Raw genomic sequence first — 115,343 nt, forward strand, 5'->3', positions numbered from 1 at the left:
AAACAAACTGTTCCATCTAAATCAAAAACAAATTTCAAAAGTCTCACTCACTTTCATATTAAGTCTGTAAATAAAAATTTAATTATACCGCAAAAAAAGTAAATATGTTCTTATTAAACTAAGCTGCTAGTTAGTTTAAGTGAAACTATTCACAATATATATTTATAATTATTCTGTAAATTTATTTTATACTAAGCTCTCTAGTTAAGTAAATCCATTCAGAGACATTCCTAAAATAACTTGACTTTACAAACTGAAATGAAAGAATCCATCTTTTTTACCACTCCTGTTCAATTTGAGTATGCTCAAATTGAACAGTGGCGGTATACTTTGTTACAAGGCTTTTAGTGTTCAATCTATGTTCAAATTAAAAGGGGGTTAGTTAATAAAAGTTGGATATATTCGGGTCAGCTCAAAAGGACAAAATATAGCAATGCAAGTCCAATCCCTAAATGACTGCTATTCATAACAGCGATACAACGGAGACACAGGCATAAAAAAAGAGCATAATATATGGCCTTTCTTAAGAAACGAATTTATGGAATTATGGCATTCTTAATTTATTATTACTGGTCCAGTTACGAAACTTTACTACAAGGAATCCCTTGATTAAATCGTATGATTTTATCAGTTTCTTTCACTCCGTTATTTTCCACTTCCCTATAAATCCTTTTTCTTTCATTAACAGGTACAAATTCCATCAATCCATTGGTTTCCCGTTTTCCATAGAGTTTAATAAGAAAGAACGGTCTTTTTTAACCATTCCGGTTACCATCACGTCAATATATTTATAATTGATTACCTTTAACCATGATCGGAGCGCTTTTTATCTGATACTTAGATACCTTCCGTTTCAGTACAATTCCTTCGAGGTCTTGCCCCTCTACCAAATGGAAATAAGGTACTCCATTCCCTTCGATCCACTGAACCAGTACAACCCGTTGAGGATTGAATTTCAACTGATTCAGTATATCTTTTTTCATGCAACTCCCAATTCCGCACATTATATATGGCAGTGGTATCTAACAAATGATAAGAATGAAGTGGGAAATCCAATAGAAGAAGAACGATTTGAAAGTTATGCAACAACAACTGACAAGGGTTCCTCTGATTACTGGGATTACTAGCACATTAACCAAAATGCCAAATACAATAGAAATGTTACTTTTCTAAGCTATCGGGTTGACGGAGCTGGTAAAATCGAAAAAGGTTTTTTATGGTCACCTTTAATACAGCATAAAGCGGAACGGCAATGAGTATACCAATAAAACCATATATCGACCCTGCTACAACTAAAAGTAGAATGATTGTTAAAGGGTGTATATCTAACCGGTTTCCTAATACCAATGGAGAAACAAGGTTCCCCTCTAATTGTTGGACTACAACTAAAACAATTAATATATAAAGAACCATCTCAGGGCTTTGAATCGATCCAAATACAATGGCTGGCAAAACGCCAAGTATCGGTCCAAAAAAAGGAACAACTGCTGTTATGACAACAAATAATGCAAGAAAAGCGGCATAGTCAAGACCAATCAAAAGGTAACCCAAATACATTAAAACACCGTCAACCAAAGCAACAGTCAATTGGCCAATAATATAAGCTGCAATCGTCCCATCAATGTCTTCCAATATTTTCTTACCTTCAGCATTATGTTTTTCGGGTATAAACTTCAATAAAAACGGACTTAGACGGTCGCCTTCCTTTAACAAGTAGAACAAAATAAAGGGCACAATAACTAGAACGGTTGCTACACTAGTAATCGCCTTTACAATATCTGTTATATTTTGACCAATAGATTGTGTAAGATTGCTTAGATAAGTCATTACTTTTCGTTTGAACTGGTCGACAGAGAACATATTTATATTTTTCTCATCCATAAACTCCTCTGCATCCCCTGTCATTTGTTCAATATTTTCCGGAATAACTTTTACCATTTGATCAGCTTGTTTGCTGATTGACTCTCCGCCAAAATGAAAAATTAAAAAAACGATGCCTGCTATTACGGCATAGATCACTAAAATCGCTATTGAACGAGCTATGTATTTTGGCTTGGAAAATAGGGAAACAACGGGTCTCAAAATATAATAGAGCAACCCGGCTATTATAATTGGGAAAAATAATGTCCCAATTAGTTTTTGAAAAGGATATAAAAAATAGTCGATTTTTCCTAGAAAATAAATAAGGATTATAATTAACAGTGCGCCTGTCACATATTTAAAAAATGAATGGTTAATCCACATGCTCTGATTTCCCTCTTCCTTTGTTATATCTGTTTAATTTATTGTTGCAACTGTTCAACCATCGCTTCACTTTACCATGTCACGGCATTCAGCAACAGATTTATAGTAATAGTAAATTTACTAATGCCTTAAGCAATTTTATTCTGACGTTAATAAAATCATAGATTCGAAACAAAAAATTAATTGAAAAATATCAAGCTATTGGTAATGAAATTAGATTTGTCGGTCTTTATTATAAGTTATCAAACTTTTCAGAGCCACATAATCAGCTTTTTTTCACTTACTTACAGTGCAAAATAGCGCTTAAAATAAGCGACCTAAAAATTGAGTTGGGGTTTCTTTATATTAATCATGTATCAACTGTTTTTTCTTTTTAGCCCTAATCAACGTACTTTTGGATATTCCTGTCAATGCTTCTACTCGCTTATAGGAATTGGTTTCCAGTAGTTTTAGGGCATGTTCCACTTGGTCTTTACCGTACTTCTTCGGGCGGCCCTCTCTAAAATCCGACCTCTGTTTCGCTATTGCTTGACCTTCCTGGGTACGTTCTACGATCATATCTCTTTCGAATTCCGCAAAGGCTAACATAACGTTTAATATTAGTCGTCCGGTTGGAGTATCTTCAACTAATCTGCTCCGTTAGTTGAAGTATTTAATTTCACAAAGTTACCTTACCATATATTAGTAATATTAAAAAAGTAGCGATTTCCTAGTCATTATAATAATAAAAGCCGTCTCTATAGACGACTTTTATTTGCCATTTGTTCCGTCAATTTTAATCTCATTTGAGTTGTATTTTTTTGAAAATGCACCCAAAAACAGAACCATTAAAAATTATTGACGGCTCGTTTTTTTACTTCAAGTAATAAAGGAAGAGCCATATTGGAAAAGATTGATTTAGGTCGATGTTAGTCCCCTACTCCTCTAAAGAGAAAACTTTACTAAGTGGCAGGAACCATTGAATTAAAAGGTGGTAGTACTTTAATAAGCTTCGATATAAATCCATTCTTTTTTAGTAACAAGAGGCAAAACAAAACCGATTTATACTTTTATCATATTTTCGCAAAAAGCTTCTTTTTCATTTTTAGGTAATTTTCAATCTCATAGATTAAATAAAATAAATTCGCTCTTATTTCAAATTCATCTCTCGTTGTTGGCAGTTCCGTTACTCGAATTTCAGCCATACACGCTTCTAACTTTTCTAAAGAAATATCCGTTGTATCTTTGGAATGAACATTTTGACTTAAATACTCTAAGAAATCTGCAAACATTTCCTTTTGTTGAACATGAAGTTCAAATGAAGACACATTAGCGACCACTTGAGTCATTTGCTGTAGTCGTTCTAGTTGGTTCTCTCGCATTTCCAGGTAATAATAATCTTTATTTTGTTTTCTTAGTAGATGATTTTCTACATCTTGTATTGCAACGCTCTTAGACTCATTAATAATCTCTTCGGCCTCAAGTAGCTCTTTCCCGTCCCACTTTCGTTCTCTATCTCTTAAAAATGCAGAGAATTCATAGAGAATAGTTGCAAACTTTTGTTCAATATCCTTTTTATAAGTTTCAATATCTTTCTTAAAATTAGGCATGAAACTGTTGACAATTAAAGCAATACCCATTCCTATGATTATAATATAAAACTCATTTAAAAAGATTTCCACGCTGACTTCTTTTAGCGTATAAACATGTAAAACGACTACCATACTTGTGATAAAACCAGCCTGTATCCGTGCTTTTACAAGGATTGGTACAAACAGCACAATAAAAATGGAAAATACGAATGGATTATAACCAAATAATTCAAAAATCAAACCACCTAGAAACATGGATACAATAGAGGCGAAGAACTTTTTTTGTATCGTATGTAATGTCTTTTTCTTCGTTTTCTCAATACACATGATGACGATAATGGCCGCAAATGTAGCAAATTCCAAATTCATTAAACTCGCAATCCAAATTGCGAGCCCTGCTCCTATAGCAGTTTTCAGTGTCCGCTGACCCATACCAACCATACCAGCACCATCCATCCATTGTTTTTACTAATTAATCGTGGCATATTACTTTGTAAACTGCAATAGTTAACAAGCGTCAAATAAAAAATCTTTATTCGTTCGTGAAGCGACAGGGTCTTCACACCTTTTCCACTCTTTTTAACATTTCGAATGATGGTCTTGTTATACTGTGAAATATATGTAATGCAATATAAAGCAGAAAGGAATAACGTTTTTCTAAATTGCAGATGAAATCGGAGAAGATGATTAATCGTCTATCTATCCAAAAGGAGAGGTATTGGAAAATACGATGTAAAAGAATGAGGTCGGTCCTTACATATAGAAGTATTGGTGAATGATCCATTGAAAACGTTATTAGCCTTCCTAAACTTTAAGAAGGCTTGTTTTTCTATGATAGGTGTCCAGGGTCGGGGTCTATATAAGACCATGTTCCCGTTTATTAATTTCATTATAATGAGAGTAAATTAATGAACTCGTAATTTACTCTCAGCACATAGAAGCATTTATTTAGAAACAGTTACTTTACTAGGAACTACCTTATTTATTTGTTCACCAAGATCGATGGTTCCATCTGCACTTTTAATGCTGCAGCGGACAACATCTCCATCTTTTAGATAATTACTAAGCTTTGATTGGCTTTCAAGCATAACGTTGACTTTCTCTTCATAAGGAATAGTTAGATTTGAAACCGTACTCATTTCTTCTTTAGCTAGATTCATTGCTACCCCACCTGTTGTACCTGTAACAATTAAATCACCTTTTGAGAGGTCCATAATCCCAGATAGTTCAACAATGGTTTCAGCTGGTTTAAATAATAACTGATTTGTGTTAGCGGATTGGCGTAGCTCATCATTAACCCATAAATTAATTTCTAGGTCATGAATGGCTGGCATTTCCTCTTGATCAAGCAGGTAAAAATATGGTCCAGTTGGTCCAAATGTACGGTAGCTTTTTCCTTTTAACCATTGTCCTTCAAGCAGTTGTACATCCCTTGCTGATACATCATTGAAAACAACTAATCCCGCAACATATTGGTGAAGGTTTTCTTCCGTTACCTCTACTGATCCTGTAATCTCTGAACCAATAATTAAACCTAATTCAATTTCATAGTCTAATAATTGTACATGGGCTGGACGGATAATTTCTGTATATGCTCCACAAAGAGAACTATCTGCTTTACTGAATATCAAGTTAAATGGAGGCTTATTTGCTTCTAATCCAGATTCCGCTCTATGGGAGCTATAATTGGCACCTTGACAAACAATTCTTGCGGGAGCTGTTACTGGACTTAAGAAGGTTACCTCGTTTAGTGAAACTCTTTCACCATTTTCCTGTTCATGTAGCTCTCTTGCTTCTTCTTTTCCTTCATCTAAAAATTGAGCCAGGGAACGATATGTATGTTGTAAAACTAAGATATTGTCCCCTTTCACAACACCCCATTGTTCCACATTTTCTTTTTCAAATCTTACAATTTGTAATCCCATTTTTATTTTCCTCCCTATGTTGAAGATACTTTTAACTATATGATTCTTACGAGTAATTGTTATATATTTTTTGTAATATAGTCCTTACACGTAATATTAATTCCGTCATTTTTTGTTTAGACAGTTCTTCATCGCCGGCCATAACTGCTTCATAAATCACACGATGTTTTTCTAAAGCTGCAAGTGTTGGTGAATCGTAAGGAGATTCTTGATTATCATTTGTTAAAGGTAATGTCTTTTCCCTACTTACAGTAAGAGCTTTATGCATAATACGAATCGTTCCAATTAATAAATCATTATAGGAAGCCTTTATAATACTTTCATGAAAATCATAATCCGCTTTAACCCAAGCATTGTCATCCCCTACAGATTGTTCTAGTTTCTGAAAAGCTTCCTTTATCCTGATTCTATCCTGTTCTGTTGCTCTACTAGCTGCTAATGCCGCTGCGGTTGGTTCTAGCCCCAATCTTACTTCTGTTAAATGTAGTAGGAAATCTTTATTGTTTGGATCTTCCAGCAACAAAGTCATTACTTTAAGATTCCACCACTGCCACTCTGTTCGCGGTAAAATTGCCGTACCCGAACGCTGATTGGATCGCACCAGACCAAGCATTGATAACCCTTTATATGCTTCACGGACAACAGTTCTGCTACTATTATATTCTCTACTAAGATCTTCTATTTTAGGTAAATTTTCTCCAGGAATTAATTTCCCAAAGATGATTTTTTTTGCTAACTCTAAAGTTAATTGTTCCGTTCTATTCATCAAATTCTCTCCTATCCACTTACTACTAAATCGTATACCAAAGTTTAAATAAGGGATTGGATAGGTTAATAGAATGTTCCGGTTAGATAACGTTTACATTTAACCTAAAATACCACTCTTCCCCCTTTCATGCGTCTGCTTTTTTAAACTTATAATAAATATTACTTATTTGATTATTATCATAAATCTTATTTATTTTAGTGTCAACATTTTTCTGAAATATTATAATAAATAATCTACTGATGCACTCTTTGTCTTAATTATGGGGAAAAGCCATAGGTTAGTAGAGCACAATGGGGACAGATTCATCGTCCCGTGGTTAACCTAAAAACTGATTGTGACAAGGAACCTCTCATCACGGTCCTAAAAATTGGTGCCAGTCCCCCACTGCTTTACAGTATTAAAGCGACGGGGAACTGGCACTTAAATTCTAAATAGTTAGCTCAAGACTTCACCAAATTTAGACAAGTTGCGAAAATATATTTCATTTCCTGGGAAATATCGATAAAAGATTCAAGTGCAGTCTTCTACAGTTTTAAAGTGTTAAATCGGGGGGGAATGACAATGTATTCTTTGGATTCCTTATTTTAAAGTTAATAGATAGAGGAAAAACCATCATTGGATCGTGAGGCAGGTTCCTTGTTCCAATTAGTTTGTAGTTTAGCTACGGGAAAGTGAACCTGTCCCTATGCAGGTAACACAAAAAGGTAGCGATTACGCTAGCGATACTTGGATAGTTCTTACCAGTTTCCCATTTTGAAACTGATTGACGACTAACATGAATTTCTTCAGCAAGATCAGTTTGTGACCAACCTCTTTTTTCTCGTTCCTTTTTTAATCGTTTACTAAAAATCATGTTAGTCATCACCTTTCCTTATTCCATTATTGAGGGAGTGTATAGCTAAAGTAAAGATAGTTATAGGTGCATCAAGGTGCAACCTCATGTTGCCAATAAATATACCTTGTTTTATCTATATAATTGTATCATTAATTTTGTAATTAGCTGTCATCGCTGACTGTATGAAAAACTGTATCCAAGTTTCCATGTGAATTCCCTCCTTACCAAAACATGACCAGAGGCAAAGCCACTAGTCTTGAAACTGGAAAGCATGCCACCGGTACAAGTTCATGACCCGTAGTCAGCCTACAACTAATGGAACAAGGTGTCTGTCTCAGCGGTGGATGAAAATGTAATCATATTAAAAAGGAACGGTATTATGTACCGTCCCCTGAAACTTACTTCGGAAGCCACTCACCATATCGCTTCAAACTAACATTTTCTGTATACTTATCCAATTCCCTTAATTGCTTCACAACAGTAGCCACATCTATCCCTTCGACAATTTCATTAATCGCTGCGACACCAGATTTGGCATACGCTTTACGTTCATCTGCCGTTTTCAGTAGTGGTGTATATAAGTGGTCGGAAGCATGGTCAAAATAATAGCCAACAGCACCTGATTGCAGTGCATACTTTCCAAGGGACGATGCTGGATTGTCTGCATTTGCTTTCATTACTTTTTCCACATCATAGCTAACAGAATTGGACTCAGGTACGTTAAGTGGAACATCTTCCAATCTACCCAAAATCTCATACGCACCAATAGCCATATCATTGAATTTTTCAAAGAAGTCAAACGATAAATCTTTCACCGTTCCAATCGTCACCATTAAGTCCATATAAAGAACAGGTGCTTTAGTACGATCAAAAAAATCGCGGATCATTGGACTAATTGTTAGATATGCAGGTCCATGTAAAGTAACATAAACTTGTCTTCTGAACCCTTGATTAAGTAGTGACTGTGCAATGCGATCTAAGTATGCTGTACCGTCTTTTGTTGTCATTTGTACGGTCCCACGTCCAGTAGGAGTTGCACCTGCAAAGAAATATGGGAGATTATGAAGAACTAGTCCATCAGCAGACTCCGCCATTTTCAATGCAAACGCTTCAGCCAAAACAGTTTCTGAGTCTAGTGGCAATGCACCATGTGTTTCTGTTACGCCGACTGGAACAAAGATTAGATCATTTCTATCTAAGTACCCTTCTACTTCCCCGTTTGTTAGTTTCGATAAAAATCTTGTTCGCATATTTATCTCTCCTATCTATTTGATGCTAGAGGGATCCTAGTAGTAGATTCCTCTGAGCTAAATGATTTATGATGATTTCCTTCTTAATTCTAGCTCCTCATACATCGCATTCGTCTTCTTCCCGTCTAAGTTAAAGATGAACAACAGACCAATCAACATTAATGCAAACGCGATAATTGGCAAGCCATTGTACATACGAAGGACACCTTCTGCAACTTCTTGTGATTGTGAAGTGGATCCAGTAGCATATCCTACCCAACCGAGGGAATAACTACCTAATGCAGATCCAACCCCCATACCGACTTTACGGGAAAAGGAATAAATCGAATAAAGCGTTCCGTCATATCTTTTTCCAGTTTGCATCTCTGTATAATCTAATGCATCTGCTACAAGTGCCCATACAATCATAACAAAGACACTGTTCGCTATCATACCGATATTATAAACCGCTATAAAAAGATAAACGTTTTCAATTGTTACCAAGGTTAGGAATGCCATTGCAATAATACTAAAAGCAGATGTTACAATCACTAGATTACGCTTTCCAAATAATTTCACTAATTTTGGTAGGAAAAGGAACAAGATTAACATAATCCCTATTTGTACAAAGGAGTTAATCGTAAAGGCACTTGGACTACCGAAGTACTCTGCAAATACAATCGGGGCTAATTGGTTTACCCCATTGATAACAATTAACGAACCAACAGAAGCAACCATCATCCCGACTAATTGTCTATTTTTCAGTGCTGCTGTTAAAGCATCTTTAAATTTATAGTCTATTTTCTTACCAACGGGATTGTCATCTCTTACACGTTCCGTTGAAAGCTTCACCAGACCTGTGTAAGCAAGCAAAGAACAAACCGCAAAGACAATCGAGATAATAAAGAATGCATCTGGAATAATTGCACCATTACTATCATAGATAAACATTGGTACGAAAGAAAGTGCACCAATTCCAACAATCAATCCACCAACCGCACGTGCACGCGATAATTTTGTACGTTCAATTGGATCTTGTGTAATAACCGCTGCAAGTGATCCATAAGGAATCGAATCCGCAGTATAAGCGATGCCGTAAAATAAGTACACAAAGACTACCCAAACATGAGTCGCCGCTGTACCCCAACTTGATACATCAGCAAACGCTAACAATACGGATGCCGCTAAGAACCATTTGGATATACTAATATATGGTAAGAACTTGTCCCCACTTTTCCCGATTTTAAAGCGGTCTGGAATGCTTCCCATAATAACATCGGTGAACGCGTCAAAGATTCTGGAAACTAAAAATAAGGTCCCCATGAAGTATGGGCTTACTCCTAATACAGAGGTTACAAATAATAGAAAGAAACCTCCGATATATAAATTAACAAAGCTACCTCCAATATCTCCTAAAGCATAGCCAAACTGGTCTCGCACACCAAACTTTCTCTGTTTCATCTTGACCCCTCCTGTTAATAGTCTTTTTTCTATCTACGCATATTTATTACTTTGTTTTGTATATAAAGTAATAAACAATTGATATGAAAGCGCTTAAAGCATATAAGACTATTATATTGTAAATGCTTACATTAGTTTTAATCTAAAATTACCAATTTTTATACTAAGATTGCATTTCATATATGAAAAGGAAATCAAGACGCAAAACAAACTATTCCTCCATCCTGTTTAAATGTGCTTTCCTGAAGGATTTTGGCGTAACTCCTTCTTCTTTCCTAAATATCTTAGAAAAATACTGAGAGTTATTAAACCCAACCATGATGGCAATCTCTGTCATCGAAAGATTCGAATGAATAAGAAGTTCTTTTGCTTCCTTCACTCGCTTTTGATTACGTGCATGGCTAATCGTAGCTCCCTTCTCTTTCTTAAACGAACGCATAAGGTGGGATGGATGAACGTGTAAATCATGCGCCATCTCTTCAATCAAAAACTCTTCGGCAAAGTTTGTTTCAATATAATGAATAGCTTTATCCGCAATACTAGGATTAGTTAGTTTGTCGTAACGAATGGAGGGGTCTCCATATTCATCAATCATGTTCAGATGAATCGTATCAAGTTTAGAAATTTGGTCGGTATGCTCAATCATTATTGCATATTTTTCCGAAATAAAGTGGGACTTCGCAGCGCCGAGCCCCCCTTTCTCAGCACTATAACTATAAAGGGTATTATGTGATAGCAGGAAATTTTTATAAGAACGAAGCATGTTCCCAGGTACGCGTTTAAAAATATTCATGGTATCATCTTTCAAGACCTTCAATATTTCCTGCTTATAGTAGTCAATCTCATTTGTATCGCAAGTTATGATTGCTTGAAGAAAAGTTTCCCTAATTTGATGACCTTGTTCAATTCTTTGATTAGTGGAGCTGTTATTCACTTCCATAGATGATTCTCCTCGATTGCTAAAATAGGATAAGACTATTTTCAATTTATCTATAATTTATATTACAGTAAAATTCCTAACTTAGTGCACAGAAACCGAATAACAGGAATAGTAAAAGACAAATTATCACATATATTGGAAAATAAGGTAATATGTATAGAATTAATTACGCCTTTTGGCTTTTACAGGATATAGTGCCCATGCCAATTGATAACCCTCTCTTCACCATCCTCATTTTTCTAAAAGCTTCCAATTACACAACTAAAATGCGCAAATCTCATTAAAGATTTGCGCCCAATTGTTAGTTTCTTAGGTTAATAATAGCCTAAATCTAGTTTATTCATTTTATACCCCACCAAACCTTCTCTTTCGTTGCTTATATTCTTCCAAAGCCTTTATAAATTCCCGCTCTGAAAAATCCGGCCACAGTACATCGGTAAACCAGAACTCCGAGTAAGCCAGCTGCCAGAGTAAGAAATTGTTCAGTCGCTTTTCCCCGCCAGTACGAATAAGCAGGTCAGGATCTGTCATACCGGATGTATACAGGTATCTTGAAAACTGCTGTTTATCCAGTTGATCCAGTGATAATTTCGCATCGTTTATATCGGCGATTGCTTCTTTCATGGCGTTTAGAATTTCTTGTTTGCCTCCATAGTTGAGTGCAAAATTCAGCTGAAGACCTTCATTGTTCTCGGTGCGGTCAATGGCATACTGCACCGTTTCTCGTGTACTGGATGGAAGATGATCCATATCACCGATTACCTTAATGCGTACATTATTGGATATAAGGTCTGCTAGATACATATTTAGAAATTTCTTAGGAAGTCCCATTATATATTCGATTTCGGAATTTGGGCGTTTCCAGTTCTCTGTAGAAAACGCGTAAAGTGTCAAAACCTTCACATTAAATTTAACTGCTGCCTTGACAATATTAATAACAGTAGTTACCCCTTCTTTATGGCCGTAAACTCTGGACATGCCCCGCTTCTCTGCCCAACGTCCGGTTCCGTCCATAATGATGGCTATATGTTCTGGTGTATTCTCTTCTGGATAATGCATTGATTCAACCGATTGTTTATTATTGAAAAATGGTATTTTCATTGACATTTTCTGTCACCTCAAAATGTTGTTGATTTCCTCTATTTATTCCTCGTATACAGTTCAGGACTACAGACGGGGATTGGAGGCCATATATTAATAGAATGGGATTCAGTCATCTTTACCATTCCAGAATCTCTTCATCTTTTCCGTTACTTAACTCTTAGCTCTAGCTACTATGATTTTTTGTCGCTTTCTAAAGGCTAACCTGTAGTTAAACTTTACTAGCATCTAGCCTCGTGAAATTCTTCCTTCCTTTACCTGCTTTAAAGTTGCTACGATAAGAAAGCTAACAATTACTAATAAAACCCATGAACTCACCTTTCCTAGACTAACTAAACTCCATGCATCCGTCTGGTTTGGATATTCCCAAGCACCAAAGAATGTAGCGATATTTTCGGCTATCCATATGAAAAATCCAATGAGTATAAAAGAAAGTACGAGTGGCATACGATAACGTGTTCCATCAACCTCATAGGTGACCCATGATTTCCAAAAGACGATAATGACAAGTCCAGCTAAGCAAAAGCGAACGTCAATCCAAAAATGATGGGTGAAAAAGTTCAAATAAATCGCAGCTGCCAAAGGTACCACCACGAAGAAAGGTGGCCACTTAACCAGATTAACCTTTAATCTCCTCCATGCTTGGCAAAGAAAACTCGCTACGCTTGCGTACATAAAACCGCTATACAAAGGGACGTCAAAGAATTTGAAATACCCTTCCTCTGGATAGGACCAGGATCCCATATGCACTTTAAAAACCTCAAGAGCCAATCCAATTAGATGGAACAATGTGATAACCTTTAGTTCATCCCGCGTTTCAAGTCCTGAACGCACCATCCACCACTGCATTAAAATAAATAGAATGAGTAACCAGTCATACCGTGGGAGGAATGGAAGTGGCATTAGTTGCGTAATTGCCAAAGAGGCAAATATAACAACTGGAAAAAAACATGATAAGGCCTGCTCCCAACCAAAATGAACAAGTTGTTTTATTGCTCTCATCATTTTTTTCTTAAACGTTTTTTTCTGAGAAATATTTTGTATCTTTAAATCATTCATACGTAACTCCCCTTTTATGAAATTGATTCACTTGAAAAGCGTAAAGGGAATTTTTATCTAATAATGGGTAATCGTATAGTCTTCCTTCATAGACGGATTCAAAACGCGGATGCATTAAGAATTCATTCGGTGTAACAAGAGCAGGTGGAAGATCCCATAATTTCAAGCCGCTTTTTTCAAAAACTTCGGAAACAAATTGGGAGCAAAAGTATTTATTCCTTTGATTGATTGGATGGTGAATCGCGACACCAATGAGTCCTAGCAAATTATACGAATATATATCTTTATTTTTATTAAAACTTTGGATAACTTTTTTGATTCGAATATATTCCTCTCGGGAAATATCAATCCTCAATAATTGACATCTTGTGTTATAAAAATATCGGTAGGTACCGATATAAACATCCTCCCTGATATATCCAGCAATGAGCGGATTTCTCGGATATTTTCTACCAAAGCTATAGATTTCGTTAAGTTCTTCATCAAAAACGATGGAAACATGATTGTAAGGCGCATTTGTATACCATTTGATTATTTTCGTAAGTAATGTACCTGTGTCCGTCAATAAAACATACACCGTTTTTATTTTTCTATCCTTCATTGTTTCTCCTGTCCTTATACCAGTGACTATTCTACATCTTCTTGATCAACCTTAAGTTTCCTCGTCACTTTTGTATTCTAAAATATCCCCCGGCTGGCAATCTAGCGCCTTACAAATTGCATCTAACGTTGAAAGCCTAATCGCCTTTGCCTTTCCATTTTTCAATATAGAAAGATTGGACATCGTGATTCCAACCTTCCCTGATAATTCTGTAACACTCATTTTCCTTTTCGCCAACATCACATCAATATTTATTATAATCGCCATTGTTTTCACCTCAGACCGTTAAATCATTTTCTGATTTTATATTGATAGCTACTTGTAAAAGTCTTTGGAGAACAGCTGCAAAGACTGCAATAATCATTGAAGCACCCATAATAACCATCCCAATTAAAAGAAGACCCGGTGCGTCATCCCACTCCGCTACAACATAGACCAATGGTAGGACGACAACATACAAGCCACTGATTGTAATAGCACAGTTCTTGATTATCTTTAGGGATTTTACAGATAAATCCGAGAAGGCCTGGTTCTTATCAATATAGCTTAAAAGTTTTAACGTTTGATACAACGCAAAGTAAAACGGGATCGTCGCTATATACATAACAATTAAAATACCAAGCACAATATAACCTAACTGAGCGCCATTTGCTGCTTGGCCAATCGCTTCATTCGCTATTTGCGGCAATAAAAATATGCACAAAGCAAGAACCGGAATACCAATAAAGATAACAGCTATTTTTAAAAATAATGTTGAAACTTGTTTCATAGAAAATCCACCTCATTTATTTAGTATGAATTGATTTTACCAAAACTTTTATCGAATTACAATAACAAATTATTGATTATGGTTATATTATTGTTGTTCTATTCTTTTTACAAAAATAAAAAAGCATTCCTAAACGAAGGAAATGCTATTTAACTCACTTTTAGCTATTCTATTTGTAATTTGATCAACAAACGCTCGTGCTGTACAGTGCCAGTACATTGCCGCTTTAATCTCTAAAGTGATGGGGACTAACAATTAACAATATATATTTTTAAAAATTGTATGGAAATAAGTGAGCAATTTTATCTTACTGAGATGCAAAATTTATTTAAGAGTAGTCGGATTCGCACTAAAATTCATTACCCACTGTCCCACTTACAGGATGACTTTTTGTTTTAGGCCTTTGTCGATATTTCCAAGGATTTGAAACATAACACCGCTACTTGGCTAAATTTGGTAATGCCTTGAACTTATTAATTGTATAAAAGCTTCGGATTCCAAACCTTAGCTCTTTTTTCAATCATCTCATTTTTCCCGGAAACGCATGAATCGATTCAATCAATTGATTCAGCTTTCCCTCGACACGGTGGAGCAAGTAAAATGTAACCGCGATTGGAAAGCCTACTTCAGTCATGAATGGTATCGACATTTGGTGTTAGTTTGATAATAAAAGAAAAGGAAAAAGCCGTACTTATTTCTAATATACGGCTCTTTCTTAAATTTATCCCTTTAAGACTATTTTGCTATTTTTACAATTGGTTTAATTGTTATACCAGTTTTTGAATCTTCAAATGCCTGATTGATGTCTTCAAAATCATAGAACTTTATTAATTTATCGAATGGAAATTTTCCTTCTTTATAGTATTGGACTAATTTAGGAATGTGTAATTGTGGCACTGAGTCACCTTGAACTGTTCCAATAATGCTTTTACCTTCCATTAAGATGTCATTAGTAAAGTTTAATGTAACATCTCCACCCATACCAACAATTGCAACTTTACCTGAAACACGTAATGCTGCAATAGATTGTTTAATTACTGGCGTTGCTCCTGTAGTTTCCACACCATAGTGAGAACCGCCATTTGTAATTTCTTTAATTTCTTTAACTACATCTACTTCTTTACCGTTTAATGCATGGGTAGCACCAAGTTCTTTTGCAAGGTCTAAACGACTTTGGTGTAGATCAACAACAATAATATGTTTTAAGCCCATGATTTTTGCAGCCATTACTGCACTTAAACCAACTGCACCACCACCATAAATAACAATAGATGTACCTGGTTCTGGTCGTAAACTATTCATTACAGTACCACTACCAGTTTGGATACCACAACCTAATGGTCCTAACAATGCTAAATCAACATCCTTATCGACTTTTACAATATTGTTTTTATTTGCAACTGAATATGTTGCAAATGAGGATTGACCAAAGAATGTTGAAAGTGAATGATTATGTTGATGAATACGATTTTCACCATCTTTTGACTTTCCACCGAAGTTAAGTTCTACTGTTCTTTTACATAAATTTTGGTGACCAGTTAAACATTGTGAACATTCCCCACAGTAAGAGTAAGAAAGAACAACATGATCCCCGGGTTGTACATTCGTAACGCCAGAACCTACTTTTTCTATAATTCCAGCACCCTCATGGCCAAGTACAGCCGGGAATGGAGCACCTCTACCGTTTATTGACTCTGCATCAGTATGGCAAACGCCTGTAGCTACAATTTTAATTAAAACTTCATCTGCATCTGGTTCCATTAATTCTACTTCTTCAATTTTTAATTCTTCTCCAACATCACGTGAAACAGCTGCTTTAATATCCATCGTGTATTCCCCCCTATATTATTATTAATTAATAAATATTTAATTCAATACGATTATAGTTCTCAGGTTACTATTTTATGTACCTGATAGAATGCGTCTCAACGTAAGATTTTAATGTATCATCGATTGCTAATTCTCTACCTATACCGCTTTGCTTAACTCCTCCAAAAGGCATTCCTAAAGCAAGAGAGTCAAAACTATGTGAATTGATAAAAGTACTGCCAGCTTCTATTCTCCTTGCAACTTTGTATGCATAATCTATATCGTTTGACCAAACAGAGGAACAGAGGCCCTGTTCAGAGTCATTTGCTAAACGAATTGCATCTTCGACTGTATCGTATGGCATGATAGGAATGATTGGCCCAAATTGCTCTTGTGTTACAACATCTAACGAGTAATCATCTGTTTTAACTACATGTGGTAAGATATAATATCCATTATCCCAATTTTCAGGGTCAATTTTCTCACCTAACTCTCTTACCTCAGCATTTGAGTTTTTCGTACTCTCAATAATCTTTGTAACGATATCGTATTGCTTTTTATTATTCATTGGTCCAAAACTTGCTTCTTCTTTTAAACCGTGACCTACCTTATATTGGTCAACAACTTTACATACTTCTTCATAGAATGAATCATGCATATGTCTAGGAACATATACTCTTTTAACGGCGAAGCAAATTTGACCGCTTCTTGTAAATACACCTTTTAGAAGTTTAGGTATTATATCTGAAGGGTTTACATCATCTAAAATAATAGCAGGATCATTTCCACCCAATTCTAAGGTTACATCTCTTATGGATGATCCCGCATTGGCCATAACAATTGAACCAGTATTTGTTCCACCTGTAAATGCGACTTTTCTTACTAATGGATGTTTTGACATAGCTTCTCCCACATCTATATCCCCGTGAAGAACATTAATAACCCCTTTTGGCAATAAACTCGCAATATCTTTTAATAATTTTGTCAATGCAATAGAAGCTGTTGGAGAAGGCTTGATAACAATCGTATTACCCGAGACCAAAGCAGGACCCACTTTCATCATCGTTAATACGATTGGCATATTCCAAGGTACGATAGCTGATACAACCCCTTTCGGTTGCTTTTCAATTTTAATCCAACCATCCTCTACCTCCTTATGAACCGAATCAAAATAGGTAGAATCCATATTAGAATAAAGTTGTAAGGTTCCTGCACCTAACATAAAATCCGTTTCAGCTTCCCATAGGGCACCACCATGTTCTCTCACCAATAACTCTTTGTATTTTGAAGAAGATTCTTGTACTACTTTCATAGCTTCATTTATTAAGGCTTTTCTTTCTTCTACATTTTTTTCACGCCAAGTCAAAAATGCTGCATGTGCTCCTCTTACAGCTTGATCTACATGATCCTTATTTCCTTGTGCAACTTTTCCTACAACGGTAGACAAATCTCCCGGGTCTCTAACCTCCATATAATTATCGGTAAATACTTCTTCATTATTTATTAACAACCCTACTTTTTCCATTTTAAATCCCCCTCAATCTAGTTATATTGTACGAAGTAAATTATTCTTAAATAGAAATATATAATGATAGTATCTATAGCACTAACGTTACCGCTTACATTTATTAAATGTCAATTAATCTAGGTTATGGATTCTAGCAGTAAACCCGTCACCAACCAACGTGTACTGCTATCCTCAAGCATTTCGATACTGTGCAAACATAATTTCATTATAATACTTATCGATTAAAGGCAAACCCATTTCTTTAGCGGTGTTAATTTCTGCTTTTTGATCATAAGGAACCCTCACGAATTGAATTGTATTTGTTGAGTAGGTACCATCCAGAACCGCATATGAAGCTGTTGTTAAGTCTAACGAACTGCCAACACTTCCAACGTTGCACAGTACTCCATTTTTATATGTTTTTAGAAATGCTGTATGCAAATCACCGTAAAATACAATGTCTGGACGTTGGTCTTGGTCACTGGCTTTTATTTTTTCACTATTATCAAACATAGACAGGCATTTATCAAGAGAATCATAATCCGGTATTATTCGTTCAAATTCACTTCTTGGTGAAGCGTGTAAAAATCTGATAAGCTGTCCATTCAACTTCAAATCAATATAAAATGGTAGTGAGGCCACATACTGATAATCATCTGCAGATATACGGTTTTTAAACCATTGAATGAACTCGCTGTCTGTCTCCGATTGTATAATAACATCCCAATTTCCTCGGATTACTTTTTCACAATTCATTTGTACAAGTTTAATACACTCTGAACTTCGTGGTCCCTTTCCAATTAAATCCCCTAAACAATAGATTCTTTCGATGTTCCGCATCTTTATATCCCTTAGTACAGCTTTTAATGCAGTTGTATTACCGTGTATATCTGAAATAATTGCAATTTTTGTCATAACCCTAACCTCCTGCTATAATCCGTAGGTTAATAAGCAAAGGATTAAATAAAAACACGAATAACTATAATTAAATTCCTGGTTGCATCCCACCATCTATCACGATATCTGATCCCGTAATAGAAGGAATAAGATCTGATACCAGAATAAGAGCCATTGTGGCTATTTCTTCGGGTTGTACTATCCTGCCGAGGGGATTAGAAACTTTATCAATTGAGATTTGTTCTTCTAAAGTTATACCTTTAACTGCAGCATTCTGCTTTGCTAAAGAATCTGCACGTTCCGTAGCGGTCACACCAGGAGAAATAGAATTAATTCTAACTTCACTTTCTGCTAGTTCTTTAGAAATACCCTTAGTAAAATTTAAAAGAGCAGCGTTCGCTGTACCACCAGGAAGAAAGGTTGAACTTGGAGTTTTCGCACCAGTTCCTATAATATTTAATATTCTGCCATGTCGCTGATTTACCATATGTGTTGCCACTTCTCGTATCATCCGAATATAGCCTAATAACTTTAAATTCCAGGAATCAATAAAGTGCTGGTCATTTAGTTCCCAGAACGACCCTGCTTGAGCCGATCCGGCGTTATTAATCAAAATATCAATTTTCCCTAAATGAGAAACGGCCTCCTTTACAATCCTATGAGGGGTTTCTGAATTCATTAAATCTTGACTAATTGTAAAAATTGAATTGCCCTGCGCATTTTTTTGTAAAGAGGTTAATGCATTTTCCAATCTCTCTTCATTTCTACCTACTATGATTACATTAGCTCCTTCTGATACTAGTAATTTAGCACATGCAAATCCTATTCCTGCACTCCCCCCTGTAATAATAGCGTTTTTACCTTCAAGGCCAAGATCCATATATATACCTCCTATATATAAATTAAATACTTCCTTTAGCTGTTTATATTACTAAGACACCTATTGTTTTATCGCTGTGTATCCTAAATCGGTTGATAATAAATAGGCATTTTTTTTCATTTCCTTCGCTATATTGGAATCATCCGACATGTCAAGTGTATCGGTGAAACCGACTACATTAAGGGCTGCCATGATTATTCCATTTCTTCCAAAAATAGGCACACTGAGTGCTGAAATAGCCGGCAATAATGTATCTTGTGTCGTTGCAAACTTAGTTTCCCTTAATACTTTCACTTCCTCATAAAACGCTTCAATTGCCATGTCATCTCCATTTAGTTCATTTGAAACTAACTTTTTCGTCTTTTCTCGCGGTAAGAATGCTGTGAATATTTTTCCGGTTGCACTTTTGGTTACGTTGATTTGCGATCCTTCACGAACCCCTAAGCTGATATTCGCATGGTTAAAGCTTGGTTCCCATTTAACAAAAAACGGACCATTTTCTCCCCAAAGTCCTAAAGCTACCGTTTCATTAATATTGTCTCTCAAATTATGAATATAGGGTGTAGCTATCTTTCCAATATTTACATTATCTAAAGCACGGACCCCAAGTAAAATCAGTTCATTTCCAATAGTATATTTTAGGTTTTCATCTTTTTCTAAATAGCCAGTTTTTACAAATGATATAAGATAACGATAGAGCTTACTTTTTGACATATCGCATATATTAGAAATCTCTGTAATAGAAAGTGGACGGTCATATTCGGATACTTTTTTAAGTATTTCAATTCCCAGTTCAATTGACTTAATTCCTTGTTTTGATTCTTGCATATCTTATCATCCTCTACTTAAATCATGTGATCTGATATTATCTTAACAAAGATATAAGTAAAAGAATAATTTGTTCCATATTGCAGTAAGACTCTACTTTAAGTCCTTAGATATAAAGGTATATTAGCAGGAGTCACTCTCCCGCACGTGTACGTATTTTATGAAATGACTATCAATAAGGGATTTACCCTCATTGATAGTCATTTCATAACCCTCGTTATGTGGCGATACTTGCATGAATATCATTCAACCTAGTGATTTCTGTTTTACTACTTTACTAGGTTTAGGCGTTTCTTTTCCTACCTTTCCGAATACTGAATATTGCTCTTGCACGAAGAACATGGCAATAGCCCCCATAATACCAGGGATCGCAAATGCTAAAAAGTTTTGATATATTGGAAGTGCCAAAGTCAGAAGCATTCCACCCATTAAGGGTCCAACGATTGCTCCAATGCGACCAACTCCTAAAGCCCATCCCACCGCACTAGATCGTATTTCACTTGGATAGTACTGAGTGGCATACGCATTGGCTATAATTTGCGTTCCTATTGTCGTAGCACCAGCAATTGCCACTAATGTATATAAAAGATAGATATTAACCGTAAATCCAAGCAACGACAGGGAAACCGCGGCTAAAATAAAAAAGAGAATCAACACTTTTTTTGGATTCCACTGATCGGCTATCCATCCGCCACCGATTGCTCCGAAAATAGCTCCTATATTTAAAACCAACAAAAACAATATACTAGAATCAAGCGGATAGCCGGCCGCTTTCATAATCCCTGGCAACCATGTATTCAGACCATAAATCATTAGTAAACACATAAAAAATGCAATCCATAACATACTTGTACTGAATGCACGTCCTTTTGTAAATAATTTGGCTACCGAATTTCCTTTTTCGTGCTCCGGAAAATCTACTGTAAATCGGTCCCCTTTGATGGGGCCATATGCTGGATTGACTTTTGTTAGTATGGTTTCGACTTTTGTGTTCTCTTGTTTCGCCATCAGTATATATGGTGAGTCAGGTAATGTTTTATACATAAAGGGTAGTGTTAAAAGTGGAATTCCCCCAATAAAGAACAGCGATTCCCACCCTAATTTCGGAATCAGAAAAATCGCAAGTCCTGCAGCAGCAATACCCCCGACAGAGTATCCACTGAACATAATAGATACTAATGTACTTTTTAATTTTTTCGGCGCATATTCTGACATTAATGCGATAGCGTTCGGCATTACACCTCCCAATCCTAATCCAGCAATAAAGCGATAAATTCCAAATTGGTAAATATCTGTGGCAAAACCGATAAAAAATGTAAAAATACTAAACAAAGCAATACAAAAAATAATAATATTCTTTCTTCCTACCTTATCTGCCAAAGGTCCAAAGAAAAAGGCTCCTAACATCATTCCAACTAAAGCAGCGCTCCCTAACATACCTGCCTGGTTTGATGTAATACCCCATTCCTCAATTAACACAGGAACAACTGATCCGAAAATTATAAGATCATAACCATCAAATATAATAGCAAAAGCACACCAAAATAACACCATTCCATGAAAGCGGTTAAATTTTGCTTCATCAAGCATTTCCCTTACATTAATATCTCTCATTCTTTCTCCCCTTTCATACGTATATAATCTTTCTGCGCATCTATCTGTTGTAATATTGTGTACTCTTTCAATACATAATCCTACTTTAATAACACGGAAATTCAAAAAATAATTCTTGATTTGTCCTCATCAACAATTAATTGTAAAAGCATTTAAGCAACTTCATTTTTTTCCATATATTCCTTTAAATACAGATTTAGTTTTTTATGTCCGAATTTCAGCTTTCCATTCTCCATACAATCAACATTGAAATCGAGGAAATTTGTAATTTGCTTACGTCTTTCGGTAATATTTATTATTCCTTGGTCATAGAACCAAGAATCAATAACATTATAAATCCCTCTATTTAATCCGTATTTTTCTTTGCATAAACTCATAAATTGCAGGTCAGGTAAATGAAGCTTTTCCTCTAATAAACTCATCATAATACCCTCCTTTGATAATTTATAGGGATTGTACAAAAAGGAGCACAATTTGTAAATTATTGCTCCTTGTCTGTACAACAACCAGTTACCTTTGTTTAACCAATTGTTACTTTTGACTTTTCAAAATGCGGCATGACATGTTTCGAAAATCTTTCCATAGATTTTAGAGTTTCTTCATGACTAATTACACCGAAGTCAAAATAGATAATAACTTCTTCAATGCCAGATGCTTCTACTTTTTTCAATGCTTCCACAACATAATCGACTTCTCCGACAATAATGCTTTCTTCGCCTAAATCATTTGTTTCAAGCGTTTTTAATCTGTCTACAATTTCCGCAAAGTATCGGATGTTCTCCGGGGCTTTACTAATATCTTCTGGGAAGGCTGGAACCAATCCTTCGAAATATTGTAGCATACGTTTTTTTGTTGCCTCTGTTTCTTCCGCAGTTTCTGTTACATTTAGAAAATATGAGCAGATTGCCTTTTTGTTTTTAAACCCGTTTTTCTCTGACAATTCTTTAAATTCTTTTACCGCCTCATTTATACCACCGTAAACTGATGTTGCTGCAAATGGAGCAAACATAACATTTTCTCCCATTTCTGCAGCTTTCACTAATGATCCGCGGCTGAAAGAAGCAACATATATTGGCACATGTGGATCTTGAACCGGTCTTGGTGTTACCTGAATCTCAGGGAATTTATAGAACTCACCATCATAAGAGAATTTCTCCTCGGTCCATGCCTTCTTCATAATATCCAATTGTTCAAAGAAAATTTCGCGACTCTTTGTAAAATCAATTTCGAATACATCATATTCACGTTTATCATAACCTCTTCCAGCAGAGAAGATTGCACGGCCATCGCTAAGTAAATCAAGTAATGCATATTCTTCTGCCATTCGTACTGGATGGTTAGCCGGTAATAAAACAGTTGCAGGGGCTAATTTGATTTTCTTCGTTTTTGCAGCAATGTATGATAATGCAACAGATGGTGATGGAAGAACTCCGAGCGCATTGAAATGATGTTCTGGAAGCCATACAGAATTAAAACCTAACTCTTCTGCATAAATTCCCTGTTCCACCACATCTTTAATGTATTGATTAGGATCTCTTCTGTCAGCACCAAATTCAATAGGGTTGTCCGTAAGTGTAAAATATCCAAATTTCATAATAAATAACTCTCCTTTTCGATTTATCAAATTTTATTCACGATAGTTTAACTAAGTTCAACTATGTTATACATAATATTAAACGCTTACATTCATATTTGTCAATATATTTTAAAAATTAATTTAAAAAAGTATTTACAATATTTATTTTACTTGTTAGTATAATGGTACACAGATAGTAAACAATGTTAAACATTTGTGAACAAATAATATTAATAGGAGGAATTTTTAATGGACGTAAAAGAATTTCGTAATGCGATGGGACATTTTGCATCAGGGGTAACAGTGATTACAACAAAGGATGAAGATAATTTTGTAGGATTAACAGTGAATGCATTTTCTTCACTATCATTAGACCCAGCTCAAATCCTCTTTTGTATTGACAAAGGTTCAAGCAGTTTACACGCAATTAAGAAAGACAGTCCTTTTGTAGTTAATATTTTGCAGGATGAACAGGAATCGGTATGCCGAGGATTTGCAAAAAAGGGTGGAGATAAATTTTTTGGTATAGATTATTCTCTGTCCAATGAGGGAATTCCGTTCTTGAAAGATAATCTAGCAACAATTCATTGTAAGGTTCATGAAATATTCGAAGGCGGAGATCACCTTATTGTTGTAGGTAATGTAAGCGATTTCTCATGCAATGATAACAAGGATCCACTTCTTTTCTATCGCGGAAAACTCGGCTCTTTTCCTCAAGGTTCTCTAGTTTAAATTAATAAAAGCAACAGCTCAAAAGTTTTTTTACCTGGTAATGAGTCACCCTAAGAGCTTACTTCAAATTTACTAACTATCGATTAGGAATACGGATAAATCTCTAAAGCCTCTTAATGAAATTAAGGGGCTTCTTAATAATTAAAATTCAGGAAGAGTTAAAGGCGGGACATGGGGACAGTGAACTGTCCCGTTGTTAACCTAAATCTGATTGGAAAAGGGATCCTACCCTCAATGTTCAATGGTGGTTCTCCCTCTATTCTATAACTTTTAAAATTGTCATTCCCCCACCAATTTAATACTTTAAAGCGGTAGGGAATGGCTCTTAAAGCCTTTGTCAATATTTCCAAGGATTTAAAACATAACTCCGCTACTTGTCTAAATTTGGTGAACCCATGAACCTACTATTTGAAAAGAGCTTCGGATTCCAAACCTCAACTCATTTTTCAATCATCTCATTTTTCAATCATCTCATTTTTCCCGGCAACGCATGAATCGATTCAATCAATTGATTCAGCTTTCCCTCAACACGGGGAAGTAAGTAAAATGTAACCACGATTGGAAAGCCTACTTCAGTCATGAATGGTATCCAGGTTTCCATATAAATTCCCTCCAAACCAAAACATGACCAGAGGCAACGCCACTAGTCATGTGTTTTTTATAATGAAGCGCTCTAATTTATTTAACCTAACTCAATATCTTCCACAATACGTTCAACCAAACGAGCACTCTTCTTCTCAATAAGATCGCCACCATTAGAAGTAAATGCATTTTGTGCAATAATCTCATCCATTGCTGCATGTACGGTAGCGACATTGACAGGTTCAATAGGCTTGTCCAATGAATACGTAACAATTTTGCCATCTTGATTCGTAAATTTCATTTCAAGTTTTTTCATGGTTACAACTCCTTTCTATTTAATAGATTTCAAATTACTACGCCTCCCGAATATCCGCCGTATCCTTACGATTAATGTTATAAAGCGGACGTTCCTGGAGTTCTACCAAAGCTGTTGCAACTGCATATAGCTGATCTGCTGTTGCATCTGTTTTTACGTTATTGAAGCTTTTAGACTTAAAGATTGGTGAACCTGATTCGGAATCAATCCCATCTTGAAGCACCAACTGCAATGTGGATTTAGTGATATCTGCTACTGCCATGTTTCTCACCCCCTATCACAATTACAATCGAAAGGAGGTTGGATGAGGGGGTATGATGTGAAAAACATTTTAATATTGATGCCTGCCATCACTTTAATACTATAAATTGCTTGGGAGCGAGAATTGAATCCAGAAAATTACAAGTATATTTACTATTTGTGATATTATTAATTGCTAGTTCAATAAATTCAACGTACTATAGGTGGTAATAATAATGTCAAGGGGTGAAGTAAATGGTTGAAGTGAGAAAAGGAACTCGAGGCAAAGAAATAATAATCGAGGAAAACCCGCTTTCTAGATGGTTATTCTCTAACACGAACTCGGCATGGATTTGGCTTATTTTACGATTGTATATAGGCTATACTTGGTTGACAGCAGGGTTTGGTAAAGTGACGAGTGATGCTTGGACAGGGGAAAATGCTGGGACAGCACTCGGAGGATATATGTCTGGAGTAATGGAAACGGCAGCAGATGGTGTTGTTGCTGGCTGGTACGCCACATTTTTGGAAAGTGTAGTTATTCCTAATGCTGTTGTATTCTCTTATATGGTTGCTTGGGGAGAATTATTGATTGGATTTGGTTTAATTGTTGGATTATTAACTGGTATTGCTGCATTTTTTGGTGCACTTATGAATATGTCTTTTTTACTCGCAGGTACAGTTAGTTCGAACCCTGTCATGTTAGTCATTGCCATGTTATTAGTTTTAGGTTGGAAAGTTGCTGGTTGGTATGGTATGGATCGTTGGGCACTTCCAAAACTTGGAACGCCTTGGCAGGTAAAGAGGAAAGGGTAATTGGTGATAAAATGAAATAGAAGAAAGCCCCTTCCATTTTATAATCAATAGGTAAGGGGTTTTCTTATTGATATCAAGGGGACCACGGGGTCAGGTTCATCGTCCCGTAGTTAACCTAAAAATTAATTGGGACAAGGAACCTGTCCCAATGGTCCTATCCACTCTAGTTTAAAATAAATAGGCATATAACTGGTGAATCATTTTATCTCTAACTTTCTTTATTACCGTTCTATTTACTAAAAAATATTCTATCTTTCCAATCCAGCAATCCCAAATCCACCTGGACCAGCGTGGGTAGAGATCATCGCACCGGCTTGCATCCATTTAATATTTTCAAATCCATGTTCTTTTGCGATATTGGTCATTCTCGCCTTAATAGTTTCATCAAGGCCGATGGAATATAATAAATAAATATGTTCTTTATTTATATCGTATTGATTTAAATACTCATGCATTAGTTTTTCTGAAACCATGCTCATTTTCCCTCGATATTTTTTGGTGGAAACAAGTTTTCCATCTATTAATTCAATACGAGGCTTGATTTTTAAAAGAGCACCTCCTAGATAAGCAAGATTACTGACCCTTCCACCCGCTTTTAAGAATTCTAAACTACCAGGAACAAAAGCTAGCCTCGACTTCGGAACGATGAATTCAATTTTTTCTACTAAGTTTTCAGGTTCAATCGTAGGTTCTCTCTCCAATAAGTCTACCGCAAACATCACAATTGCAGCTAATCCTCCTGTTACGTTTAACGCATCAATGAGGTAAATATCATTCAACTCTTCCGCTGCAATCATTGCATTTTGAAAAGAAGAAGATGCCTTAGAAGTATATCCAATATGTATAATGACACAACCCGGATCATTCGCTTTTATCTTCTTGAAGAACTGCTCATATTCATGGACATTTGTTGCAGTTGTAGAAGGAATTTTTTTCGTTCGCTCATGGTATTCATATATTTCTTTTACCGGCAACGAACCGTCTAAATAATCTTTTTCATCCATAATAACGTGCATCGGCACCACTTGAACTGCATGTTTCTCAGTCACTTCAAGTGGTAAATCTGCTCCGCTCTCTGTTGTTAAAATAATTCTACTCATTTATCTAACCCCTTTCGTTTCCGCATTATGCGGTATAAATCATTCAAATACCTTAATCTAACTATATATTAAAACAGTCCACGGGGACAGGTTCACCATTGTCCCGTAGTATACCTAATACTGTAAAGCGAGGGGGGACTGGCACTTAAATCCATTATTATTCATTAACTTTAAACTAACGCTTTTGCTTCAATTTCTTTTACGAGTCAATTCCATCTAAGTAGACATACCATGCGGTCCAATTTATGGCCGCCAAGCTCAACTTTCCTGTAATGTCAGCTGTGATTTTTTCAAATGGCAGGCTAATTGGACTTTCAGTGCATCTTGACTATTATTCAAATCAACTTGGAGCAGCTGTTCAATTGTCTGTAGTCGCTGGTAAAATGTATTGATATGAATATGAAGGACTTTTGCTGTTTTCCCTGGTGACCGATTTGTTTCCATATACGTAAACAGCGTATTCTCCAATTCCTTATGCCGACTGTTCTCTGTTGATAGAGGTGACAATGTATCCTGGATAAATTGTTCAATATCCTCAGTTGGCTGATTAAGAAATAAACGATTCATGCCGATATCTTCATATAATATTACTTCAAGACTATTATAGTTGTTCAAATAGGTAATAATTTTATTTGCTTCGTCATAAGATTTACTTATATATTCGAGACCCTGATAAACATTACTTATCCCACCACGAAATAGAGCTGCATCTTTATTTTCTTCTTGAATACGAATTTGGTTCAAATGGGCTTTTAATTCATAGACTTCCTCTGTATTGGATGGGGATAGAAGCAGGTTAATTTTATTATAGAATCCGTACACCAATTTAACTTGATCACCTAATTCCCTGCTAATCCGGGAGGCTAGCTGATGCACATATATGTCTAAATACTGAAAATCTATTTTTTCCTTAGAAATTTCTAGAACTGCAACCACCCAGTACCCATTTATATCTAGATTTAGTTCCTTACCATATTGAATTAATTGATCTTTTTCATCACAGGCAAGTAATTTATAGAATTGCTCATATACTCTGCGGTGATAAATTTTTGTTGTCGTCTGGCGGTTAACCAATTCCAATGCTAAAACGGTCCCCCCCTGCTCCAGCGTAATTTGGTCAAATTCCGAAATAGATCTATGGAGGGAAACGATGAGACAACCTACAAAAATTTGCCCGTTATATATTGGATAAAGGTAGTAACTCTCTTCATTATCTGTCATTACATAAAAACCTCTACGCCGCTCCTTACATAGTGTTTTGATTTCAAACACACTAAAATTAACCAAGTCATCCTCTCTCGGCGAATAAAATTCATTTTCCAATCCATTAAAAAATACAAAGTCCATATCCATCATTTTTTGTAAACCATTCACCAATACATGAATACCTTTATTTTGGAGGGAAAGCATAATCAGTGTATCGTGGACTTCCTGCCGCTTTTGAAACTGATTATTTTTCTTTTTCAATTGTGCACTTAAGTCGGTAATTTGCTGCAGGCGTTTTATGGTTCCCGAATGATATTGGGCATTTTCAATCGCTATTGCAGCCTGCCTAGCAAACGCTTCAAGTAGCGTAATATCCTCTTCACCAAGATGCTTCTTCATTTTCCACTGGTGGATAATCATGACGCCAATTCGTTTATCATCGATGGAAACCGGCACACAGATGGCTCCTTCAACAAAACCAGATGATCGAATAATGTTAGTGAAGTTTTCAGATAAAACGTTGAATGAATTCATAGCTGCAATTAATTCATCATGAGAGTTGTAAAGTCTACTTTTCCCATCTTCAAACACTTTCCCCGTGATTGATTCACCAACTTTTGTTTCAAACCGATAAATTTCATCATTAAATCCAACAGGCGCTTTTGGAATCAGTTTTTGCTTTTCCGAGTCATAGAGCATCAAGTAACCAGCATCAGCGGCTGGAATTACATTCAACGCATGGCTAATGATTTGTTTTAATACATGATTGAGATTAAGACTAGATGAAATCGAATGCATACTTTCTATTATCGTCTTCTGCTCTTGTTTCTTCGTACTTAAATATTCCTCTAGTATAGTGGAATACAAACTATAATATAGGTGCTCCATTACAGATTCATCTACTGCCTCTAACTTCTCTAATATACACAGAACGATTCCCCTTTTTCCCGAGTAATAAAAGTGAAGTTCCGTATGATTAGCACCTTTTTTCACATAATATTGCGCTCTATCTGGATCACACTTTGGAGAAACTTCTTGTTCTCTCCCCTCAAATCTTTCTAGTATCTCAGCCTTCTCTCCCGCCCCATTATATTTCCAAATCTCGTATCTAACTTCACCAAACTCCTTCTCTATATAACGCGTAATATAATCTCTAAGACTCATAACTTCTCATCCCTTCCATGTAGAATCATCTATAAAAATGATAAAAAGTATGTATGGACACATATTGTAACCGCTTTCTATATTAGTGTATACTAAAGTTAATTATTTGAAAAGTCTGTTGAATGACGAAGCAAAAGCGCAAGCACCCCATTTAGCAACGTACAAACTAGACGAAGCAATGAGATAATGGAAACACGACGAACGAATAGAGTCGATGTTGACTTATCATAGTGGAGGAGTGTGAAGTTTACTAGTTGCTGGGCGCTGGATGTGGACATTCCAGGATGGAGAAAAGAAAGGAATATTTACTTTTTTATCTGTTGAAGAAAATTTCTAAATCACAAAGGGGGAGAAACAAATGCAGCAGGTAATGGAACTTGCAAACAGCAATGTCATGTGGCTGGTCGCCTCAATAGTTATAAGTATCGTCATTTTTCAGAGTATTAAATTCATTCAACTCGCTTCAAAAACCGGTATAGAACAGGGGATGAGCAAAAAAGAGATAAATAGCGCTTTAAAAACTGGGGCAATCGCAGCTATCGGACCTTCCGTCGCAATTGTAATTGTAGCTATTTCGCTAATCGCCTTTCTTGGAAACCCACTTACATTACTTCGGATTGGCGTTATCGGTTCTGCACCGATTGAATCTGTTGGGGCAAGTTTTGCAGCAGAAGCATCCGGAGCAACTCTCGGGGGAGCAGGCTACGACCAAATGGCATTCACTGCCATTGTCTGGACCTTATGTATTGGGGGTATGGGCTGGCTCTTATTTACCGCACTATTCACCAAATCACTTGGCAATACGGAAAAGAAACTAACTAGCAAAGGTGAAAAAAGCAAGAAAACAATGGGTATCATTTCTACTGCTGCAATTATTGCCGCTTTTGGTAACCTCGTTAGTGCTGAAATAATACAAGGACTTGCTCCATTCGCTGTGGCTGTCGCTGCTGGTGCCACAATGGTTATTGCAACCAAACTATCAGAGAAGCCGAAACTTTCTTGGTTACGTGAATGGTCACTCGGTCTATCGATTCTAATAAGTTTATGCTTTGGCTACTTTTTCATCTAAACCAAAGGGGGCATTTCTATGAACGTTGAACAAGTACGTGAATTCAACACAGAAAAGAGCATTAAAGAAACATTAAACAAGAATGCTTCCATGGAGGCATTCCATACAAAAGCACATTTTTGGGGACGACTAACAATCTGGACTGTTATTGCCTTAACCCTGTTTCTTCCCATTTATCTTTCATTTGGTCTCGGCTACCATCCTGGATGGACAGTCATTTTAAATGCACTTGCAGCTTATGCAGGAGTAGTTGCGGTTGTTTGGGTACTGGAACCGATCATGTATTTTCCTATTCTAGGTGTTTCCGGAACATATATTTCTTTCCTGACTGGTAATATTAGTAATATGTGCCTTCCTTCTGCAGCCGCCGCTCAAAATGCGATTGGTGCTGAACCAGGAACAGAAAAGGGAGAACTTACAGCTACACTTGGGATAGGTGCAGCATCACTTGTAAATAAGCTAATCCTTATTCCGATTATCATCGGTGGTTCTGTCGTAATAGCCAACATACCCCAACAGCTTGAAGGGATATTTCCGCTAGTCTTACCAGCCATATTTGGGGCAGTATTGATACAATTTGCTATGAAGAAACCGACATATGGTGTTATTGCTTTAATCATCGGGCTTGGTGTCAATTTAATTTCAATGCCTATTTACTTAAGGAGTCTAATTTGCATTGTGCTTGTTGTCTTGATTTGTATACAACTAGAGAAAATGAAAGAGAAAAAACAGACACTATAATAGGAGGATAAATAATGAGTAAGGCAACTATTCTTGAATGGTTCGAGGAAAATAAACATACGTACACAAAGATGGCCCAGGATATATGGGATCACCCACAAATAGCTTATGAAGAAGAATATGCGAGCGGGTTGCAACAGAAAGCACTAGAGGCTGAAGGATTTACAATTAAACAGCCAATAGGCGGAATAGAAACAGCATTTGTAGCTGAATATGGACAAGGTAAACCTATCATCGGAATCCTTGGTGAATTTGACGCTCTTCCTGGCCTTTCCCAAACAGCGATACCGACGAAAGAAGAAGTTTCCGCAGGCGGCCCAGGCCATGGCTGTGGTCACAACTTACTCGGAACAGCAGGAGTAGAGGCTGTCGTTGCATTGAAGAAAAAAATAGAAGAGGACGGGCACACAGGCACTATTCGATATTACGGATGCCCAGCTGAAGAGGTTCTAAACGGTAAAACACATATGGCCAAAGCAGGCGTGTTCGATGACCTTGATACTGCACTAACTTGGCATCCAATGACGAGTAACGCTCCAATGAATAAAAGTATGCAGTCTATGGTATCCATCAAATTTCATTTTAAAGGAAAACCCGCTCATGCTGCCGCCTCACCTGAAGCAGGTAGAAGTGCACTCGACAGTGTGGAAATTATGAATATCGGAGTCAACTATTTACGTGAGCATGTTCCAGATGGTACGCGCATGCATTACACGATTACGGATGGTGGACTAGCTCCGAATATCGTTCCCGAGTCTGCAACAGTTTGGTATTTCTTAAGAGCAGGTTCCAAGGATAAAGTAGAAGGAATCCTACACAGAGTTAATAATATTGCAAAAGGTGCTGCACTGATGAATGAAACAGAAGTTGATTCAGAAATCCTTGCCTTTGCCTATGATACGTTACCAAATGACGCGTTAAATGAATTAATGTACCATAATATGCTTGAAAGCGCACCACTTGAGTATACAGACGAGGAGCAGGCGTTTGTAGAAAGTTTGGCAACATCATTACCATCGGTTGGAAAACCTTTCGAGGAACTAATACCTACTTCCATTTCCTTCAATCCGTATCAACCTGGAGTTTCGATGCCCGGTTCAACGGATGTCGGTGATGTGAGTTGGATTACACCGACAGGCATGGTTACGACAACCTGTGCACCAGTCGGAACAGCATTGCACTCATGGCAAGCAACAGCTTCATTTGGTACTGAAATTGGATATAAAGGAATGCATTTAGCAGCCAGTACAATGGCACTTACTGCATATGATCTGCTTAACAATAAAGATAATATTATTGATAAAGCAAAAGAAGAATTCGATAAACTTCGTGACGGGAAAGCGTATCAAGCAGGAATTTAGGGACACCGGGGTCAGGTTCACTGTCCCGTAGTTAGCCTAATCGGGACAATGAACCTGTCCCCGTGGCCCACTTTATTTTTTATATAACAGCTTAAACCTTTCGCAAACAACAGGGATTTTGTAATTAAATTCCTGTTTTATATTAATGAATTCTTTTTTAAAGAAGCGTTCGTGAACTTCCCGCCAATAATTTAATGTTCGGTCACCTTCACCTTCCATGTACGCGTGTTCATCTGTAACTTCATCAAAGGGAACTACTTCTACTGAGGTAGTTTCTACTATTGCAACTGCCTTTCCTTCCCCGTCGAGAATAATATTGTGAAGACCTATATACGGTAATTCCTCATTATGCCATTCATATAATGTATAATTTGATGCTGTTGCTGTTTTGATTCCGCCTAACACTAATTCTGCAAGTTCATCAGCCATATCTTTTGAATCGCCAAATGCCCAAGCTTCATACTCTTCCGGTGCGCTAGGATTATTTTTCCGATAATCATCCCACATTTTTAAAATCGAATCATTATTCATATATATATAACCCCACTTTCTTTCTATAAATTATAACATTAAGATTTAAAATATACTCTGTGCTTTAAACTTTACTTCCTTCAGCTTTATGTTTCCTTTCGCTTGTTGCTTCGTGTTGGTCGGTCACTCATCAGCTCTATGAGTTGCCTTTCGCTTGTTGCTTCGCCTTGGTCGGTCACTCATCGACTCTATGAATTACCTTGCGCTGGTTGTTTTGCCTTGGTCGGTCACTCATCAGCTTTATGAGTTGCCTTGTGCTTGTTGCTTCGCCTCGGTCGGTCACTCATCGGCTCTATGAGTTGCCTTGCGCTGGTTGTTTTGCCTTAGTCGGTCACTCATAGACTCTATGAATTACCTTGCGCTGGTTGTTTTGCCTTAGTCGGTCACTCATCGGCTTTATGAGTTGCCTTTCGCTTGTTGCTTCGCCTTGGTCGGTCACTCATCAGCTCTTTGAGTTTCCTTTCGATGGTTGTTTTGTCTTGGTCGGTCACTCATTTCTATCCTAGGCAAACGAATTGACTTTAAAATGGTCAGATGCCACTTCCTATAAATGTAACACCAGTCCCCACTTCCGCTAAAAGCGGTATGAATAGCTAACTTTTCATGTATGAGAAAAGAATCTCCTTCTCCCCTGTTCCTAAGAAGATGCCATAAAACCGACATGATATACAGGAACAACATCTTGACAATATCTTACCTAATGTATACTATTTTGATATGAATTATATATATAGCGTTTGAAGGGGGAAAATCATGGCAGCCCAGAATCAAAAATCATCTAGAGGGAGTCGGTTGCTAAACGGAATTGAACGTATTGGGAACAAAATTCCTGACCCGTTTATGTTATTTATTGTTTTAGCTATCATAATTATTTTTGTATCGTGGATTATATCGTTCTTTAATGTTTCCTTTACCCAACCAGGGGAGGAAAAAGAAATTTTCATCCAAAGCCTTGTTTCCGCGGAAGGTTTACAATATATGCTCACGTCGATGATCGACAATTTCGTCGGGTTTGGACCACTCGGGATTGTTCTTACCATGATGCTCGGAATTGGACTGGCAAATAAAGTTGGCTTGTTGGAGACGTTTATTAAAAGTACCATTTTAAAAGCTCCGAAGTCATTGGTAACCTATGCCGTTATTTTTACAGGGATTATCGGAAACCTTGCTGCTGATGCAGCGTTTATTATCGTTCCGCCTCTTGCAGCAATGGTATTTTACAATGTGGGCCGCCACCCACTGGCAGGACTGGCCGCAGGATTCGCTGGAGTAGGCTCTGGATTTACGGCCAATATTATTGTGGCGAATACAGATGCCGTCATATCCGGGATCTCAGCAGAAGTCATGGAGAGCTTGAACACAGCCGTTACCGTGACACCGGTAGATAATTATTACTTCATGCTTGCTTCTGTTATCGTCCTAACCATCACCGGTGCATTTATTACGGAAAAAGTCGTGGAACCACGGCTTGGAGTGTACGAAGGCGATGTGAAGAAAGTATTTGAAGCCGCAAGCCCGTTAGAAAAAAGAGGCTTGCGAAATGCTGGAATTGCAGCGCTCGCCTATATTGGGTTGTTATTACTGGTTCTTTTTTTACCAGATTCTCCACTGCGCAACGAAGAAGGTGGCATGATTCCATCGCCATTTTTAGCGGGAATTGTCCCCATCATTATGTTATTTTTCGTTACAGTTGCAATTGCGTACGGGAAGACTACGAATCAAATAGAAGATTCCCGTTCTGTCGCTAGCTTGATGGGAGAAGCAATGAAAGATATGTCAGGCTTTATCGTGCTCATCTTTGCTGCATCCCAGTTTATTGCTTATTTTGAATGGACAAACATCGGCTCCTGGCTTGCCGTAACTGGTGCTGATTTCCTAGATTCTGTCGATATAACAGGCATTGGCGTTGTGGTTGCCTTCATTTTATTGACAGCACTCTTGAATCTATTTATTTTTAGTGGTGCTGGGCAATGGGCATTGGAAGCACCCATTTTCTTAAAAATGTTCTATTTTCTCGATTACCATCCGGCCTTTATCCAGGCAGCATACCGGATCGCTGATTCATCAACGAATATTATTACGCCGATGAATCCATATTTCATTATTGTGCTAGCCTTTGTCAAAGAATACGATAAAAAAGCTGGGATGGGAACGTTAATTGCACTAATGTTGCCATATAGTATCACCTTTCTCGTTATCTGGATTCTACTCTTTTTAGCATTTACTTTTTTAGGAATCCCATTTGGACCAGGAATTGGCGTGTATTTGTAAGATCTAAAAAATGGTGCCAAAATAGTGCCAGTCCCCCCTCACTTTACACAGCGAGGGGAGACTGGCACTTAAAATCATAGTTAAATTAATAAAAGAATCCCTTTATAAAAACAACAAAAGCTTTGCAAGTTTATAAAATACTTGCAAAGCTCTTAAAAAATCTCTTAATCTAAATTCGCAACAAGTCGACCAGTTACTTCATGGCGTTCTAAGCGACCTAAACCATCTGCAATTTCTTCAAATGAAATTTCAGAAAGAGTTGGATTTAAATGACCCTCTGACATCAACTGTAAGATAGCAGCGATATCTTCTACTGTACCACCAACGCTACCTTTTAATTGTACAGATTTTAAAATTAAGTTACTTGTGTTAATTGTAGATTGTAATTTCCCCATACCTACAAGCACTACAGTACCGCCAACAGCTACGGTATCAATTGCATCTGCTGTAGTAGTACCAAATCCAGCATAGTCAACAATGAGTTCAGGTGCATATTCAGCAAGCTCTTTTACATCTTCAACGACTACTTTAACACCAATTTCTTTTGCAAGTTCACGAGCGGATGCGCTTACGTCTGCTGCATAAACTTCACAGCCTGCGACAACTGCTGCACGTGCTGCCATTTGTCCCAAACCACCAATACCGATAATACCGACTTTCATTCCAGCTTTTGCTCCACCTTTTTGGAACATAGCATGATAGGAAGTCATTCCAGCATCTGTACTTGCAGCTGCTTGAGCATATGATACGTTATCAGGAATCGGAACCAAATCAACAGCGGGTACAAGTACTTTATTTGCATAGCCACCATCACGACCGTTACCTGGTCCCAAACCATCTTTACCTACTGGGCAAACAGCTACACGTTGACCCAATTTATAATCTGTAACCCCTTCGCCTACTTCAATAATGTCACCAGCAATTTCATGTCCTAAAATAATCGGTACTTTTGCTAAAATATTCATCCATCCAGGATCACGTAAAGTTGCGACGTCGGAGTGACATAAACCTGCAGATTTCACATCAATGATAACAGTACCTGGTGTTGCCACCGGATCTGATTTTTCAACTAAAGTAAGTGGTTCATTCGTTCCTGTAAATTGCCAACCCTTCATTATATTCCTCCTATATTCCTAATAATTAATTCACGTTAACTGTAAGTCTAATTCTATAAATAATCAAACAAAAAACTTTTATATTTTAAGTGGAAACAGTCTGCTATTCAGTGGTAAATACAATATCTAGGATCGTACATTTCATTGGCTGCAATCATTAAATGTTGTTAGGGGGTTAGCCCCAATCTTCGCTATCGCTCTTTAATGTGGTGGGGGACTATTTGACGGTTAAGGTATTATTTTTTACTATTAGAGCATTGTCACAATCAGTGACAATGCTCAAGGGTTAACCTATAGAATATTAGCAACCACTAAATTGATTTCACTCTTATCTACAAATAGTGGCTATCTTAATTTTTACTTTTAATTTCTACACCTAACCTATAATAATCATCCATTACTTCTTTAGGAACCATACTTCCCCCAGTTGCCCAGGCTAGATGTGTAGCATTCTCCATTTTTGGAATTATTTGATTATCATTTAAATATTTTCTACCTGCATCTTCTTTAAACAGTTGGACTGGTCCGTGAACTCCAGCTAGTGCGGATGGCTCAAGGCGAATATTTTCACTATCTATTAGATTACTTAATAAGATATATAATGTTTGATCGTTTACTGTATAACTTCCACTGATTACATTTTCCAGTGTTTTCCCTACAAATCCAGAGGGCCTCCCAACCGCTAGCCCATCTGCAGCTGTAATATTATCGATTCCAAAGTCCTGGACCATCATTTGATCGTGCTTTCCGGTCAAGAGACCAATAAGCATACAGGGGGAATGGGTCGGTTCTGCGAAAAAGCAATGAACATGATCCTTAAATACCATTTTTAGACCAAAGGCTACCCCACCTGGTCCACCTCCAACCCCACATGGAAGATATACAAATAATGGGTGATCTCTATCTATCAATATATCCATTTCATCCAATTGATTTTTCAATCTGAATGCTGCAACTGCATAACCTAAAAATAGATTCACTGAATTTTCATCATCTACGAAATAACCGTTAGCATCTAACTCTGCTTGTTTTCTTCCTTCTTTAACGGCCTTCCCATAATCAGAAGTGTGTTCAACGACGATAACACCTTTTTCTCGAAGCATATCTTTTTTCCACTGTCTTGCATCCGCAGACATATGAACAGTAACATGAAATCCAAGCTTTGCACTCATTATTCCAATGCTTAGCCCTAAATTCCCAGTTGATCCTACTACAATGGAATAATTGGAGAAAAAGTCTCTGAATTTTTGACTATCCATGATGGAGTAGTCATCATTTGGTGTGATCATTCCATTTTCAAATGCCAGGTCCTCAGCATGTTTTAAGACTTCATAAATTCCGCCTCTCGCCTTGATCGAACCTGAAACAGCAAGATGACTATCGCATTTTAGTAATAGCTTTCCATCCACTTTTTGATGAAACATTTCTTCAAGACAACGTTGCATTTCTGGAATCTCAACCGTAGGAGACTCGATTATTCCATTTAATTCTCTAGTTTCTGGAAAAACTTTTGCGATATATGGAGCAAATCGATTCAGCCTTTCCTCTGCATCCCTAATGTCGTTTTCCGTCAGCGAAACCTTCTTATTCGCCTCTTCAAAAGGTAGGTAGTAAGGGTTATCCCAGAATACTTCTTCGGTAGATATTATCTGTTCTAGCATGGGATAAAGTTTCTTCCATTCTTCTAATGTTTTTCCAGCAATTAAGTTATTTGTCATTACGGGATTACCTCCTCACATCAATTCCATTTATTATATTAATTATAAGTATAATTAAAATTACTCTTCATAAAAAGGAATAGAAGATTTTATATAGTCTCTTCTATTCCTTAGGGAAGATAAACATTTGTAAGGAATTAGCCGTTACTGTGCATCATACTCAAGTTAACAGGGTAAGGAGCCGCATCGATATAGTTATATAATTCTATAAGATTGTTTATGGATTCTTTGTAAGTCTATAATATTCAGGCGCCAGTCCCCATCGCTTTAATATTGTAAAGCTGCGGGAGACTGGCACTTGAATCCTGTAGAGATATAACAGAAACTTTTTATTAAAATCCTTGTTTCTTCTAGTTTGATACTAGAAAACCTTTCCCTTACTTTTTACTCTTTTGAAACCAGCACATCATCGAAGTAGCTATTCGGATTTCCCCAAGCATATAAAGCTACCGTACCATTCGAATGGGAATCATCGATAATGGGTTCTCCAAAGATGTCTATTCCGTCCTTGAACGCCTGAATCTGATTGCCAATGACCTTGATTTCTAGTTCAATATTGGCCCCTGTGATATATCCTGGTTTTTCCACATGGGCCAGGGTAGTTTCCATTCCATCAACAACTTTGAAAAGCTTGATAAAATTACGTTGCTCATCCAAATCTAGTTTATAGTAGTTATCTGGATCCTGATAGCGGAACATAAGACCAATTCCGTCATCATCAGTGGAGCGTAATGTAGTGGAGAACGTGTAATCGCTCCAAGAATTGATTGCATTAGCCCTATCATAAAAAGCAAAGGTACCCTTACGATTATCAACGGCAGGAACATCTGGACCATAGATATTGGAAGACTGCACTACTTCCCCTCTCACTACTGACCAATTGGATGGTGCGGAAACCGTTCCTTCATCCACAACTGTCCAGTCTACCATTAGCCCGTCATTACCACAGTTAAATTTATTATTTCCACTTTTACAGTATGTTTTTTGCTCCCCATCAAAATCTTCCTTCAAAAGATACTCAGGAATTGCAACATTGGAATTAGGTGTACCAAGCTCAACATTTGTATATTGGAATTCATTTTGCCAGTCAGTTTTATATTCATCTAGATAAGGTGAGTAACTGATTCCTTTCACAGTCCCTTTTTCCGGATCGATTTCCAGAAGACGTAGAAAACCATTTCCTCCATTTTCTTGCATCTGGTAGTTAGCTAGCATTTGATAGACTTTATTTCCATAGTTTCCTACCGATACACGACGACCTTGACCATCGTTCAACACATGTCCACTAAGCACCATGGAGATATTCGGATGCTGCTTAACGAATTTCTGCCACATTTCTTCCCCGTCATTAACCCCACCAGGTTCTGAACCTACACCGTAATTATGCGCATTCCAGGCATGTCCTGTACTATGACGGGTCTCATCAGAAAACATATAGCTATGTGTTACTACAATTACACGGTGTTTGGGATGAGTTGAAACAACCTCGTTAGCCCAATCCAATACAGGATCTCTTGGTCCAAATTCCAGCGAAAGTACTAACCAGTCAGTTCCTCCCGCGTTGAAGGTATGATAGTTATTATCATACTTATCCGGTTCCGCTGGATAAACACCCCCAAAAGTTTCGGTTCCAGAAAAATCGCTTACCGGAAAATAGGTATTATATAAAGTAGTATCTCGTGTATTTGCCGAACCATTCGTACCCATATCATGGTTTCCAGGTAAAACAGAATAAGGAACAACACCATCTAACGTTCGCATTGCATCATTTGCTACCTCCCACTGGGGTGTATTGTTATTGTTAACGATGTCTCCCACGTGAGTGACAAACTTGATATTCTGTTCCTCCGAATTGTCCGCAATCCACTGCGTTTGGGCGCGGAAAATATCCGGATGGTTCCTGCTTAAGTTTTGGGTATCAGGCAGGATAGCAATTTTAAAAGCTGACGAGCTAGCCTCTGCCTCTACATCGTTGGGTCCTTGAAAAAATGAAGACATTACCAAACTGAAAACCATCATCATAACAAAAGCGGATTTAGTTACTTTCATCTTTTACATCATCCCTTTTTAATTTTTTAGTTAGTCAAGAGGTTCTTTTACCATGTCAATTACCCAGCAGCCTTTCCGATAATTTTCACCTCCCTAAAAAAATTTACATCGCAAACATGTAGGTTCGAAGTAAAGAACTTTTTAACGACTTTACATTACTTGATAGGGGAAATAATAATCTATTATTGAAGCTACAATGATAGATATTAGATAGTCTCTAGTTGACATTTAATAAATCTAGTAAGATATTCTATGGAATTAACCATGAGAAAGTATCACTCCTTCCAATAAAAATAGCACCAACTAAAAAGATAGGACTTCTAGTGCCCTAATCTTTTTATTTAGTGCTTACTCTAGGTCATCGCGCTAAACAAAAATCGAATATTACTATATCGTATTTAACTATATTTTAATTATAACGATAGATTGTTAATTCCGTATGAAGCGAATGTCAAATGTTTGTTAATCATAAATGTTTTGATAAATGATATATATCTAGTAAATCTCGAATTTCATTGATAATGAATGTCGGTTCTACATTGGTAGTAACGGGTAATTTCGGATTTTTAGGTATACCACTTACACTGATCCCTGCTGTCTTCATGCCTGTAAGATAGCCTCCTGTATATATATCCGTATTGAAATTGTCTCCAATTATGATGCTTTGTTCTGCGTTTGAAGAACATTTTTTCATCGCATAATTAAATATGAAAGGCCACAAATTCCCATTTATTCTATAGCTATAATGATCTCTTTTACGAATACAATAATATCCCCATCGTGTTTAATTTTTCCTTTATTTCTCTTGCTGTATGTGTCGAATTATTCGTTATAAGTCCAATGGTTTTATGATCTTTTCTTAGCTGTTTTGGCAAAGGGATAACACCAGGAAAGGGTTCTTCTCCACGATATATTGAACCATCTAATTCAAAGGAAAATGCTTCTAGTTCTGAAAGTGATATCATACATTGACTCCTTTAAAGTAAATCTTCAAATGTTAAATTCCATAATTCAACATTACTCACTGCAAGAGCAGTAGATCCTGCATCTAAACTAATCTTTGCTTCTTCCACAGTTTGTATTAACCCGCTAGAAATGATGGGGGTATCGGTAAAACCGGATGCAAATTTATCAATTATTTTCGGAACAACTCCAGGCATAAGTTCGATTGCATCTGGTTGAATAGATTTAACTACACTAGTTCCATTCGTTAATGCAAGTGAGTCTAGAATAAACAAGTGAAATATAGCGTAAAGTTCATTTTTGTTTGCCTCTCGAATTAAATGCCTTTTAGGTGTAACAATACCGTCTGCTTGTATATAATGTTTAATAAATGAAATGGTTTCTTTATCCGTATTGGATATGCCTTTTATTAAATCGGTGTGTAAAAATGAACCTTTGTTGTGTTTTTTCGCAAGCTGAACACCTTCAATAACCTGTTTCACGTCCCCACCCATGAAAAAAATATTATCCACCTTGCTATCTATTGCTTTCTGAAAGTCATCCATATTTCTTAATGCAGCAATAATAGGCTTTTTGCCGATTAAATGTAAGAGACTCATGTATTTCCTCCTTTAAAAGAAAAAACAGAAAAAAAGATGGCACTTCAGGTGTCATAACTCTTTATTTAGTGCATTCTCTAGGACATCGTGCTAAACACTGATTACTTTATACAATTAAAATAACCTTTTTGACTTTTTCATTTCTTCATTCTTATTGTAACTGTTTATTGTAAAACACCTATTAACTCAAGGTTAATAGTTTGTAAACATTTTTGAGACTTTCACGATCATTATTCTTGCCGCGTGATATTGCGGCAACACCGCAAAATAATCCATATAAAATCTCATCCTCTATTAAACAACTAAAAAGTGAAGAAAAAGGCAAAAGTCAATATTACAGTATCGCTCGGAAATGAGTTATTAATTGGATATTCAATAAGTTGATTAACATTTGGTAATTCCGCAAATGGTTGATGATTGCTATGAATTTTTCCCGCAACTTTCCCCAATAGGATAAAAACTCCTGCCGTTATGATTCCACATAACACTATTCTTCTATTCTTTCTTTTACGTGTAAAACTAAATATGATAACAAAGATAATATATACAGTATATACTCAGACATAAAAACCATGACCCGTTTCAAGAATGTAACTTCTTTTCCTAAATCATTTATTATTCTAAAGATCGAAATATTGAAATCTCAAATCTGATAGATCCAATTATATACCTCCCCCTGATATTCATTTAATCTTTGACTTCCTCCACCAACAATCGATTAAACACCATTAACGATAGTGTATTCTGAAAGAGCTGGCAGGCCTTTTTATTTGTGCAACCTTCTAACACTTTGATTGCTATACTATGTACTTTTATTATGCATTAAACAAATGGGCTAAGGTTAAGAAAGTATTGATAATACGTTTAAGGATTTTGAAAGAAAAAAAACCTAATTCCTCCCTACCTTTGGTGAGAAATTAGGCTTATGTTCTGCAAGAAACACGCCCGGTAATGAAATATCCATTTAGTATTTACCAAGAAAATATTCTGTCTCGCTTAAATTGACATATCAAATGATAAAAATTCAGGTAGTTTTTGTTTATGCTTGTCGAGCATAATCTGTTCTGGCTTGATGCCCTGTTCACGCAGTACTTCAATGTTCTGCATAAGAAATTCGTCGCTGCCGACAACATAGAAGAGTCCATCCTTGTCTGCAGCAAGACTTTTCACTTCTTCATAGTAGTCTTTACGGTTATCTGTGAACTGTGATGTGAACTTCTTGTCAGGTGCGGATTCAAAAATATTCGTGAATAAGAAATCTTTTGATGAATCGATGTTCAGGGAATGAATTTGATTGACGTTGTCAGCTCGTTCGAAATAATCAAGTACAAGCGGTCTGAAGGTTGCCAGGCCAACACCTGATGACAGCAGGTAAACATTCTTGTCTTCTCTTTTAAGCGGCACATTCGAATGAGTTTTAAATATTGCAACTTCATTGCCGACTTCGAGGTTTCTTAAAATCGTTTTATACTCAGAGCACTGCTCTCTTATGCGTGTTGTGATACCGATTGAATTTTCATCCGGTAAGGTGGAAATTGACATGTGGCGAATCAGGCTTCGGTTTGGTTTATCTCCGGCATTAAAACCTTCTAGTGCCATGTGGGTGTGGGAGCCTTCTTCCCATGTAAATTCTTTCGGACAATCGAGCAAGTACGTTTTAACCTCAGGCGTTTCTTCAATAATCTTATTTATTTTAGTCCAGTATATTTGCATTATATATTCTCCTTAAACAATTATATGTTTCGTTACTATCTAATATACAATAATTGATAATAATTCTCAATTAAACAGACTGATTATCTCAGATAATTTATGTGACTTAAGACGGACCACATGATAGACAGATTCGTTTTCACTTAACTCATACAGTAATTCATTCACTCTCCCACTATGTTAATCTAGATTCTATTAAGTTCACGGAGAGTCTTTTTTATACGAGTCTATTTATAAATCATTGACACTAACAAAGCGCACCTCATGAGAAACCCTTGAAATACAAGAAAAAGGACACTTTCCATCCTACAGGAAAGCGCCCGAATGTAGAAATAATTATTTATGTATTTCCCATCTTTTTATTTATTATTTCTTCACCCTTTTTATTATTATATCCTATTAAATAAACATGTTCTGAATCTGTAAGTCCAATTATGAAGACATTTACGAGAAGTTACTCAAGTTTTTATACTAACTAGTAAAGTCATTTTTTAACCATTTATTATGTTAATCCTAAATGTTCACGGAAGGTATGACCTTCATATTTCTTTCTGAAAATCCCTCTTTTTTGCATTTCAGGAACAATGAGTTCAACAAAGTCTTCTAAACTACCAGGTAATGTAGGTGGCATTAGATTAAATCCGTCAGCCACACCAGCTTCATACCAGACTTCCATCTGATCAACAATTTCGTCGGGTGTACCTATCAGCGTGTGATGTCCACCGCCTGCATTAAGATATCCTAATAATTCTCTTACAGTAGGTTGTGTATCATTAATAATTTCTAGTATCGTTTCGTAACGTCCAACTGGACCAGTAAATTCTTCTACTGGGGGTAATTGAGGTACTTCTTTATCAATCTCCCAATTAGAACAGTCTTGTTGAATAAAGAAACTCAACTGTTTTAAAGCTGTTTCAAGCGATAATTGCTCATCTAATGCTGCTTTTTTGGCTAAAGCTTCTTCATGAGTATGACCTACATAGGTTACTAAGCCTGGAAATACTTTAATATGTCTATTGCTGTCTTCGCTTTGTTTAACTTGTTCATCTAATTTTTTACGAAATTTCTTTGCTTGCTTTAAGTTCCACGACACGGAATATACTGCATCGGCATATTTTGCAGCTAATGCAATACCTTGTTTAGATGCCCCTGCTTGCATTGATACTGGTTTGCCTTGCGGACTTTTTGGGGTAGTGGATGGGCCATTCACTTTAAAATAGGTACCTTCATGATTAAAAGGCTGAATATTTGAAGGATTTATCAATTTTCTTTCTTCTCGGTGATGTAGAAACTCATTACTGTCCCATGAAAGAAATAACTTATTCATTAAAGCAGCGAATTCATCTGCCTTCTCATAGCGTTTGTCATGAGTTGGAAGTTCTTCCATACTATGATTTAGCGCCTCTAAATCTCTCATTGACGTAACAAGATTCCAACCAACACGTCCTTTTGTAATATGGTCTAAACTTAATAGTTGTCGTGAAGCTGTGAAAGGATTAGCAAAAGTACTTGAAATTGTTGAAACTAATCCCACATGATTTGTCACTTGAGAAATAGCAGTTAAATTGACTATTGGATCAAACCAAAATGCTGGCATATCACTAGAATCCTTACCTTGAAATGATTGATTATCAGCAAAGAATACTGCATCAAAGTAACCTTTCTCTGCTAACTGTGCCAAAGATTGGTAATAAGAAATATCTCCAATACGTTCAACACTAGAGTCAGGCATTAACCAAGCAGCTTGATGGTGTCCACAACCATACAGCAAAACACCTAAGTGTAGTTGATTTTTTTTCGTTTTTGTCATTTGTTTACACCTCAACATACATCATTATTAATTGTCTTGTATACTCCTTTTTTGGGTAATTTAAGCTATTAGTTCATTGTCAAACCACCATCTACTGTGAAATTTTGACCTGTAATACCGCTCGCATTTTCCGAAGATAAATAAGCGACCATATTGGCTACATCTGTAGGTGTGGTCACCTTCTTCAATGGCGTTGATTGAGCAATTAAATCGAATACTTCTGGTGTTGTAACAGCACTGGCGTCAGTCGTTTTTAATAATCCACCTGAAACTACATTCGCTTTTATACCATATACTCCTAATTCAGAAGCGATATTACGTGTAAAACCTATTAATCCAGCTTTAGCTGTTGTATATTCGTGGTAGGGTACAACAGGATTTTGATATAAATTAGTACCTATACTTATAATACTTCCATTTTGTCGTTCAATAAATTGAGGCATAACGCTTTGAACTACATTAAATGCTGCTTTTAAAGTACCATCTAGTTGTTTTTGATAATCATCCCAAGTGAGTTCTTTGAAGCTTTTCTGTTTGTTTGGATCAAATTTGAAGTCCACTAATGCATTGTTGACTACAACATCTATTTGACCAAAATATTCCGTTGCATTTTTTATCAATTGATCTACTTCTTTACGATTTGTTACATCAGCCTGAATTGCAATAGCATTCTCTTCACCAATCTCAGAAACGAGTTTCTCAGCAGCATCTTTGCTTTTATAGTAATTGATAACCACTTGAAATCCTTGTTCTGCCAATGTCTTTACAATAGTTGCTCCTAAGCCTCTACTACTACCTGTTACTAATACTGTTCTAGTCATCATAACAACTCCTATATTTTTAATTTTGATAGAACGTAAAAAATAAAATGATAGATAAAATAAAAAAATACGCAACCTTCCCATAGGAAAGTTGCGTAAAAACAATTAACTACATATTAAGAATAAGGCACAATCGCTCTTTAAGTATGTATTAGAGTTTACACTTTCCTACGCTAGTTTCAGCTAGTTCAGGTTCAAAGGGTTTGAGGTAATACTCATCTCAGTTAAATAACACCCCTAGTGCATATATTTAAGTTATATTCAATGTTATAGTTTTAAGAAAATTATGTCAAGGAAATATGGATAGTTACAGTATTTCTATAACTTTGTTATTCTAAAAATAACATGTTATATTTTCTCATTACTAATATATTGAATCTGCTTCCCCATCGGCTGTTCAATATTGGTCTACAAACTCGTCATAAAGTAATAAGCCCGAGCCTGCCTGAGATAACCAAGCATTTAAAATGTACCATCTACCACCCAGTGTTATTCCGGATCCACCCAAAACAAGTCATCCAGTGTTTTACCAAGCGCATGACAGATTGCCAGGCACAGATTCAATGTCGGGTTGTATTTACCAAGTTCTATTAGACCTATCGTCTGTCGCGATACACCAACAAGTTCGGCAAGTTCTGCCTGGGACAAGTCATGCTCCACCCTAGCCATTTTTAACTTAATGTTTTTCATCGTCGTCACCAAACTCATCATTATCAAGCATTTTATTCATAGCGCGGTCACTGTTGCGTTTGGCCATTTCATTTCCTGCCACAAGGATGACGACAAAAAATGGCAAATAAATCATCAGCGATCCAAAACCAGTAATTAAAAAGTAGTAAATACTCTGTTGAACACCATCTGCATATCGCACAGAGCTGTTGATGCCCATAAAAAGAGCAATACCAATTCCAAGACCTACACTCATAAACAAATTTTTCTTCTGCATGGACCATTTATTTTTCCGGTCATGCAATTCAACCTCTGCCGAAAAAATACCCAACCTGATGGACCGGTACAAGTAATAAATGCCGACTGTAATCAGAATAATCAATTCGGTTAGGACATGCTCCATATTAAGATCGTAAACAAAATATTTCACTATAGCTGAAATACTGCATAGCACGACCACTAAAACATAAACTTCCGCATAGATTTTATTTCTAGTATTGATTACCCATTCATCCTTCACTTGGCTCTTCTTAAAAAATCCCATGATCCTGCCCCCTTCATTATTTAATTGTATTATATGTTACCGATTAGCATTATGCAATATATATTTGTCTTTTTGACATAAAAAATTACCTTAATTAGATCTTGACTCGTATATAAAAAACCCCTGAGTTTAAAAACAGTATGGGATCTTACTTGATTTTGATTTTTAAACAGTTGCCTTTTCCAGTACGCCATCCACATGGCGTATCGCCCTTCCATATAAAGCTTTCCTTTGACGGATCTATAAATACCTAATCGCTGCATCCTGCCTAACTTCTCATTTCCTTTTCTATAATTGAATTTTCTCTAGGGAAATGAAGGTATACATAAATTAACCCCTCCTAAAAATGAATTTTCAGAGAGGGGTATCTAAGTTTGAGTAGTTCCGTTTACATGGAGAAAAATATTAAATTTTTTTCCTAAATGAATAGAGTATAACTTCACTTTCCGAAATATTAATGAATGACCACCTTGGTTCGGATTATGGGTTAAATCAAAATCTTCACGACGGAACAGATCCTGACAATTATGACTTTAAATTGTGATGAATATAGCAGTTGAGGGATTAGGGCAGCCCCCCATAGCCATCAAGCTAATAGAAAATAGAGAAATAAATCTCTATATTTCTGTTAGCTTTATTCGCTTATATTTCTTTCTAATATATTAGCGCATGACAAAACAAGCCTCCAAGGAGACATTATTTTCAAATTATTTAGTCATGCAAGGTTAAACGGCTGATGATGCGGTTTGTTTATATGCAATATTTAAAATATCAAATACAGTTTCTTTCTGTTGCCGGTGTGATTTACTCCCGTAATATTACTCCGAGCGCAGAATACAATTTCTTCGTTGATCCTGAAGCAGCGAAAATTGTACTTCATTCAGGTATCCCCATGACAATGGTTGGGTGGGAAATGTGCACACAATATTCCATTATGGACGATAACAATCATCATGAAATCGAAGCTTTAGCGACATCTGGTTCGCAATTTTTTAAATATTTAATCAAGTTGTGATGAAATTTAATAAAAGTGTTCACAAACTAAACGGCACAACACATCCGGATACATTATTGGCTGCTGTTGCAGCAAATGAAAAAATTATGACAACATCAAATCTATATCATGTAGATGTTGAAACAATAGGTGAACTAACAAAAGGTTACAGTCTTGTTGATGTTAATAATCGTTTGAATCGCACAAAAAATGTGCGGGTTTGTGAAGAAATTGATCGGAATGCATTCAAAGAAATGCTAATCGAGGTATTGCGTTCGATAAAGTGAATCTTAATTTAATTCGGGATAAATTAACAGTCTGATTGTAAAAATGAAGAGGGGCAGTTTCTAATCCTCCTCACTCTTTAATTCTATGTCATTCGACGATGAAAGAAAGGAAAGGTTATGTAATATATTTGGGGAATAATAGGAATTATAGGTATTTTATTGGATGCTCATTTAGACAGGTATTCTCCTGTCTTTTTTTATACCCAGCGGACAAAATGAAAGTTCTGTTAGGATCTTTTACGGATTAGACGTATGGTTGGGAAAATTATTTTGGAGCATTGCTCTTCCTGGGTTCGGTTAGTTTCTGAATGGAAAATACGTAAAAGGAATTGTACTCCTAAATTTTGGAGTTTTTGGTGAATGTTAAGCTAATTTTAACGAAATAATTATTATAAGTTTTCACAGGGATATTGAAAAGGCAATTGAACAAGCTGATTATCAGTGGTTAATGTTTTACCCTTGTTTGTATTTCTATGCGATGTGGGATGTGTTTAATGATGCAGGAGGAGGAAAAGAACGGTATTCTTTTCTTCCATTTGTATTCGTAACGTACTTTGTCGCTGTTGGTTGTATTTATTCTCCCAACTGTGGATGAACTATTTAACAATGAAAAGGGCTAAGGGCGTTTTCTGAATTGTATAATAAGGACTTAAATTAACTGGTGCAAGAGATAAACAAGGTGGTCATTGAAATTGATTGCCTTTTTCCTTTTTGCTAAGATTATTTTTGGAATTTTATGATATTATTGATATAGAGATATTGAACTAACAGAGCAGATTAGTTTTACAAATTAAAAATGAGGTGATGTAGTGGGGTTTTATTATTTCATAATTCTTTTTATAGGGATTTTTCTTATTTTAGGAGCAGGATTACAGGCGTTTAAACATCATTCATTGTCAAAAAAAAGGGGTATATTAGGCCTTATTGGTTTTCTGTTAATTGGTTTATCAATCTTTTTATTTACATCAGGCAGCTCCAATATTATTGCTGAATTTTTGAGATTGAATGAATAAAAATATTAAACTAAATGGTGCTTTTCTTAAATAAGAAACTCACCCTTGTTCTACTCTTGGGACACGTAATGGGAGATTTTAAGATTGAATAAGAAAAAAGCGAAGTAGGATCTTTATCAATATTAACAGCGACAATAAGTATCATCTTTTTCTTTATAATAAGAGGTCCAAATGCCAATCTGACTTTTTTGCAAGCGTGTTGACGGTGCTTTCTGTACTTGGAATTATTATTTAATATCACATCTAAAAAAATTCGATTTATTATAACAAGAACTATACTAAATGGATCGTTGTTAGTATTTGTTGGTTTGGTTTTATTTGCAGTGGGAATAAGTGAACGATGAAAGTTTAAGAAAGATATTGATATGGATCTCAGGTAGAGGTCCTTTTTTACTATAATATTTCTTTCTATATGTTAATTAATAACAACGAGAAATGTTCTGTCAGTATTTACCGAAAGATTAATATAGCTACAATTGCATCAACAGCAAAAAAATGGATTGTCCTATAACCAGACAACCCATTTTTGCTGTTATTTTTCCAATTCAATCGTTTCATTAATATCTGTCGATTCAGAATTTTCCCCTGTCATGCGTTTATAGAGAAAGGCGATTTTTTTCGTGAAATTACCGGTTTCCCAATATTCGGCTGCTTCCGCTTTTACCTTTATCAAGACAATGTTAGGATCATCATAAGAGGTCTTCATAATTTTCTCATATGCTTTGCTCCATAATTCCTTTTTCTTGTCTAAATCCTCAACGATTTCTGCTCTTCCTCGAACGGAAACATAGGATTTACCTGCATAAGCCACATTAACTTCTTGATCATGTAAAATTTCTTCATATTTATTAGTCTCTTTCTTAGTGAAAAACCATAAGTCCCCGTCAAACTCTAATTCTTGTGTTTTCATAGGGCGGGAAATAAGCCCTTCTTCCGTTAACGTAGTCAGCATGGCAGTGTCTACATCTTTGATTAACTCTCTTAATGTTTCCATCTCTTCTTGTTTTATCATGTTAGACATTTCCATCACCTCATTTATGTTTGTAAAGGTATACTACCCTTTACACCAACTTTTAATCAATCAGGCATGCCGGATTATAAAACGAATTTTAACAAAATGAAACCAAACACCCGGAATGAATAGAGAAGGTAAACTCTTTAATGGCAATACACAGACACTTAAATTTCCTGATAATAGCTGTTGTCAACTCTCAAAATGCTATGTTAATACAGTGCTATTTATATATTGGAATTGATAAGAACAAAGGGGTATTTTATCTTAATGTTAAATAACTATAGAGTTTGTGAAAGTATGCACTTAAACTATAGGGCAGGTTAGTTTAAGAATGCTCTTTGACCTTTATTCAACAAAGGACCAGATTGTTGAATAACACCTTTAAAGAAAATTGGATATCTATGTTAAAGTTTAGAATAGATTGTGAACATAAGTTTGAAATAAAATCGAGTCGAATCGTTTTACGGGGCTGTTCCAAAAGTCGATATTTAATCGATTTTTGGGCGGCCCCTTTTTAGTGGTTGAAGTCACTCTTTTTTTTAAGACTTACATGGGGAGGGCTATTTAAACTAATGATGGAGTTAGTACGAATAAAATATGATTCGGTTCATCACTTTTGTTCAAAAATCGGTGTTTAACATTTGGTGGAATGCGTACGACATCTCCTTCATTTAAAAAATATTCTGTGCCTTCCAGTTCAACATACGCTTGTCCTTTCATTACGATAGCAATTTCTTCTTGGTTGTCGTGTGAATAGTGACTTTCTGTAGTGCTTGCGTGTGCCTTCAAATCCATCATTAAGAGTTCAATATGTGCTTTCATGAAGTCTGGTGTTAACACATCATAGACAATATGATCACTATTCTCGCGATATACTTTCTGTCGATAATGTTTTCTCGAAATGAGTGAATCCGTATCAATTTCATTAATGAAGAGGGTAAAGAGTGGCACATTTAATGCTTGCGCAATCAGCTTTAGTACACTTAATGAGGGATTTGCTTGTCCTCTTTCTATTTGGCTAATAAGTGAAGTGCTAATTCCTACAGATTCGGCGAACTCACGAATTGTCATACCATTCTTTTTACGATAATTTAATACCGTTTGCCCGAGACGATGATTGTTCATGGTAAAGACCCTTTCTAAAATAATGTATGTTTCATTCATTTTGTGCTGACATACTAAACATGGAGAATTAGTACTTTTATCGATTATATAAATACTTTATACTTACGTTTGTACATTATAATGTATTAATTTTATTATTGTAAACAAACATCTAGGGGGAAACAGAATTGAAATCACCATTTATTTCGTACATGGCTTTATTTTTGGGCGTATTTGCGTTATCGACTTCAGCGATCTTTGTGAAGTTGGCAGATGCACCTGCGGAAATTACAGCATTTTACCGGATGCTTTTTGCAGCAGTAATGCTTTTGCCATTCTTATTGATTAATAAAAAGAACCGCCAAGAATTACGCTTGTTATCAAAAAAACAATGGGGACTCGGATTATTATCAGGCGTATTTCTAGCAGCCCATTATGTGTTGTGGTTTGAATCATTAAATTACACATCTGTAGCAAGCTCAACGGTTATCGTTACCTTACAGCCCCTCTTTTCGGTGGTTGGCGGCTATTTTCTATTCAAAGAGCGCTTCAGCAAAGGGGCTATAACGGGCTGTCTCGTTGCGATTGCCGGAAGTATTGTCATTGGCTGGCAAGATTTTCAAATCAGTGGACAGGCATTATTTGGCGATATACTTGCTTTTATTGCGGCCGGCATCATAACAGCCTACTTCTTCATTGGTCAGCATGTTCGTAAAAGGCTATCTCTTATCCCCTATGCAGTTATCGGGTATGCGAGTAGTACAGTACTTTTAGGGGTGTTTGCCTTCAGTCAGCAAACACCCTTCTTTAGTTATTCTGCACACACATGGTGGTCCTTTATTGGATTAGCGTTTATTGCAACAATTTTAGGGCAAACAATTTTCAATTGGCTGTTGAAATGGCTAAGTACTTCGATTATTTCAATGGCTATATTAGGAGAGATCATTGGAACTTGCCTACTCGCTTATTTCATTTTGGATGAGGTCATTTCATTACAACAAGGTATGGGTATCGCACTCATCTTAATCGGTCTAGCATTATTTTTACTACAGCAAAGAAATAACGAATAAACAATAGAGATTAATTGGCGGTACGAGAATAGATTTAATTGAAGAACATTTATTAGAAGAATTCTTTAAAAATGACTCCTTTGTTCAACTATCGGTCGCGATTCTTTAATAAGAATCGCATTTCTTAATGAACAAACTGGTGCAAGAGCTGAATAGGGCAATCAGAATTTGATTGTCCTTTCTTTTTCTAATAATGTTATGAATATTATGTTAAAATTAAATAAAAGGCTGTTGATCTATCTGGCAGATTAGGACAACAAGTACATAATTATTTGTTAAGAAATTCAATTGGGGGGTGTACTTTTGAAGAAAATTATTTTATTAATATTGCTATTGATTAATGTTTTCTATATTGTAAGTTTCTTTGTTGGGAATGCATCTATTGCATTAAACAGTCTATGGCTTGTCATAATTGTAATCAGTTTGTGTTTATCTATAATTTATCTGTTACGTTCAAGAAAGAATCCTTATTTATTAATTTCTGTTTTTATTATAAGTATCTGTTCTTTGGGGACTTATGGGTTTCTATATTTCATTACTAATTTTATGGGATAATGATATTTAACATGCGAATCTTCAATAAGGGGTGAATTTTTATGGAAATAATTTTTATGTTTATAGCAGGATTCATTGTTTTTATTATAGCTATAATAGCGATTATTAAAGGAGTAACACATAGAATAAAAAGTCCAACTGATGATTTAAAAGGAGAAGTTTCAAGTCTTAAAAATAGGGTCAATGAGCTTGAGAATGAAAAGAAAAGCTAATTACTCTGTTCAAGTAACTGGTGCCATTCTTAAGAAGGAGAAGCACCTTTTTTGCTAAATTTATGGGCAGGTTTGTGGAATAAGAACAATTTATTTTAGGGGGATTTTATGATAGGAATTGCAACAGTAATTGGATTTTATTTATCACCAATTTTAAGTATTGTGTTCTGTGCCAACCTCGTATCTATTTTAAAGAAGGTAAAAAACAATGAGGATACTTATAAAAATACATTTTGGTTAACACTTTCAATTACATTAATTGTATGGAATTTTAGCATACTTTTGTTGATATAGCGCTTCTTCAACAAACTGGTGCATAAATTAAAAGAGGGGTGGGATTTTTTGGAAATTATAGATAAGACGCATAAACCTGATTATGTCTTTGAGTATTATATAATCTGTGTTTTTTCTATACTAACATTTAGGAAAATAAACAGAGTTGAAAAATTGAAAGTGAAACTTAGAAAAAGGAAAGAAGAGAACTCTAATAGAAATATTTAACTGCAATTAGATAATATTTTTGTTAACTGGTGCGATAGCACAATAAGAGCAGTCACCTTTTGGCAGGATAGTTGAATGGTAAGCTATTGTTGAGAGAAGCTAATGCTGAGGTGAATTATATGAAAAGGATTATTTTAATCAGCATCTGCTTAATTTTGTTTTTTAGTCTTAAACCCAATGGAAATTCTGTCCAAAGTGAGGAGTCTTACGCTACCGTAGAAGATATTATATTACAGGTAAGTAAGCCTAATGTTGGGAAGCTAGTAGTTACTTCTTCAAACGAAGAAAATGATGACATATTATATTTACTAAACGAAATTAAATATGAACTAATAGCATCCATTACAAAACAAACAGGACTTGATTCGATAGAAATAATGGTAGGTTCTCATTCTGTTGGAGAAAATATTGACGTTGACGTATTAGTAAATTTACCAAAGGATGCAAAAATTGGGGAAGCGACAATTCAACAAATAGTAAAGGATATTATTAGGATTGTTTCTAAAAAAGAAAATGTAACAATTAGCGAGGAAAATATTAAGATAACAACCCACTAATGGTAAATTCCTTCATAGGCATATATCATAAAAGTACAGTCGTATTATATAATTGTAAAAAAATTAATTTAAACTATCTGGTGCAGAGTTATATAAGGCAATCAAATTTTTTTTAATGAAAGGCTGTTGATCTATCTGGCAGAAGAGTTCAATAATTTTTTTGGAATATTTATTTTACAGGGGATGTAAAAAATGGGGAAAGACAAAGAAACACCTGAAGTAAGAAGAGAGAAAATGAGACAAGGAGAATTAAAAAATCCCTCTAGTAGTATCCACGGGAGCAATCTTGCTGATCTAGTAGGTGGTTTAGGTTGGAAAGGTACTGGATTATTGATTCTTGTATTAATTATTGCTGGTGTTTTCTTTTTATTAAAATTTAATCCACCATTGGAGATTGGTACTATTGCTTCAAGTGAAGATAATAAATCGGTTGTTATTGGTATTGGTAATAACGGTTTTCGTGAAGTCAAAATAGTAGATGTTTCGGTAAATAATAATGAAAAACCTTTAGAAACAAGATTGCAAGTTAGTAATGCATTGCAAGGGTTCACCATAACGGATGATTATAACAGTGAAGAAGCGAAAAAATATGGTTTTACCAATATAGATGAGATAGTCATAAAAACAGGAACTTCACCATCATCTAATTATGAAAAATTAGATGATGGAACTGCTTCAAGAGATGATGAAATTTATGGGATTAGTGTTATTCATAATGAAGAAATAAATAACGTTCATATAGAATATAGTCATTTTGGAACGACATTTAATGATACTGTGTATTTAAACTATTATTGATATATCAGGATTTTTCATTTGAGATTTCATGTACTTCATAGATTTTAACTCACTTCAATATCAAATATGTGAAGCAAGTATAGCTTAATCATGTGCACGGTAAAAAAAGAGAGGAGAACTCTTGTAAAGTTCTCCTCTCCTTCGTTCCTGAAAAATACTAATATCGTTTATTCGAATCATTTCCTACAATAGTGACTGCTTCAGGATACATCGTCTTGTTAACCGTATCGTTTGTTAAGAAGGTGCCGTAGACAAAATTTTCATTATTCTCGTTCGCTTCTACCAATACAATGACTTTTCCGTCCTTCAGATACTGCTCATACTGTTTCGCTTGCTCTTCCGGTATACCGGCTCCAACCAATGCACCGACAAGTCCGCCACCACTAGCTCCAATACCCAGACCAGCTAGTGTTGTTGCCAACGGTCCGGCTGCGAGTAGTGGACCTACACCTGGGATTGTTAATAATCCGGCTTCAACGATCAAACCACTAATACCGCCTAGCACTCCGCCCGAAGCAGCACCAATGCCGACACCTTTTCCGGCGTTTTTGCCTCTACCCCCTTTATTCGAGGATACGTCTGTGTTTGTTTCCTCTTCGATATCTTTTACTTTATCCTTGTTTTTAGCAAAAACGGATATATCTTCTTTTCCATATCCTTGTGCTTGCAAGTCTTTAATTGCTTTCTCTGCATTCTTAACATTAGAAAAGACGCCACCGATTAATTTATTATCCATTTTAACATCAGCTCCTTTATTTTTATCTATACTTCGTGCATTCCCGATCTGATAAAATCTAATCACCTACACACTGACAGATGGTTAAAAAAACAATGAACTCTTTGCAAATAAAAACAGAGAAGACAAGTAGTGTCCCCTCTGTTAAGCTAGTTAATATCACTCACATACGATTATTTCACGAGTAAATAACCCTAATATGTCTTTTTTAGCTACTGCTCGGTCCGTAATCATAAATCCAGCTGCTTTAAGAACTTCATCGATCGGCTCTACCGTTACTACGACTAATCTATCTGCGAATCTCCGAGCACTTTGGAGCATTTCCAGTTGCTCTTCATCTGAGATAACCGAACATAAATTATAAGGCAAATCAATAATTGCGACATCATAATGCTCCGTGACATCCCGAATATCTGCTAAGTTTACTTCTCCCTCAAGACCAAAATATTCGATGTTTTCTCTGACTCCATTGATGATTAGACGATTTCGGTCACTTCCTACGATATCAATCCCCATTGAAAGGGCTTCAACTAGTACTGTCCCAATTCCACAACAGGGATCAATTGCTTTTATGTCGTGTGGAATTGGAATAGCAATATTTGCAACTGCCCTTGCCACACGTGTACCCAGCGCTGTCGAATATTCATGTGGCTTCTTCTGATGTTGTAACCAGACAGGCTCACTTTTCTTATAGTCACCGAATACCCATCTCCCGTTCACGTTCGTTACGCCAAAAAGTCGATCGGCATGATCAAAATCCGCTTCCCCATAAACATGTAATCCAATTTCTTTCTCAACCATACGCCGTCTCTTGAAGCCTTCCTTCTCCTCTTTTACAAGGCCACTATTTTTCACATAATTCACTTTGAATGTTGCCCCGTCTAAATCCAACGTTTCTGCTTGTTTGAGAAGATCCTGAAAGTTCTCCTCTTCAAAAATCACACGAATTCTTTCTTTCATAAACGGGCTTCTGGAAGGATCAACTTCCACAAAACTTTCCAATACTTTATTATCCGTATCCTTTCCAAAAAAGGAACGCATTTCCAGAGCACATAAAGAGCGCTCTTCCTCTGGGTAGGAATACATATATACATAGGTCGATAAATCTCGATTCGTAAATTCCAAGTTAGTTTTCATCCTTTAATCCAGTATTCTTAAATCTCACATTAACCATTATACATTTTTTTGGAATAAAAAAAGCAATAGGCATCATCTAACATGACTGTCCGTATTGCTTTTATTCATCAGGTTTGCTTATAGAATACTTTATCTACATTGTATTTCGCCTGAAGTTTGTTAATGATATACGTTTCATAAATCTCTCTGTCGGCTGGTTCTTCAACCAAACAAATCTCAATCTTCGTAACTTCATCGCGGTGCGTCTTCATTGGCGATACATTATCCTGAAAATGTTTTTTAATTCTGGGTCTTAACTTTCTAGCTTTGCCGACAAATAATAACTCATCATTGTCGTTATAAAACATAAAAATACCGCCCTTTTCTCTTGTGATCAAGTGAAAATCGGTAAATCCATAAATATTACTTAACTCCGGATTATCCTGTTTCGTAATGGTAACATCTGGCTTCGGAATGGTTATATCTATCACTTAAGCTTCACTTCCTCTTTCTACGTTAATTTAAAGAGTATCATAAACCAGTCCCTTTGTGGAAGAAGGAACTAGAAGGTAAACTTAAAAACAAGTAGTAACATCATATAAAATAATAATCTGATTTTTGTTAAGAGCATTAAAGTTTCTCATAACGTAATTATATAATGTAACATTGATCCTCTTTTAACGGGATGGGTGTAGTTGAAGTAAGTTGCGAGAGGTCCTTTGTCTGCTGGTATTTCTTGTACGCCATCCACATGGCGTATAGCCCTTCCATATAAAATTCCTTGGACCAATCATAAATTCCTAACCGCTACATCCTGCCTAACTTCTATTTCCTTTTCTAAAATTGAATTTCCTCTCGGGTAAAGGAGAAATACATAAATTTAACCCCTCCTAAAAATCAGATTTCAGAGGGGATATGTAAGTTTAAGTAGTTCCGTAACATAGGGATACATATTAAATTGTGATTTAATCCTTTTTTTTCATCGTCCATGGGTATTTAGGTCTTTCAAGGGGTGTGATATTAATAACGAGATATCCGATAATTAGTATAAGAATGACCAGGGCATAAATTAATGTATCAATTGGTTTTTCATGATCTACAATAATCAGTCGAAGCATGGCAGTGATCCCAATATAAATAAAATAGCGTAATGGAAAATGATAATCCTCTTTAAAATATTTTACAATCATCGTAATGAATTCAAAGTATAGGAAGAATACAAGGATATTTGCAAGGAATATCTTGTAATCACTACTGTCATCCACTATTAATAAATGGAAGAAATTTACAATTTCCCCCACAAGAAGAAAAGATAAAACCAATGCTAACAGAAAAAGGCATACATTCAGAAATAATTGAAGAACATGCGGAATTAACTTCATTTTTTCATTCATATCAATCTTTTTCTTAACCATTAAATACCTCCAGTCTTTATTATCTCAAGATAATATTATTCACTATAATTAATTAAAATACAAGTGCTTATTAAAGAAAACCTTGTACAATTGAGTGGTCGTGAATCATCTCCTGCGATAAGCGTTGTAAAAGAAATAGTTAAAAATCAGATGGCTGTCCCCCACCGCTTTACAGTATTAAAGCGGTGGGGGACAGCCATCTGATTACATAAAATTCGCTCAAATCCAGGCGTTAATTCCCAGATTCTGAGTACTAGGCAATTTATATAGGCACTGCTATAGTGGCACTTCTATTGAACGTTCCTTACTGCAGCTTCCCTCTACCTAAGATTGGAATCTCTTCCACAACCACATCCCCAGAAACAAGGTAGGCGTAGTCATATAGATTACAAACTGGACATATATGGTTCGGAATAATTTCCAACTTTTCACCAATTTTCACTTGATTCCTAAATCTTTCATTATATATAATTGCATGTTCATCAAAGAGTTGATCAATATGCACATGGTCGGAATTTTTGATATAGCCTATTCCAGTTGTTGCACAAATTCCTTCACTTCTCGTCTGCATGGTTAGTCCTTTGGCACCGACATCGGTAATGACTCGTTCATTAGTTGGTTTGCTAATAACGGTCGTCAGGACACTGGCAGCACAACTAGAATATGAACCAATTGCATTCCCTTGGGATACATCCATGAGGATATATGTTCCAACACGAAGTTCGGTAATTCCCTCCATCACTCCAAAATCATGCAGCAGCGGCGGTGTAGATCCAATGCTAACTGTTTCAAGTTGACATCCCTGTTCCTCCGCAAGATGTGCAAAACGAAGGGTACGTTTTTGTGCTTCATTGTATAAGCGGCGGCAATCCTCAAGGTCCTTCGCTTTGTAAGTATGACCATCATGGGAGAAAATCCCTTTTAAATTTACATGTGAGCAACTTTTTATATAATCTACCAAACTTAAATAATCGCTTTCTTCTATAACTCCAGAACGGTTTTCGCCAACTTCAATTTCGATAAGAACTTGAGCCGGCTTTTTACTATCTATAAATACGCTCTCAATTACTCTGCATTGCTCGATACTATCAACGCCAAAGGAAATATCAATAGTTTTCGCAAGTTTCTTTATCCGATTTAGTTTAACTTCGCCTACAATTTCGTTTGCAATAAAAATATCGTTTAATCCGCTTTCAGCCATTACCTCTGCTTCGCCAACTTTTGCTACAGTAATTCCTTTTGCTCCTGCATCTACCTGAAGTTTGGCTAGCGCGGGCATCTTATGTGTTTTCGTATGCGGTCGAAGATGTACGTTATATTTATCAGCATACAATTGCATCCTATGAATATTATCCATCATTATTTCTCTATCAATGACTAAGCTCGGTGTATCTAATTCTTTCCTATTCATCCTAATCACTCCTCCATAATTAGATATGCTAGCGCAACTTTATTCAATTTTATTAAAATACGATTTATATCCTAATTACTCTTTATACCTGCTCCACATAGAGGAAATACTACTTGTTGTTCCTTTAATTCCGGGTATTTATCTAAGTATTGTAAATAACCGGCGTAATTAGCAGCTGATGTTAGTTCAACATAAATGCCTTTTAATGCAAGTTCCTTTCTTGCATTTATAATGCTCTCCTCTGAAACGCCAATTATATCACCGCTACTTGCCCGAATAGCTTGTAAGATTTCTGTTCCTCTTGCCGGTGCTGCAATGGCAATTCCCTCCGCCAAAGTTCCAGAGCTTTCAATTGGCCTAACTGTTTCTTCTCCCTCAGCATATGCTTGCATGATAGGTGCACATGTTTCTGCTTGTACAGCAAGAATCTTGGGCATTTTAGCAATCTGGCCACTTGCCATTAACTCCTCAAAGGCAATATAGGCTCCCATTAGCAATGTTCCATTTCCAACTGGAATAATGAATGCATCAGGCATTTTTTCATTCAATTTTTCAAAAATTTCATAAACATACGTCTTCGTACCTTCCCAAAAGATAGGATTATAAATATGGCTTGCATAAAATGAATTTGTTTTTTCTACCATGGTGATTGCCGCTTTGGCTGTGTCTTCTCTCGATCCAGGAATCTTATGAATCACCGCGCCGTGGGCTTCAATCTGTTTCACTTTTTTTACGGAAGTAGAATCAGGCACAAAAATATCGCATTGGATTCCTGCTCTTGCTCCATAAGCCGCAATTGCTGTCCCCGCATTCCCGCTACTGTCTGCAATTACTCGATCGAAGCCTAGTTTCTTCGCCATGGCAATAAGGAGTACAGCGCCTCGATCTTTAAATGATAACGTCGGCATATAAAAGTCGGCTTTTGCATAGAGATTTTCAGATAATTTGATCAGCGGAGTGTCTCCTTCTCCTAATGTAATCTCCTGCCAAACATCGTCCTTTTCAAATGGCAATGCATCAATATACTTCCAGAGTGAATGATTTCGTGATATAGATGTTTTTGAAAAATCAACGGCCTCTTTTTCATATTCAAGTCCGAGCAGCCCTCCACAATCACATTTCCATTTATTACTCTCCAAAAGGTATCTTGTGCTACAGTCATAACAAATATAGTTCATCATCAATCTTCCTTTTCTTCATCAATATAAGCAACTGCCTCAAGTTCAACATGATATCCATAGTGCAGTTGATTGGTAGGAACAACGGCCCGTGCTGGCTTATGGTCACCAAAATACTGTTTGTATAATGAATTCACGTTATCCCATAAGGATATATCTGAAATATAAATCGTGACCTTCATAATATCCTTTTTATTTGCACCTGCTGCTTCTAAAATGTGGTCTACATTCGAAAGTACTTGTTTTGTTTCATCAGTAATGTCTCCACTTGTTCCCTCACCTGTAAAGGGATCAACCGGTAGCTGCCCTGAAATGAAAAGCAAGTTTCCTTTTTGGGTTGCTGCAGAATAATGCCCTGGGTTTGGTTTTGCACCATTAATCGAAATAAATTTCATAATATTGTCCTCCTCTTTAGAATGTATTTAATAAATCTTATAAAAAATTATATAAGCATAGTAAAAAGGTAACTAAATATTTATTTCCAATTACTTGTTGCTTTTTTCTTTAATTTCCTCAATATAACTGTACACAGTCACTTTGGAAACATTCAATTTCTCAGCTACTTTATCAATTGTGCCGCGTATGAGAAAAACCCCCTTTTCCTCCATAAATCGAATCATTTCAATCTTTTCATCTCGTCTTAATTTCTCTACTTGCTCGTCACCAATAATTTTATCGATCAAATCATTAGCAATCTCCTGAATATGCTCCATTTCATTCAAATTTACATGTTTGTAAATAGGCTCTGGCTCATGGTTTGGGTGATCTGGAATCAAACTGTTTAACCAGTTAATATTTTCAGTGATTCTAGTCGTATCAATATTAATGCAGAGTGCTCCCAAGACTTTTTTTTCCTCGTCCCTAATTAACAATGTAGAAGATTTTATTAATCTACCATCATCTGTTTGAAAGTAATAATTTGTTGAAAAGTCATTTGTGAAATTTTGTGAAAGCAATACTTCGGTTATTAAATGATTAAAGCTTTGCCCTACTTGCCTGCCAGTTACATGGTTGTTAACCGTGTAAACAACTGAGTTTTGTGGAACGGTTAAGTCATGTAGTACAACTTCACAATCATGGCCAAAGGTTCTTGCAATCACCTCCGCTACCGGGATGTACTGTTCAAGAATTGTATTCATTCAAAAAAGTCCTTTCCAAAACTCATTCTAATAACTATGTTATATAATTTTTTATATAAAATCAATAACTTTTTACATATTTTCAGTTTTTTTAGAATATTTTATAAATAGTTATTGACAATTTCCTTGAACTTTTATATAAAAGGGATAAGTACTTTTTAAAATTCCAAGGGAAAATGTAACCGCTTTCTAAAGGGATAAGAGGAGGGATATAATACAGCAGCAGTAGTAGTGGAGAACTGAAAGTAGATTAGCTCATTTTTATCTATTGTTTATTGTATATTTTGTAAGTTTTAATGTTTATATTAATTTCTCTTGCTATCTTCACTTAATCATTCAGAATTAAAGGAGGTTCATATGAAAAAAATTGGATTACTCACACAAATTTTGATTGCATTCGTAATTGCTATTATTGTCGGCGCTATCGTTGGGCCAAGTATCGAGGTTGTTAAACCACTTGGTGATTTATTTTTGCGTATGATTCAGTTTATAATCGTTCCCTTAGTCCTTGCATCCCTCGTGGTTGGTGTTGCAGGTACAGGGGACATTAAAAAAATTGGACGTATGGGTGGAGTAACTTTTTTTTACTATCTTTTAACCACAGCTTTTGCAGTAACAATCGGATTAATCCTTGCAAATATCTTTAAACCAGGTGTTGGTATCAATATAACTCAATCTACAGAAAAGTTAGAGACTACAGAGGCTCCTGGAATAGTTGATACATTATTAAACATCATCCCTACTAATCCTATTGCTTCAATGGTAGAGGGTAATATGCTGCAAATCATCTTTTTTGCCATCTTCCTTGGTCTCGCGATTACGATGTTAGGTGACAAGGCAAAAACAGTTTATAACTTCTTCGATGAACTTGCTGAAATTATGTATAAAATTACATCCCTCGTAATAAAATTGGCTCCTATAGGGGTTTTCGGTCTAATCGCACCAATTGTTGGAGAGTATGGTGCTTCTATACTCCTTCCACTTTTGAAAGTTATTTTAATCGTTTATGCCGGATGCATCCTTCACGCTGTATTAACCTATTCACTTTTTGTTAAATATTTTGCAAACATGAATCCTTGGAAATTTTTTAAAGGAATTGCTCCTGCAAGCTTGGTGGCATTTAGTACAACAAGCAGCTCTGGAACTTTGCCAATTACAATTAAAAGTACTGAGGAAAACCTTGGTGTATCCAGAAAAGTAAGCAGCTTCGTTCTTCCGCTGGGAGCCACCATTAATATGGATGGAACCGCATTATATCAAGGTATATGTGTAATATTCATCGCACAATTCTTCGGAATTGATCTTTCCTTTGCGCAACAGTTGATGATTGTTTTAACTGCAACGCTTGCCTCCATCGGTACTGCGGGAGTTCCTGGAGCTGGCTTGATTATGCTTACGATGGTAGTAACCTCTGTAGGACTTCCTGTTGAGGGTATTGCCCTTATTGCAGGTATTGACAGAATCTTGGATATGATCCGGACTTCTGTCAATGTTACAGGTGATGGTTCCGCTGCAGTTGTAGTAAATGCTTTGGAAGAAAAACGAGAAGAGAAGCTATCAAATGAAATAAGTGCATAAAGTAGAATTTCAAGTAATGGGTAGTATCTTCGTACCCTACTACTTATTAGATGAGAATATAGTGCCAGTCCACCGCTTTAACACTGTAAAGCGGTGGACTGGCAAAAGATTATTTGGCGTTAAGATTGGCGCTGGATTTTGTGCATTTTCGGCATTCACGGCAATAGAGATAAATGTAACCATGGTCATACATAAAATCGATAATAAACTAGACTAGCCTTTCTCATAATGAACCTCCATTATTTATCACTTAAACAGCAGCCGACTAGTAGACTATTTGTTTAATAGAGAAATATGTTACCCCCTTACTAACTTTGTTCTTATTTTGTTGGATATATATTCAACGATTAAAATAAGTACAACTAGGCCAATTAAAATTGAACCAACCTCTGACCATCGATATGAATTCATTGCAAAAATAAGTGGTGCGCCAATACCGCCTGCTCCTACTAACCCAAGAACAGCTGCATCGCGCAAATTCATATCATATCGATAAATTATAATGGATAGAAATAATACTGAAAGTTGTGGAAAGATGCCATAGCGAATTTTTTCCATAACCGTACAACCAAGGGATTCCATCGATTCAAGAATTGATGTATCCAAGTCCTCTATAACATCTACATACAATTTAGCTAACATTCCTATACTTGTTAAAGACATTGTTAATACGCCTGCAAACGGTCCTGGACCAGTTACGCGTATAAACATTAGTCCATAAACAATGGCAGGAATCGTCCGGATAAAAACCAGCAATATACGAACAATACTTGCAACTGGCTTCGGGACAATATTTGAAGCAGACAAGAAAGCAAGTGGAATAGCCAGAATTGCCCCTACTATAGTACCCAAGAAGGCTATTGCCATTGTTTCAATGAGTAAATAAGGTACGCCATTCGTAAAATTAAACAGTAATTCTACATCTGGTTGAACGAGACCTAATAAGATATTTTTTGCGATTGTAAGTCCATTTGTAGCTAACTGTTCGAATTGGATGGCAGACACCGACCAACCAAATAGGATTATCAAGATCAATCCTGTGATTATTTGCGAGAAGCGACGGTTTGGTTCTAGATGATACTGTTTATCTATAGCATTCATTTGTAATCTCCTACGTTAATTTCTTTCGGTAATACTCACTAATTGATTCAATCATGTAGACGACGACAACTAACATAAGTAAAATCATGCCTAAGTTAGAATAGTTTCTCCATCCAAGACTTTCATTTAATAGCAGCCCGATACCACCTGCCCCAACATACCCTAGAATAGCGGCGTAACGAACGTTACCTTCAAAGCAAAATAGGGAGGTCGATAAATAGTTTGGTAGTATTTGTGGAAAAACAGCATAACGAAACGATTGAATGGTTGTTAATCCCATGGAATGCATCGCTTCATATGCATCCAAATTGGCATTTTCTATCTGTTCGTATAATAATTTTCCAATATATGCGATAGTAAATAAGTAAATAGCAACTGTTCCTGCCAGTGTTCCTAAACCAAAAATATAAGTTGCAATAAGAGCAACAACAAGTGTGGGAAGTGTTCGCAATATACTTAAAATAAATTTGACCGTTGATGAAACCCATTTTGTTTTCGTAATGTTACTCGCTGCAAGCATTGCTAACGGTAATGCAGTTATTGCGCCTAAAAGTGAACCGAGAAGTGACATTTTGATTGTGTCTAATAAAGGCCTCCAAACTTGCGGGATATAGGCCCATGTTGGTGGTATCATCTCCTGGATTATGACAAAGAACTGACCTATTCGGTTTATTAGAACCTGAAGGTCAAACCCTGTAATTTGAATAGACCCATAGCCAAAACCAATTAAGAGTAATATGACAAGGGGTGTCATAGATCGCATTTCCACAACAATTTTCCCGTTTGGAAGAGTCATTTTCCTAGTTAGTAACATCTTCGCGAACATGCGCTATATCACCCCCTTTATAAATCGAACCTTTATAAATTTGTTCTAAAATCTCTTCTGTTATATCTTCTGAACGTCCATCATACACAATCTCCCCTGCATGTATGCCAATAACACGAGTCGCATAGTCAAGTGCTAATTCTATGTGATGAATATTCATAATAACTGTCATACTAAGTTCTTGATTAATACGCCTGAAGTCTTCCATTACTTGATTTGCTGTTAACGGGTCAAGTGATGCCACTGGTTCATCAGCTAAAATAATTTGAGGATTTTGAGCAAGTGTACGTGCGAGTGCTACACGTTGCTGTTGCCCACCTGATAATTGATCGACCCGTATGTATGCTTTGTCTAAAATTCCAACTTTATCAAGCGCCATTAAGGCTTGTTTTTTCTCTTGTTCAGTGAAGATTCCTAGTATTTTTCTCCATAAAGGCATTTGAGGTACAAATGATACAAGAACATTTTTCATCGCTGAAATACGAGTTACTAAGTTAAAAGACTGAAAAATCATCCCGATATTACGACGTAATTGACGAATTCCCTTTCCTTTTAACGTACTTATTTCCACATTGTCTACAGTTAAAGAACCCGCTGTGATATCATGCATTCGATTTATACAACGTAATAATGTGGATTTCCCCGCACCTGATAGTCCAATAATCGCTACATATTCCCCTTGTTTAATTTGAAGGTTAATATCATTTAACGCCAGTAAACCATTGGGATATTGTTTTTGAACTTGCTTAAACTCAATCATGATAATACTCCAATCTTAGAAAAAAATGAGAACATTGAATAACGTTCTCATTTTTACTTTTTCTATTAAAATTACTTTTCGTTTAGTTTAATCCTACTTGCTGTACGATTTCTTGAGCTTTACGTTCATTGTCATAATCTGCGTCTGTTGCTTCTTGATAACCTTCATGACTGTAGATTGATATTACTTCTTTTCCTTCTTCTGATTCTCCAATATTCATAAATGCTGTTTTTAATGCTGCTTTCAAGTCGTCATTCATATTTTCAGAGTTTTTACTTACACTAATCGTGTCGTTATAGATAGCTGGCATTACCCCAATGACATCTGTTTCTTCCCAAATATCTGCTTTACGACCATATTCAGAAGCCCAAGTATCTTCAAAGTCACGACGTGCATCTGCATACGTTACTAACACATCGGTTTGCCCCGAAGCTAAACGAGCAAATGAACTACCGTACGAATCAGTTTGTACCGCTTTAGATAAATCAGTAATTGTTTTATCAAAGTTTTCCTGTAACCATAGTGCAGGGTAAATATAACCTGCTGGAGATGATGATGACATCACATTCCATGTAGCATTGTTTAAATCTTCGAATGTTAACTCATCGCCATTATTCACTTTCTCTGCTAGAGCTTTCCCGTTTTCTGATGGACCGGCAATTAATAATGCACGATAAGAAGTTGCTTGTTCGTCCGTTGGTTCTGTTGGTTCATTTTTGTTCCAATCTACAGGATCATCAGAATCATTGCTTAAACCTGCACGTGTTGAAGTTAAAATGACTTCAGCCCCGTCATCATACAATACATATGTACCACCCGGAATAAAACCGATATCCGTTGTTCCTGCTGATAACGCTTCTCCTACTGCTTCATAATTTGTTCCTACAGTGATTTCAATTTCACCAACATCGTAGCCTTGACCTGATAGTTCTTCTTTTAATAATTCTTTCAATGGTTCTGTAGCAGTAATAATTTCCTCTGGCTCACGAGAGGGTACAAATCCAATTGACAATCTCTCGATAGCTTCATTTTGTGTAGAATTATCAGAGTCAGCGCTTTCAGATGAAGAAGCACCTTCTGTTTCTTGATTTCCACATGCGGCTAAGACAATGCAAAATAGAACTGCTGTAGCAAATATAATGACTTTTTTCATATAACTATCCTCCTAATTATTTATTATTAATTCACCATAACAGAATCATGTTAATTAACTGTTAATTTCATGTAAACTAATGGTGTATTTTGGGATTTGTTGCCAATTTATATACGTTTGAATTTTGTTCTTATCCCCTACCGATATCAAATTCAACAACAAATATTGTATTCGAGTAAGATGGTTATAAAACTTCAATAAAAGTCCTACTCATAGCGACATTTATTCAGGAACTTGATAAGCTATTAACTCTTTATGACAAAATCAATAATTAAACAAAAATTTCGCGTTTTGTGACAAATATTCATTAAAATGTTCAAACAATTTTGATTTATAACGCGAAAAATAGTTTATAATGTAGTTAGAACATAAGAACGAGTGTCACATATGCGACCAAAATTATTAAATTTCGAACAGTTAGTTAATGAGAATAAACAAGAGCTTCTAAATGATGAAGAAAGTATATCTAGAATAGAGATGCGTTTAGAAAAGAAACGAGAAGCACATGTCCTAGAACAACGTAAAGAATTTGAATATAAAACTGTTTCTTAAAAAACAAGTTCCTATCCAGCATCTCTGTATTTATAAGTTTATCTCACCATGTCAATTAAATTTTTAAAAAGACACGGTAAAAGCAAATTGTCAGCCTTACCGTGTCTTTATATTCTCGATTAATATTGAATCGTATGCATGATACGCTTTAGGTCAAAACACAGTACCAATCATTTTTTGAAACGTATCAGCTCCCACTGTGCCGCTATCTGTTACAAATGACGAGGAACAAGGAACAAACCATGAACACTTTTTTTCGTTCTATTGGTGGGTAATTTTTATAGTAGGTTCCAATTTAACTTTACTTGGTGTATTTTGCAAAAAAGCTAAAGATAGTGAAAGAATTAGTGCAGAAAATGCTGAAAAAATAATTTTCTCTAAAAATATCATTTATCGTTCTCTTTTCCCCACCATATTAATTTTCTTGATGAAATTTAATTATACAAACCTCGCTTGATTTAATAAAACTAACGCACCAAGTAGTTTAAGTACAAATTTTCACAAACTTACCAGCCACGATAGTTCTATTTTCGCTTTTGCAGTATTTGGCTTAAAAGGCAAGCCAATAAAAAACTAGTTGTAGTAAAAAGTTACCTATAAAAAACCTCTTGCACAATTGAAAGTACAAGAGGTTTTTTATTTAGAAATCACCACCGCCACTATCGGATACATTACTGTGACCTTCTAGTAAATTATATACAATGTTAGTTAACTACAATTTCAACAGTAACTGGAGTTGCATCATCAAGTGTATCGCCATCTGGAATATTTATATCAGTAGTAGTAATGGTTGAGACATCACCTGTTTGAATGAAACCATTTATATATAAAATATAATAAGTTGGTAATGGAAAGGTTGTAGTTGCAGCACCGGTGTCATCGGTAAAGGATGTTGCTGGAATTGTAAATGTTGCACCTGTTCCTGTTCCATCTCCAATTGTAGCAACAAACTTTCTGGAAGCCATAAAGGGTCTAGTAAGTGGCATTTTTATCTTCCCTCCTTATTCCTTGTACATTAAACCTACAAGGTTGTCATCGCATTAAGGATGCTTCTCTTATCCCTCTTTTTTTTTGAAGAAGATCCTCATTAACAGAATATGATTCCAAGTCAAAGCTTGTATATGACAAGTATCTTTATTATTACCTTTAATTTCAAGGCTCTTTTATTTTTGTGAAAGTCCAAAATAGTATTTTTTTATTTATAAAAGAGACTTACTTTCTACAGTCAATCTCTTAGGGTTAATATGAACGTTAAAAAGGATTTAGATAACGTTCGGGAAGTATTGTATGCGTACGTTGGACAAACGATAAAGACACTTGTTTAGTTAGAAAAGAAATTTTCCTAAAAAAAGATATGGATTTTGATATTTTCATACATTCATATCTTTGATGGGATTGACCTTCCGAACTTACACCCTTTATCTTCGAAAGATGATTAAACCTGTCCCACTCTTTAATCTTCCTCTCCATACGAAATCATATGGCAAAATTTTAAGAAGCCTCGGGCAGACATACAAGCAAAGTCACTAGATTTTGATATGATATAGTATATTACAAACAAAGGAGGCTACAATTTTTTGTCTTCATATCGATGTTGTTGCTCATGTTGTCGTTCCATCCCTTGTTGTTGCATTGATTCTTCTATTTGTTGTCTCATTTGTGGATCTAATCCTTGTTTGTGTCCCTACCCACCCAAGAAAAGTGTACCTAAGCCCCCATCCGCAACAATTACCATGAATGCTGTTCCAAATACGGTATGTACTTCAGAGCAAGCAAATAACACTTCAACTCTTTCCGGCCAAGTATTGTTGAATGGGTTTCCAGCTATAGGGGTCCCAGTCCATTTTTCAGTAAATAACGCTCTTCTTGGTTCTGTAACTCCCATTACTGCCACTACAGACAATTCAGGTGTGTTTTCTACTATATTTACAGCCACTAATGGATCTGGATCAGTAACGGTTACAGCTACACTTCCTTCTTTTCCTGGAGTAAGAGCTAACGTACCTATTACTATTATGGACTGTACGCCACCGCCGAGTACTGTTAGTAATTTATTGTATTTTACTTTTGCTGAAAATCAAAAGCTTGTATATACAAACGCTGATGGATTACCACAATACGGAACAACTCAGATATTATCACCAAACGACGTTTCCTTTATTAATTTATTTATCAATGGTATTCTTCAACCTCAAACTTCTTACAAAGTGGAAGAAGGAGAATTAACTTTGTTAGATGGAGCCCCCCAGGATGGGGTGCCTATAACTCTTCAATTTGTAACTATAAGTTAATGGAGTACAGACAGCATTTCGGAAAAATTGTACGTTAAGAATATAAACGTTGATATAAAAGGGATGTTCAACTCCTTAATCTGGACCCTTTCGGTGGTCATAGACTTCTTGGAGGAAGTAAATCGCGATATGTGTCGCGATTTTTTCATTTTTTATTCTTCACGCACCGACTGTACTGTATCATTAAGAAACTCTAGTTGCATGGAGTGTTATCTTATTTTTGATAACGAAATTAAAGACAACAATTATTGTTGGCTTTCGGCAATACAGCAATCAAAACAGTTCTTACTTGAGTTTTTTCATTTGTCAGTTATCTTTCGCTTAAAGCATATTGTTCGAAATCATCGTTAAATTAATTTTTCTCTCAATTAGGACTAGTACACAAACCATATATTTTTTAATGAATTAACTAATCATTAAGAGCTATGTATAAAAGAAACTAAGGATAGGAAAAGGTGTGATGAATATGTCATCTAGTCATAACGGTAAAAAGCCGGATAGATATTTAAAAAAGTCTAAACACAAGGACTGCTGTAAGACTGGTGGATCTCAAGATACAGCTTGCAAGTGCAAATTTAAAGCTCTTGAGCGTAAAATGAAACCATTAATCAGCGACTGTACTGTAGTTGATTCATTGGTATGTTCAAAGAAGGTACAAAAGGTTGCAGAAGTAACGCTTCCTCTTGGTTTGTTCCCGGATCTTCCTGATATTACTGATATTGTTTCTGTAAATGTTGTACCGAATTTAGCTGGGATTACCCAGAATGTTCGCATTATTGAGGGAAAAGTGGTTAATATTGGAATTGTTCCTGCAACTATTACAGTAACAATTTTAGGTGTAGATGTTCCTGTTACCTTTACAACAAGTCTGCCATTCCAAGCGCATACAGATTGTCCAGGAGCTTGCCCTGAGGATACCGTAACGGAAGCTCCTCTTCAAATAGAAGGAATCTTTGTTCAACCAGGAGTACCAGTTGTTGATGTCGCAGGTCTAGAAATTGTCACAGGTATTTTAATCAAAATTATCCTACGCACTACCATTACTGTTACTCGACCAGTGATTGTAGATAAACATGGTTATTTCTGCGATCTAAATGACCGTTGTAAAGCAGATAATCCTCCAACTTTTGTTCTTCCAGCACTTCCAGCACTTCCAATCGGAAATGGACTTTTAGATGCTGTTAATGATGCTGAAACTGTAGAAGAAATGCGTGCTGCCATTGAAGACCCTTCACTTGGTCTTGATCTGACGATCTATGAAACGTTAAGTGAAGCTCAAAAGAATCAAGTTGCTGAGATTATTTTGGAGAATCGCCCTCAAAGAGGTTATACAAGTGTTCAAAGTGTTCAAGGTGCTTTAAATAACGCGGTAGAGCAGGTTACCGTCGATCCTAATAATATTTATGTGGAATCTGGTTCAACTGGAGGAGACGGGAGTCGCGCTAACCCTTTTGGGACTATTGAGGAAGGAATGGCAGCTGTTAATACTGGTGGTATTGTTCACATATTAGAAGGTATCTACAATGTTGATACTCAACTTATAATTAACAAATCTTTAACTTTACAAGGTGAAGGGGAGGTTCGTCCTCAAGTCGTTTTTAGTTCCTCAAACACGATGGATGGGCTCGTAATACAAGCAGATAATGTAACAGTAGATAACTTGCACTTGATTAGTAATAGAGCGTTAACAGGAACAAATGCAGTGTTTAGTGTACCATTAAGAACTCCTGACAACCTTTACGCAAATATTACAATTAAATCAAGTATTATAGAGGGAACGGTCCGAAGTGGCTATATGTGGGTAGAGAATATGACTCTATTGGATAATATATTTATTCATAATGCCCCTAATACTCAGAGTCTAAGATTTCAAATGGTACGAGGAACTACAAATGTTTTAAATAATACATTTCAGGGCGGTAGTACAAGTGTAGGAGCTGTTATCTTCGAACCTAATTTAGCTTCCTATACGGTATCTGGTACGATCAATGTGACTGGCAATACGATGACAAGTTTTACTCAGTTTGTTAATTTTTACAGTTTTCTTGAAGGTTCCACAAGTTTATTTATAGAGGATAATTCCATTGATCATCAGGATAAATCTGGAAGTTCCGTGATCTTAACTACACGGGTGAATTATGCTTTGGTTGAAGATCTATTGATTCAAAATAATACGTTTATTAACCCTCATCCAACTCGTTTAGCTGTATATTTTGCTGGGGGTGGCGGTGGAAACAATATACCTTCCGAAGATCAAATTAAGGTGTATGATAATACTTTTAATTTTCCTAATGGTTATGGACAACGCCCCGGGGACGTAGTAGATCCAGTTTACCCAGTAGGTTACAATGCTGAAGCAGCATCATTCGGTATGACGCTGGATGCATTTGATTTACAAGGAAACATGAATATATAGTTATTCAACAACCCCTTACGTTTTGTATACTCTATACAAAACTAGTTAACATAAATTTCTTTTCGAGAAGTTACGCAAACAGCCAAAACCTTAATGTAAGTGGGTTTGGCTGTTGTTCGTTTTTAACCGATTATGTACAATTTTATACATCGTTGCTGGATCTACGTTTTCCCTTCCAGATCAACCTTCAAAAATGCATAAAATCCTGTATAAAATAGCGAAAAATTATTTGAAAAGGCGATTCCACCAGCTCTTTTTTGGGGTGTTTTCGGCGGTTGCAGCAAGCTCCTTTTGTTTTTCCTCCTGCATCTTTCTTAAGGATTTCATTAACTTTTGATCTCGTTCTAGTTGATGATGGATATATTCTTCTTGTTTTTGTTGTTTCTTTTCGACATCCGTAATATGTTTCCGCAGTTCGGCGATCTCTTCTTTTTGATCAGCAATAATTTTCATGGTTGCATTCATTTGTTCTAGGGCGTTTTGAAGTTGTAACGCCGCAGGGGGGGCAAACACCAAAAAAGTATTGGAATCCCTTTTTGGTTATTTATATTCAAAATATATATTAAGATGTTGAGTCTTAGCGTATAATATCCACGTTTAACGTCAGGCCCCCAGTATTATTCAATAGAGAAAATAATTATAACAGACTTTTTAAGAGGTTGATGTTTCGGCAGAGAACAGGGGGGATGATTCACTTCCTTATTGATTGCTGTTTATATGTTACCCCCGGGTATTTTTCCAGAAAGGAATTCCCAGTCAATTCATTAATTAAGTGAAACTACCACTTTTTTCAAGACCTCTATTTTGCTTAAGCAAAACCCAAGCCTGAAGTTCTTACAACATACATCTTTTCTTCTTAGCTCTTATTAGCGTGCTTTTTGAAACGCCTGTTTTTTCCTCTACCTGTTTATATGAATGGTTTTCTAATAATTCAAGAGCATTTTCTATATGTTTCTTACTAAATTTATTTGGTCTCCCTTCTCGGAAATCAGGTTTTTGCTTCGCTATCGCTTTACCTTCTTGAGTACGTTCTACAATCATATCCCTTTCAAATTCGGCGAACGCAAGCATAACGCTTAATATCAGTCGCCCTGTTGGAGTATCCTCAACTAATCCCATATTCAAGACATGAACTTTCACATTGCGTTTAAATAAGTCTTGTATAACTTCTATTCCGTCTCGAGTCGTCCTGGCGAACCGATCTAATTTCATCACCACAAGCGTATCGCCATCTTTTAATATTTCTAACAGCTTCATAAATTCAGGACGTTCCTTTTTTGTTCCTGTAAATTTCTCCTTATAAATAACATTACAATCTTCACTTTCTAGTTGATTTAATTGTCCTTGTAAATCTTGATGTATTGTAGAAACTCTAGCATACCCATATTTCAATTCAACTCACCTCACTTATGAACCTTAGTTATGACACCGTTATAACCATTGATGTTACTTTAGATGCTATTTTGCACCGATTTTAATCGATATTTTGCAGGTTGGGTATTACCACCAACATTTATTGAAATTTTGTACACTAAGTGAATTTCAATCTAAAAAAGTCGAATTCCCGTATTGCTCTTTAGTCGTTCCATTAACCCCAGTTGCCTTTTTGTTTGGTAATTCATGAAGACATTGAATTAGTGATTGCTCATTTAATAAATGTGCAAGAGATGTAAATTTCATTTTAGGATCAGCTTTTGCTAATTCTGCTATCCTTAGTAGTTTTGTTTCCATTTATTATCCCTACCTCTGTGTGTAGTAAATGTATCCCTAGTAAGCTTTCTGCTGCGCTTAAGGCATCAGCCCTCTCGATTTACTAACATTATGGAGCTCAATCCCTTCAACCATTTGGCTTTCGGCCCGCTACCTAACTGTCTACGCTTAAAGACTAGAGTTACCTTTAGCCCTCCAAGACTCGCTACGAGTGAATGGCTAGTTCTTACTCGACGGGAATCCCACCCGTTATATGACACGACCTAAGCTCGGCCGCACAAGCACCATATAGTTTAAGTGAAAAAAATCACAATATATTCCGCAATGCATGATTATATTTGACATTTATACCGTAAAGAAATGTAACTAAAGATAATCTTACAATTAATAACTAAATAAAAATTATTAATAAAAAAAGTTGATTTATAACTTGTTAATCAAAAATATTTGATATAGGATGAATATATCAATAAAATTTGATTAAATGAATGGAGGGTTTTTATGCTTCCTGTAACAGTTGATTTACAAAGTACATTCAAACATTATGAAGGAACATTTAAAGCACTTGCTGATGGAAAGAGGCTGCATATCCTATATTTATTGGCAAATACACCTGCAGATTCGATTTGTGTTTGCGATTTAATGGAAGAAATGGACCTGCCGCAATCAAAACTCTCTTATCACTTAAAGATATTATTGCAAGCAAACCTAATTATTCAGAATAAAAAAGGTACTTGGAGCTATTACTCCTTAAATCATAAAGAAATAAATAATGTTCTATCAGAAGAACTTTGTTGCTTGTTCCGTAAAAACTAATTTGAATTAATAAAAAGGAGAGGTATATATGTCGGAATTACCTATAGTAATCATTGGTGCAGGTCCGGTAGGTCTTGCCGCAGCTGCCCATTTAATTGAATATGATCAAGGTTTTCTGGTTTTGGAAAAAGGTTCAAAAGTGGCAGATAACATTCTTGAGTGGGGACACGTCCAGTTATTTTCTCCATGGGAATTCAACATAAATGAAGCTGCCAAAAAGTTATTACAAAAAACAGATTGGGTTGAACCTAAAGCTGATAAATTACCAACTGGTAAGGAATTGGTGGATGAATACTTAGAACCTTTATCAAATCATCCACAACTAAAGGAGAGAATTCTTTATAATGCTGAAGTTACGAATATAACCAAAAAGAACACAGATAAAATGAAATCCAACTCTCGTGAACAACAGCCTTTCATTCTTTATGTAAACCTTAATGGCAGCATTAAAAAAGTAGAAGCAAAAGCTGTTATTGATGCCACTGGGACTTGGAGTCACCCTAACCCTCCCTTTGCAGACGGTGTATGGAGTAATGAAGCACTAAAAGGTAAATCGCACACCCATATCCCCAATTTACTTGAAGAACAAGCAGTTTTTAAAAACAAGCACGTGGCAGTAGTCGGTAGTGGACATTCTGCTTTAAATACATTAATTGACCTAGCCAAATTAAAAAACAAATTTCCAAACACAGAGATTTCCTGGATCATTCGTAAGAAACACGTACATGAAGCTTTTGGAGGAGAAGCGAATGATGAATTGCAAGCAAGAGGTGAACTCGGTAAACAGGCACACCAGCTTGTTGATCATGGTCTTGTCAATGTTCTCACTGGATTTTATGTAGAAGAAATTACAGAGAAAAATGGACATTTTGAAATAAAAGGTACAAACGAAGAAATTTTAAATGAAGTAGATGAAATTATAGTAAATACTGGGGCTAGACCTGACTTTTCCTTTTTGAACGAGATAAGATTAGGTATAGATCCTGCAGTGGAGAGTACACGCGAACTCGCTCCACTTATCGATCCTAACCTTCATAGTTGCGGAACAGTTCGTCCACATGGTGAAAAAGAGTTACGCCAGCCAGAGCATGGATTCTATATAGCCGGAGTGAAAAGTTACGGGCGTGCACCGACATTTTTGATGGCAACAGGTTATGAACAGGTTCGTTCAATAGTTGCATACCTTGCAGGAGACAAGGAAGAAGCTAGAAAAGTAAAATTAAACTTACCTGAAACAGGGGTTTGTAAGGTTTCCCCCATATCAATACCATTGGAAATAAAAGGAGTAAATACTGGAAGTAGCTGTTGCACAACGAATTGTAACTAGAAATTGAAAGAAGAGGTTGTTAAATGGTCATTAATCATGGTGGAGTCTTAAAAAAGAGAGTATTTTGCGTCCTAAAGCTTTAAAGTAGATCACACTAATGAAGGGCTAGCAGTACTTCAGGAATTTTTAAAGCATTTGAAGGAAATTACAGGAAAAAATCCAGCAATTATTTTGGAATCTACGGTCATGTTTCTGTTGTTCAATTTTTGGAGGGCATAATTAAAAGCTATAACCTAAGTGAATGTTATATCCTACGTCACAATGAAATTATATATCCCAATTGAATTTTAAAATCAATCAGGAGAACCGCCCCTCTGTCCATTTTCAAACCAGCTATAAAACTTCCAAATAACGATTAGAAAGAGAAAGTAACCAAAAAGGGAAAATTCATGTTTCCAATAAGTGGAATGGATAAATAAACCATATTGTTCTGCTGTTTGTTCTGCTATGTATACAAATAAACTGCAAATAAACAGGAAAAGGTACCTAGGTAATTTATGTAACCTTTTTAATACAAAAATAATGATAAGGGAAAATAACGGCAGGATACAAAGCGTGAATAAGATATTAATTGTAAATACCTCTGAAAACGGACGCCTTGGAAAGGAATATAGACCTGCCCCCACTAGCATTAAATCTAAATACGTTCCTATAAGTGAGGCGAAAAAAATGGTAGATAAATAGGTTTTAATTCTATGATTTCTTCGGTAATATGGCTTCTTTCGCGAGGATCGAAAACTCGATTTTCTCAAGTGTTTTACAATATTCATGATAAATAGCTCCATTTCCTTTAAACATATCCTTTTTTAAATAATGAATTACTTTCCAATCCGAATACCAATCCCCTTTCTCTGCTTCTTTCTGTGCCATATTATTCCACGCAAATTTTAATATGGGACTATATAATTTTGGGGCGTTTTTCTTTATGCGGCAGTCTTTTATTCTTCGTTGGTATGTGCCCCCAGGTACGGATTCATCAAGATCGTTAAATAAATGAGGAAAAAAATCTTTTCTCGAGCCTGTGTGGGGGTGTTGGATCGCCCACTTATAAATAGATAAGTAGTTTTCCGTATCAAAAAGTAATTGATACAAACGTTTTCCTAACAAAATCCGGTTATGTAAAGAGGCAAATTGATGAATGGTTTCACCAATAATTTTTATCTCCTTTCCCTCTAGGTAAGGGAAAATTATTTGGTTTAAATCCAATAACTCCTGCAGTTTAAATTCCAGTGTTTCCAGTACAGTGGATTGATAATAAGGATTCTGAATGACTCTTTTCTCCAAATAACTTTGTTCATTGACAATAAGTGCGACGGTCAACAGGTATCGATCTTTGATTCGGTAGAAGTAATTCCAAATCACTCTCATAAAAAAGGAGACATGAAACAATGGTAAAAGGTAAAAAAGATTGGTATTTCTTTTTACACTTTCTTCATAAAGCAGTAATTGTGGATAAATGTCCTGAAAGATTAACCAATTGCCTCGCTCTAAAAAAGTAAAAAACTCCTCCCGTTCCTCCGAAGATAACAACCTGGACAATAGACTTCCTTTTAAATCGGTCATGTTCCATCCACCATTTCGAGAAACCATATGTCCTAGAAAAGCCCAGTGGATTTCAGGGAACCTTTTATAAAAATTTAAGTATGCATTTGTTCGTGTCACATTATTTACATTTCTTTTTTCCGTTTCACGATTAATGTATTCGATTAAATCATGTTCCACATCATTTAATTGATTTTCATGAATCGTGGGTCTCGACTTCTTTGTTATTTCCTTTTTTATTGCTGTTAGTTCAGGAGTAATTTTTTGACTAGTCAATTTATTTTTTAAACATTCAATGATGGAGATCACTCCTTTACTAATTATGTTATGGGTGTGTATGAGAATAAATGATGAAAAGTTGAAAAAGCAACAAGCAGTGTTCTAGCGTTTTTGGCATTTTAACAATGGCGATGGAATAAAATTATATAGTTGTTTGGAGGTGTAACTGTGAAAAGCAAAATAACAGATGAAATCAATCGAATCACCGAGGTATTAAAAAATAACCAGTCCTCTGATGGATCCTGGGATTATCCTTTTGAAACAGGCGTCTCAACGGATGCCTATATGATTATTTTGCTGCGCACATTAGAAATAAATGATGAAAAGCTCATTCAAGCTTTAGTCGAAAGAATACTTAGCAGGCAGGAGAAAAACGGGTCTTGGAAACTTTTTTATGATGAGAAAGACGGAAATGTAACTGCTACGATTGAAGCCTATTATGCACTTTTGTATTCTGGTTACCGAAATAAGGGGGATAAAGAATTGGCAGCTGCAAGAAGGCGGATTTTGGCATGGGGCGGTATTGAAAAAAGTCATATGCTTGCCAAAATCATGCTCGCCTTAACCGGTCAATATAAATGGCCTACGTTTTTTCCAATTCCAATCGAATTTATTCTTTTGCCATTATCATTCCCGATTAACTTTTTTAATTTCTCCGTTTATGGAAGAGCAAACATTGCCCCGATGTTAATCCTAGCCGATCAGAAATTCACGATGAAAACAAAAAGAAGCCCCGATCTTTCTGATTTATTCCTTGCAAGGGGAAATGATGCTGAAAATGACGAATTCTTCCTGAATCGTTCCGGTGAGTCGCACTCCTTTTATTCCTTTATTCAACAAGGAATAAAAAATATCATTGGCTTCCCCGCATACATTCATTCGATGGCCATCCAGCAAACGAAAAAGTATATCCTAGACCGAATCGAACCGGATGGGACCTTTTACAATTATTTTAGTTCTACCTTTCTGATGATCTTTTCGTTATTAGCCCTCGGGTTTCCCAAAAATGATCCAATCATAACAAAAGCAGTAGACGGTTTAAAAGGCATGGCCTGTCAAATTGACGGTCATACGCATATGCAATACACAACGGCAAATGTCTGGAATACATCTTTAATTAATTATGCGTTACAGCGCGCTGATATTTCATGGGACGATCCAATGGTTCAACAAGCAAATGACTACTTACTTTCCCGACAACATTACCGCTACGGTGACTGGGCGATTCATAATCCAACCGAAAACCCGGGCGGATGGGGATTTTCTGATAGGAATACGATGAACCCAGATATTGACGATACAACTGCTTCATTACGATCCATCACCAATTTAATACAAAATGAGACCGTATACCGACAGGCTTGGGACAGAGGAATCGACTGGATTTTTTCCATGCAGAATTATGATGGCGGCTGGGCTTCTTTTGAAAAAAATGTGGATAAAAAGATCGTCAAGTTTATTCCAATTGAAGGGGCAGAATATTTATTAACAGATCCCTCTACCGCAGATTTAACAGGAAGGACCCTGGAGTTTTACGGTAACTTTACCAACTTGTTTAAAAAACATACCGCAATAAAAAATGGAGTAAATTGGCTAAAGAACAATCAAGAAAAAAATGGTTCTTGGTATGGAAGGTGGGGAATTTGCTATATTTACGGAACATGGGCAGCCTTAACCGGTATGATTTCAACTGGTGTTGATACTGAGGATTCTTCTGTTCAAAAATCGCTAAAATGGCTAAGGAACATTCAAAATCCAGATGGAGGATGGGGAGAATCTTGTTATAGTGATATCAATCAAACTTATACCCCACTCGGAGTCAGCACATTAACACATACTGCCTGGGCATTGGATTCGCTCATTGCGGCATCCGACAAAGTCACACCGGAAATACTTTCGGGTGTGAAGTTTTTACTGGACACTTCTGATAAAAAGGACTGGACATTATCTTATCCAGTAGGGCAAGGTATGGCAGGAGGATTTTACATCCATTACCATAGTTACCGATATATTTACCCTTTGTTAGCTCTGAGTCATTATAGGAATAAATTTTTAGAATGACGGGGACTAGGGGCAGGTGCCTTGGTCTTTCCGTCCCGATTTTCAAATTGATCTAACAATACTAGAGATTACTTTAAAGATTTTAGAAGAAGATATAAAACAAGCATTTATTGAAAATCCTTCTTATCAAGAATTACTATCCTATTTTCCAATGATGCAAAATGTCTTTAAATAGGAGCCATTACAGTTTTTTCATTTTCGCCTGATAGTTCAAACATAGATGTAACATTAAGCACAGTTTATACCAGTTAATTGAGCGTAAAAAATATAGTGCTAAACCCTATGTGATTTAGCACTATATTTATACTGTTATTTCGAATTTTCTCTCGTGAAAAACAGAACTAATTATTCTTCTGATTGTGTTTTTTATTCGACAATTACTTCTCCAACCATTCCTTCTTGTTCATGGTACCGACATATCAGTTCGTATGTACCGGTCTCTTCCGGTTTTACGGTGATGGTTTTCTGTTCTCCCGGCTGGAGTTCGACGTCAATTCCAAGCTTTTCCACGGTGAAGGTATGTTCCTTCTGCCCTACATTTTTCAGTAGCAGCTCTGTCGTTTCTCCACTAGCAATTGTAATCGCATCTGGGTTAAAATAATCATCGTGCAGTTCGACAACCATCTCTTCTCTCGTGTCCATAGGCACTAATTCGGCTTCGGTTGCTGCAAATGCATGTAGAGGCCCTGAACTGGACATAACAAGAATCATTACAAGTAATCCTGCTAACCAATTTTTTACAGACATTGGCAATCCCTCCTTTCCTTAGATTATCTTCTTCCATTTACTTAAAATTATCACGATACATTTATTTTAGTCGATCCAGCAATTACAGGAGATTTAAACATGGATTCCAAAACTGGAATGATGATAATAAATCATTAGAATGCTGGGAGAAGCAGAATTACTATTTCCCTTTTCGACGAATGGTACAACGAGGAGAAGGAATTATGCTAACATGTGAATTCCCTCCTTATCAAAACATGACCAGAAGCAATGCCACTAGTCATGTTTTTTATATAAAGCTCAAGCTCCATTATCCCTGAAGCCCTCTAATTTAATTAACCTAATTCAATTTCTTCCACAATACACTCAACTTTTATTCTAATTTTATAAACAAGTCAACGTGCATCATAACGGACCTTTCACCGATCATCTGCCGTCTCAGCAGTTGATATGGTTCGCCCTTCAATCAACCGATTTATCCAATTTGGATCATCATTGATTGTGTTGGACACGATTTCACCATCAATCACCGTGATAAATGTACCCTCTCCTGCGTAAATACCTGCCATGACAGGATCAGTTCCCTGTTCTGTGTCAGAAAAAAACATGAGATCTCCCGGCTGAAGCTCCTCAATATGAAGTTTAACCCCATATTCACGCAATTCTTCCAAACTGGATGGGAGATCAATGCCTCCTGCTTCTGCATAGATCTGCTTAATAAACATCGAAGACGTCTCGTCAAACGATTTGCCGACATATTGCTGTGCAAGCGTTGCTTCTTCACTCTCCTCCACTTCCATGTCATACGTTCTTGCGCCCATATAACGAGGAGGCCAATAATCACTTGTTGTTAAGTCAATGACGGTAACACCCTTGGAAGATGTCACTGCAATCATCTGATTATTGCCGATATAGATTGTCGGAATGATACTTGACCCTTGGAAAAAGAGAATATCTCCTGGCTCAGCCTCTTCCCTAGGGATTTCTGTCCCTTCTTTCCATTGCTGACTTCCGTATCGCGGCAGGTCATACTGCCATGCTTGATTGTATACGTATTGGACAAAGCCACCTGTATCAAATCCCTCATCAGGTGTCGATCCCCCAAGCGTGTACTCGGTTCCCACCAGTTGATGAGCTTCAAAAACTGCATCATTATCATATTGAATAGCAAGATCATCAAAACGCTTCGCACCAGTAAAATGATCACGCCAATATTCACTCATATACGAAATCGTCGTCTGCCCTTCTTCTCCTGTTGCATGAATAATATAATCATCACCTAAATAAATCGCAGTGTGGGAAATACCTTCCTGCCATGTCCCTGAGAAATAGAGGACATCTCCGGGCTGAAGTTCTTCATCCAGATTAATGGATTCTATATCTGTCCCCTCTGGAAGTATCGTCTCACCAACTTCCCATTGTCGATAACTAATTCGAGGCAAATAGACATCCTCCGCCTCACGAAAAACGGTTTGGACGAAAAACGAACAATCAAAAGCATCCAAGGTATTGCCTGTCATTAAATAAGGTGTTCCTATATATTTCATTGCTTCCCTTACAATGGGGCTATCATGATTCTTATACGTTTCCGGGTTTGATTTTTTCAATATCTCCTCTGTATAACGAGCTCCCCCTACAAAGCGTTCTGCATAATAAGTATGATAATCTACATGCCTTTCCTCTACCCCAGAGGAAGTAGCAATCACAAATTGGCCGTCTCCAGAATAAATCCCTGAAATCAATTCCTGTTCTTCATTTTCAAAAAAGACAAGGTCTCCGGGTTGCAAATCATCCCTGCCGATGCTAAAACCTGCTTCCAACTGTGAAGGTGGCTGTTTGGAGAGCCAGCTGCCTGTCACATCTTTATATACATAGTAAACGAAAGAACCTGTGTTAAACCCTTCTTCCGGGCTACTTCCTGATTGATTATACGGAGTTCCGATTAAGTCTCGAGCTAGTTCGACGATTTCATTATCTGAAGGAGGAGGTGTGTCTTCCCCGCTGTAACGTTTGGCACCCTGATAAATATCTGACCAATAGTCACTCGTCACCATATTCCGCTCGGAGATTCCTTCACTCGTAACAATAACAAAACGTCCGTTATTTATATAAATCCCCGACATCAAATGGGTTCCTTGGAAAAAGACAACGTCTCCTGACTGAAGCTCGTCTACATCCTCTCCCTGAATCCATTGATCGGCAGCTGATTCGGGAAGGGAAATGCCTTTCGCTTCCTCGTAGACATATTGTACAAATTCGGAAGTGATCCATCCTTGTTGGTTTTCCCCTAATTCCTCCAGAGCCAATACAGCAGCCGGATCATCAATATTCTCTTTTGTAAACCGGGCAGCTCCAACGTAGGCACCCGACCAATAGTCACTTGTTTCCATATTTCGTTCAGCAATTCCATCACTCGTCACGATGACGAAACGCCCATCGTTAATATAGATCCCCGACATCAAACCGGTTCCCTGAAAAAAAACAACATCTCCTGCTTGTAACTCACTGCGCTCTATTTCCTCACCAATCTGCTGCTGATCCTTCGCATATCTCGGCAGGGAAATTGATTTTGATTCCTCATAAACATATTGTACAAATTCAGACGTTAAAAATCCTTGATTATTACTACCGACCAAATCCAATGCAAGTTCACTAGCCGGGTCATTCCTTTCCTCAGCTATAGCCAAACCAGGAATGAATGCAAAAGATAAAAACATATTAAAGACAAATAGCAAAGCAAAACGCTGCATCCGCATCTCCTCCATCCTTCATGTTGAAAGGTTGTTTAGGTTTTAGGCATACCCAAATAACCCATCCATAGAATCCTTAAAGAATTAATATCACCTCTCCCTCTTCGATAATAAAGGTTGTACTAGTAGAATAATCAAAAATCTATCTTACCTTCTTATAAATTTGATTCCCCCTTTTTCATGTATAATAACCAATAAATGGAAAATTAAAAATCACTGAATTTCAATTTCCACCACTAACTTTTCCCTATCTTTCTATCCTATGGAAATCCATAAAATTCAAAAATAGATTAGCGCAACAGGAATCTACTCATTTGAAGTAACCGTTAGAAAAACCCCATGACGAATAGATATTATCGTCATGGGGTGTCCATTCCACTTCTTTCACTAGCTTATTCGTTTATTGAGCAGGTTTTTCAATAATTGTATAAATAGCCTGTGTGCCATCTTCTGCTGTTACAACAAATTGGTCATCTGTTGCTAATTCGTTTCCCATTCCTTTCACTTTGCCATCTTCACTAGTAACTTCATAGATTTGTTCAGAACCATCTGTTGCTGCTAGTGCTCTCAGCATTTCTTTTACCGTTGTTGCGTTTGCTACGGTTATAGAGCCTTTTTCTTCATCTGTTGGTTCTTCAATCGTTTTTACAATTTCCAGATGTTCTGGAGCCTTGTTAGGAGCCTTCACTTCTACTTCATTGCTTTCTGCTTCAATAATAGTATAAGTAGCCTGTGTGCCATCTTCTGCTGTTACAACAAATTGATCATCTGTTGCTAATTCGTTTCCCATTCCTTTCACTTTGCCATCTTCACTAGTAACTTCATAGGTTTGTTCAGAACCATCTGTTGCTGTAAGGGCTCTCAGCATTTCTTTTACCTTTGTAGCGTTTGCTACGGTTATAGAGCCTTTTTCATCATCTGTTGGTTCTTCAATCGTTTTTACAATTTCCAGATGTTCTGGAGCTTTGTTAGGAGCTTTCACTTCTACTTCATTACTTTCTTCTTCAATAATGGTATAATTAGCCTGTGTTCCATCTTCTGCTGTTACAACAAATTGGTCATCTGTGGCTAATTCACTTTCTCCTTCTTTCGCTTGGCCATCTTCTCCAGTTACTTCATGTGTTTGTTCGGAACCATCTGTTGCTGCAAGGGCTCCCAGCATTCCATCTACTGTTACAGCGTTGGCTACGGTTATCGAGCCTTTTTCCTCATCCGTTGGTTCTTCAATCTTTGTTATTTTTTTCAAATGTTTTGGAGCTTTGTTAGGTGCGTGAACTTCTACTTCGCTGCTTTTGCTTTCTTCTACAAAAATTGTATAAGTAGCTTGGGTTCCATCTTCTGCTGTTACAACAAATTGGTCATCTGTCGCTAATTCGCTTTCTCCTTCTTTCACTTGACTATCTTCTCCAGTTACTTCATAGGTTTGTTCGGAACCATCTGTTGCTGCAAGGGCTCTCAGCATTTCTTTTACCTTTGTAGCGTTTGCTACTGTTATGGATCCTTTTTCTTCATCCGTTGGTTCTTCAATCGTTTTTACAATTTCCAAATGTTCCGGAGCTTTGTTAGGAGCCTTCACCTCTACTTCACTGCTTTCCTCTTCAGTTACATTGATTTCCTGCTGGCTCTCATAGGGATCGTCCGAATTAGCCGATACAGTCATACTACCAGTAGTTGCAGTTCCAATCATTGTGACAGCAACGATTGATGGGATACCAAGTTTTTTCCATTTTCTCATCTTTGCATTCCTCCTAGTATTTAATGTCTTACACCTTCATCCTAATCTATCAATGTAAATAGAATGTGAATGTGAGATTTTAATCCTATTAAAAATTATTACAATTATCGCAATGTTTGTAGTGCCAAAGAATCAATATAATCAAAGTTACTAGTCTTTTATGCAAAATATATCTCTAATAGAGCACGATGCAATGGTCTTTTTTGTAGAATAAACCAATGTTTCAGTCTGTAATAAAATGTCATACTATTTTATATTAAATTAACATTCATTTAATACAATTCTAGTATATTAGGTCACAGAGAGTTCGACAAAACTACCAATTATTTCCTAACAATTTTGACTCTCTGTACTTACCTATAATTCTAAAAAGGGAGGATAGTTAATGAAACTACCAATTTTTAAAACATTCCATGAAGAGGTGAGACAATGTTAGAAGAGTTTTTACTCATTCTGTTATTAGCATTTTTAACTTTGTACCTTGGGATTAAGGAAAAAAAAGCGAATGATAAAAACACTAAAAGTATCCCAGTACGTGTGAATGTCAATGGAATTAGAGGTAAATCAACTGTTACTAGATTAATAACGGGCATGTTACAAGAGGCAGGCTATCAGACAGTTGGAAAAACGACTGGAACGGATGCTAGAATGCTTTACTGGTTTGATTCCCAAGAGGAGCCTATTACGAGGAGATTGGAAGGCCCGAATATAGGTGAACAAAGAAAGGTTTTATCTAAAGCTGTTGAGTTAAATGCTGATGCTCTTGTTAGTGAGTGCATGGCCGTTAGTCCTGATTATCAAATCGTTTTCCAAGAAAAATTATTGCAAGCAAATATCGGGTTAATTGTGAATGTATTAGAAGATCATATGGATGTGCTGGGACCAACATTAAAAGATGTGGCCGATTCATTTTCTGAAGCAATCCCCTATAACGGTGATTTGATTGTTAATGAAAGTCCCTTTATTCCCTATTTTAAACAAATGGCAAGACAACGAAATACAAAGCTACATATATGTGACACGTCTGCCGTTTCCGAAGAGTTTCTTAAAAAATTTGAGTATATGGTATTCCCGGAAAATGCAGCATTAACGCTAGCCGTTGCAGATGTTCTGGGTATCGATCATGAAATTGCGGAAAGAGGGATGTTAAAAGCTTGGCCGGACCCAGGCGCCATGCAGATACTTCCAATTGGCGATGTGGATAACCCTAGCTATTTGGTTAATGGGTTTGCTGCCAATGACCCTATGTCCACAATCAATATATGGGAACGGGTGAAGCAACTAAGTTATCCAACAGATGATCCAGTTGTTATCATGAACGCTCGTTCGGATCGGGTCGATCGTACGGAACAATTTGTCGAAAAAGTTCTGCCGTATATACCAGCAGAAACACTTGTTGTAATGGGCGGGACAACTGGACCAATAGTAAATGCGTATGAAAGAGGAGAGTTTCCTGTCAAAAATCTTATAAACTTAGAAAATGCCACCATTGATGAAATTGAACAAGAACTCAAACCGTTTTTATCTGGCAAATCCATTTATGGAGTTGGAAATATCCATGGGGGAGCGGATGAACTGGTAGATCGACTTAGTCAAATGAAAATAACAAAAGAAATTGCATAGAAAGAAGGAGATTGGAAAATGTTCACATTTACCGAAGGAGATATTTTTTTGGCTATCATTGCGGGTGTGATTCTTAGCTTATTCTATGCAGAATCGACAGGGATTCTTCCAGCTGGATTAGTCGTTCCTGGATATATTGCATTGATGGTTAGCTCCCCAATAAGTATCGTTGTCACGTTTATGATTGCCTTTTTGACCTATTTAATTGTCATGAAGATTATTGGAAAGTTTACAATCCTATACGGGAGAAGAAAATTCGCTGCGATGATAACCACTGCAGCCATTCTTAAAATAGTTATCGATTTTGCAATTCCTGGATTTGCAACTCCGCTAGCAGTTAGCGGAATGCTGGCTATAGGGATTATTGTTCCTGGACTGATTGCAAATACCATTCAAAAACAAGGTGTTTTACCTACAACTGCAAGTACATTATTGCTCAGCGGCGCAACCTTTGGCATCGTTGCTTTATCTAACATGCTGGCATAGTGGTGTAACAATTTAGAGAAGATACTTTATCTTACAATATTTGAGGAGGAATAGTAATGGAAGCAACTGTCCAACAACAAAAGCAACAAGTAGAGCAAGTAGGTAAGCAAGTAAGGAAACAACTAGAGCAGCAAGTGGAGCAACAAGTAAAACTGACATTTAGGCAAATGGTTTTAAGAACAATCAAACAACACAAGAAAAGGACAAGCACAGATACTACAGTGGGGTTAATTATTACCTCTATCCTCTGTATAATTGCGTTGGTGTAAATGCACAGTATGCTTAACAACAATCGTTATAACATTGCGATAGGATTAATTTTAATCCTATTTGTGATCGTCATTGTTAGAGAAAATGACGATCAACCCCAATTAACAAACCAGAATACGGACTATACCCTAAATGATACAATGTCAGGGGAAGAAGATAATTATGGTGTGACATCTGATAATCCAATTGCAACGGAAGTAGGTATGAAGATCCTAGAACAAGGCGGTAATGCAGTTGATGCTGCCATAGCAGTCAGCTTTGTTTTAGGCGTTGCGGAGCCGCAAACATCGGGTATTGGCGGAGGCGGAACGATGTTAATTCACCCCGGTAAAGGGGAAACACCCGCTGTTTATGATTACCGGGAAACCGCACCAGCTTCCATTCCTTCCAGTGATATAGGGGTACCGGGATTTGTCAAAGGGATGTATGAGGTACATGAAGACTTTGGAACCATTAATATGGATCAGCTCATTGAACCTTCCATCCATTTCGCGGAAAATGGTGTGCCGGTTTCTGAAACACTGCATCGTACGTTGGATGAGGAGGCTGATCGTTTGCCTGAATTAAATCATCTCTATCCTGATGGAGAACCTATTGAAGCGGAAGAATTATTAAAACAAAAACAATTAGCAGAAACGCTAAAAGTTATCCAAGCGGAAGGTCCAAGTGCCTTCTATAATGGGGAAATTGCAAATGAAATCAACGATTCGGAAGAGGACATCAAGGAGAAAGATTTAGAAGACTATGAGGTGGAGGTCAAAGAACCCTTACAAGGTGAATTCGGCGGCTATGACGTGTTCGCTCCACCACCGCCTTCTGGTGGCATCACGCTAATTCAAGACTTGGAAATGGCTGAGTTATTACAAATTGAAGAAACGAAAGATAATCCATTGGCTTTTTCGTTAATGATCGGGATGATCAACCGAATAAGTTACCATGATCGCTTGGAAAATGTTGGAGATCCAAACTTTACCGATGTCCCAATAAATGAAATGATGTCAAAAGATCATATCAAAGATCTCGCATCCAATGTCAATGAAACGAATATGTCTGAATATCGGAGAGACTTGGAATCCGAAGCAGATATCGAAAATCATGACAACACGACACACATAGTGATCGTGGACAAAGACGGCATGATGGTCTCTGTAACGAATACGTTAAGTGCTTCTTTTGGTTCAGGAGAGTATGTGAATGGGTTCTTCTTAAATAATCAATTAAAAAACTTTAGTAATGATGAAGATTCGCCAAATAGCCCAGAGCCCGGCAAACGTCCATTTAGTTATACAACACCAACAATACTAGCTAAAAATGGGCAGCCTGTCATAGGTATTGGAGGTTCTGGCGGAAGGAGAATTACGTCCATCGTTGCTCAACAGTTGGTGAAAATGATTACGTTTAATGAACCCGTTCAAGAATCCGCAGATGACCCTAGAACATTCTTGGAATTTCATGAGGATGTTTTACAAGCTGAGCACGGGTATGTATTTTTAAGGGAACCTGAAGACCTTGGGATCACGATTGAATATTCGGATGACACGGATTATTTTGGTAGTGTCCAGGGATTGATAATTGATTATGAAAACGATGAAATTTATGGGTCGAGTGATCCTCGCAGGGGTGGCACTTGGAAATCAAATTAACTCAACTTTTTAAACCTCTTGTTTTCTCCCTGAGGTAGGGGCAGAACGACCGATTGAATTTTAAGGGGTTTTATAAGCTAGATTATATAATAAAGTATGGGGCAATCTCCTTGATATGGAGAGTGCCCCATATTTATTTGTATTAAAAACCGGTTGCCAACCTTCCCATTTAGTGATGATTCTTTTCGGTAGGTATGAAATGCTCGTCGCCGATATACTATCCACCAATTCATATAAAAAATTAATTTATTTCAACTAATTGCTTTTAAATACAAATCCAATGAATCCTCTACTTCACCCTCAACTAAGGAAATAAAGTCATCGTAGTCTTCTGTTGTGTGGGCTTTGTCTAGCGCTTCATAATAGGCTAATCGATTTTCAACCTTAATTACCACTGGCGGGAAACCATCTTTCATCAGCTCTAGATTTAAAAGAAGTCTGGATGTGCGCCCATTCCCATCGATAAATGGATGAATGCCGACAAAAATTGCATGCAACATTGCTCCTCGTCGGGCGGGATGCAGATTAATACCTTCATTTTGATACCAATTCATCATCTGCTCCATTTTCTCTTCAATCAAATAATGTGCTGGTGGAGTATGCTTAGCACCTGCAATAAAGACTTGCTGATCACGATACCTTCCTGCATAATCGTCATCAATTCCTTTTAAAACTAGCTGATGCAAGTTTTTAATTTGCCTTTCACTTAGAGATTCATTTTTTTGGACAATTTCCTCCACATATGTAATTGCATCCCGATGGTTGATTATCTCTAAATGCTCTCTTAATGTTTTTCCACCTACCGTTATTCCCTCTAATACAACTTTTGTTTCATTTAGAGTTAGTGTATTTCCTTCAATTGCATTGGTATTGTATGTCCATTCAAGAAATAACTTTTCACGCAAACTTTTCAATGTATAGGCTGGCAATGGACGTGCTGCATCTAGAATTGCTTTCTTATCATTAATTATTTCAAACATGACGGTTCACCTCAATTCAATCATAACAATTAGAATGTTACTATCATTGTAACGTATAATAACAAAAACCAACAGATAGCAAATAATAAAGACAGGATTATATACCTGCCTTATCTCGGGTAAATCATACTATTTAACTCTACCTACTTCAAATCGATCATAACTTACTTTTTAAATCATTCACCATCCTAATGCTTCTTGGTATCCCGCTTTTTTCTTTTTGCATAATGCTTCCACTACTGCTTTTAACTCTGGCATGGTCAAAAGTGGTGGGGCACCTGGTTTCTTAAGAAAGAATCTCGTATTAAAAACCTTTTGTTTTCCCAAGAAAAAGGAACAGAACGAACGATTGAATGATAAAAGTATGGGGCAATCTCCTTGATATGGAGAAGCCCCATATTTTTATTCCATCTATTATTCTAGTAGCCAATTATTTATTAACGCTTCCACACTTTCTTCAAGTATCGATTTTGCATTCGGAGATAGGTAGTCTTTCAACGCTGGATTGTTAAGCGATTTTAGAAAAGCTTCCATTTTCTTTATTGCTTGTTCTTCATGTCCGTTATTGTATTGATGCTCTGCCTGATCTAACCGATTAGTTAACTGTACGATAAGCGGACCAGAAATATCGCCTAAATGAACGAATGATTCTAATTGCTCTCTTAGAAATGATATGGTAACAGGTGATTTTTCTTCTAGATTGGCATAGGCTTCGTTTAAAGCGTTCATTGCCTCATCCACTTCTTCCTTCGTCGCATTCGAATCATCAAGAACATTTCTTGCATTTTCTAAAGTATTTCGCAATTGTTCCCAACTTTCAACTGTATAGGGAGATTCCTCTAGATTTGCGTCAGTAATTTCATTTACGAATGCCAGTAATTCTGTTTGATCAACTTCTGGCTTTTTCGGTTCCAATATATCCATTGGTGCCCGTGGTGCTTTTTCACCGCCAATTCCTGTCCCAAAGTGTGCCCATTCATTTACTTGGTTCGTGCTGACATGGGAAAGCCCTACATATCCACGATGATGCTTATTATCAACGACTTCTATCTGCCACTTCTCCGGTTCTTCTTCTCCAAACGGCCACACTTTTCCACGTAAAACATCCCCATTCCGCTGCAACACTGCTTGATACCACGTATCTTCCTCTACGGTAAATGGTACAGTTTCAGATTGAAGAACGGTAAACCCACTGTTTAGATTACGATTAATTCTTAACGAGTTCGTTGTTCTCATATCCAAGTAATAGCTGTTTTCACTTCCTGATGAGCCAGAGATATGCAATGGAAGTTGAAATAACGTTGTACTACCTCCCACAGCCTTTACTAATCCCGATACTTCTACATCTCCTCGTACGTCACCAACTTTATCCCAAGACAATGCGGAACGGCCACCAGCAGCGACTGTATGCTCCAATCTACTTGGCTCCTTCCATATTAACCAATTACTATTGTTCCAGTTACTCCTCCAATCGCTTGGTGGCTCGCCAGCCTGATACCCAGAAAAATCAGTCTGAAATTGTGCAGGTGCACTTCTCAAACCATCATAAGCTTGATTTAACAATTTTAGCACGTCATCTACTGTTTCTTGGGATGCTTCTGGTTTAGTTAAGACTTCATCTGCATCAGCCATCGCAGTGATAAGCGTTTCCCAGCTTGCTGTTGTAAAATTATCTTCAACTAATTCTTCGGCATGAATCTCATCCAAACGATAGTTAAGGGATGATTTGTCCACCTCAGGAAGTATATTTTCTGGTGATCTTGGTGCGGATGCTCCAGCAGTTCCAACCCCGAAATATGCCCAATCGTTGATCATACCTGTTGACACATGTCCTACACCGACTTTCCCACTATCAATAAAGCGATCTCGGGCAGATAGTTGCCATTCTTCTGGCTCTTCCTCACCATATGGCCATACTTTTCCACGTAACGTATCTTCATCGCGTTGGAATACAACATGATACCAATTATTTCCTTCTACTGTAAACGGCAATTGTGCTGACCCGAGAACAAGGAATCGGCTGTCAAAATTTCGATTAATCCGAATCTGGTTTGGTGATGCTGCGTCTGTTCCGACAATATCCAAGTAGTAACTCTTCTCACTGCCAGTTTCACCAGACGCATGGAGTTGTACTTGAAACATTGTTTTGTCACCACCAGTTGCCCGAACCAAAGCCGCTATTTCGACATCTCCACGGACATGTCCAACTTCATCCCATGTCAATGCACGACGTCCTCCACCTTCTGTTACTTCATGCTGTAAACGTGCCGGGTTATGCCTTATTGTCCAACCACTTTCACGCCATAATGTGGACCAATTATCTGGCGGGTTCCCTACTTCATGATGACGAAAGTCTGTACTGAACTTTAGTTGTTCTGGCAGTTCAGGCGGATCAATCGTACCAGGATCAACAGTTGGATCATATAAAGCCAGACCATCAACTAGTCCGTAATTCGAACGCTCATCCATAATGAAAGGAATTACCGTCATCATCGGTTGTGCCATCGGAATAAATACACCGTTTTCACTAACTCGCTCTGTTTCCAAGGAGAATAATTCAATTTGTATACGGATTTCTTCTGCCTGTTCATTGTTAAGTAAGTATCCGAATGGAGGTGGATCTAATATATCCGAATCAGAAGGATACTCACCTGCATCTCCTTCCAAATAAAAAGGCTCCGACTGATTCCGTCCAACTTCCTCTTTCTGTTTCCTGGCTTCTATGACCACTTCACCAATTTCGTCGAATCTTTCATGATAAAAGCGTAGGATAGATTCTACCGCAGCCATCTGCCCATCTACCCTTGTTTTTATGTCATCTACCCAGGTTGCTTCTATTAAAACTCCCAGTCCATTCCTTAAACCCGTCATATTCCTTACGGTACTTGGTGCCCCTGATCCTGGATAGGCTCCGGTTGTAAATCCTGCTTCCTCCACATCTGGGATCATGTAATCGGAAATTAATTCTTCACTTAAATCGACTAATCCTTCATCAATATTTAAATTCGTTGGACCAAGTAACGAAAGATTTGCTCCTGACACTTGCTCATGAGCATCTACGGTAAGATCAGGTTGATACTGATTCATCACCCTGGCAACGGTTTGAGCTTCGGGTGTCTTCAAATCTAGCTGATCACGATTAACATCAATCCCTTCTGAATTAATACGCCTGTCTGCTTCTCTTCCATCTGGATTGACCGTTGGAATAATTAGCACCGTTGACTTGTTTAACATTTCTAATAAGTCTGGGTCCTCCGTAAACGCAAGATCTCTCATTACTTGCAATGCCATCTCACGCCCCGATGGTTCATTTCCATGCTGTGTTCCCGTGATTAATAGCTTTCGTCCATCAACAATCTCCTCCTCTGTAGGAGGATTTGGAGAACCAATTTTAATCAAATTTAGTGGTCTTCCTTCTACAGACGTACCTACTTGTTCTAGCGTAACTCTTTCAGAAAGCTCTGCCACCTCTTGTAAAAAGAGCTGTTCCTCTTCATACGTTGTCCATCTTTCTCCATTGCTGACTTCAAAACCGGTTGCGGGTAGATCTTCCGTTCCTTCTGCAGAACCTTCAAGTGGATAAAAGTGTTGGAATAGGGGCAAAAGAAGAACTAAAGCTAGCATGATTCTCCATCTTTGATATTTCATAACAACCTCCTCTTAAACTAGTGATTTTACCTATCTTTCTACAATGAACTCCTTTTTCTTTCACCCTATCTACCTACCTCCTTCCTGTAACTATCTTTTTCTGTATATAAATGACAAGCTGCAATATTCCCTCAGTTTATTCCCTACTCTAAAGGATTAGCATGTTGGCATATCTCTATTGTAAAAGGACTTCGTGTATGAAAAAGTACAACCATTTGGCAGATTTGGCGGGGAAGGAATTTCTTCTTTTAGTTGTAATTTGTCTCTTACTTTTTCCGGATTAGGTATAGAGATTGCCCATATAAATCCTTTTCTATTTGGATGTTTCGGTGTATTAAACAATGAATCTATTAAAGCGCTTTCATATTCTCTAAAGTACATAGCTCCAAAGTTGTTTAGTTATACTATTACACTAGATTATATTATTTATTCTCAATTTTTCAACCGTTTCGACAAAATAAGTCGTTGTATTTTTACTTTTAATGTCTCATACTATTTGATTATAATGTTAGGCTGAAAAGCTGAGATATCAACCAAGGCAACTGAGCTGTAATGGAATGATCAAATTGATTTGCATAAAGTCTATGATGCATAGGGGTCTAGATTTAACTAGAGGACGCAGAATCGTGGAGAAAGGAACTTACAGCGGAATTGGAGAAGAAAGATGCACCCGCGGAGCTTTCTTTCCAGACGGCTGAATCCATTTAAGCCAGTATCGGCAGGAGACGGAGCATTACAAAAATGCAGACTCCTTTTCCCTATAGTTATTGGTTCCTTCCGCCAGGGCATCAATCAATCTTTCGTATACCTCCGTTGTATTTTGTCGGTTTGCCCGTGACCAATCATGGTTTTCAAAAAGGGATTTACGCAATCCTGCTGTCAGCTCTATTTGAACACCCGCATTTAATTGATTATCATTGACAATATTGTTTACATTCCTTCCTCCTACTTTATAAGGTGCATTTACCACTTGGAATCCCCATTTCTGAAAAGAATCCTGTAACGTTTCTCTATATTCTTCATTTTTCCCACCAAGGTATATAATCGGTTGATGTTCTTGGTCATCATGGTATCCATGAATTGATAAAGTGGTCAAAGAATCTTGAACCAGGCTTCGTCCTATCGGTTCGTCAAAATTCTTAGAGGTTAAATGTAAAATCATGTTGTTCGTTGGCTTAATTCCTTTAAAGAGGTAGTAAGAAATATTCATCCGATTCGCCAGACCTTCTGCTACCTCTGAGGTTCCGGGCTCAATTCCTCCGCCATGGATAGCGGTGACGCTAATATCACTCCCGCGCTGCTGATAATCGATTTCATAGTCTTCATTCAGTACTTCATGTTCTTTTAAATCTCCATAGGAACTATAATAGTCCGCGATCGTACTAGAAAAAGAGCCGAATAGTACGTAAATCATAAAGACGGAGATGAAAATTGTAAGACTATATTTACTGAATTTACTCATTAAAACATCCTTTATTTTTAGATTATAGTGTTAAAAAGAAAAATGGAAGGGGTTAATCATAAGGCTTTAATAATAGCTTTATCGCTTTTTTACAGCTCGTGACATTCTGTTGGAGCGACATATAGAACACCTAAATGAGTACTTCGATTGTTATTAAAGCCGATATCATTCCATCATTGTCCTGTAAGCTTCTTCATATATTTCAACCTCACAGCCCGGGAGCCAGTCATCTTTCAGCATGCAATGAGATGCCCCGATAAAGACATTCATATTTAGTATTTTTAACAGGACTCGTTCATGCAGGGCTTGTGAGTTTGTTTGGTTGATTTTGATAACGACGTTAAAGACGTCATTAACGAGAAAGGAGACTTATAGAATCTCAATTGTAGGAGATTTAACTGTGATTTATTTCACATTGATAAGACCATAAACTTCAATAATAAGAATTATTGTTCAAGAAATCTCTATTCCATTGTTACTTTTATTTCACTTCTTTGGTATCATAATAAAAACTAATCTTATCAAATGCTTACCACATTTTTCCACAAATTAATCTCAACAATAAAATTAACCGATAAAATCAATCAAGTAAAAGGAAGTGATTACCTCTCACACCACCGTACGTACGGTTCTTCATAAAAAAATTTAGAATAAAATCATTGAAACAACTTTATTGTCAAACAACATGGTCAATGAAATTGTATCAAATCTTGTGATGAACAATCTCAAGGTCTCTCCGGTTCCGTTGTTTTGCTGGCGTGATTAGCTGTAAATAATCAATAATGACAAGGTGATTGCCTTCTTGATCATCGTGGAGCTTCTTACGGATAGAGGCACGGATTACAAGCAGTGTCCGTTTCTTGTCATATACCTCCAAGTTCCAATTGGAAATTACCCCAATCGCCTGGATTGCCCGCTCATAATCGCCGCTTGAGAAAGTCATGGTTCGCCATTTCCGTCCATTAATGGCCCTTCAGCAGACAGCACTTATTCATTTTGTCAAAGATACTTTTTGGCCAATGTTACTACAGGTATTCATATTTAGTTGTAAATATCTGAATAAATGAGACAGAAAAACGATCAGCGAACCCTATTTCAGGCACTTGCTGATCGTTTTATTATAGTTATTTTACTGTCCAGTGGTATCCTGTCTCGGTATAATAATCCTTGCCATTTGCATCCCGTACCAGGATATTGATCGAATACGTTCCATTTCGTATCCCGGTTTTACTGATCAGGTATGGTCTATCAATCGTACCCGGTACAGACATGTGAATGTTTCCATTGGTTCCTGCATGATAGATTAGGGCGTCTCCATTTTTCACCGGATCAAGTACCACATACACATCATTGGTATCCGTTCTTGTTTCGACTGTACCTTTTAAGGCCAGCAGGTTTCCTTCATCCTGAATCTCATCCCATTGAACAGCTGAAGCGTTTAATTCTGCAGCTTCTTCGGGTGAAACGTCGATATCTGCCTGTGCAGTCTTATGAAGTTCACCAAGGCGTTTGGCATTTTGCTTGCCAATGTCATATTCTTCCTCTTCCACATACAATACATTTCGCTCGGAGCGATACGTATAGCCAAGGTCTGCTTCAAACACGACCTCATCGTTCACTACTTCGACAATGGTTCCTTCCACATAATTCCCAGGTAATGTCTGGGAGAAGATATTACCGATAACCTCTCCATCATTATTTGTAATATGTCCGCCGAATGTTATTAAGTAGCTGTTGTCACCAAGATAATCCGTGTCACCAATAAACGACGTATAATCTTTGCTTCCACGTTCCTGTCCATAACTCCATACTTGTTCAACAGTCATATTCTCTTCATCAATCTTGTATTCAACAGCACGTGAATAATTATCGTTCACATCTTCTGTCCGCCCATTTCCATTATCATAGAGAAGGATATTGCCGTTCTCCAGTTGGGATGCCGCATGCTGTGCATACTGCCACTGGAAATCTTCTCCTACAGGCGTAAGAAGTTTATCCCGAAGCTCTTCCGGCCACTCTCCTCTGTTCGGGTCACTTAAAATCCAGATAACTTCCCCTGTCTTTTTATCAAATTTCACAACTGCATCCTGATGACGGGAAGAAAAGATAATGGAATCGTCTTCCTCGTTGTAGAAAACGGAATTGACATGCAGGTAATCCTTCTCATTGAAAGCAATCGCTAGCTGTCTGATTTCTTCCTCCGAAGCATCTGGTATTACGTCACTAAATCCTTCAATTGCCTCTTCAATATGATGGCCATTGGCAATGCTATCTTCCATTTGAACAATTTCTCCAAGATTATATTCATTGACGATTTTACCCGAGTTACGGTGAATCTCAATTGCATAATCCTCTACCGTTTCGGAATGCTCTCTTTCAGCGAGTGCGAGAATATTACCATTGGGGAGCTCAATTGCGTCATGATGTTGTCCGTTCACAGTATAAATGTTATACACTTTACCCATCAGATCCATTTCAAACAGGCCAGTCTTATAATAAACGGGCGCCTGAAGCTGATCGGTCTGTACGAGGAAGTTCCCGTTGTCCAGCCTCGTCATCGAGCTCTGTTCTTCAAGCGGATCTTTCTGGTAATCTTCCGAATTTATGTACCAGCGCACATCTCCATTCGAATCAAATGCAAACATATTACTCGTGAACGTTAACCCATCCTTCATTTTCTCTGGATCTGCCGTTTTCACTTCAATGTCCTGAACGTATTCAGGCAGCGGTTCGGTTGTAATCGTCAGTACTTTTGATTTCTCGTTTCCATCTTTATCCATAGCCGTAATGATTACCCTATTATCCGTTCCAGCATACAAGCCATAAACTGGCACCTGATGCTTCTTTGTAGATTCATGAAAGGTATGGCTGACACTTGTATATTCGTCCTTCCCTTCTACCTCAACGGTCACTTGTGATTTCTCATCTGTTTCAAACATGACAAGTGCGGTTAAAGGCGACCAGCCATACGGGTCTTCCATAACAAATGGATCGGATAGCGAATAATCGCCTTTCTTATACTCATCCAATATGCCTTGTTCCAGCTTCGATTGGATTTCCAGCAAATCACTGTCCGGCACATTATCTAAAACCTGCTGATTGCCCGACTTTACTGGATTACCTTGGGCTTCCACCGCCAATCCCTGTGAAGTACCTGTAAATATAAATACTACAGCAACGATTGCTAAAATTATTTTTCTAAATACCACTGTTTCATCCTCCTATTTATCCGTTATGCACATATGTGTACTAACTGTTCACTTATGTACTATATATATTAAATCCAATTATCAAACCAAATCAAATAATATAACGATGAACGAACAAAAATAATCCAAAAGTACTCTTCCACTTTTATAACTAGTTCAATGGTAGTGAGCACCTTGATATCTAATTAAATGTGTAGTAATCTGGGATTAATACAAAATTGTACTGGTCGTACATTTTAAGAACAGTTGATTGAATACTACGCTTCTTAGAAAGTAATAGTAAGGAATGAGTTTATGACGGGGCCATTTTCTAGAAAACAAATCCAACAAAACCGGGAAGAATATATTCTTCAAGTTACAGAGGAAATACTGCAGGAAAAGGGTTTTCATAGTATGTCTATGGATGAAATAGCATCTCGTGTAGGAATTAGTAAAGTTACGCTTTACAGGCACTTTAAATCGAAGGAAGATATCGTTTATTGTCTATTTTTCCGTGATCTGCCCGATTTCCTTCATAACATTGATCAGGTGATATCGTCGGATCGGCCACTTCTTGAAAAAATAGAATCCATTATTTATATATCCATCCTGAAGCTTTCACAAAAGGAATCTGAACTTTCTCTTAGCGCTCTCGTATTTTTGGAAGGACTTCCAGTTTTCTTGAAAAGTAAGCAAGGGGATATTGAAGATATTCAAGAAAAGTTATCGAATCATCTCATGCCCGTACTGATTGAAGGTCAATCAGAGGGGCTATTAGATTCGTCCATTCCTTCCACACATCTATATAAGGTGTTCTTCAGTATCATTCCTTCGCTCAGTTCACGATACCTACTGGAAGAAAGTAATATGAGTGAAGATGAACTAGCTAAAATAGGAACACGTATCGTTATGAAAGCGATTGTCAATTAATTTTTTCAGTGATACTCCTTTTGACGCAGCAATTAATATCATTGGCATTTAAAGCGCAAAAACGCCAATCTCTTACAGTTTAAGGGAATGGCGTTTTTTCATTTTCCAACTTTTATACATATAAAATGAATCGTGTAAGCTTTTTAGAACGAACCCTTTTATCTACATTAATCTAGTTAATTACGTTGAAGAAAATAGTGAGAAATTACTTAGTGTGAAAGAATTTCACCACTGCTACCCCACATTCCCAAACCATCCATACTCCTTCTCAAACGCAAGTTCCACCGTTCCAGTCGGCCAGTTCCGGTGTTTGGAAATAATGACTTCCTTTAATAATCACGTATCAGACCCATTACCCTCTTTCCTCTAACAAAACAATGAATAAAAAAATAAAGGTCTCTGCCATATCAATACGACAAATACCTTTATTCTCCTCACAACGTATTCTAAAATGTTCAAATCTTGTTCAAAAAAATTACATTCTTACACATGTCTTCGTTCCATTAAATGAATACCTACACCCATGAATATTACTCCCATTAACAATAAAATACTAATCGGCATAAGCAGCTGATCAAGTGGTGTGTTGTAAATGACAAGTCCATTTAATGCTTCCATCCCATAGGTTAATGGATTTATTTTTGATAGAGCTAACAGAAATTCCGATTGAACAATCTCAATTGGCCAGAAAGCTCCGCCAATCATCGCCATACTCACGGATACAATTGGCAATGCTGCATTAAATTGCTGCGTATTTTTCACAAGGGCTGTAAGGAAAATCGCTAGAGAAACAATCGCAAAGACATATGGAATCATTATCAGCAGTATTGCCGGGAATTTCCCTTGAAAATCCATTCCAACAATAAAACGGAATACAGTGAAAATGATTACGACCTGTAAATATCCCTCGAAAAAGCTATAAATTAAATTCGCAATATACATTTCCCACTTCTTCATTGGAGAAAGTATCATTCGATCCCAAACGCCAGCCTTTTTCTCAATTAAAATCGGCAGTACATTATAGCAGATTGTATAAATAACAAAAAACAATGTAAAGCCAAATAGTGAATGTAAACCGTTATCAAATAAAAATGTCTCTGAACTATGGAAGCTTTGATTGGTTATTTCAAAAACAGGTTCTTCCTTTGCATGTTGAAATGCTGCTAGCAATTCTTCTTTCTCTGCTTCTGTTTGGGCATCAGATACCGCAAGTAAATTTGCTGCTTGAATTTTATCTGTATAAATTGCTGCTACTGTTTGCTCAATTAATTGCACATTCGGAGATTCAATGCCAACAATCATTTCGTAGCCATCTTCTTCAATGCTCACACCGGCTTCTGCATTTCCACGACGAATCGTTTCTTCAAGCTCCTCTTTTTTCATCCACTTAAAGTTATATACTTCATTTTCCGCCAGAGCTGTGCCAATCGTATCCGTCTGTAATGCTTCATCGCCGTAAACTGGAACAGTGACTTTCTCATTACCTGCACCAAAGTTCCCGATAATGAGTGCAAAGATAATCGACATTCCTGTAAATAAAGCAAACAACCAAGGATTGCGGATGAAGCTTGTAAATCTAGCTAGTATAATTCCTCTCATGCTGCAGCACCTCTTTTCGGAAAGGTGAGCACACCTATAATAATTGCTGCGAGAGCAAAACAGCAAATGAAGATTAAATGATCTGTATTATCCATTATAGCTTCTCCACGAATGATACTTAAGTATGCTGACATGGCAGCACCATTTGGTGTTAGGTCACCAAGCCTTTGTATAAATGCGGAGTTTTCACCAATTGGGAAGAAACTTCCGCCTAGAAAAGCAAAAATCGTAACAATGACGCCAGAGAAAAAACTGATTATCCGCTCTGAATGGATACGATAACTTATCGCTGTAAGTAATGTTGTCAGTCCTCCTACTGCCAGCGCAAAAAAGAATGTAATGATGAAAAAGGCAGCAAGATCTGGCCACGTCACATCAAATACAATGTAGGCAAAGGTAAAAACAACTAACGATTGGATAAATGCAAAGAGCATTCCTGTTAATAAAACACTGATAAAATAAACCCATCTAGAAATATCCGCAAGAATCATTCGATCAAAAATATTGTCTTGTTTTTCCCTAAATGCAATGCTGGCAATTGTTGGCGCCATAAAAAGCGCGTTCATCACGACCATCCCAATCGTATAATATGCTTTCGAATTGACCGGGTTATGCTGATTAATCGAAGAAACCTCCTGCTTAAAATCCGTTGAAAGTAACTTTAATTGCTCTGGATCAATGCCATTACGACCAAGAAAACTGCCTACCGTATATTCTTCCTGATAGGCTGTGACAATTTGTTCCACAATATTGCCTGCAATTTCTGCCCCTTCATTATGATAAACAGTCATTTCTGGAGGCCTACCTTCATCAAGAAAAAGCTGACTTAGTAATTCGTAGGTGAAGCCTTCTGGAAATTCGATAATTGCAGCGTAAGAGTCATCCTCTGTAACCTCTGTCAATTCATTTGGACTTACTTTCTCAAGTATAATCAATTCTTCTAATTCTTCACTTTGTAAAACATCCGTTAATGTTGCAACAGGTTGAACGGTAGCTGCCGTACTACTTAATTCTTCAATCACTTCTTCTGGAAGATTACCCGATTCAAGTTTTGCTATAAATTGTGCCACTTGCTCTGACTCTGCTTCATTTTCAATCACTGCTAGTTTAAATTGCAGATCTATTTCGCCACCATCCATGATATTTCCTAAAGCTGTCCCGAGAATCGCAATTAACAAAATCGGTAAACCTAAAAGCAGAAGGAGCTCCATCGGGTTTCGCAGCAATAATAATGCTTGTTTTTTTATCATTTGCAAAATCATTTCCGAGTCCCCCTAATCTCTTAATGCTCTTCCAGTTAAATGAAGAAACACATCTTCAAGCGTGACATTTTTCACATCAACTGCATTCAAACTCACATTCGTCTCTTCTGCAAGCTTTGCAAGTTTCGTAAAAATATTAACCTCACGAGAAACAACGAAAGTAATTTCCTTTTCTTCCACATTCATCTGATGAATAACAGGATTTGCTTTTAACTTTTCAATAAATGCATCATTCCAATAATCTGCTTTTACTGAAATTGTATTTTCTGATGCGAGTATTCGTTTAATTTCATCCTTCGTTCCAGAAGCAATAAGACTCCCTTTATCCATAATGTAAATACGGTCACATAGAAATTCGACCTCTTCCATGTAGTGACTCGTGTAAAGGACCGTCATCTGGCGTTCTTGATTCAGTCGCTTGACCGTTTGTAAAATATAATGACGTGACTGTGGATCAATACCAACGGTTGGCTCATCCATAACAAGGATTTCTGGATCATGAAGCATGGCAACTCCAATATTCAGTCGTCTTTTCATACCACCTGAAAATGTTTTAACCATGTCTTTCCTTCTATCACTTAAACCAATTTGTTCCAAGACCTCTTGAACTTTCATATTTAATTTTTCACCTTTTAAACGATAGATTCTTCCAAAGAACTTCATGTTTTCTTCTGCTGTTAAATCTTCGTATAAAGCGATTTCTTGTGGTACAATGCCAATAATTTTCCGTAAAGCCACTGGATTTTTAATGATGCTTTTTTGCTGATATTTCACATCTCCACTAGTTGGTTCTACAAGTGATGATAATATGGAAATTGCCGTTGATTTCCCTGCACCATTCGGGCCAAGCAGGCCGACAATTTCACCTTTTTCAATAAACATATTCATACTCTTTACAGCTGCATTCTGTTTGAACTTTTTTGAAACATCGATAAGCTCGAGCATGTGACCACCTCCTTAAGCTTAGTTTATACGGAATTCAGAAGATTAGGAACTGGCTTAGGTCACGAACTTAACATGACCTCCGTCACTTTTTGGATTCAATTAATTATGTAATATCATGCTTCACTGCATAGATGGCAAGCTGTGTGCGATCACGTAAATCCATTTTCTGCAGAATAGTTGTAATATGATTTTTTACCGTACCTACAGATAAATATAACGTACTAGCAATTTCTTTATTTGTCTTTCCTTCACCGACAAGCTTTGTAACCATTACTTCTCTTTCTGTCAGTTCAATCGCAAGTACGGGTGTTGGTTTATCTGCTTTTTGCAACAGTCGTGGCATTACTTTCGCTGCGACTTCATCATCAAGTGTCAGCCCACCCTTCATTGCACTATAAACGGCTTCAATTAATTTATTCGGCTCTGAAGTTTTTAATAGAAAGGCACTTGCCCCTTGTTTTAAAGCCTGATATGCATATTCATCATCATTAAAGGTTGTTAAAATAAGGATTTTAATGTCTGGAAATTGCTTTCGAATGATTTTAGTTGCTTCAATCCCATTCATTTTCGGCATACGAACATCCATCATAATCACATCAAAAGGATGCTTCTTCACAATTTCTACTGCTTCTAAACCATTGGATGCCTCATGAGTAACAATTATCTTCTCGTCTTGTTCCAGAATTACCTTCAATCCCTGTCTAACAATCGCTTGGTCTTCTACTAAAAGCACGCGCCACATATTACCCCTCCTCTTTCGGAATTATCCCTGAAATAATAAATTGATCCTCTGATTGATAGATGCTTAATTGTCCATTCATTTCTTCCACACGCTCACGCATATTTTTCAAACCAAACCCAATCACAAAAGGCTTCGGATCACGTAATGGATTTATTATTTCAAAATAGATATCCCCTATCGCAGATTTTCCTAATGTTATATGAGCATCTCGCGTTTCTCCATGACGCATAATATTCGTTAGTGCTTCTTGAATCACACGATAAAGGACAACGCTCATCTTATTTGTTACAGGAATAGACAACACACCCTGCTTTATAGTGAATTGAACTAATAAATGACTCTCCGATTCTAGCTTGCGTATGAGGTGAACGACTGTTGTAATTCCTTCACTTTCCTTAGCTTTTAGTGCTCTTACTGCTATTCTCGTATCCTCAAGACTATCTTTCGCAATCTGTTTCAATTCATCATATGCATTGCTTTGCTCTTGTATCGATAACACTTCTAATCTCATAATTAACGCCGTAAGACGATGTCCGACAGAATCATGAATATCCCTGGCAATTCTAGTTCTTTCCTCTAAACGTGCATGATCCTCTGCTGCAAGATGTAGTCGCTTTAATGTACGATATTCTCCAAGCAGCTGCTCATAAATTTCATATTGTTCGCGACGTTCATTTAAGCTCTGATTTAATGCAAATGCTAAAAAGGCTATAAAAGCATAAAAGACCATATTTTCGATAGTTAACAAATCCCTCAGATAACTTAGAAAAAGAAGGAGTAAAACCACTTCAGTAAGTAGGATGATAAGCTTTTTCTTTCCTAGGCGGAAGCTTGCATCTATTACAATATATAAAAGAAGAAGAACGGTAAGTGAAATTTCCTCTACGAAAAATAATCCATGCATTCCCGTTAATAAGAGTAATCCACTATATTTCCACAACAAAGCTTTCGGTATGGTCAGTAAAAAATAAATACCGAAAGCTATTGCAAAGATTATAATACTAATAGGTATCCGTACGCTCTCGGTTAATATATTGAATGCCCATAGAAAGCTAAATAGGCTTATACGCAACCAAAAAATCTTCATACACTACTCCCGCTTTCTTTTTATCGAAATTTTCAATTCTCTTTCATTATAACGTATGAATGTCAGAGTGGAATATTCTGTAATGGACTATGTAACACAAAGAAAAAGCCATTACAGCTGGATGTGCAATGACTCTGTTTCTTTGTCTTGGCGACAAGACCTCTGTATTAATTCAACAAAAAGCATGACTACTTCTTATCTAAGTTGTCATGCCTCGTTGTAATCTATATATATAGTTATTCCTGTTTGCTTGTTTGGTTTTACCTACATTTTTACGCAGCCCCTAGCGTTCTCTCTTTGACTACATCTAAAATAGTTTCTCGCTATAATATATTGGAAGTTGAATGCCTCTTCTCTCACGCTAATAAATATTCAACTCACTATTTCCAACAACCTCTCATGAATTTTACTCCAATGTTGAGTCAAATCCAAAGTAAATATTTTTATATCAAATTCATGCATTCGATAACTCAAATTAACGGTTTGATCTACTTTAGGATATAACAAAATTCCATTTGCCTTGGTTCCAGAATAAAATTCATCATTCTTCAAATAAGAAAACAATTGATATAAATGTGCACTACGTACAGATTCTTTTCCCCAGTGTATTCCAAAGATATCCTTATAAAATTTTGTATCAATTATTGTTTTTTGATTAGAAAATTCTAATGATATATCTGTTTTCATGTTTGGTAGGTAGTTTACATTTTCACCCTCTGCAGGCCAATAGAACGATTCACTTTTTGCTGTTGAACCCGGTAATTCTTTTCGATAAAAATTCTTTATAAAGTTTTCAAACAGTCTTGCCATTTGTTGGTGTTCTCTAGTAAAATCTTGGAATTGGCTTTCACTACTACCCTCGTGTAATAAGGCATTCTCCCAAATAAATCTACAAACATTTAATAAAAATTGATAATGTTGATTATTACGATGTAAGTTAACTTCATTAAATAGTCTAAGATTTACTTTTATTAAAGAGATATCTGCAAAATAAGTCAATATATTTATTATTTCTTCTTTATACTCTTTTTTCAATTCCTCTTGGCCTACTAAATAATACAACGTAGATTTTATTAATTGATTATGGGGAATATTATAGGACATATCCTCCTCTGAAATATGAAGTTTACCCCTTTTATAGGTAAATGTCTGAAGCGACTCTTTAAAAAGTATTTTCCCTTTAATTATTCCAGCTTCTTCTTGTTTCTCTATATACTCTTTATAAAACCCTTTCTTAATTAAAGCCTTCACTTTCATAAGAAGGATCTTACTCAATAGGTTTAGTAAATCTTTTTCATCTTCCTCGAAAACAGAAATAAAATCCTTTTCATGCGGGTGATCCCAAGCATAGACTAGCATATAATAAATATTTTTTATTGGTACAAGTTCAGGATTTTTCGATGATATCATTTACTTTATCCTCCTGGTCAAACCAATACTCGCCCAATAAAGGTCTTATTTCAAGACGAATTACTCGTTCGTACCATGATTGCTCATCATCAATATTTACATCTGGAGTAAAATAACTATGACCTATTTCAAAGCCTTTTCCTAGATTCATAATGTCACTAGTAATTTCGTAATTTACAACATCCATAAAGGTTCTAATTCTATCAATAAATCCTTGACTAATACCTCTAAATTTTAAATACTCACCAAATGCCTCGGTATGGAAGCCTGGTACTAAATTGATAAAAGCAAATCGTCTCCTTAATGCATAATCTACAATGGCTAGAGAACGATCGGCGGTATTCATTGTTGCGATTACATATACATTCTTAGGAATATAAAATGTTTCGTCTTTACTGTACGCAAGTTTAATCGCATTTTCTTTTCCACGCTTATCCACTTCTATGAGCATCATTACTTCACCAAAAATTTTGGAAAGATTGCCCCGGTTTATTTCATCGATTATGAAGTAAAAGTTTTCATCAGGGTATTTTTCTGCTCTTTGACAGAATGAATAAAATAAACCATCTTGAAGTTTAAAATTTCCATCCTCATTAGGTTTAAAACCTCTAATAAATTCTTCATAGGAATAAGACTGATGGAATTGCACCATTTCTATGTTATTTGGTTCCTTTTTTTCCATATGTAAATAAGCTAAGCGTTTAGCAATAAAGGTTTTTCCAACTCCTGGTGGACCCTGTAATATGATATTTTTCTTATACTCCAAGGATTCAATTGCATCTTCAATCTTTTCTAAATCCATAAAAACATCACTTGATATATCATCAATTGTATACAGTTCAATGTCTTCTTCAACTTCAGTTTCTTTAATTTCGTAAGGTGGGCTTGGTTCATTTACTTCTATTCGTTCTAAAATTGTTTGAAGATAGTCCTCATAAAGAGTAACATCAGTCAATGTCTTCATATGCACTGGTAAGTCAGATACATCCCAAACGCCCTCACGTAGCCATTCAACTTCTCTATAGGAGTGATGCTCACCATTGCCAGGATCATATTGGTACTTAGATTTTAATACACCAAAAGCTATTATCTTTTTTATCCCATGTTTAATAAGAACATAATCATTTTCTTTCATCTCACGGGAAAATTGTTCGTTTGCCAAAGCATCATTGGTTGGGCTATGATCTGTCTCATATAACTCTTTAAGTGTATCGGATATTTCTCTTTTATCCTTGTATTTCCTTAAATCTCCAAGTTTTACCCATCCAATAGAGATTTGTTCCTTTTCTTTAAAATTATCCCATAAGTAGTTACCTTCACCCGCGGAGAGTAACCAATAACGAGGCTCAGTTTCTTCCACTTTTGTAGACTGCTTGCTTCTTTCGAATATAAAACTAAAGAATTGATCTATTTCATAAAAAATAGGTAATTCCGTTTGTCGACCAACGATGGATTCGTATTTACTAGAAATATTAGATTTTTTTAATGCATCTTGAAACTTAAGAAACTTTTTACCGAAGGAATCTCCCCTACTATACTGTGGATCTACCCCTAACTCGTTCTCCACAGCTACACGGTCTCTCTGATTATAGAAGCAATATTTCTCAGGAAAGACATTGCCAAGAATTTCACTTAAAGCATTTACACCAATCCCAAATAGTTTATAATCCGGGTTGTTTAAAAAATCATCTATTCGAACCTCTATAGAATCCTCACCATGAATGAGGTGGTAAAAGCTTTCTCGGTATTTTTCCAAAGTCGCATTCATGCGACCAAAAGCACGACTTCTAGCAATAGCCATACGATAGGCATTAACATGATCTCCTATCTTTTGAAAGTTCTCCCACTCCATATTCTTGATGAAATTAGGGTCCCTAAATTGCTGGAAGAATTTATAGCTTTCTGTAATGTATTCTATTTCAGTCAAATGAGTATCTGTTTCATTTTTATAGAAGTAAAGATACTTCTCTATAAGTGGCTTTTCCGCACTCAAATTTAACTGGTTAGGTTCATGCCAATATTTAGATATATAATTATATTCTTCCTCAGTTATCTTATAGTTTGTCATTTGAGGTGCACGTATTATAAGTAGGTTCTGCGTTTCAGGTAATTCTTTAAGTTTATGTCTTAATAGCATACCCTCTTCTTCAGACAATCGGAATTCTTTTACTTTTAGTTCTACACTAGGAACATCATCGTATTTTATAAATGGTTCTTTTACTACTTCCGTTAAAGCAATAATTCCTCCTGAATTGCGTTCTTCTCCATCAGATCTCCAAATAAATACTTGATCACCAATTTTCACATCTTTTACATGGTGCTTTTGTCGTATGCTCCAATCGATAATTTTTCCTTCTTTAACATAACTATTAATATCATGTAGATCAGGATATTTTTCATTATCTATTGTAAAACGCTGTGGATTGCCTTGAAAAATCCAATAGGACATATTTTTAGAACCTCCATTATTTGAATACTTTTCGTTGTAGATTATTCGGGATTCCTCTTTTCCTTTACATGAATTGGCGTTAGAAAATTGGTGCCTGTCCCCACCGCTTTAACGTATTAAAGCGATGAGGGACAGGCACTTAAATTTCGGAAACAGGAAGCGTAATCGGATTTGAATTTAAATATCCTATATAAAGTAATCTTTTATATTTTTCTCCCATTAAATCTTCGTACCTAATCTCTACTATCGCATGAAGAGAACCTACATTTTTCTCGTAGGAAAATACAAGATTCATTTTATTTGTTTCTTCAGATACCCCTAAATCAATTTGCGGCGAAATTAACCAATCGCCATTTTTTAATTCTCCGTCTTCAACATATTGAAAGTTAGAATAATTTACCTTTTCATAAAAATTTTCAATATCTCTTTTATCAATATTATTTAAGTCCTCTAACCCTTCAACACTAGTAAGCTCGTACCAATATAATTCAACCTTGGCTGCTGCTCCCATACCAATATTAATAAAACTCAATCTCTGATAAGGTGCATATGTAGGTTTTGTACTATAACCATTATTAATAAGTAACCCTTTATCATTTCTTTCAACTGAACGATAAAAACATTTTAACCCTTCATATTCATTTAAGGAAGCATTTACGGTTAATAAGGGTTTCGTTTGATGTCTTACCAATTCATTGTTTATTTTACTAAGTTTAGAATTAGTCTTACCCAGTTTATCATTTTGGTATAAGGCTAATATACCTAAAAAGGACGTACTTAAAAAAGTTAAGAATGTTGCACTATAACTTATTATATCTCCAGCAGAAAATTCAGCTTGAAAAAAATGAAGCTTAGCTGGTAATTTAAATAAAACTTGTACTATTACAATTGGCAATAAAAATGCCGTTACAATGATCAAAAAAGTAAATAATTTATTTTTACGTACCCAATCAATATAATTTCCCAGTAAGAACTCCTCCTTTAAAAACATGACGAAATGATCTCCACACTTACTTTTTTTATTTTTCTTCTTCCAAGGTAAAATTCGTCATCAATAAATATAAATGAAGAATTCGGATATTATTAGTCATATTGCACTCAGCCGGATGAATAAGTCCATGCGCAATTCTATTTCTAAAATTACACCCAGTCTTTTCCACTAAAAGAAACGATAAATATTTGTGAATTTTTTTGGGCATAGATGATTTTATATCTTTGCGTTCTAAAAATTCATTAAAAGTTTGTTCCTGTTGAACAGTACCTTTTTTAATTACTGTTGTTGCATATCCAATTCTTCCAAAAAAGTTTCTTACAAGTGCCTCGAGTTGAGGGACTAGGATATGCATTGAACTAACATAGTCATTTTCAAAAAACTTTTCGATGCCTATTTTAATTAGGGATTCACTTTCTTTGTTGATATTCCCCCAAGATCGAAGGCTGTTCATAACATGTGTTGCATTTAACCCCTTTTCAATTAACTTTTCAATCAATGGAAGCATAATTATGTTACCCACTGTTTGGATTTCCCTCATATAATTTTGATTGAAATTCATTTTATATGAGTCGTTATCATCGATTGCCTGAAAGATTTTTTTACCATCTGATACAACTGACTTTCGAGCTAAATTAGAAAATGAAAATGAATGCATTTGATCTTTGGTATTTGTTTCTACTCGGTCAATATTTGGAATGAACATAATTTCACTACCAAAATGCATAATTGCATTTTCTAGAGATAATTGTAAAAAGGGCTGAATTGCAACCTCTATTGCTTCTTGAGAAATATAACCGGACGAGGATATTAATTTGAACTCACCATTTGCAATCGCCAGTTCATAAGCAGTTCTAATTCTTATTTTTAAATCATCAAAATGCTCACTAAAACCAAAGTCCATATAATGCTGCAAAGCTCTTTCTAAGAATGAAGCTTTTACAAGTTCACTTTTGTGTTCTCTCCCTTGCTGGTGTTCTGCCTCCGCTTCAAAAGATGCGCCTATTACCGTTATATACTCACTTTGGTCTGATTTATTAACCTTAGACCATTCTATTAATTCTTTACATACAGACCGATGCAGATGGTGTTCTTGTGTTTCCCAATAATAACTTCGAGCTAATTCTAATTTTTCCAATACAACCTGCTGTTTAGCACTTCCAAAGGATTCACTAAGTGGACTTAATACAACATTGCGGGAAATTTTTGCTGACTCTAATACCCATCTTAAATTACTTTCCTCTAAATTTGTTAAAAATTCAAATAATAACTCATTGCAATGGCCAATCATCGTTTTATTTTTAAGCTGCAAAGAAACATAAAAAGCACGAGCTAAGTCATCTAATCCGTTTATTGGATTTGCATTAATAAAATGCATATTAGCAGTTTGAAGCATTAAATTTACCAGTTGAGACCCAATTTGAAACTTGTTTAGTGAGCAGACACCCTGACCATATTCATAAATAAAATCTGAATACCTGCTCTTCAAAACCACATTTGAACTTTCCGTTAACCTATGTTCAAAATACTTAATCTCTTTATCAGAAAACCGCTTATTTGAAACTAAAGTTTCATCAAACCTTGAGGTGTAATTTTTATTGATAATGGGATGATATACGTTTAAATTTAAAACTTTGATTTCTGCCACAGCCATTTTTTCAGCTTCTGAATCCTCATATTCTTTAGACAAGTTAACAATATCCTGGAACATATTTCCTGCATCGAATAAATATTCAAAATAATCTATTCTTTCTATCTGACTAATTTTTTCTACAATATTTGGATTCATAAAATCTCCCCCTTTAATTTTAGTTCAAAATATACCACCTTTCGTTCTTGAACTGTCCTTTAGTGGAATGACATTCTATAATTATCATATCATTAAAGCACCAACTAACTTTTAATTCCTTCAAAAAATATTATCCGAATTTCCCATACGAAAATTGGTGCCTGTCCCCCACTGCTTTACCGTATTAAAGCGATGGAGGACAGGCACTTAAATTTCAGACTTATTTTAAATTCCTCACTATATTTGGCCATAAAAACACCCCCAAAAGTTAGTTTTCTACTCTACTTTCGGAGGTCGGTACCTCGAAGCTCTCTTTCTATCATCTCATTTTTCCTGGTAACGCATGAATCGATTCAATCAATTGATTCAGCTTTCCTTCAACACGATGGAGCAAGTAAAATGTAACCGCGATTGGAAAGCCTACTTCAGTCATGAATGGTATCCAGGTTTCCATGTAAATTCCCTCCTTACCAAAACATGACCAGAGGCAAAGCCACTAGTCATGTGTTTTTTATAATGAAGCGCTCTAATTTAATTAACCTAATTCAATATCTTCCACAATACGTTCAACCAAACGAGCACTCTTCTTCTCAATAAGATCACCACCAGTAGAAGTAAAAGCATTCTGTGCAATAATTTCATCCATTGCTGCATGTATCGAAGCAACATTGACAGGTTCAATAGGCTTGTCCAATGAGTAAGTAACAATTTTGCCATCTTGGTTTGTAAACTTCATTTCTAATTTTTTCATGGTTTCAACTCCTTTCTATTTAATAGATTTTAAATTACTACGCCTCCCGAATATCCGTCGTGTCCTTACGGTTAATGTTGTAAAGTGGACGCTCCTGGAGTTCTACCAAAGCTGTTGCAACTGCATATAGCTGATCTGCTGTTGCATCGGTTTTTACGTTGTTGAAGCTTTTGGACTTAAAGATTGGTGATCCTGATTCGGAATCAATCCCATCTTGAAGTACCAGCTGTAATGTGGATTTTGTGATATCTGCTACTGCCATGTTTCTCACCTCCCTTTCACAATTACAATCGTAGTGAGGTTGGATTAGGGGGTGTGAAGCAGAAAAAAATTTAAAGCACCTAACGAATAGGTGCTTTAATACATCTATACAACCATATTTACTTTAAAATCATCTATATGACTTAGTAATACTTCAATTTTATTAATAACTTCTTCTTTGTTCTGGTCAGTAAGTATTTCTGGATTTTCGATGATAAGGGAATTTTTCAATCTATCACAGTTTTTTTCAATATCGTTAATATATTTCTCTACTTGCTTTTCATCAACACCTTCTTGAGTACAATTTTCCATATACTTTATAACCTTTTCAATCTCAGATTTTTCATGACTATTATCTTTTTGAAATCTATTAACCTGACGTACTATCTTTTCGATTTGACCTTGTTTTAAATCATTCTTCTTCTTTAATTCCTTCATACTATCCATTAATTTATCATTCTGAAGTTTAGTTATATGATCTATTTTGGTTTTTCTACCTGATACAATTTTTATATTAGATGGATTTTCTATTCCCTTATCAGCTGGAAGAATTATTAATTTACCTAGATGAAAAGCCTCTGAATTAGACTGATTTAACTGAGTAAAAAGGCTTTCCAATTCAGTTTTAAAGATTTCCTTTTCATGATCAGATAATTGATCGGCTGCATCTCGCAATCTATACTCAATTGTACCCACAAACAAGCACCTCCTTTATAAATACTTATTGATAAGGAGGATTGTCCTATACATAATTTAAAATTATTATTTTTAATGCTTAGCGTATGCTTTCCGCGTTTTGTTGGTAGGACCCCTTTTACTACTAATTGCTTGACTTCCGTTATTAGTCATACTATTATGATAATGTAGATACATGGGACTGATTCTCCCAAGTTTCAGATTCCTGGATAATGGAAAAGCTAGTTGTGGTGAGCTAGCTTTTTTCATGTCCTTTTTTTATTTGCTCATTCGGTTCCGCAATTACTCACCCAACTCTCCGACTAATCGAAAGTACGGTTAAATCGCTTCTGAAAAAAAGGCATAAAAAAGCCGGACGTTAATGTCTGGCGGTGGTTATTACTTGTTTTCGGAATTCCACTATTTCCATCAGTTGATTTCAAAAAAAACTATAAAAAAATCTAAATGTGCCCCTTTTTTAGAGGATAGTATTGCTGCTATCCTCTTTAATTAACTGCTAATGCAGTTAATCTTGCTTGTAATTCCATGCTTTTTAGACTGTACCCTTTCGTATCTTCTCAAATACCTTTCAATCAATTCATTCGTGACTGGCTTTTAAGTACGTATATATGAGGTTCATCTCTCTTCATTTGAAATATCTGAAATAGCTGTCAGGGCCCATC

The 115,343-nt window shown here is 36.4% G+C and carries 105 protein-coding genes, 4 pseudogenes and 1 riboswitch; of the genes and pseudogenes, 25 read left to right on the forward strand and 84 right to left on the reverse strand.

Annotation, left to right across the window (positions count from 1 at the left end):
• Positions 1-890 precede the first annotated feature (890 nt).
• The gene (locus tag BV906_RS19250) at positions 891-1,127 is read left to right on the forward strand and encodes a hypothetical protein (RefSeq protein WP_140322016.1); all 237 of its coding nucleotides are present in this window, start codon (positions 891-893) and stop codon (positions 1,125-1,127) included.
• A gap of 34 nt (positions 1,128-1,161) precedes the next feature.
• Here the strand turns inward: BV906_RS19250 and BV906_RS16575 are convergent, their stop codons facing one another.
• The 23 genes and pseudogenes from BV906_RS16575 to BV906_RS16685 form a co-directional block, all read right to left on the reverse strand.
• A complete protein-coding gene (locus tag BV906_RS16575) occupies positions 1,162-2,244 on the reverse strand; it encodes an AI-2E family transporter (RefSeq protein ID WP_087974745.1) in 1,083 nt (360 codons plus the stop codon).
• Between the two features lie 345 nt (positions 2,245-2,589).
• Positions 2,590-2,874, reverse strand: a pseudogene (locus tag BV906_RS16580) (recombinase family protein); the annotation flags it as partial.
• A gap of 422 nt (positions 2,875-3,296) precedes the next feature.
• Positions 3,297-4,271 (reverse strand): aromatic acid exporter family protein, encoded by a 975-nt coding sequence (locus BV906_RS16585; RefSeq protein WP_087974747.1) that lies wholly within the window; start codon positions 4,269-4,271, stop codon positions 3,297-3,299.
• Positions 4,272-4,759: 488 nt separating this feature from the next.
• Positions 4,760-5,740, reverse strand: coding sequence for a fumarylacetoacetate hydrolase family protein (locus BV906_RS16590; protein WP_087974748.1), 981 nt, complete (start codon positions 5,738-5,740; stop codon positions 4,760-4,762).
• Positions 5,741-5,786: 46 nt separating this feature from the next.
• On the reverse strand, positions 5,787-6,506 hold the full coding sequence (locus BV906_RS16595; protein WP_087974749.1) for a FadR/GntR family transcriptional regulator: 720 nt from the start codon (positions 6,504-6,506) through the stop codon (positions 5,787-5,789).
• Positions 6,507-7,218: 712 nt separating this feature from the next.
• Positions 7,219-7,362 (reverse strand): annotated as a pseudogene (locus tag BV906_RS16600) (helix-turn-helix transcriptional regulator); the annotation flags it as partial.
• A gap of 380 nt (positions 7,363-7,742) precedes the next feature.
• Entirely contained in the window at positions 7,743-8,594 is an 852-nt protein-coding gene (locus tag BV906_RS16605; protein ID WP_087974751.1) for a creatininase family protein, read from the reverse strand.
• A 66-nt stretch (positions 8,595-8,660) separates the two neighbouring features.
• Positions 8,661-10,034, reverse strand: a complete 1,374-nt coding sequence (locus BV906_RS16610; RefSeq protein WP_087974752.1) for an MFS transporter — start codon at positions 10,032-10,034, stop codon at positions 8,661-8,663.
• A gap of 211 nt (positions 10,035-10,245) precedes the next feature.
• On the reverse strand, positions 10,246-10,974 hold the full coding sequence (locus BV906_RS16615; RefSeq protein ID WP_087974753.1) for a helix-turn-helix transcriptional regulator: 729 nt from the start codon (positions 10,972-10,974) through the stop codon (positions 10,246-10,248).
• Between the two features lie 345 nt (positions 10,975-11,319).
• Positions 11,320-12,081, reverse strand: a complete 762-nt coding sequence (locus BV906_RS16620; RefSeq protein ID WP_087974754.1) for an undecaprenyl pyrophosphate synthase — start codon at positions 12,079-12,081, stop codon at positions 11,320-11,322.
• A 222-nt stretch (positions 12,082-12,303) separates the two neighbouring features.
• A complete protein-coding gene (locus tag BV906_RS16625) occupies positions 12,304-13,077 on the reverse strand; it encodes a DUF817 domain-containing protein (RefSeq protein WP_087974885.1) in 774 nt (257 codons plus the stop codon).
• Between the two features lie 49 nt (positions 13,078-13,126).
• Positions 13,127-13,735 carry a C40 family peptidase gene (locus tag BV906_RS16630; protein ID WP_087974755.1) on the reverse strand — a complete coding sequence of 203 codons (609 nt, stop codon included), beginning with the start codon at positions 13,733-13,735 and terminating at the stop codon, positions 13,127-13,129.
• Positions 13,736-13,786: 51 nt separating this feature from the next.
• Complete coding sequence (locus BV906_RS16635; RefSeq protein ID WP_087974756.1) at positions 13,787-14,002, reverse strand: helix-turn-helix domain-containing protein; 216 nt, start codon at positions 14,000-14,002, stop codon at positions 13,787-13,789.
• Between the two features lie 10 nt (positions 14,003-14,012).
• Positions 14,013-14,504, reverse strand: a complete 492-nt coding sequence (locus tag BV906_RS16640; RefSeq protein WP_087974757.1) for a DUF2975 domain-containing protein — start codon at positions 14,502-14,504, stop codon at positions 14,013-14,015.
• A 520-nt stretch (positions 14,505-15,024) separates the two neighbouring features.
• The gene (locus BV906_RS16645) at positions 15,025-15,138 is read right to left on the reverse strand and encodes a YvrJ family protein (protein ID WP_245844269.1); all 114 of its coding nucleotides are present in this window, start codon (positions 15,136-15,138) and stop codon (positions 15,025-15,027) included.
• 101 nt (positions 15,139-15,239) lie between these two features.
• On the reverse strand, positions 15,240-16,331 hold the full coding sequence (locus BV906_RS16650; RefSeq protein WP_087974759.1) for an NAD(P)-dependent alcohol dehydrogenase: 1,092 nt from the start codon (positions 16,329-16,331) through the stop codon (positions 15,240-15,242).
• A gap of 70 nt (positions 16,332-16,401) precedes the next feature.
• Positions 16,402-17,838: an aldehyde dehydrogenase family protein gene (locus tag BV906_RS16655; protein WP_087974760.1), complete on the reverse strand. Its 1,437-nt coding sequence runs from the start codon at positions 17,836-17,838 to the stop codon at positions 16,402-16,404.
• Positions 17,839-18,012: 174 nt separating this feature from the next.
• On the reverse strand, positions 18,013-18,735 hold the full coding sequence (locus tag BV906_RS16660) for a metallophosphoesterase family protein (RefSeq protein ID WP_087974761.1): 723 nt from the start codon (positions 18,733-18,735) through the stop codon (positions 18,013-18,015).
• Positions 18,736-18,805: 70 nt separating this feature from the next.
• Positions 18,806-19,597, reverse strand: coding sequence for an SDR family NAD(P)-dependent oxidoreductase (locus BV906_RS16665; RefSeq protein ID WP_217896392.1), 792 nt, complete (start codon positions 19,595-19,597; stop codon positions 18,806-18,808).
• 60 nt (positions 19,598-19,657) lie between these two features.
• Positions 19,658-20,425: an IclR family transcriptional regulator gene (locus BV906_RS16670; protein ID WP_087974763.1), complete on the reverse strand. Its 768-nt coding sequence runs from the start codon at positions 20,423-20,425 to the stop codon at positions 19,658-19,660.
• Positions 20,426-20,671: 246 nt separating this feature from the next.
• A complete protein-coding gene (locus tag BV906_RS16675; protein ID WP_087974764.1) occupies positions 20,672-22,039 on the reverse strand; it encodes an MFS transporter in 1,368 nt (455 codons plus the stop codon).
• A 152-nt stretch (positions 22,040-22,191) separates the two neighbouring features.
• Positions 22,192-22,461 carry a hypothetical protein gene (locus tag BV906_RS16680; protein WP_087974765.1) on the reverse strand — a complete coding sequence of 90 codons (270 nt, stop codon included), beginning with the start codon at positions 22,459-22,461 and terminating at the stop codon, positions 22,192-22,194.
• Positions 22,462-22,559: 98 nt separating this feature from the next.
• Complete coding sequence (locus tag BV906_RS16685) at positions 22,560-23,633, reverse strand: LLM class flavin-dependent oxidoreductase (protein ID WP_087974766.1); 1,074 nt, start codon at positions 23,631-23,633, stop codon at positions 22,560-22,562.
• 231 nt (positions 23,634-23,864) lie between these two features.
• Between BV906_RS16685 and BV906_RS16690 the strand changes: the two genes are divergently transcribed.
• Positions 23,865-24,347, forward strand: coding sequence for a flavin reductase family protein (locus tag BV906_RS16690; RefSeq protein ID WP_087974767.1), 483 nt, complete (start codon positions 23,865-23,867; stop codon positions 24,345-24,347).
• 466 nt (positions 24,348-24,813) lie between these two features.
• On the opposite strand, the gene BV906_RS16695 is transcribed toward BV906_RS16690, so the two are convergent.
• From BV906_RS16695 to BV906_RS16705, 3 genes are all read right to left on the reverse strand, one after another.
• Positions 24,814-24,948, reverse strand: coding sequence for a YvrJ family protein (locus BV906_RS16695; RefSeq protein ID WP_087974768.1), 135 nt, complete (start codon positions 24,946-24,948; stop codon positions 24,814-24,816).
• Positions 24,949-25,029: 81 nt separating this feature from the next.
• Entirely contained in the window at positions 25,030-25,245 is a 216-nt protein-coding gene (locus BV906_RS16700; RefSeq protein ID WP_087974769.1) for a DUF2922 domain-containing protein, read from the reverse strand.
• 37 nt (positions 25,246-25,282) lie between these two features.
• Positions 25,283-25,507 carry a DUF1659 domain-containing protein gene (locus tag BV906_RS16705; RefSeq protein WP_087974770.1) on the reverse strand — a complete coding sequence of 75 codons (225 nt, stop codon included), beginning with the start codon at positions 25,505-25,507 and terminating at the stop codon, positions 25,283-25,285.
• Between the two features lie 233 nt (positions 25,508-25,740).
• Here BV906_RS16705 and BV906_RS16710 point away from each other — a divergent pair, with 233 nt between their 5' ends.
• Entirely contained in the window at positions 25,741-26,301 is a 561-nt protein-coding gene (locus BV906_RS16710) for a DoxX family protein (RefSeq protein WP_087974771.1), read from the forward strand.
• Positions 26,302-26,549: 248 nt separating this feature from the next.
• Here BV906_RS16710 and BV906_RS16715 read toward each other — a convergent pair whose 3' ends face one another.
• Positions 26,550-27,401 (reverse strand): DegV family protein, encoded by an 852-nt coding sequence (locus tag BV906_RS16715; RefSeq protein ID WP_087974772.1) that lies wholly within the window; start codon positions 27,399-27,401, stop codon positions 26,550-26,552.
• A 258-nt stretch (positions 27,402-27,659) separates the two neighbouring features.
• Entirely contained in the window at positions 27,660-29,771 is a 2,112-nt protein-coding gene (locus BV906_RS16720) for a helix-turn-helix domain-containing protein (protein ID WP_087974773.1), read from the reverse strand.
• A gap of 358 nt (positions 29,772-30,129) precedes the next feature.
• Between BV906_RS16720 and BV906_RS16725 the strand changes: the two genes are divergently transcribed.
• The 3 genes from BV906_RS16725 to BV906_RS16735 are packed head-to-tail and all read left to right on the forward strand — an operon-like array spanning position 30,130 to position 32,942.
• A complete protein-coding gene (locus BV906_RS16725) occupies positions 30,130-30,840 on the forward strand; it encodes a DUF5058 family protein (protein WP_087974774.1) in 711 nt (236 codons plus the stop codon).
• A gap of 18 nt (positions 30,841-30,858) precedes the next feature.
• Positions 30,859-31,581: a small-conductance mechanosensitive channel gene (locus tag BV906_RS16730; protein ID WP_176330387.1), complete on the forward strand. Its 723-nt coding sequence runs from the start codon at positions 30,859-30,861 to the stop codon at positions 31,579-31,581.
• A 14-nt stretch (positions 31,582-31,595) separates the two neighbouring features.
• Entirely contained in the window at positions 31,596-32,942 is a 1,347-nt protein-coding gene (locus BV906_RS16735) for an amidohydrolase (RefSeq protein WP_087974775.1), read from the forward strand.
• 72 nt (positions 32,943-33,014) lie between these two features.
• Here BV906_RS16735 and BV906_RS16740 read toward each other — a convergent pair whose 3' ends face one another.
• On the reverse strand, positions 33,015-33,473 hold the full coding sequence (locus BV906_RS16740; RefSeq protein ID WP_087974776.1) for an ASCH domain-containing protein: 459 nt from the start codon (positions 33,471-33,473) through the stop codon (positions 33,015-33,017).
• A gap of 753 nt (positions 33,474-34,226) precedes the next feature.
• Here BV906_RS16740 and BV906_RS16745 point away from each other — a divergent pair.
• Positions 34,227-35,744 (forward strand): AbgT family transporter, encoded by a 1,518-nt coding sequence (locus BV906_RS16745; RefSeq protein WP_087974777.1) that lies wholly within the window; start codon positions 34,227-34,229, stop codon positions 35,742-35,744.
• Positions 35,745-35,908: 164 nt separating this feature from the next.
• Here BV906_RS16745 and BV906_RS16750 read toward each other — a convergent pair whose 3' ends face one another.
• The 11 genes from BV906_RS16750 to BV906_RS16800 all read right to left on the reverse strand — a co-directional run bounded on the left by BV906_RS16750 (position 35,909) and on the right by BV906_RS16800 (position 47,745).
• Positions 35,909-36,859: a zinc-binding dehydrogenase gene (locus BV906_RS16750; protein WP_087974778.1), complete on the reverse strand. Its 951-nt coding sequence runs from the start codon at positions 36,857-36,859 to the stop codon at positions 35,909-35,911.
• A 350-nt stretch (positions 36,860-37,209) separates the two neighbouring features.
• Positions 37,210-38,577, reverse strand: coding sequence for a D-serine ammonia-lyase (locus tag BV906_RS16755; RefSeq protein WP_087974779.1), 1,368 nt, complete (start codon positions 38,575-38,577; stop codon positions 37,210-37,212).
• A 384-nt stretch (positions 38,578-38,961) separates the two neighbouring features.
• Entirely contained in the window at positions 38,962-40,626 is a 1,665-nt protein-coding gene (locus tag BV906_RS16760) for a metallophosphoesterase (protein ID WP_217896393.1), read from the reverse strand.
• A gap of 466 nt (positions 40,627-41,092) precedes the next feature.
• On the reverse strand, positions 41,093-41,347 hold the full coding sequence (locus BV906_RS16765) for an HAD hydrolase-like protein (protein WP_281254160.1): 255 nt from the start codon (positions 41,345-41,347) through the stop codon (positions 41,093-41,095).
• 34 nt (positions 41,348-41,381) lie between these two features.
• Positions 41,382-41,591 (reverse strand): HAD family hydrolase, encoded by a 210-nt coding sequence (locus BV906_RS16770; RefSeq protein ID WP_087974781.1) that lies wholly within the window; start codon positions 41,589-41,591, stop codon positions 41,382-41,384.
• Positions 41,592-41,603: 12 nt separating this feature from the next.
• A complete protein-coding gene (locus tag BV906_RS16775; protein WP_087974782.1) occupies positions 41,604-42,188 on the reverse strand; it encodes a glycerol-3-phosphate responsive antiterminator in 585 nt (194 codons plus the stop codon).
• Between the two features lie 996 nt (positions 42,189-43,184).
• Positions 43,185-43,901 (reverse strand): ferredoxin reductase domain-containing protein, encoded by a 717-nt coding sequence (locus BV906_RS16780; RefSeq protein ID WP_087974783.1) that lies wholly within the window; start codon positions 43,899-43,901, stop codon positions 43,185-43,187.
• Positions 43,902-44,403: 502 nt separating this feature from the next.
• On the reverse strand, positions 44,404-45,711 hold the full coding sequence (locus tag BV906_RS16785; protein ID WP_087974784.1) for an LLM class flavin-dependent oxidoreductase: 1,308 nt from the start codon (positions 45,709-45,711) through the stop codon (positions 44,404-44,406).
• 68 nt (positions 45,712-45,779) lie between these two features.
• Entirely contained in the window at positions 45,780-46,532 is a 753-nt protein-coding gene (locus BV906_RS16790) for a 3-oxoacyl-ACP reductase (RefSeq protein WP_087974785.1), read from the reverse strand.
• A 148-nt stretch (positions 46,533-46,680) separates the two neighbouring features.
• A riboswitch (TPP riboswitch) is annotated at positions 46,681-46,781 on the reverse strand.
• A gap of 240 nt (positions 46,782-47,021) precedes the next feature.
• Positions 47,022-47,222: a helix-turn-helix transcriptional regulator gene (locus tag BV906_RS16795; RefSeq protein WP_087974786.1), complete on the reverse strand. Its 201-nt coding sequence runs from the start codon at positions 47,220-47,222 to the stop codon at positions 47,022-47,024.
• Complete coding sequence (locus BV906_RS16800; protein ID WP_087974787.1) at positions 47,209-47,745, reverse strand: DUF6773 family protein; 537 nt, start codon at positions 47,743-47,745, stop codon at positions 47,209-47,211. Before BV906_RS16800 ends, BV906_RS16795 begins: the two co-directional genes overlap by 14 nt.
• Positions 47,746-48,559: 814 nt before the next feature.
• On the opposite strand from BV906_RS16800, the pseudogene BV906_RS16810 reads away from it, so the two are divergent.
• Positions 48,560-49,026, forward strand: a pseudogene (locus tag BV906_RS16810) (nucleoside hydrolase); the annotation flags it as partial.
• Positions 49,027-49,330: 304 nt separating this feature from the next.
• Positions 49,331-49,606: pseudogene (locus BV906_RS19930) on the forward strand (hypothetical protein); the annotation flags it as partial.
• A gap of 965 nt (positions 49,607-50,571) precedes the next feature.
• On the opposite strand, the gene BV906_RS16820 reads toward BV906_RS19930, so the two are convergent.
• Both BV906_RS16820 and BV906_RS16825 read right to left on the reverse strand, forming a co-directional pair.
• Positions 50,572-51,060, reverse strand: coding sequence for a pyridoxamine 5'-phosphate oxidase family protein (locus tag BV906_RS16820; RefSeq protein WP_087974790.1), 489 nt, complete (start codon positions 51,058-51,060; stop codon positions 50,572-50,574).
• Positions 51,061-51,618: 558 nt separating this feature from the next.
• Complete coding sequence (locus BV906_RS16825; protein ID WP_425435206.1) at positions 51,619-52,218, reverse strand: helix-turn-helix domain-containing protein; 600 nt, start codon at positions 52,216-52,218, stop codon at positions 51,619-51,621.
• A gap of 128 nt (positions 52,219-52,346) precedes the next feature.
• Between BV906_RS16825 and BV906_RS16830 the strand changes: the two genes are divergently transcribed.
• The 4 genes from BV906_RS16830 (at position 52,347) to BV906_RS20170 (ending at position 55,851) form a co-directional block, all read left to right on the forward strand.
• Complete coding sequence (locus BV906_RS16830; protein WP_087974792.1) at positions 52,347-53,228, forward strand: DMT family transporter; 882 nt, start codon at positions 52,347-52,349, stop codon at positions 53,226-53,228.
• A 596-nt stretch (positions 53,229-53,824) separates the two neighbouring features.
• Positions 53,825-53,995 (forward strand): hypothetical protein, encoded by a 171-nt coding sequence (locus BV906_RS19585; protein ID WP_176330388.1) that lies wholly within the window; start codon positions 53,825-53,827, stop codon positions 53,993-53,995.
• A gap of 620 nt (positions 53,996-54,615) precedes the next feature.
• Positions 54,616-55,053: a hypothetical protein gene (locus tag BV906_RS16840; protein WP_087974794.1), complete on the forward strand. Its 438-nt coding sequence runs from the start codon at positions 54,616-54,618 to the stop codon at positions 55,051-55,053.
• A 192-nt stretch (positions 55,054-55,245) separates the two neighbouring features.
• The gene (locus tag BV906_RS20170) at positions 55,246-55,851 is read left to right on the forward strand and encodes a DUF6366 family protein (RefSeq protein ID WP_342744411.1); all 606 of its coding nucleotides are present in this window, start codon (positions 55,246-55,248) and stop codon (positions 55,849-55,851) included.
• A gap of 157 nt (positions 55,852-56,008) precedes the next feature.
• Here the strand turns inward: BV906_RS20170 and BV906_RS16850 are convergent, their stop codons facing one another.
• The 8 genes from BV906_RS16850 to BV906_RS16885 all read right to left on the reverse strand — a co-directional run bounded on the left by BV906_RS16850 (position 56,009) and on the right by BV906_RS16885 (position 62,846).
• On the reverse strand, positions 56,009-56,587 hold the full coding sequence (locus BV906_RS16850; RefSeq protein WP_087974795.1) for a general stress protein: 579 nt from the start codon (positions 56,585-56,587) through the stop codon (positions 56,009-56,011).
• A 159-nt stretch (positions 56,588-56,746) separates the two neighbouring features.
• The gene (locus BV906_RS16855) at positions 56,747-57,673 is read right to left on the reverse strand and encodes a TRM11 family SAM-dependent methyltransferase (protein ID WP_245844278.1); all 927 of its coding nucleotides are present in this window, start codon (positions 57,671-57,673) and stop codon (positions 56,747-56,749) included.
• 158 nt (positions 57,674-57,831) lie between these two features.
• On the reverse strand, positions 57,832-58,194 hold the full coding sequence (locus BV906_RS16860) for a nucleotide excision repair endonuclease (RefSeq protein ID WP_087974797.1): 363 nt from the start codon (positions 58,192-58,194) through the stop codon (positions 57,832-57,834).
• Positions 58,195-58,668: 474 nt separating this feature from the next.
• A complete protein-coding gene (gene psiE, locus BV906_RS16865; RefSeq protein ID WP_087974798.1) occupies positions 58,669-59,118 on the reverse strand; it encodes a phosphate-starvation-inducible protein PsiE in 450 nt (149 codons plus the stop codon).
• A gap of 304 nt (positions 59,119-59,422) precedes the next feature.
• Positions 59,423-60,529, reverse strand: a complete 1,107-nt coding sequence (locus BV906_RS16870) for a D-TA family PLP-dependent enzyme (RefSeq protein ID WP_087974799.1) — start codon at positions 60,527-60,529, stop codon at positions 59,423-59,425.
• A 71-nt stretch (positions 60,530-60,600) separates the two neighbouring features.
• Positions 60,601-61,710 carry a threonine synthase gene (locus tag BV906_RS16875; RefSeq protein ID WP_087974800.1) on the reverse strand — a complete coding sequence of 370 codons (1,110 nt, stop codon included), beginning with the start codon at positions 61,708-61,710 and terminating at the stop codon, positions 60,601-60,603.
• Positions 61,710-62,102 (reverse strand): RidA family protein, encoded by a 393-nt coding sequence (locus tag BV906_RS16880; protein WP_087974801.1) that lies wholly within the window; start codon positions 62,100-62,102, stop codon positions 61,710-61,712. Before BV906_RS16880 ends, BV906_RS16875 begins: the two co-directional genes overlap by 1 nt.
• Before the next feature lie 90 nt (positions 62,103-62,192).
• Positions 62,193-62,846 (reverse strand): helix-turn-helix transcriptional regulator, encoded by a 654-nt coding sequence (locus BV906_RS16885; RefSeq protein ID WP_087974802.1) that lies wholly within the window; start codon positions 62,844-62,846, stop codon positions 62,193-62,195.
• Positions 62,847-63,203: 357 nt separating this feature from the next.
• Here BV906_RS16885 and BV906_RS16890 point away from each other — a divergent pair, with 357 nt between their 5' ends.
• Complete coding sequence (locus BV906_RS16890) at positions 63,204-64,424, forward strand: dicarboxylate/amino acid:cation symporter (protein WP_087974803.1); 1,221 nt, start codon at positions 63,204-63,206, stop codon at positions 64,422-64,424.
• A gap of 297 nt (positions 64,425-64,721) precedes the next feature.
• On the opposite strand, the gene phnE (BV906_RS16900) is transcribed toward BV906_RS16890, so the two are convergent.
• From phnE (BV906_RS16900) to BV906_RS16915, 4 genes are all read right to left on the reverse strand, one after another.
• On the reverse strand, positions 64,722-65,525 hold the full coding sequence (gene phnE, locus BV906_RS16900) for a phosphonate ABC transporter, permease protein PhnE (protein ID WP_087974805.1): 804 nt from the start codon (positions 65,523-65,525) through the stop codon (positions 64,722-64,724).
• Between the two features lie 10 nt (positions 65,526-65,535).
• Entirely contained in the window at positions 65,536-66,351 is an 816-nt protein-coding gene (gene phnE / locus BV906_RS16905) for a phosphonate ABC transporter, permease protein PhnE (RefSeq protein ID WP_087974806.1), read from the reverse strand.
• Positions 66,326-67,111, reverse strand: a complete 786-nt coding sequence (phnC, locus tag BV906_RS16910) for a phosphonate ABC transporter ATP-binding protein (RefSeq protein ID WP_087974807.1) — start codon at positions 67,109-67,111, stop codon at positions 66,326-66,328. The genes phnE (BV906_RS16905) and phnC overlap by 26 nt, the downstream gene beginning before the upstream one ends.
• Positions 67,112-67,193: 82 nt before the next feature.
• On the reverse strand, positions 67,194-68,264 hold the full coding sequence (locus BV906_RS16915; RefSeq protein WP_087974808.1) for a phosphate/phosphite/phosphonate ABC transporter substrate-binding protein: 1,071 nt from the start codon (positions 68,262-68,264) through the stop codon (positions 67,194-67,196).
• Between the two features lie 387 nt (positions 68,265-68,651).
• Here BV906_RS16915 and BV906_RS16920 point away from each other — a divergent pair, with 387 nt between their 5' ends.
• Positions 68,652-68,816: an FbpB family small basic protein gene (locus BV906_RS16920; protein WP_087974809.1), complete on the forward strand. Its 165-nt coding sequence runs from the start codon at positions 68,652-68,654 to the stop codon at positions 68,814-68,816.
• A 704-nt stretch (positions 68,817-69,520) separates the two neighbouring features.
• On the opposite strand, the gene BV906_RS16925 is transcribed toward BV906_RS16920, so the two are convergent.
• Both BV906_RS16925 and BV906_RS19590 read right to left on the reverse strand, forming a co-directional pair.
• Entirely contained in the window at positions 69,521-69,802 is a 282-nt protein-coding gene (locus BV906_RS16925) for a DUF4183 domain-containing protein (RefSeq protein WP_087974810.1), read from the reverse strand.
• Positions 69,803-70,500: 698 nt separating this feature from the next.
• A complete protein-coding gene (locus BV906_RS19590; protein ID WP_176330389.1) occupies positions 70,501-70,752 on the reverse strand; it encodes a hypothetical protein in 252 nt (83 codons plus the stop codon).
• Positions 70,753-70,831: 79 nt separating this feature from the next.
• On the opposite strand from BV906_RS19590, the gene BV906_RS16935 reads away from it, so the two are divergent.
• Both BV906_RS16935 and BV906_RS16940 read left to right on the forward strand, forming a co-directional pair.
• Positions 70,832-71,107, forward strand: a complete 276-nt coding sequence (locus BV906_RS16935) for a DUF4183 domain-containing protein (protein ID WP_087974811.1) — start codon at positions 70,832-70,834, stop codon at positions 71,105-71,107.
• Between the two features lie 595 nt (positions 71,108-71,702).
• Positions 71,703-73,523: a DUF3794 domain-containing protein gene (locus BV906_RS16940; RefSeq protein ID WP_140322018.1), complete on the forward strand. Its 1,821-nt coding sequence runs from the start codon at positions 71,703-71,705 to the stop codon at positions 73,521-73,523.
• A 225-nt stretch (positions 73,524-73,748) separates the two neighbouring features.
• Here BV906_RS16940 and BV906_RS16945 read toward each other — a convergent pair whose 3' ends face one another.
• From BV906_RS16945 to BV906_RS16955, 3 genes are all read right to left on the reverse strand, one after another.
• Entirely contained in the window at positions 73,749-73,976 is a 228-nt protein-coding gene (locus BV906_RS16945) for an EMC3/TMCO1 family protein (protein ID WP_176330390.1), read from the reverse strand.
• Between the two features lie 381 nt (positions 73,977-74,357).
• Complete coding sequence (locus tag BV906_RS16950; protein WP_087974814.1) at positions 74,358-74,915, reverse strand: recombinase family protein; 558 nt, start codon at positions 74,913-74,915, stop codon at positions 74,358-74,360.
• Between the two features lie 150 nt (positions 74,916-75,065).
• On the reverse strand, positions 75,066-75,254 hold the full coding sequence (locus BV906_RS16955) for a hypothetical protein (protein WP_245844271.1): 189 nt from the start codon (positions 75,252-75,254) through the stop codon (positions 75,066-75,068).
• Positions 75,255-75,734: 480 nt separating this feature from the next.
• Between BV906_RS16955 and BV906_RS16960 the strand changes: the two genes are divergently transcribed.
• Positions 75,735-76,049: an ArsR/SmtB family transcription factor gene (locus BV906_RS16960; protein ID WP_087974815.1), complete on the forward strand. Its 315-nt coding sequence runs from the start codon at positions 75,735-75,737 to the stop codon at positions 76,047-76,049.
• 28 nt (positions 76,050-76,077) lie between these two features.
• Positions 76,078-77,376 (forward strand): NAD(P)-binding domain-containing protein, encoded by a 1,299-nt coding sequence (locus BV906_RS16965; protein WP_087974816.1) that lies wholly within the window; start codon positions 76,078-76,080, stop codon positions 77,374-77,376.
• A 293-nt stretch (positions 77,377-77,669) separates the two neighbouring features.
• Here the strand turns inward: BV906_RS16965 and BV906_RS20075 are convergent, their stop codons facing one another.
• On the reverse strand, positions 77,670-78,161 hold the full coding sequence (locus tag BV906_RS20075) for a CBO0543 family protein (RefSeq protein WP_342744412.1): 492 nt from the start codon (positions 78,159-78,161) through the stop codon (positions 77,670-77,672).
• Entirely contained in the window at positions 78,070-79,194 is a 1,125-nt protein-coding gene (locus tag BV906_RS16975) for a DUF2515 family protein (protein ID WP_245844273.1), read from the reverse strand. The genes BV906_RS20075 and BV906_RS16975 overlap by 92 nt, the downstream gene beginning before the upstream one ends.
• 171 nt (positions 79,195-79,365) lie before the next feature.
• On the opposite strand from BV906_RS16975, the gene shc reads away from it, so the two are divergent.
• Positions 79,366-81,258 (forward strand): squalene--hopene cyclase, encoded by a 1,893-nt coding sequence (gene shc / locus BV906_RS16980; protein WP_087974818.1) that lies wholly within the window; start codon positions 79,366-79,368, stop codon positions 81,256-81,258.
• A 366-nt stretch (positions 81,259-81,624) separates the two neighbouring features.
• On the opposite strand, the gene BV906_RS16985 is transcribed toward shc, so the two are convergent.
• The 3 genes from BV906_RS16985 to BV906_RS16995 form a co-directional block, all read right to left on the reverse strand.
• Positions 81,625-82,005 (reverse strand): cupredoxin domain-containing protein, encoded by a 381-nt coding sequence (locus tag BV906_RS16985; RefSeq protein WP_087974819.1) that lies wholly within the window; start codon positions 82,003-82,005, stop codon positions 81,625-81,627.
• A gap of 398 nt (positions 82,006-82,403) precedes the next feature.
• The gene (locus BV906_RS16990; RefSeq protein WP_176330391.1) at positions 82,404-84,734 is read right to left on the reverse strand and encodes an NlpC/P60 family protein; all 2,331 of its coding nucleotides are present in this window, start codon (positions 84,732-84,734) and stop codon (positions 82,404-82,406) included.
• Between the two features lie 400 nt (positions 84,735-85,134).
• Complete coding sequence (locus BV906_RS16995; RefSeq protein ID WP_087974821.1) at positions 85,135-86,469, reverse strand: hypothetical protein; 1,335 nt, start codon at positions 86,467-86,469, stop codon at positions 85,135-85,137.
• A gap of 429 nt (positions 86,470-86,898) precedes the next feature.
• Between BV906_RS16995 and pgsB the strand changes: the two genes are divergently transcribed.
• Genes pgsB through ggt form a run of 4 tightly spaced genes read left to right on the forward strand, consistent with a single transcriptional unit; the run spans position 86,899 to position 90,491 of the window.
• A complete protein-coding gene (gene pgsB, locus BV906_RS17000; RefSeq protein WP_087974822.1) occupies positions 86,899-88,092 on the forward strand; it encodes a poly-gamma-glutamate synthase PgsB in 1,194 nt (397 codons plus the stop codon).
• Positions 88,093-88,110: 18 nt separating this feature from the next.
• On the forward strand, positions 88,111-88,578 hold the full coding sequence (gene pgsC / locus BV906_RS17005) for a poly-gamma-glutamate biosynthesis protein PgsC (RefSeq protein ID WP_087974823.1): 468 nt from the start codon (positions 88,111-88,113) through the stop codon (positions 88,576-88,578).
• Positions 88,579-88,634: 56 nt separating this feature from the next.
• Positions 88,635-88,847, forward strand: coding sequence for a hypothetical protein (locus BV906_RS17010; protein WP_087974824.1), 213 nt, complete (start codon positions 88,635-88,637; stop codon positions 88,845-88,847).
• Positions 88,848-88,856: 9 nt separating this feature from the next.
• Positions 88,857-90,491 (forward strand): gamma-glutamyltransferase, encoded by a 1,635-nt coding sequence (gene ggt, locus BV906_RS17015; RefSeq protein ID WP_087974825.1) that lies wholly within the window; start codon positions 88,857-88,859, stop codon positions 90,489-90,491.
• A gap of 251 nt (positions 90,492-90,742) precedes the next feature.
• On the opposite strand, the gene BV906_RS17020 is transcribed toward ggt, so the two are convergent.
• The 7 genes from BV906_RS17020 to BV906_RS17040 all read right to left on the reverse strand — a co-directional run bounded on the left by BV906_RS17020 (position 90,743) and on the right by BV906_RS17040 (position 99,790).
• Positions 90,743-91,471: a Fic family protein gene (locus tag BV906_RS17020; protein WP_087974826.1), complete on the reverse strand. Its 729-nt coding sequence runs from the start codon at positions 91,469-91,471 to the stop codon at positions 90,743-90,745.
• A gap of 180 nt (positions 91,472-91,651) precedes the next feature.
• Complete coding sequence (locus BV906_RS19595; RefSeq protein WP_176330393.1) at positions 91,652-91,798, reverse strand: hypothetical protein; 147 nt, start codon at positions 91,796-91,798, stop codon at positions 91,652-91,654.
• 87 nt (positions 91,799-91,885) lie between these two features.
• Positions 91,886-95,119 (reverse strand): FIMAH domain-containing protein, encoded by a 3,234-nt coding sequence (locus tag BV906_RS17025; protein WP_087974827.1) that lies wholly within the window; start codon positions 95,117-95,119, stop codon positions 91,886-91,888.
• Between the two features lie 156 nt (positions 95,120-95,275).
• On the reverse strand, positions 95,276-95,461 hold the full coding sequence (locus BV906_RS19260; protein ID WP_176330394.1) for a hypothetical protein: 186 nt from the start codon (positions 95,459-95,461) through the stop codon (positions 95,276-95,278).
• A gap of 391 nt (positions 95,462-95,852) precedes the next feature.
• The gene (locus tag BV906_RS17030) at positions 95,853-96,581 is read right to left on the reverse strand and encodes a poly-gamma-glutamate hydrolase family protein (protein ID WP_087974828.1); all 729 of its coding nucleotides are present in this window, start codon (positions 96,579-96,581) and stop codon (positions 95,853-95,855) included.
• A gap of 703 nt (positions 96,582-97,284) precedes the next feature.
• The gene (locus BV906_RS17035) at positions 97,285-97,548 is read right to left on the reverse strand and encodes a DnaB-like helicase C-terminal domain-containing protein (RefSeq protein ID WP_281254161.1); all 264 of its coding nucleotides are present in this window, start codon (positions 97,546-97,548) and stop codon (positions 97,285-97,287) included.
• A 157-nt stretch (positions 97,549-97,705) separates the two neighbouring features.
• On the reverse strand, positions 97,706-99,790 hold the full coding sequence (locus tag BV906_RS17040; protein ID WP_087974830.1) for an aryl-sulfate sulfotransferase: 2,085 nt from the start codon (positions 99,788-99,790) through the stop codon (positions 97,706-97,708).
• 294 nt (positions 99,791-100,084) lie between these two features.
• Here BV906_RS17040 and BV906_RS17045 point away from each other — a divergent pair, with 294 nt between their 5' ends.
• Positions 100,085-100,699: a TetR/AcrR family transcriptional regulator gene (locus tag BV906_RS17045; protein ID WP_087974831.1), complete on the forward strand. Its 615-nt coding sequence runs from the start codon at positions 100,085-100,087 to the stop codon at positions 100,697-100,699.
• Positions 100,700-101,182: 483 nt separating this feature from the next.
• On the opposite strand, the gene BV906_RS17050 is transcribed toward BV906_RS17045, so the two are convergent.
• The 13 genes from BV906_RS17050 to BV906_RS17110 form a co-directional block, all read right to left on the reverse strand.
• On the reverse strand, positions 101,183-102,298 hold the full coding sequence (locus BV906_RS17050) for an ABC transporter permease (protein WP_087974832.1): 1,116 nt from the start codon (positions 102,296-102,298) through the stop codon (positions 101,183-101,185).
• On the reverse strand, positions 102,295-103,560 hold the full coding sequence (locus BV906_RS17055) for an ABC transporter permease (RefSeq protein WP_087974833.1): 1,266 nt from the start codon (positions 103,558-103,560) through the stop codon (positions 102,295-102,297). Before BV906_RS17055 ends, BV906_RS17050 begins: the two co-directional genes overlap by 4 nt.
• Before the next feature lie 12 nt (positions 103,561-103,572).
• Positions 103,573-104,505, reverse strand: a complete 933-nt coding sequence (locus tag BV906_RS17060; protein WP_087974834.1) for an ABC transporter ATP-binding protein — start codon at positions 104,503-104,505, stop codon at positions 103,573-103,575.
• Positions 104,506-104,608: 103 nt separating this feature from the next.
• Positions 104,609-105,247, reverse strand: coding sequence for a response regulator transcription factor (locus tag BV906_RS17065; protein ID WP_087974835.1), 639 nt, complete (start codon positions 105,245-105,247; stop codon positions 104,609-104,611).
• A 1-nt stretch (position 105,248) separates the two neighbouring features.
• On the reverse strand, positions 105,249-106,334 hold the full coding sequence (locus tag BV906_RS17070) for a sensor histidine kinase (protein WP_087974836.1): 1,086 nt from the start codon (positions 106,332-106,334) through the stop codon (positions 105,249-105,251).
• A 372-nt stretch (positions 106,335-106,706) separates the two neighbouring features.
• The gene (locus tag BV906_RS17075; protein WP_087974837.1) at positions 106,707-107,744 is read right to left on the reverse strand and encodes a 5-methylcytosine restriction system specificity protein McrC; all 1,038 of its coding nucleotides are present in this window, start codon (positions 107,742-107,744) and stop codon (positions 106,707-106,709) included.
• The gene (locus tag BV906_RS17080) at positions 107,722-110,193 is read right to left on the reverse strand and encodes an AAA family ATPase (protein WP_087974838.1); all 2,472 of its coding nucleotides are present in this window, start codon (positions 110,191-110,193) and stop codon (positions 107,722-107,724) included. Before BV906_RS17080 ends, BV906_RS17075 begins: the two co-directional genes overlap by 23 nt.
• 139 nt (positions 110,194-110,332) lie before the next feature.
• Positions 110,333-111,184 (reverse strand): hypothetical protein, encoded by an 852-nt coding sequence (locus tag BV906_RS17085; protein ID WP_087974839.1) that lies wholly within the window; start codon positions 111,182-111,184, stop codon positions 110,333-110,335.
• A gap of 28 nt (positions 111,185-111,212) precedes the next feature.
• On the reverse strand, positions 111,213-112,973 hold the full coding sequence (locus BV906_RS17090; RefSeq protein ID WP_087974840.1) for a DUF4209 domain-containing protein: 1,761 nt from the start codon (positions 112,971-112,973) through the stop codon (positions 111,213-111,215).
• Positions 112,974-113,292: 319 nt separating this feature from the next.
• Positions 113,293-113,427, reverse strand: coding sequence for a YvrJ family protein (locus BV906_RS17095; RefSeq protein ID WP_087974841.1), 135 nt, complete (start codon positions 113,425-113,427; stop codon positions 113,293-113,295).
• 81 nt (positions 113,428-113,508) lie between these two features.
• Positions 113,509-113,724, reverse strand: coding sequence for a DUF2922 domain-containing protein (locus tag BV906_RS17100; RefSeq protein ID WP_087974842.1), 216 nt, complete (start codon positions 113,722-113,724; stop codon positions 113,509-113,511).
• Positions 113,725-113,761: 37 nt separating this feature from the next.
• Positions 113,762-113,986, reverse strand: a complete 225-nt coding sequence (locus BV906_RS17105; RefSeq protein WP_087974843.1) for a DUF1659 domain-containing protein — start codon at positions 113,984-113,986, stop codon at positions 113,762-113,764.
• A gap of 104 nt (positions 113,987-114,090) precedes the next feature.
• On the reverse strand, positions 114,091-114,681 hold the full coding sequence (locus tag BV906_RS17110) for a hypothetical protein (RefSeq protein ID WP_087974844.1): 591 nt from the start codon (positions 114,679-114,681) through the stop codon (positions 114,091-114,093).
• Positions 114,682-115,343: the final 662 nt, after the last annotated feature.

It is taken from the genome of Oceanobacillus rekensis (genome assembly GCF_002153375.1).
In the GTDB taxonomy this organism is placed as follows: Bacteria; Bacillota; Bacilli; order Bacillales; family Amphibacillaceae; genus Oceanobacillus; species Oceanobacillus rekensis.

Excerpts from the sequence above, each read along its gene's own strand:
- BV906_RS16945 (WP_176330390.1), bottom strand. The coding sequence starts at position 73,976 with ATGAAAATTATTGCTGATCAAAAAGAAGAGATCGCCGAACTGCGGAAA.
- BV906_RS16620 (WP_087974754.1), bottom strand. The coding sequence starts at position 12,081 with ATGTCAATGAAAATACCATTTTTCAATAATAAACAATCGGTTGAATCA.
- BV906_RS16685 (WP_087974766.1), bottom strand. The coding sequence starts at position 23,633 with ATGAAATTTGGATATTTTACACTTACGGACAACCCTATTGAATTTGGT.
- BV906_RS17045 (WP_087974831.1), top strand. The coding sequence starts at position 100,085 with ATGACGGGGCCATTTTCTAGAAAACAAATCCAACAAAACCGGGAAGAA.
- BV906_RS16720 (WP_087974773.1), bottom strand. The coding sequence starts at position 29,771 with ATGAGTCTTAGAGATTATATTACGCGTTATATAGAGAAGGAGTTTGGT.
- BV906_RS16670 (WP_087974763.1), bottom strand. The coding sequence starts at position 20,425 with ATGCAAGAATCAAAACAAGGAATTAAGTCAATTGAACTGGGAATTGAA.
- BV906_RS16730 (WP_176330387.1), top strand. The coding sequence starts at position 30,859 with ATGAACGTTGAACAAGTACGTGAATTCAACACAGAAAAGAGCATTAAA.
- BV906_RS17085 (WP_087974839.1), bottom strand. The coding sequence starts at position 111,184 with ATGTTTTTAAAGGAGGAGTTCTTACTGGGAAATTATATTGATTGGGTA.
- BV906_RS16700 (WP_087974769.1), bottom strand. The coding sequence starts at position 25,245 with ATGAAAAAACTTGAAATGAAATTTACGAATCAAGATGGCAAAATTGTT.
- BV906_RS16795 (WP_087974786.1), bottom strand. The coding sequence starts at position 47,222 with ATGAAAAACATTAAGTTAAAAATGGCTAGGGTGGAGCATGACTTGTCC.
- BV906_RS16695 (WP_087974768.1), bottom strand. The coding sequence starts at position 24,948 with ATGGAAACCTGGATACCATTCATGACTGAAGTAGGCTTTCCAATCGTG.
- BV906_RS16585 (WP_087974747.1), bottom strand. The coding sequence starts at position 4,271 with ATGGATGGTGCTGGTATGGTTGGTATGGGTCAGCGGACACTGAAAACT.
- BV906_RS16755 (WP_087974779.1), bottom strand. The coding sequence starts at position 38,577 with ATGACAAATAACTTAATTGCTGGAAAAACATTAGAAGAATGGAAGAAA.
- BV906_RS17100 (WP_087974842.1), bottom strand. The coding sequence starts at position 113,724 with ATGAAAAAATTAGAAATGAAGTTTACAAACCAAGATGGCAAAATTGTT.
- BV906_RS16880 (WP_087974801.1), bottom strand. The coding sequence starts at position 62,102 with ATGAAATTTATTTCGATTAATGGTGCAAAACCAAACCCAGGGCATTAT.
- BV906_RS16840 (WP_087974794.1), top strand. The coding sequence starts at position 54,616 with ATGAAAAGGATTATTTTAATCAGCATCTGCTTAATTTTGTTTTTTAGT.
- BV906_RS16820 (WP_087974790.1), bottom strand. The coding sequence starts at position 51,060 with ATGTCTAACATGATAAAACAAGAAGAGATGGAAACATTAAGAGAGTTA.
- BV906_RS16750 (WP_087974778.1), bottom strand. The coding sequence starts at position 36,859 with ATGAAGGGTTGGCAATTTACAGGAACGAATGAACCACTTACTTTAGTT.
- pgsC (WP_087974823.1), top strand. The coding sequence starts at position 88,111 with ATGTTCACATTTACCGAAGGAGATATTTTTTTGGCTATCATTGCGGGT.
- BV906_RS16960 (WP_087974815.1), top strand. The coding sequence starts at position 75,735 with ATGCTTCCTGTAACAGTTGATTTACAAAGTACATTCAAACATTATGAA.
- BV906_RS17050 (WP_087974832.1), bottom strand. The coding sequence starts at position 102,298 with ATGAGAGGAATTATACTAGCTAGATTTACAAGCTTCATCCGCAATCCT.
- BV906_RS16915 (WP_087974808.1), bottom strand. The coding sequence starts at position 68,264 with ATGAAAAAAGTCATTATATTTGCTACAGCAGTTCTATTTTGCATTGTC.
- BV906_RS16780 (WP_087974783.1), bottom strand. The coding sequence starts at position 43,901 with ATGCAAATATACTGGACTAAAATAAATAAGATTATTGAAGAAACGCCT.
- psiE (WP_087974798.1), bottom strand. The coding sequence starts at position 59,118 with ATGGTTAAGAAAAAGATTGATATGAATGAAAAAATGAAGTTAATTCCG.
- phnC (WP_087974807.1), bottom strand. The coding sequence starts at position 67,111 with ATGATTGAGTTTAAGCAAGTTCAAAAACAATATCCCAATGGTTTACTG.
- BV906_RS17090 (WP_087974840.1), bottom strand. The coding sequence starts at position 112,973 with ATGAATCCAAATATTGTAGAAAAAATTAGTCAGATAGAAAGAATAGAT.
- BV906_RS16885 (WP_087974802.1), bottom strand. The coding sequence starts at position 62,846 with ATGAATACAATTCTTGAACAGTACATCCCGGTAGCGGAGGTGATTGCA.
- BV906_RS16965 (WP_087974816.1), top strand. The coding sequence starts at position 76,078 with ATGTCGGAATTACCTATAGTAATCATTGGTGCAGGTCCGGTAGGTCTT.
- BV906_RS16690 (WP_087974767.1), top strand. The coding sequence starts at position 23,865 with ATGGACGTAAAAGAATTTCGTAATGCGATGGGACATTTTGCATCAGGG.
- BV906_RS16630 (WP_087974755.1), bottom strand. The coding sequence starts at position 13,735 with ATGAAGGATAGAAAAATAAAAACGGTGTATGTTTTATTGACGGACACA.
- BV906_RS16770 (WP_087974781.1), bottom strand. The coding sequence starts at position 41,591 with ATGATATCACTTTCAGAACTAGAAGCATTTTCCTTTGAATTAGATGGT.
- BV906_RS16615 (WP_087974753.1), bottom strand. The coding sequence starts at position 10,974 with ATGGAAGTGAATAACAGCTCCACTAATCAAAGAATTGAACAAGGTCAT.
- BV906_RS16800 (WP_087974787.1), bottom strand. The coding sequence starts at position 47,745 with ATGGGATTTTTTAAGAAGAGCCAAGTGAAGGATGAATGGGTAATCAAT.
- ggt (WP_087974825.1), top strand. The coding sequence starts at position 88,857 with ATGCTTAACAACAATCGTTATAACATTGCGATAGGATTAATTTTAATC.
- BV906_RS16740 (WP_087974776.1), bottom strand. The coding sequence starts at position 33,473 with ATGAATAATGATTCGATTTTAAAAATGTGGGATGATTATCGGAAAAAT.
- BV906_RS17075 (WP_087974837.1), bottom strand. The coding sequence starts at position 107,744 with ATGATATCATCGAAAAATCCTGAACTTGTACCAATAAAAAATATTTAT.
- BV906_RS16760 (WP_217896393.1), bottom strand. The coding sequence starts at position 40,626 with ATGAAAGTAACTAAATCCGCTTTTGTTATGATGATGGTTTTCAGTTTG.
- BV906_RS17065 (WP_087974835.1), bottom strand. The coding sequence starts at position 105,247 with ATGTGGCGCGTGCTTTTAGTAGAAGACCAAGCGATTGTTAGACAGGGA.
- BV906_RS16590 (WP_087974748.1), bottom strand. The coding sequence starts at position 5,740 with ATGGGATTACAAATTGTAAGATTTGAAAAAGAAAATGTGGAACAATGG.
- BV906_RS16855 (WP_245844278.1), bottom strand. The coding sequence starts at position 57,673 with ATGTATTCCTACCCAGAGGAAGAGCGCTCTTTATGTGCTCTGGAAATG.
- BV906_RS16680 (WP_087974765.1), bottom strand. The coding sequence starts at position 22,461 with ATGAGTTTATTAGAGGAAAAGCTTCATTTACCTGACCTGCAATTTATG.
- BV906_RS19250 (WP_140322016.1), top strand. The coding sequence starts at position 891 with ATGGAAATAAGGTACTCCATTCCCTTCGATCCACTGAACCAGTACAAC.
- BV906_RS16705 (WP_087974770.1), bottom strand. The coding sequence starts at position 25,507 with ATGGCAGTAGCAGATATCACTAAATCCACATTGCAGTTGGTGCTTCAA.
- BV906_RS17030 (WP_087974828.1), bottom strand. The coding sequence starts at position 96,581 with ATGAGTAAATTCAGTAAATATAGTCTTACAATTTTCATCTCCGTCTTT.
- BV906_RS16655 (WP_087974760.1), bottom strand. The coding sequence starts at position 17,838 with ATGGAAAAAGTAGGGTTGTTAATAAATAATGAAGAAGTATTTACCGAT.
- BV906_RS16890 (WP_087974803.1), top strand. The coding sequence starts at position 63,204 with ATGAAAAAAATTGGATTACTCACACAAATTTTGATTGCATTCGTAATT.
- phnE (WP_087974805.1), bottom strand. The coding sequence starts at position 65,525 with ATGAATGCTATAGATAAACAGTATCATCTAGAACCAAACCGTCGCTTC.
- BV906_RS16715 (WP_087974772.1), bottom strand. The coding sequence starts at position 27,401 with ATGAGTAGAATTATTTTAACAACAGAGAGCGGAGCAGATTTACCACTT.
- BV906_RS20075 (WP_342744412.1), bottom strand. The coding sequence starts at position 78,161 with ATGGAGCTATTTATCATGAATATTGTAAAACACTTGAGAAAATCGAGT.
- BV906_RS17010 (WP_087974824.1), top strand. The coding sequence starts at position 88,635 with ATGGAAGCAACTGTCCAACAACAAAAGCAACAAGTAGAGCAAGTAGGT.
- BV906_RS17105 (WP_087974843.1), bottom strand. The coding sequence starts at position 113,986 with ATGGCAGTAGCAGATATCACAAAATCCACATTACAGCTGGTACTTCAA.
- BV906_RS16735 (WP_087974775.1), top strand. The coding sequence starts at position 31,596 with ATGAGTAAGGCAACTATTCTTGAATGGTTCGAGGAAAATAAACATACG.
- BV906_RS16610 (WP_087974752.1), bottom strand. The coding sequence starts at position 10,034 with ATGAAACAGAGAAAGTTTGGTGTGCGAGACCAGTTTGGCTATGCTTTA.
- BV906_RS16635 (WP_087974756.1), bottom strand. The coding sequence starts at position 14,002 with ATGGCGATTATAATAAATATTGATGTGATGTTGGCGAAAAGGAAAATG.
- BV906_RS16925 (WP_087974810.1), bottom strand. The coding sequence starts at position 69,802 with ATGCCACTTACTAGACCCTTTATGGCTTCCAGAAAGTTTGTTGCTACA.
- BV906_RS16955 (WP_245844271.1), bottom strand. The coding sequence starts at position 75,254 with ATGGAAACAAAACTACTAAGGATAGCAGAATTAGCAAAAGCTGATCCT.
- BV906_RS17055 (WP_087974833.1), bottom strand. The coding sequence starts at position 103,560 with ATGATTTTGCAAATGATAAAAAAACAAGCATTATTATTGCTGCGAAAC.
- BV906_RS19585 (WP_176330388.1), top strand. The coding sequence starts at position 53,825 with ATGGAAATAATTTTTATGTTTATAGCAGGATTCATTGTTTTTATTATA.
- pgsB (WP_087974822.1), top strand. The coding sequence starts at position 86,899 with ATGTTAGAAGAGTTTTTACTCATTCTGTTATTAGCATTTTTAACTTTG.
- BV906_RS16790 (WP_087974785.1), bottom strand. The coding sequence starts at position 46,532 with ATGACTAGAACAGTATTAGTAACAGGTAGTAGTAGAGGCTTAGGAGCA.
- BV906_RS16935 (WP_087974811.1), top strand. The coding sequence starts at position 70,832 with ATGGACTGTACGCCACCGCCGAGTACTGTTAGTAATTTATTGTATTTT.
- BV906_RS16595 (WP_087974749.1), bottom strand. The coding sequence starts at position 6,506 with ATGAATAGAACGGAACAATTAACTTTAGAGTTAGCAAAAAAAATCATC.
- BV906_RS16725 (WP_087974774.1), top strand. The coding sequence starts at position 30,130 with ATGCAGCAGGTAATGGAACTTGCAAACAGCAATGTCATGTGGCTGGTC.
- BV906_RS16645 (WP_245844269.1), bottom strand. The coding sequence starts at position 15,138 with ATGACTGAAGTAGGCTTTCCAATCGCGGTTACATTTTACTTGCTCCAC.
- BV906_RS17020 (WP_087974826.1), bottom strand. The coding sequence starts at position 91,471 with ATGTTTGAAATAATTAATGATAAGAAAGCAATTCTAGATGCAGCACGT.
- BV906_RS16605 (WP_087974751.1), bottom strand. The coding sequence starts at position 8,594 with ATGCGAACAAGATTTTTATCGAAACTAACAAACGGGGAAGTAGAAGGG.
- BV906_RS16640 (WP_087974757.1), bottom strand. The coding sequence starts at position 14,504 with ATGAAACAAGTTTCAACATTATTTTTAAAAATAGCTGTTATCTTTATT.
- BV906_RS16825 (WP_425435206.1), bottom strand. The coding sequence starts at position 52,218 with ATGAATGAAACATACATTATTTTAGAAAGGGTCTTTACCATGAACAAT.
- BV906_RS16745 (WP_087974777.1), top strand. The coding sequence starts at position 34,227 with ATGGCAGCCCAGAATCAAAAATCATCTAGAGGGAGTCGGTTGCTAAAC.
- BV906_RS17080 (WP_087974838.1), bottom strand. The coding sequence starts at position 110,193 with ATGTCCTATTGGATTTTTCAAGGCAATCCACAGCGTTTTACAATAGAT.
- BV906_RS16650 (WP_087974759.1), bottom strand. The coding sequence starts at position 16,331 with ATGGATATTAAAGCAGCTGTTTCACGTGATGTTGGAGAAGAATTAAAA.
- BV906_RS17070 (WP_087974836.1), bottom strand. The coding sequence starts at position 106,334 with ATGAAGATTTTTTGGTTGCGTATAAGCCTATTTAGCTTTCTATGGGCA.
- BV906_RS16990 (WP_176330391.1), bottom strand. The coding sequence starts at position 84,734 with ATGCAGCGTTTTGCTTTGCTATTTGTCTTTAATATGTTTTTATCTTTT.
- phnE (WP_087974806.1), bottom strand. The coding sequence starts at position 66,351 with ATGTTCGCGAAGATGTTACTAACTAGGAAAATGACTCTTCCAAACGGG.
- BV906_RS16710 (WP_087974771.1), top strand. The coding sequence starts at position 25,741 with ATGGTTGAAGTGAGAAAAGGAACTCGAGGCAAAGAAATAATAATCGAG.
- BV906_RS16985 (WP_087974819.1), bottom strand. The coding sequence starts at position 82,005 with ATGTCTGTAAAAAATTGGTTAGCAGGATTACTTGTAATGATTCTTGTT.
- BV906_RS16625 (WP_087974885.1), bottom strand. The coding sequence starts at position 13,077 with ATGAGAGCAATAAAACAACTTGTTCATTTTGGTTGGGAGCAGGCCTTA.
- BV906_RS16575 (WP_087974745.1), bottom strand. The coding sequence starts at position 2,244 with ATGTGGATTAACCATTCATTTTTTAAATATGTGACAGGCGCACTGTTA.
- BV906_RS16940 (WP_140322018.1), top strand. The coding sequence starts at position 71,703 with ATGAAACCATTAATCAGCGACTGTACTGTAGTTGATTCATTGGTATGT.
- BV906_RS16995 (WP_087974821.1), bottom strand. The coding sequence starts at position 86,469 with ATGAGAAAATGGAAAAAACTTGGTATCCCATCAATCGTTGCTGTCACA.
- BV906_RS16850 (WP_087974795.1), bottom strand. The coding sequence starts at position 56,587 with ATGGATAATAAATTAATCGGTGGCGTCTTTTCTAATGTTAAGAATGCA.
- BV906_RS16660 (WP_087974761.1), bottom strand. The coding sequence starts at position 18,735 with ATGACAAAAATTGCAATTATTTCAGATATACACGGTAATACAACTGCA.
- BV906_RS17025 (WP_087974827.1), bottom strand. The coding sequence starts at position 95,119 with ATGAAATATCAAAGATGGAGAATCATGCTAGCTTTAGTTCTTCTTTTG.
- BV906_RS16775 (WP_087974782.1), bottom strand. The coding sequence starts at position 42,188 with ATGAGTCTCTTACATTTAATCGGCAAAAAGCCTATTATTGCTGCATTA.
- BV906_RS16675 (WP_087974764.1), bottom strand. The coding sequence starts at position 22,039 with ATGAGAGATATTAATGTAAGGGAAATGCTTGATGAAGCAAAATTTAAC.
- BV906_RS16785 (WP_087974784.1), bottom strand. The coding sequence starts at position 45,711 with ATGACAAAAACGAAAAAAAATCAACTACACTTAGGTGTTTTGCTGTAT.
- BV906_RS17095 (WP_087974841.1), bottom strand. The coding sequence starts at position 113,427 with ATGGAAACCTGGATACCATTCATGACTGAAGTAGGCTTTCCAATCGCG.
- BV906_RS20170 (WP_342744411.1), top strand. The coding sequence starts at position 55,246 with ATGGGGAAAGACAAAGAAACACCTGAAGTAAGAAGAGAGAAAATGAGA.
- BV906_RS17060 (WP_087974834.1), bottom strand. The coding sequence starts at position 104,505 with ATGCTCGAGCTTATCGATGTTTCAAAAAAGTTCAAACAGAATGCAGCT.
- BV906_RS16875 (WP_087974800.1), bottom strand. The coding sequence starts at position 61,710 with ATGATGAACTATATTTGTTATGACTGTAGCACAAGATACCTTTTGGAG.
- BV906_RS16920 (WP_087974809.1), top strand. The coding sequence starts at position 68,652 with ATGCGACCAAAATTATTAAATTTCGAACAGTTAGTTAATGAGAATAAA.
- BV906_RS16870 (WP_087974799.1), bottom strand. The coding sequence starts at position 60,529 with ATGAATAGGAAAGAATTAGATACACCGAGCTTAGTCATTGATAGAGAA.
- BV906_RS16665 (WP_217896392.1), bottom strand. The coding sequence starts at position 19,597 with ATGGATCTTGGCCTTGAAGGTAAAAACGCTATTATTACAGGGGGGAGT.